Raw genomic sequence first — 107991 nt, 5'->3', positions numbered from 1 at the left:
TCTAAAAAAATCAATTTATTAATGGTTTAAACGGCTCTCTTGAGATAGGGAGCGCAATTTATTTACATATGAAAATTCTCATATATTATGATACTGCATTCTCATATATTATGCGACTCCAGTATCACAATATATGAGAATGTAGTGTTATAATATATGATATAAGCATCATAATAGATAGAGTCTCTGCGTTCACTCCCGAAAATTCACCCGTTGCCTGTCACGGGACAAATGATATCTCATCCAAAGGATTCCAAAAGACCTTTTTCCAATCTTTTATACGGTTATTTTCAACCCGGATACCTTCCTCTTCCAGTTTTTCCTGCATTTCGGTCGGCGTGCCGAAAGCATCTTTGCCGGATAATATTCCTTGACTGTTCACTATCCGGTAAGCAGGAACTCCCACTTCCGAACAACCTCCCAACACTCTGCCGACCATCCGCGACATATTCGGATAACCGATAGCACGGGCTATCGCACCATAACTGGTGGCACGTCCGTACGGAACCGTTTTCACCATCTGGTAGACAGCCCCCACAAAATCCTCTTTATCAAAATCAGACATATAATATTATAATTTTCCTGCCAGTTCCTTCAATAAATCATCGCCACAGGCAACCGTATCTCCATTCTCATTATAAACGCCAATCAGGTAACGTCCTTTCCAAAGTACCGGAATGTCCCCGTTATAACGGTCTTTGACCAACAACACGCCCTCTTTTAATTCATCCGCCTGTTTGGTGAAAGCCATATACCGGGTCAATATATTTTTAACCCCGGCAGAAGAACCGCCGTCCAATACAAACAACTGGAAAGTCTGCCCTTCTTTTTCATACTTCACCGTATATACGGCACGCAGAAACTCATGGCCGATAAAATTTGAAGTAATATAAGCAGCCGAATAAGGTACTTGCCCCTCCGCTGGGAATAAACGGATAACAGAAGGATAGCCGGCATCGGCATCCAACCTTCCGGCAAGCGCCTTGCCTATCGCCTGCAATTCTTCGGACACATCGCCGGATGCATTACTCCACATCTTCAAATACATATTTCCGGCAAAGAAATACAGATTCGTCTTATCTCCCTGCGCCTCTCCCCCGACAGGTAAATATGCCAGGTCGGATGAACGCTCGGCAGCATACATTCCGAAAGCATCTTCCGGCGTTGCATGGCGATAAGCCTGTATCGTAATGTACTCGCTTCCTTTTTTATACTCCATGGAAGTCATTTCCCTGAAGTTATTCTCAATGAAAAGCGGAGCCGCCCCGTTGATGCGGTCAAAGAGATTATCCGGATTAAACACCTCCACCTCGCCGGATATCTCCCAGCCGTCTACTGCCGGCAGCCACGATTTCAACTCGTCCGGTGTCTGCGCCTTTAAAGGACAGAGGGACAACAGGAAAAAGAGTAACAAATAATTGCTCTGTTTCATACGTTCGTTTTATTAAGTCAGAAATTCGTCAGGCACCTGCATCACCGGCGTTATCGCAGCAATCTTTGTCGAAACATCGAAGCCGGAAGGACATTTTACCTGGCAGGTTTCACAATTGGAACAAATATCCGCCGAAAGATTCAGTTCTCCAAGTGTTTCTTTCGACATTCGCGAATATTTATAACCGTAAGCATACATGTAGGCCCGCATAATATCAGGAATAGGAAGATGTTCAGGACATTGCGCCCGGCATTTTCCGCATTGCTGGCAATACAACATTTCCTGTCCGCAAAGGGTAGCCAGATATTCCTGGTCGCCGGCGGTCAGTTCCGGGGAGCGGGCAGCAACCAGGCATTCATCCAGTTCATCATAATTGGAGAAACCGGGGATGGCAGTCGTGATATGTTCGTTCTTCCATGCCCATTTCAGGCAAGCCTGTGCGTTAATCTTTTTCTTTCCTCCAGCGTCTTCGGTACCACCGGTCATTGTCTTCATGGCAACCAGACCGACACCGGCTTTAGCGGCACGGGCTATGGCCTCTTCCGTCTCTTTCAGATTCGACAGTTTGAAATTATAACTCAGCAGGACAACATCGTAAATACCGGCTTCAACGGCAGCATCCAGCAATTCAGGTTTGCCGGCATGAATGGAAATGCCCAGGAAACGGGTTTTGCCATCCTCCTTAAACTTCTTCATGACGGCAACCACGCGCTCATCTTTTATCTCTTCCACTTTATCCAGAGCATGAGCGTAGAAGAGATCGACCTGTTCCATATTCAGGCGTTGCAGACTCTGGTCGATCAATCTTTCATACGAATCTTCGAAATCATCCCTCAAAGGATAATCGAACTTTCCTTTGGTAGCAATAAAGAAGCTCTCACGCGGCTTCCCGGCAAAGAACTTACCCAGCATTTCTTCATTCTTCCCGCCCTGATAGCCGTGGGCCGTATCAAAATGGAATATACCGGAATTATAGGCAGCTCTTACCACGTTCGGATTGTCGGCACGCATCACACCCATACTCAGTATCGGCAGTTTTACACCTGTCCTGCCAAGCGTACGGACAGGAATCTCATTTTCATTAGCAGTCACCTGGGGAAGACCGGCAGCCCTGGCTCCCGGAATTAACATCGCGCTTACGCCGGCAGTGGCTGAAAGCCGAAAAAAATCTCTTCGATTTACATGTTTGGTTTTCATAAGATAATATATTAGTATATGTAATTGTCCGACTGAGCCTTACAAATATAGAAAGATTTATCAAAATAATTCACTTTTTCCATAGGGTATTCGTTTCCTGAACGATCTTATAAGTACAAACACGATTATTCACCATTAAAACAATACAAAGATGAAAACACTATGTAGACAATCCATCGGTTTTTTGCTGATCTTATTATTGGTGGCAGGTAGTAGTCCGTTGCAGGCACAGGACCAATTGGTACGTGACGATGCCGATCCGGAATTTATCACCATCAGCGGAGTTGTCAAAGACAAAAATAATAAGAAACGGCTGGAGTATGTGAACATTTCCATCCCCGGCAGTACTTCAGGTACTATCACCAACGAAGACGGGGAATTCTCTTTCAAGATAAAAGACGCTTCCCATGTGAAAGCTGTCGAAATATCCCATATCGGATACTATAATAATAAGGTAGAAGTAAGCGGCAAGAACCTTTCCGACCTGACCGTCTGGATGACGCCTTACGAGAATATGCTCGACGAGATCATCATCCATGCCAAAGAACCGCGTTACCTCGTGGAAGAGGCTATCAAGAAAATCCCGGAGAATTACAGCAAGAAAACGAATATGCTGACCGGCTTCTATCGTGAGACGGCACAGAAAGGCCGACGCTACATTAATATATCGGAAGCCGTGATCGATGTTTACAAAACGCCTTATCACGAAGCCATAGACCGCGACCGTGTACAGATTTACAAAGGCCGCAAGCTATTGAGCCAGCGAAGTACCGATACGCTTGCCGTCAAACTGCTCGGCGGCCCCAACCTGTCAATCCTTTGCGACATCGTGAAGAACCCCGATGTGTTGCTCGACAGGGAATGTCTGCCCTACTATCTGTTCAAAATGGAAGAATCAACGAATATCGACAACCGTCCGCAATATGTAATCAGTTTCAAGCCGCAGGTCATCATGCCGTATGCCCTGTATTACGGAAAACTTTACATAGACAAGGAACGACTCTCATTCACCCGTGCCGAATTCAACCTGAGTATGGACGACCGCAACAAAGCGACCCAGGCCATCCTCAAGAAGAAACCGTTCGGATTACGTTTCCGCCCGCTTGAAGTAGCCTATCTGGTAAACTACAAGGACCGCAACGGCGTAACTTATCTGAATTACATTCGCAACGGGGTACGTTTTAAATGTGACTGGAAACGCAAATTATTCTCTACCAACTACACGATCATCTCGGAAATGGTCGTAACAGACGGAAAGGAAGAAAACGTAACCAACATTCCGTACAAGATGGCATTTAAGGAAACACAATCGTTGTCCGACAAGGTAGAAAACTTTATGGATGAAGATTTCTGGGGAGCCTACAATATCATCGAACCTACGGAATCACTGGAAAGTGCTGTCAACAAATTAAAAAAGCAACAGAAATAAATTTCAATATCTTTTCGTACATTTGAAGGACTCTAATCATTAAGATCCACGGCATGCTGAACGATTTATTCGTACTAACAAAGATTAAAGAGGGGGACGTCAAAGCTTTCGAAGGTATCTTCCGGCTCTACTACTCCCCTCTTTGCCTCTACGCCGCCAGTATCACCGGTAGCATGGACGTCGCCGAAGAGATCGTGCAAGAGTTGTTCTACGTATTCTGGAAAGAAAAGGAGAAACTGCAAGTGTTCCGTTCCCTGAAAAGTTATCTGTACGGGGCCGTGCGCAACCAATCTCTCCAATACTGCGAACATCAGGAAGTGCGCAACCGTTACCGGGAAAACGTATTGTCAGGTAATCAGGAAAGCAAGCCGGCCGATCCGCAGGACCAACTCGAATACAAAGAACTGGAAGCTCTGATAAACAGGACTCTCAGCAAGCTGCCCGAACGCCGCTTACGCATCTTCCGGATGCAGCGTTTCGAAGGTAAGAAATACGCGGAGATAGCCTCCGCCCTCTCTCTATCCGTCAAAACAGTGGAAGCTGAAATGACCAAGGCACTTCAAACACTCAGGAAAGAAATTGAGAATTATACACAAACAGTATGACTCGTAAAGAAAGGGACAACAGAAAAACGGACCGGGCATGGGAGAATGTCTACCAACGCCTGGAAAAGGATGGCTTACTGGACCATAAGGAGAAAAACAGTATCATTCCTTATGGAGACATGCGCCGTCCTCCACTCTGGAAAATTATTTCGGCAACAGCAGCAATGCTAGTATTCTGCATTTATCTGTCTACAATTTATTTTAATCAAACAAATAAGGAAACCGACCGTAATCTGCTTACCCGGCAGAACATGGAAACAACGACACTTGCCACCACGCTTGAAGACGGATCTATCGTCTATCTGGCAGGCAACGCCGCCATCCATTACCCGGAACATTTTCAGGCGGACAAGAGAGAGATCACCTTACAGGGAAATGCTCTTTTCGACATTGCAGGCAACCGCCAGCGTCCTTTCCTTATCGAAACCGAAGATACACGTATCAAGGTGTTGGGTACGGCGTTCAATGTAAAGAGCGATAATACCCAACCGTTTGAACTGTCCGTACAAAGGGGAATGGTGAAGGTGACGCTGAAGCAGAGCGGACAAGATGTTTACGTAAAGACAGGTGAAACCGTCACCCTCTCTTCACGAAAGCTGGAAGTAAGCGAAACAAAAGACCACGGACAATTTGCAACCTATGTCCGGCAAATACGTTTCAAGGATGAAAGGCTGGCCGATATCCTCCGCATTATCAACCTCAATACGGAAGATATCCGTTTTCAGACAACACCGGAACTCGAGGACAGGCAACTCACCGTTACCTTCTCCGACAATTCGCCGGAATCAATGGCAGAGTTAATCTGCTTTGCCCTGAACCTGAAATGTACACGTGACAAAAATGTGATTACTTTGCATGAGAACTAACGGGATAAAAAGGATACAAGGTGAAACTGAGCGCTACATATCGTCTATTATTGATCCTCATCGGGATGCTGCTGATGACAGCTCCCCAGATGATAAGGGTGATAAAGATGTGCTCGAACGCCTTATTCAAATTCCGCGAAGCAAGGAGACTGTTTACCAGTTACTTGGAAAGGTTTCCGAACGTTCCGGCTACCTGTTCATTTACGACAGTAAAATCATTGACAACGAACAGGTAGTAAAAATACCGGGAGGCAAATACACTATAAAAGAGGCCATCTACCATATTATCGGTAACCGTGACCTGGGTCTCCGCGTGATCGGCAATCATATCCTGATCTCCCGCCCGGTAAAACCGCTACCCGTAAAGGAGGCACTGCAACCAGTCCTTCCGGATACAGTTCCGTATTTTACCCTCGAAGGCATTCTGCGGGACAAATATACCAACGAACCGATACCGTTTGCCACAGTCAGCGTCAGCGATGATGGCTCCATCGGCAATGTCACCAACCAGGGTGGCGAGTTCAGGCTGCGTTTGCCTGACAGCCTGCGCCAGTCGCAGATCAACTTCTCGCATATCGGCTACCTGCCTTATGCAATAGAAAGTTCACTGTTGGCAGAACGTTACAGTATGCTGACACTGGAACCGAAAGTGATTCCCATACAGGAAGTGGTTATCCGTATCGTGAATCCTTTGCGCCTGTTACGGGAAATGCAGGAACACAAAAGCCTGAACTATTCCCAGGAACCCGTCTACCAGACTACTTTCTACCGGGAAGGTATCGAACGGAAAAACAAATTCGTCAGCCTGACGGAAGCAGTTTTTAAAATATACAAAAGTGCGTACACCAACCGTCCAGTCACCGACCAGGTTAAGCTGTTGAAGATGCGCCGTATCACCAACAATCAAGAAAAAGATACGATCATCGCAAAAATGAAGTCCGGAATCAATACCAGCATACAGCTGGATATCATGAAGGATGCACCCGACTTCCTGCTGCCGGAAAGCGATGTGAATTATCCCTATGTCTATGCCCATTCCGACATCACGGTAATAGACGACCGGATGGCAAACGTGATCTCTTTCGAACAACGTGATTTCATCAACAGTCCTCTCTTGAAAGGAAACCTGTATATCGATTCGGAAAACAGTGCGCTGCTGCGGGCCGAATTCGAAATACACCCTAAATATGTAAAAAATGCAGCCGGCATGCTGGTTGAAAAGAAAAGCCGTAACCTGAAAATAATCCCGCAAAAGGTTATCTACACCGTTTCCTATAAACCCTGGAACGGTACTTATCACATCAGTCATGTAAGAGGAGACCTTCATTTCAAAGTAAAAAAGAAAAAACAACTGTTCGGCAGTTCTCCCCTTCATGTATGGTTCGAGATGGTGACATGCAAAACGGATACTTTCAATGTCAGCCGTTTTGGGCGGAAAGAAACATTATCGACCCGGACAGTGTTCTCTGAAACAAAATTTAATTATGATGAAGGCTTCTGGGGTAACTTCAATGTGATTCCTCCGGAAGAAAAACTGAATGAAGCGATTGGTAAAATATCGTCAAAAATAGAAGAAACAGGTTACTAAGTGGTTAAAAATCATAAAGAGGGCCTTTTCTCAAAGGCCCTCTTTATAGGTTTTTAATAGGTATTAGTCTTTAAGGCAAAAAGATTGTTTAGGTTATCTGCATGCAAAGATGCGGGATTTTATGTTACTGAACAAATAAAAAAAGATATTATAAAACACATTTTTAAAATTATCGAAACTTATTTGCAGCTTCTTCTATTTTTTAACAATTGGACTTCACCGTTTAATTATCGGTTTGTCACGAAGACAGACACGGTTCTTCTTGATTCATAAGCAGTAATAAAATCCTCCAACTGCTTATTGCCCCTGTATATCGTTTTTAGCATTCCTAAACGAAAAAATTCAACTTTCTAACACATGCAAAAATATAAATCTTTTTTTAATAAATCCTATAATACGGTATAGTTAACGGCACGGGGATTTTATGTATTTTTGCACCCGTATCGAGGTGACATTAGATACGATATATAAACGTCTTAAATTGCATAATTAAGCATGTACACTGTAATTAAAAGGATGGAGATCTCCGCAGCACATAGCCTGCGTCTCTCCTATTCCAGCAAATGTGAGAACTTGCACGGTCACAACTGGATCATCACTGTTTACTGTCGCTCGAAAGAATTGAATGCCGATGGCATGGTCATCGACTTCAGTCACATCAAAGAATCAATAAAAAACAAGTTGGACCATCAGAATCTGAACGAGGTCCTGCCTTTCAATCCGACGGCCGAGAATATGGCCCGCTGGATATGCGACCAGTTACCTAATTGTTATAAAGTTGAAGTTAAAGAGTCAGAATCAAACACTGCGATCTATGAGAAAGATTAATCAAATTTTCTACAGCCTGCAAGGGGAAGGCTTTTATACCGGCAGAGCCGCTGTTTTCATCCGTTTTTCCGGATGCAACCTGAAATGTTCGTTTTGCGATACCGAACACGAAGAAGGTACATTGATGTCGGACGAAGAGATATTGGAGGCAATCTCCGCTTATCCGTCAGACATGGTCATACTGACCGGTGGGGAACCTGCTTTATGGATCGACGAAGCATTTATCGACATGCTTCACAAAGCGGGTAAATATATATGTATAGAAACAAACGGCACACGCCCGTTGCCCAAAAGCATCGACTGGGTGACTTGTTCGCCCAAAGAAGGGACACCGCTCAAAATTGACCATATGGATGAAGTCAAGGTTGTTTATCTGGGACAGGACCTGTCATCCTACATCAAACTGCCAGCCAAATACCACTTCCTCCAACCCTGCTCCTGCCGGAACACGATGGAGATAGTCAATTATATCCTCCAACACCCGGAATGGCAACTCAGTTTACAGACACATAAGCTGATTGATATAGCGTAAAAAGTCACTATCCAATGATCCCGGGCTTGACCTGGGATCACTACATGCCCAGCCAAATTTGCGGACAATTTCGGAAAGCAGGTTACGATCTTTGATGGGAATGCTTACCTTTTATTCCAATATATCAATTAATGATTCGTTCCTTCGAACAAGTCGTGATCCTCCTTTCGCTGAGTTGTTTTTGTCTTGAAATTATTAAAGGTATAGCTTAACGTCAACGTGATAAGCGGATAGTTCGGACGGATCCGGGTGATGGATTGCAGGTCGGATGTGGTGATCTTGCTGACATAACGGGCCGAATTGAAGACATCGCGGAAAGCCAGCGTAGCATACAATTTGCGGTTCATCAATTGCTGCCGGAGAGCCAGGTTCACATACCAGAAAGCATCGGTCCGCCCCTGCGTAGTCACGGAAGGGCCGACAAAATTACCGTCCAACTGGATACGGGTCGATTTGCCCAGGTCGAAGGCATTATTCCAGATAATATCGTAATTCGTGCTCTTCTCGTTCGTTCCGTTCAGTTTGTACTGGTTCTTTACTTTGTAATGATACAGGCTACCATTCAGGTTCACATTCCACCAACGGGTAAGCTGAACCTGGCCACTCAACTCCAGTCCGGTCGAATAATCGTGACCGACATTCGCCATCGAGTCCAACGTCACACCCGCTTCATAAGGAACGCGCAAACGCTCGATCTTATCTTTCCGGCTACGATGGAAAACCGTAGCGGAAACCGTATGCTCACCGATATTCTTCTTATAATTAAGTTCGAAAGAGTTGATATATTCCGAACGGATATCCGGATTACCGATTTCTGCCGAATAATAATCGCGATAGGTAATATAAGGTTCCATAAAAAAAAGTTCCGGCCGTGTGATACGTCGTGAATAGGAAGCCATCAGCTTATGATCTTTCGGGAACGTATATCCCAGATGTACCGAAGGGAAAAACTCAAACTTATTATATTCACGGTCTTTACCGGGAATGGAACTGCGAAGCACACGATGCGTATGCTCCCCTCTTACACCAGCCTGGAAATCGAACGATTTATAGCTGTCGCCGACAATCGCATAGATCGAATTGATCCCGTGCTGGAAATAGAAAGTATTGTAGATATCATCCCGCCAATAAAACTCCTGCTTTTCAGGACTCCAGAACTGCATGCTGTAATCGCCATCCTCCAGGTAAGAGAAATACTGGTAACCCGCTTCAATATGGCCGGTCTTGCTATACGGATAGATATAATCCATATTACCACGAACCGTCCAGCGATGTTCGTCCTCCCAGGCACGGTGCCCTTGTTCGCGCTCATTCTTTTTATTAAACAAGTCGCTCTGGAAATACTCCATGGCATTCCCCCCATATTTCAGATAAAAACTACCGGTCAGCTGATGTCCCTTATCATTGAACTTATGGTCGAAACCGACACTCCCCTGATAATAAGTTTCATGCAGGTCATAATCGTCGCGACTATAATAATCGCCATTGGCAAAAGGTTGGCTGCCGACCACCCGTTCCTCCGTATAATCCAGGTCACCGGTACGGGTACGACCGCCATAACCACCTTCCAGATCGGCATTGAACGTCGTATGGGGTAATGTATACATCCAGCCGGCTTTCAGGGAATAGTTGAAATTATTACTTTCACGAGGACCGTTCGAATGGGATGTCGTTGCGGTATCGGCAACGATCGTAGTCTTTTCCTGGTCAAAATCACTTTTCCGCAAACGGTCGGTCCAGCCTCCGCCAAAATACCAGCGGGATGATTTGTTCTGTTGCGTCAGCAGGAAATCAACCCCTCTCGACAAAAATGTGCTACCAGTCAGGTTGACCATTCCGCTGAATCCATGCTGTGCGTGCTTCTTTGTAATGATATTGATGATTCCGACATCGCCCCCTGTATCATGACGGGCGGAAGGAGTCGTTATGATCTCGATATTTTCAATATGGCCGGAAGGGATCTGTTCCAGAGCCTGTGTCCCACTGAACACGCTCGGCTTACCGTCTACATATACCATAAACCCCGTACTTCCACGGAAAGATACTTCGCCCTCGGCATCCACGCGGATAGACGGCGTATTCTCCAGAATGTCGACAGCCGTTCCTCCGCTTGCCAGCATATTCGAAGAGGCCTCGATCACCTTCTTGTCCAGTTTATAGATGACCTGTTTCTTTTGCGCCACGACTTCCACCTCGGCAAGCCCGACTTCAAGCGGTTTCATAGGAATCGTACCCAAGTCGACTATTTCCGACGATGATGCGAGCACAATATTCTGCCGGGTAAACAAATCGTAGCCGACCAACCGGATCATCAGGCTGTATTCCCCGTTCTTCACATCTGCAATTCCAAAACTTCCGTCCATATCTGGCAAAGCATGAAACACAGGATTATCATCTCCCTTTTTAAAAAGGAGAACGTCTGCAAAATCCAAAGGCTTATTTGTTCCGGCATCCACAATTTTCCCTTTGATACGGGTTAACGGAGCGGCAGTTACAGACAGACTAAAACACAATAAGGCCACAATGAGACAAAAACACTTCTTCATTTCTTTACATCAGTCGTTGTTAACAATTTCGCGAAGATAGTATATTCATTACTGCCATGCAATTATTTATGTAGGTTGTATTCCGTTTTCTACTATTTTTGCATAAAAATTGAAGTATCGGGTAAACATATGGGTGTCTTTTTCAGTTAACTATACTGGAGGAATTCGTTTCAGTAAAAACCATTTTAAGTACATTTTATGATAACAACTCTTATTATTCTGGCCCTGTCGGCAGTCTTTTTTGTCAATGGAAAAATACGTTCAGACCTTGTTGCACTTTGTGCACTGGTCTTGTTAATGGTGTTTAATATCCTCACACCGGAGGAAGCGCTTTCCGGTTTCTCCAATTCCGTTGTCATCATGATGGTCGGTTTGTTTGTCGTAGGCGGAGCTATCTTCAAAACCGGACTGGCAAAAATGATCGGCAGTAAAATACTTCATCTGGCAGGTACAAGCGAAATCAAGCTATTCATATTAATCATGCTGGTGACAGCTTTTATCGGCGCATTCGTCAGCAACACCGGGACAGTCGCGCTGATGCTCCCTATTGTTGTCAGTATGGCAGTCAATGCCAACATCAGTCCGAGCCGTTTCCTTATGCCGCTTGCATTTGCAAGTAGTATGGGAGGCATGGCCACCCTGATCGGTACGCCTCCTAACCTTGTGGTGCAGGAAGCTCTTTCCAATGCCGGATACAATGATCTCTCTTTTTTCTCGTTCACCCCGATCGGTATAGTCTGTATAACGGTAGGCCTCATTGTTCTGATCCCACTCAGCAAATGGTTTCTGTCAAAGAAAGAAGATACCAAAAAGAATGATACATCTACCGGACGTTCACCCCAGGAACTGTCAAAAAAATACAGCCTTTCCGATAACCTGTACCGTGTACGTGTTCACAAAGACTCATTGGTAAAGAATAAGAAACTGCATGAATTAAATATCACCAGCCTCTACAACCTCACCATTCTGGAAATACGGCGCAAGTCTTCCTCACAAAGCCGCTTCATGAAGACAGTCGACCAGAAACTGGCAGGCCCCGAAACGGAAATTCAGGAAGAAGATATATTATATGTATTCGGAGACTACCATAATATAGACAAATTCGTAAAAGAGAACCGGCTGGACCTGACGGAATCGAAAGTTTCGGAATTTACCGGAGATAACGAGAAACTGAGCGTTCGCGAAATCGGTATTGCCGAAGTCCTCTTGATGCCCGACTCCAAACTGATCAACAGAGCCGTTAAAGACTCCGGCTTCCGTGATAAATACTCCGTAAACATTCTGGGAATAGAACGCGGAAACGAATATATCCTTTCCGATGTGAAAGATATAAAGATGCATGCCGGCGATATCCTGCTGATACAAGGGACCTGGGACGATATTGCCCGTATGAGCAAGAAGCAGTCACAATGGGTAGTACTCGGCCAGCCTGTCGAAGAGGCCTCCAAAGTGACACTCGATTATAAAGCCCCCGTTGCAGCCGGTATCATGGTCCTGATGATCGCCGCCATGGTATTCGACTTTATCCCTATCCCTCCGGTCGCTGCCGTATTGATAGCCGCCATACTGATGGTACTGACCGGATGCTTCCGGAATGTGGAAGATGCCTACAAGACAATCAACTGGGAAAGTATCGTCCTGATAGCCGCCATGCTACCGATGTCGCTGGCATTGGAGAAAACAGGAGCATCGTCGCTTATTTCCGAAGGACTTGTCGGAAGACTGGGTAATTACGGTCCGTTGGTCCTGATGGCAGGGATCTATTTCACGACTTCGTTGCTGACGATGTTTATCAGTAATACGGCAACTGCCGTACTCGTAGCCCCCATCGCATTACAGTCTGCCATATCCATCGGTGTAAGCCCCTACCCGTTCCTGCTTGCCGTTACGGTAGGTGCCAGCATGTGTTTTGCCTCGCCGTTCTCTACACCGCCCAATGCACTTGTGATGTCGGCCGGTAAATATACTTTCATGGATTACGTAAAAGTCGGGCTCCCGCTGCAAATTATTATGGGAATTATTATGATATTTGTGCTGCCTTTATTATTTCCGTTTTAAACATTAACGGACATTTATTAGTTTTATATTTGTACGACAAAAAGAAAAGTATGAAGATTCCTTTTAAACCAATTACAATAGAGGATAAAGAACTTATTACGTCATTTATCTATCCTCACAATTATCGCAATTGCGATTACTCGTTTGCCAATATCTGTAGCTGGCGTTTCCTGTACGACACGGAGTTTGCCGTTGTCGACGGTTTCCTGTTGATCCGTTTCTGGATAGAAGATAAAAGCCGGTTGGTCTATATGACACCTGCCGGAAAAGGAGACCTGAAACACGCGTTGGAGTTACTCGAAGCCGATTCACTGGAACACGGACACCCACTCTGTATGCTAGGCGTCACACCGGATGCCAAAGACATCCTGGAGGAAGCGCTGCCCGGCGGATTTTTCTATATCCCCGAACGCGATTATTTCGATTATATCTATCTGCGTGAAGACCTGGCATTGCTGAAAGGCAAGAAGTTCCAATCCAAGCGTAACCATATCAATAATTTCAAGAAAAGATATGAATACGAATACGCCCCCATCACTCCGGAACTGATTCCGCAATGCTTAAAGCTGGAATGTAAATGGTACAAAGCCAATGAGACGGAAGATGATGCGGAAGACCTGAACTTCGAACGTATTTCGATGACTTACGCGCTCAACCATTACGACGAACTGGGCCTGCTCGGAGGAGCATTGCTGGTGGACGGCAAAGTAATAGCTTTCACCTTCGGTGCACAGATCAATCACGACACCTTCGGCGTGCATGTGGAAAAGGCGGATGTGAACTATGAAGGCGCTTACACTGTTATCAATCAGGAATTCGCTTCACGCCTACCGGAAGAGTTCGTCTACGTCAACCGCGAAGAAGACCTCGGCATCCCGGGATTGCGTCAAGCAAAACTTTCTTATAACCCGGTCATACTATTGGAAAAGAATGCCGCGATTAAGAAAACGCAAAACAACAAACAAGATGAACAAGCAGCAAATAATCGATCTGTGGCGTCTCTCCTTCAATGATACGGAAGAGTTCATACGCCTTTATTTCGACCGGGTATACAAAGAAGAAAATACACTGGTCATCGAAAAGGACGGACAGGTAGTATCTGCCTTGCAGATGCTGCCTTATACCATGACTTATTATGGTACGGAAATATCCGTAGCCTATATTTCCGGAGCTTGTACCCTGCCTTCCATGCGTGGAAAAGGCCTGATGAAACAACTGATGCAAAAGGCTTTCGATGAAATGAAATACCGTTCGGTTGCCGTAGCGGCACTGATTCCTGCCGATCCCTGGTTATTCGATTACTACCGGGAACTGGGATACACGGAAACGTTCGACTACTCCGAGGATACGTATATACGTCCGGAAATACCGGTCTACGCTCCTCAGATAACCGTTGTACCACCGGAAGTTCCTTCCCTGGATCAACTGTACGACTATTTCAACCGTAAAATCCGCGAAAGACAATGTTGTGTCCTCCACACCAAAGATGACTTTGTCACCATTCTTCGCGACCTGCAACTGGATGGCGGACAAATGCTGACAGCATTAAACGAAAAAGACCAACCGATAGGGATGGCCTTCACTCTTCCGCCGGATCATACACCCGGACTTTCCGAAGATAAGAAACAGGTCTACGTAAAAGAGTTTGTTTATGATGACGACCGGGTAGCCAACCTCTTACTGCAAGAGGCCACTTTGCAAAACAACGTGAATAAAGCTATCTATAAAACACCTCCGGTCGTACCGGCAACCCGTCCGGTCGGAATGGCCCGCGTAATCGACACCGAGCGCCTGATACATCATTGGCTGTCCACCCATAAAGACAGTCCGTTTACAGAACAGAATCTGAAGGATATGGACATCCAGACACTCACCCGGATCGTTATGGGATACCCGAACCGGGAATCATATATGAGTCTGATGCTGGATTAATCCGGCATCAGACTTTAGCTTATACTATAATAACGATGCACAAATTGTCCGTATTTCTTTCAACCGTTCAGAAAGATTGCTCTTTTCACGGGCTAAAGCCATATTATAACGTGTTTGCATATTAATAAGTAATTCAGGATTAATACCTAAAGCAGCTTCTACCATTAATGCAAAATCACTGGTAACAGAACGTTTACCATTCAATATTTCATTCAACATTGTATAAGGTACTCCTAACAAGTCCGAGAACTTCTTTTGAGAAATCTTACGGAATTCCAATTCTTCTTTTAACACATCCCCCGGATGAGTCGGTAATCTTTTTATTGTATCCATACCTATTATTGATAATGATTAGTTATATCTGTTACTATACAAACAGTTAATATGACTTCTGCTGCATCTGTACGAATTTTAAATTCTAACCGATAATGGTAATCTATTCGTATAGAAAAATGATCCTTTAATCCTTGAAGAGCTTCAATATTTAAAGAGTTCAAAACAAACAAATCCTCAATTCGTGTAGCAGCCATTAATGTATCAATACGTTTTTGATATTTTTTAATGACAGCAGCATCAAAACGATATTTCTTGTTTTTACATTTACCACTTTCATATAGTTCTTTCAAATAATCTTTTTCGTATTCTATAGTCATAGTTCTGTTTGTTTCTACAAAGATAATACAACAAAAGTATTATTCACTAATTTAGTGAATGTTTTTTTCTAATCAATAACTATTTCAAAGATATCCCCTTTCTGCAAGTCGATCCTGACGAACCGCATCAACACGATTCGTTCTTTTTCTTTTCCAACGCCTGTTTATAAAGTATGTCCTGAAGTACGGTATACTGGGCAACATAGCTTTCCTCCATCATGCCATTAGCCTCACTCGCCCCGTCTGTCTCCACAAACAGGCTGATTCTTTTACTCATTTCTATATATTCGTCGAATCCTTCATTAGAAGAGTTCAATACGCTGATAATCGTTTTGTATCTCGGGGTATCCATAATTATCTATTAAATTTTAATTCAACAATAAGACACAACCCATCTATAAATAAAACAGGTTGTACAAAGATAGAATAATCAAATTGGATATCCTAGTTGCACAACCTGCGTTTATTTTATGAAAAATGTTCAGATCGTCATCGACATTATTTTATTTCCTAATGCAAAGAAGAAATAGCTGGTATACACATTTGTACTTCATCAAAAAAAGCAAAGTTTCTCCAGGTTTCACCGGTACGTTATAGTACAAACTTAACTTTTCACAAATATCCATCGGATTTATAGATGATTAAAAGTACAAATGCACTAAATCCAAGGTTATACAAATAAGTATTCATTTATTAAAGTATCCGACTAAAGACCAAAACCACGCAATACCCCTATAACCTTTCTGGCAAACCTCACCAAACTGCGCTTCAAATAACTCGTGTAATCATGGAAATTCCTTTTACCTCCGCGTAAATATTTATGACCGCCACAGATAAAGCTTTTATCCAATAAAAGTATAATCTGCGGGAAAGGCATGTTCCAGCCCTCCGGATAACAGTAAGCCGGAGTTAATGAATAAGGCGGATGATCTAAAAAATAACGGTTGATATGCGATTCATCATGCCAAAGAGCCATCACTCCGTTTCTTTTGTCTTCTTCCGTATTATCCCTGAGAGTCTCCGCCATCTTCAAAAAGGCAGGAGTCCTACCGCCGTTTAACCCACCGGCATAATAATAACGGCCTTCTCCGTAAGGAATATAAGCTGTCGATTTTTCATTCCGGTCATAGGTGAATTCGTTCACCTCACGATCATAACCCCCAGAATGTATTAGCCCGACCAATCCGTTGGAACTTTCCTCCGGTAAAAACTCTTTACCGATCTTCTCCCGTATAACCATATTGGCATTGAAAAAATAAAGATAATCCGTTTCCTTTTCCAGCCGTTCCTTTATTTTTAAAAACATACTGAAACGCATCAACGTATTATCCGGCCATCCTAGATTTTCCTGATAAATACGATGGATACGCTTATTCTTTTTTTCTCCATATAAGCATGGATTGTCCGTGAACACGTAGTATTCACGGATGCAGGGGAGCCCCTGCATAAAAGACTTTTCAGTACTCTGATAAAATTTCTTCCAAAAGATAGAGTAACGTCCCGTACAGATATATAATATCCCGATTCTCATATGAATAACTTGGCTATAAGTTTTTTTATTTTTTTATAATACACATAACGATAATGACTTATAGCATACATATATAAATCTATCCATTCGAAAATAGTCTTGCGAATCCGCAATTTGCTCCATTCCTCCGGATATAAATCTTTTATATCATTAGTCCTATAAAGTATTTCAAACCATGATTCAGGACAGATAACCCGTTTATCCGGAGACGAATCCAACCAGGCTCCCCACCAGGCAAACGTGGAATTACTGATGATATGATGCCTGCAAAAACTTTGCAGATACAAATCGACTGATGGTGATTCATTTTCAGAAAAATAAAAATGCTTCCCCTTAAAATGTTTTTTACACCAGTCTATGTCATCGCTAAAAATCAAATAATCAGTCGTTGGTGAAAATAATCGCATTGCTTTTTTATAATATCTGACCGGACAAACAGCATAATACAATTTCGATTGCATATAATCTCCTCTCCGGACATGCACAGAAACCGGTTTTTTATTCAGTATATCCTGATATTTATGTCTTATATACAATTTCGTTTCCTCATCTATAGCAAATAAATCCCGGATAAAATCTTTATCAATATATTTCTCTGACTGAAAATATCCATAAACTGTCAAATCCTTCTCATCCGGTAATGCCCGATAATGAAAAAACGGTTCATTATATACTTTTTGATTTTGCGGAAGACTTTCCGCAAAATCAATCTTACGTAAGATTGATTTTTTATACTGAAGAACATACTCAACATACCGATAGTCCTCCTGCCCGACAAAAGCTTTAAAAGGGACATTCAACCGCCTTGCCAACGAAATACCCGCTGCAATCTCAAATAAAATATTACCCAATCTATCCGATAAAACAGAATAAATCATATATTCTTTCCATTAATATTATAAAAACTCAGACTCTATCGAACCTATCATTTTCTCCAATAAAATATCCGGACGCAAATAAGTTTCCGCATATCTCCGGTTCCGTATTCCAACCCGGCTACGTTCGGAGTTATCCATTTCGGCAAAAGCCACTATTTTCTGCACCAACAAATCCGACTCACCATGGGAGACGGAAATATTTCCGGGACAACGACACAAAATATCCGTTATATGGGATTGCTCAGGGCCGATATACAATACAGGCTTACTAATGAACATCGCTCCATAGATCTTATTCGGATGCGTAAAACCGACACAACCTTCCCCTAAAGAAACCACCTGGATATCTGCCGAACCTAATGACAAATGAATCTTTTCACGCGGTTGATAAGGTAAAATCAGGATATTATCCAACCGGTATTTTTCTTTGTATTCACGTACTTCCTGCAGACGGACTCCGCCTCCAATATGAACAAACAAAAAACGCCCATCCTCTTTCAGCCTGACCGCAGCATCCAGTAACGTAGTCAACGGATGCATGACAGAATGATTACCGGAATACATAATCACGATCCTGTCCCCAAAACCGTTTTCTATCCGGAACGGATTCTCCATTCGTCCACCTTCAAAAACAGCCGTCATAACCGGCCACACGGGAATCACATCTATTCCGGACTTTTCTGTGTGTAAACGCCGGTTGATATGCTGCTTCATATAATCATCCAATACAATAATTTTATCAGACTGATGAAAGACATAATCCCCGCATTTCTGCATGCTTTTCGCAGGAATAGAACCGGCTTTCATATAACCGGCTACCAACGATAACTCCGGCTGCAGATCCATTGTCCAATATACAAAACGTATATTTTTCATTTTCGCTGCTCTTATCCCAAGATACGATAACAAAGGCGGACTCGTTAACCCTATCATCGCATCGCATTCAGACCGTTTTAATAATAATAATTTACAACTTATCAGAACATTGAAACTCAGGAAATCCGCCAAACGTCCCAGCTTCGTCTTTTTACCGAACCCGGTATTAGACAGACGGTGAATGCGGACTCCGTTATGATGTTCCATAGCCGGATACATTATTTCCGGATGCTCATAATTATGACGGCTGGTGATGACAGTAACATCATGTCCGTGGTCGGACAGAGCTTGCAGCAAATCAACCAAATGTTGTGCCACGGAAGCAGTGTCCGGCCAGTAGACCTGTGAGATACAGACTATTTTCATTTATTCTTTTTCTGTACTTGTTCATTTATCCATCGGTAGGTCAATGCCATCCCTTTAGACAACGGCCAGTTAGGTGCCCAGCCCAGTTTCTCCTTAATCAGACGGTTATCCGAGTTACGTCCCATAACTCCCAGCGGACCGGGAATATGTTTTATATTCAAATTCTTCCCCGCAATCTCCATCACCATTTCCGCCAGGCCGTTGATGCTGATCATCTCGTCCGAACCGATATTTACCGGTCCCATAAACGCATCCTGACTCATCAGGCGGCGCACACCTTCCAGGCATTCATCGATATAAAGAAACGAACGGGTCTGATTGCCGTCCCCCCACATCTCGATCGTTCCGCCATCAGGCGTTTCAGCCACCTTACGGCAAAAAGCGGCCGGCGACTTCTCACGTCCGCCCTCCCAGGTTCCTTCCGGACCGAAAATATTATGGAAACGGGCAATACGTACATCCAACCCCTTATTACGATGGTAAGCCATATACATACGTTCACTGAATAGTTTCTCCCAACCGTAGTCGCTGTCTGGTCCTGCCGGATAAGCCGAATCCTCTGAAGTAGTCGGATGCAAAGCATCCATCTGGTTACGTTCCGGATAGATACAGGCAGAAGACGAATAGAAAATTCTTCCCGCATTCCGTTTATAAGCCACATCCATCATATGGATGTTACACATCACCGAATTATGCATAATATCGGCATCATTCTCACCGGTAAAAACAAAACCGGCGCCCCCCATATCGGCAGCAAACTGATAGATTTCGTCGAACTTGCGGTCGACGGCACGGTTACATACATCCGTGTCGCGTAAGTCACCGATCATAAAATCATCGGCTTCCGTCGGTGAAAATTCCGGATACTTCAAATCGACACCTTTTACCCAATACCCCTCATTTTTGAGGCGTTTAACCATATGGCTACCGATGAAACCACCGGCGCCACAAACTAACGCTGTTTTCATGTTAATTGTGAATTAAATTAATAATGAACCTATATTCTATTTACTCTGAGAATTAACAAAAGATTGGAATAGCATATCCCATTTCTTATAAACTGCTTCAGAATTATAGTTTTGAAGTACGAACGATCTACCGTTCTCCCCATACTCATTTCTCCTATCGAGACTATCCATCAACTTTATAAGAGCCGTCTTTAATCCGGATATATCCTCCGGTGGAACCAGGATTCCTCTATCCTCTCCTATTATATCGGCAGGCCCTTCCGGACAATCGAAAGAAACAACCGGTAGTCCGCAGGAAGTCGCCTCTAAAAGACTCATTGGAAAACCTTCAAAACGGGAAGACATGACATAAATGGAAGAAGACAAATATTCAGAAATTACATCTTGCGTATACCCTTTCAGGAATACATATTGTTCCATATTATACCTCTTTATCTTTTCCGCTAAAAAAGCATGCATCTCTCCTTCCCCGAAAATATCCAGATGCCAGTCAGGATAATCTTTCCAGATATATTTGACAGCTTCCAGTAATAAGTCATATCCTTTCTGGTTAGAAAGACGGCCTATCGAGAGGATTCTTTTTGATGTCAGATCAGCTTTCCCTTTTGGTGTAAAAGTCAACATATTAGGTATGACTTCGACATTTTTCAGCCTCCGTCTGAATTTATCGGCATCCTTCTCGGTGAGAGACACCATTTTATAAAACGACTGATAGACATATTCCCGAAAAAAAAGAATGGGCGAAGGATAGATATCATACAAGTTATGTTCGCAGGCAATCGACTTTTTCGAAAAACCTGAAAAATACAAATACAGATTGGCTAAGAAATTCTGCCCTATAAACAGGCCGGAATCATTTTTACGCATCATTTCGCGAAAAGAAAAGAAAGACCGGATTATCCGTAATAAACGCTTAATTAAAGGACTGTGATTAGAATACGATTCACAGGTTACATAAACAATATCCACCTCTTTTTCAAGAAAGAAAGCCGGTGATATATTCTGCCGGAATAGAGAAATGATCCGCACCTCATGGCCCTTTTTCAGCAATGTATTCGCTAATAAGGTTGTCGTTCTTTCCGTTCCGGCTTTGGCGGTGATATCTACCACTATAAATGAAATTTTCATCTGATTATTCTTTACTGTCAATACTCCTATACTTTATTATCCTGGCTGGATTTCCGGCAATCACAACGTTTTCCGGAAATTTGCCACACACCACACTACCGGCTCCTATAATCGAGTTTTTTCCGATAACGGTTCCTTTCAGAATGATCGAATTCATCCCGACAAAGCAGTTCTCACCGATCGAAACCGGTTTCATTTTCAGATGAAGAGGATCGGTCGTAAAATTCAATCCCGGCTCAAATGCATGGAAATCATTATCTACGATTTTACAGTTGGCCCCTATGAACGTATTATTTCCTATCCGTATCTCTTTCATAGCGTAAATCGTGGAGCCGGATATACCGACATTTTCCCCGATATGTATAGTTCCTCCGTGCCTTGCCACCAGTATCGTCCTTTGATACATACCTAACAAATTATATACCGGCGTACTACAGAGTCCGGACCCTTTACCGATCGAAATAGACGAGTTCCTGAATGCAAGGATTATGCTGAACCCGACCAGATTAACCCGGCCCAGATATCTGATTTTCTGAAATAAATAAAGTAGATATAATGCAAACAAACGTATCATCCGATCATTTTCAATTAATGTGATAGCCCATTTACACTCTGAATTTCACGATTTTCAACCGCCATAATAAACCATATAATTTGTAATCAAAAAATCTGGTCATTCTATACTTAAAGGAAGTCTTTCGTATTCCTGATGATTTGCGATCCTGGATTATTTCCGACTCAACCAGCTGTTCGGAAGAAGCTCCAAATGCCAGATACGGATATATCCCTAACAGATAAATCCCATGCCTGAACATATATTCAAAATCATCGGCAACAATAAATGGTTTGTTGACCGCTAATAATTTTTCAGCAGCATGCCGGTTCACCAAATAGGCACAAGTTCCCACGGCTTTTATGAACCGGTAAAAAGAATAACTTCCTAACTTAGAAATATCTTTCGTGAAATAAAGCTGATGGGAAGCCAGTGTGATAATACAACTTTTATTAGAAATCATTACTTTATCCATATTTCCAAATATCCAATTAACATCATCGGGATGCTGAAAAAAAACATCATCTTCCAAGATCAACGCATATTTGCAATCCGACCAAAGTAATCTGCGATAGCACTCCCTATGGCTTAGCGTACAGCCAATTTCTCCAGGTAGCGGTTCGCGGTCATATCTTGAATAAAATCTTTTTCGGTCAAATAACTGTCCTATCTGTACCTCCATGAGTTGCTTCCCGTTCACAGCCTCCACCCATTCGATATCCAGGAAAGAATAGCGGGAGACCTCCTTCAGAACCCGTTCTCTTCGTTCGACAGATTCTTTCATATTTATTATATAAGTCTTTATTTTCATCACTATTCCTTTTTATTTCCGTATCCATAGCCATAATAACCATAATAACCGTAATACCCAGCCTGTTCATAACAGACTTCATTCAGAACAACAGCCATATGTGACAATCTACCATCCGTATAAAGTTTCTCGACATCCGGCAATAACCGCCGGTCGAAACGTCCTTCACGAATCACATAAATACATAAATCGGCAACCCGGTTAATTACCTGTGCATCCGCCACTACTCCGTAAGGGACAGTATCTATCAGAATAAAGTCATATTCCCTTCTTAATTCCGCCATCAGCATATCCAGACGATTGCCGAGCAATAATTCTGCCGGATTGGGGGGGACAGGCCCGGAAGTAATAACATCCAATGTTTCATGCCATTCACTTTTTCGGATAATATCCCTCACATCCGACACCTTGCCGGATAAATAATTAGTTATCCCTGCCGGCACAGTTCCATCTCCACTCTTTGCCGAACCTTTACGAATATCCATTTCCAACAAAATAACCCGCTTACCGGCCAATGCTAATGCCACAGACAAATTGGCTGAAATAAAAGTTTTCCCCGAACCCGGATTAAATGAAGTAAACATGATCGTCTGTACTTCTCCTTTCTTGCTCAGCATAAAGTCCAGATTGGAACGAATGACACGGAACGCCTCCGAAACAGCGTCGCGCCCTTGTTCGTGTACCACTACCAAACCTGATTTTTTCGATTTACGAGGTATTTCCCCCAGAAAAGGAATGGTCAGATTCTCCTCAATATCTCTACGTCCACGTACTTTTACATCGAGTAACTGACGGATATAGAAGCATAAACCGGGAACCAATAAACCAACCAGAAAGGCAGCCAACAAAACGATCAGGGCATTAGCTCCCGCCATTCCGGCCGCATAGGCCCCGTCCACAATACGCAGATTACTGTCGGCCGTAGCCAGCGACAAGGCGTTTTCTTCCCGTTTATTCAACAGATAGAGAAACAGTTCCTCTTTAATTTTCTGTTGACGCTCCACCGACAAAACATATTTCTGCTGAGTCGGAATACTACTGATCTTCCCGATTTCAAGCATCTGCATTCTACGGGTATAATCCAGCTTCATATCGATCGCCTCTTTCGTATTTCTCAGGCTTTGGGCGATAGCATTCCGTAAGGAGGCCAATTGGCTGCTTCGTTCTTTCACGGCAGGACTATTGTCACCTGCATTTACCGTCAACTTATTCCGTTCCAGTAATGTCGCGTTATATTTATCGATCATTCCCTCTACACCGACACTCGTTATACCGGTATTAGCCGGAAGCAAATGTTCGTTTTTCAACGGGTCATGCAGATACATCTGCACCAATTCAACCAATTCTCTCTGGTTGGTCAATTCGGTGACCTCCATATCATGCCTGTTCCGGTTTCCCAGATAGATTTTAGCTTCTTCAGCCAAATCCGCCGATTGATTCTGTTTCCGGTAGTTTTCGATATTATTCTCCACATCACCCAATTCTTCATTGATCAACTGCAAACGTTCGTCAATAAAAAGTGCCGTACTACGAATAATCATGTTTTTATCCTGCATCGACTCATCCACATACGCTTGTATCAACGTATTCAGGATATCCTCTCCCCGCTTTGCATCCGTATCCTGGTAAGTGAGCGTCAATAGATTGACATCTTTAGCCGACCGCTCGACTTCGAGCCCGTCCAGATATAAACTGATAAGCGATTTACGATCGCTACATGTTACCTGTATCGGAACATCCAGCCATTCGTCATTGAAAAAAGAAGTACGCCTGACAATCATCCTGCCCAGCGGGCTATTCTGCGGCGTGCCAAAAGTATATTTCATCACACCATCCGGATCATCCTCCAGTCCTTTTATCCGGAAGCCGCCTTCCGGCAAAGGGATAACGGAAAAAACAGCCGGTTGGGAAAAAGAAGAATCCGGAAAACTGATTTCCACCGGAGAGTCGGTATATAAATCCCTGCTTTTCAACCCGTCATCCACAGAATAGTTGATATCCAATCCTAACCGCCGTATAACTTCGCCCATCAACAAACGGGATTTAAAAATCAGAATCTCCCCGTCGATATTATTGCCATCCTCGAACAACTGTTTTTCATTGAAGGCTTCCTCCGATTTCGCTGTATTTTTTAACTGGACGACAGCTTCCCGCTTATAAACAACCGGGACAGTACGTATGTAAACAAAAGCCAGCATCAGACAGATGAACACCGACAACGCAAACCAATGCCATTTGGCCAACAATACATCCCAAACTTTACGAATATTCAACTCGCTTTTCAAATGCCATTCTTCTATATAAGGCTTATCATCATTCATAAGTATTTTATTTAAAGATAAGTACGCAGGTTGACATCAGGAACGAAATCAAAGACAACCAGGTGCCGACGTTGGTGAACTGATTCTGGGTACTTGCTTCCGCCCGTACCCGGTTAGGTTCCACATAGACCAGGTCGTTCTGCTGCAAATAAAAATCAGGAGAATTGAAAACATCCCTCGAACGCAGGTCATGATACAGAATCGTCCGTACGCCATCCGTTTCCCTGACCACGGCAACCCGGTTACGACGTCCATGGATTGTCAAATCACCGGCAAGCGCCAAAGCCTCAAACAGAGTGACCTGATCAGAAGTGATGTTATATGAACCGGGACGATTCACTTCGCCCAACACTTGTATCCTAAAATTCTGAAAACGAACTGTTACTACCGGATCTTTTATATAATCCCCTTTCTTCAGCTTGTCCTGAATCAACTCTATCAGTTGACGCCGGGTCAATCCCTGTATTTTGAGCCTTCCCAACAGAGGGAAATTAATGGTCCCGTCCTGTTCTACCAGATAACCACGGTTATTATATCCTGCTCCGTAATTTCCGGAATAATTATTTCCCCATGACAGGTTGTTAAACGGCTGTAATAACTCAGGTTCGGCACAACTGACGGAAATATCCAAAATATCATTTTTCCTGATTTTTATTTCAACGGAATCGGAGACATCCATCCGCTTAAACAGGTCATCTCCTTGCAAGTAAGCGATATCTTTTACTTTTCCGCAAGAAGAGAATAAAAGAGAACAAAACAATACAGCAAATAAATAATTGATTATTTTCATATATCTAATTTTATTAATCGGTTATCTCACAGACAGTATATGTAATAAGAGCAATAATCGCCGGCAACCGCCTCTGAAGAAATTCTGCAATCTATAGCGCACGGGGATATCCGTCACGTATTCTATATCTTGCTTGCCCTGTTGAATATTCGTCCCCATACTGTCACCTGTAGAAAAAAGCGGGAATAATCCATACACCTTTATTCCTTTCAAATTCATATACTGATAATCGTCAGCCAATACCGACGGGAAATCCGTCAGCAGTTTTTTCGCCACATTCCGGTGTATCAGATAGACATAAGTTCCCAGTCCGAACCATACCCGGTACATACTATATCCGTTTCCCATATCCCTCCCTCTGGTAGAACTCACCGACAAAAGAGAATAGATAAATACACCGCCTTTCTCTTTTTTCAGCATCTCGCAACATTCAGTCATGACAGCATCCACAAGCTCGGGTTTAAGAAAAACAATATCATCTTCCAATATCAATGCGACCTCTTCGTCCGAATTTAATAACCGGCGATAACATTCCTGATGGCTCAGGGTACATCCGACCTCGCCCGGATACGGATGCCGCTTATAACGATAAGTAAAGCGTTTGACATCAAACAGTCGCTCCGTTTCTTCCGGTAAAAGCCGGTATCCGTCTACCGCTTCCACCAGCTCGACATCCATACAGGCATACCGGGCGGTCTCTTTCAAGATATACTCCCGGCGATCTGCGGATCGCTTCAAATTAATCACATATGTCTGTATCTTCATGTTTCTCATTCAATAGTTCCAGTAACCCTTTTCCCGGTTTAAATTTCACGCTCACTCGCTTACGAATCGGACATTCCACACCCGTACGCGGATTGCGTCCGAAACGTTCTTTTTGTTGCCAGGGTTGAAAGTGCCCGAAATTTTGTAACAACACAGACTCATCCTTCCGGATCGATTCTCCAACTACGGCACACAGGGTATCCACTAATTGAGAAGCCATAGTAACCGTTACCGACATGCGGCTCGCTATTTCTCTAGCCAAATCATTCTTATTCATATCCTTCAATATTTATTAATAGATTATTTGATTTTCAAAAAGAGATATTTGATTTCATAAAACAAGAAGAGGAGAACCGGTAGTCTGAAATACACAGCAACAGACTTATAGGCCAATGATCCCGGCCGAATGATATACTTCTTGAATTTACTCCGGTCGGCACTCATGACTAACCCTCTCATCCGTTTATAACGTTCTATCCATGACAATCGGTCGTGTACAAAAATCGAACCGGCGGTCGATTCACAAAAGAGGTAGATATAATAATTATCCGCAACCAGCATCAGCCTGGGATGATTAAGACCTTTCTTTTGTAGAAAATCAGAGAAACCATCCCATCTTTTTTGTCTCGAATCAGAAAGGAAATAATCATATTTCGCCTCTGTCGTCAATGAAACCTTTTGTTTCATAACATGATATAAAGTAAAAGGCACACCTTTCAGCTTACTGACATGACTATAATACGTATAATTAAAAATCGTATCCTCTCCCCAATCGATACCGACAGGGAAACGAATGTGATAGTCTTCGATGATCTTTCGTGCATACAATTTATTCACAGGTCCAAACAAGAGCTTCGAATCAAAAAAATAATAAGCAATCAAGTCCGCTCCACTATTATCCAACAAAAACGATTCGTCACTTTTTACCGGCATCTCCTTGCTTCGTACTCCCTGGCTGTCAAATTCATCCTGTCCGCAAAACGACATTGTATCTTCGCCGACTGCATCATATAATAGTTGCAAATAAGTCCTTTCCACCCAATCATCGCTGTCGATAAATGCAATGTATTGTCCCCGGGCCAATTCCACCCCCCGGTTGCGGGCAACGGAAACGCCACTGTTCGATTGACTATATACCCTGAAACGGGAGTCTGTCTCTGCATAATGGCGGCACACCGATAAGCTCCCGTCGGTAGAACCATCATCTATCAAAATACATTCCCAATCTGTAAATGTCTGGAACAAAACAGAGTCCAGGCAACGGGCCAAACAATAAGTCCTGTTGTATATGGGAATTATTACTGAAATTTTTATATCCATTTTATATCTACTTTTTACCAATCCATTCTTCGCCCGATCAACTCAAAAAACTTTTCATTCCACGGTTCAAAATATTTTTTTAGGAATAGTTTACACTCGTCAGGTACCTGACGAGTGTAAACTCCAATATTGGAGTTTACCAAGTCTTTTTCAGACCATTCATGATGGGGTAGTTCCAAAAAATCTTCTATAGCCGACAACGTATTTCTCTTATCCGTTTTCAAACTTTTACTTTCCAGAATCAATATTTGCTCCGGACTGAAATACTGAAGATACCTTTCCAGCTGCTCGCTATACAGGCCATGACGAATAAAATCAGGATAATGGAATGCCGAAGGCAGGCGGGAACCGGTTTCTTCCATTCTTCGAAATTCTTCCTTGACGAACCATTCGAAAGGATACTTATCCGGTTGCCTCAGGTAATCAAAATATTCGCGTTCAGGGTCTTCACGGACACACAAGTTTTTAACTATTGCGTATTTACAAGCCATATTATATTCGGAAATAGCGCGGCTCACCGGTTCGCGAACCAGAAATATCAATTTTGCTTTCGGGTTATATTTATAAATACGGCCGGGAGCAGCCTCTTCATAAACATTGTCGGGAGTAGACTCGAAAAACAGGCATTTACCTCTGTTCCTCATCAGTTTCTTAAAAGAGAAATGGCCAACTAACCTTTCAAGAGTCACCGTCCCCCGATATTTCTTCGTAAAAAACAATGTTTCTTTTCTCAAAGCGCCCGTACAAAAAGGATGCTGATTCATATAATCATGCAGGGAAGTCGTTCCGCATTTCTGTGCTCCGATAATAAAAAAATCTATTTTTTTGTTTTTTTGCCTGCTCACCAAAGCATACACATACTTTGAAAAAGGGATTAAAGTGTATTGCATTTTCATCATCAATAATATATAAAATCCGGTTTATCTATTTTCCCGGTTACCCAGTCGTACATTACTTCCAGTTGTCCGGATACTTTTTCTACAGTATATTTCTTTAACACCAGTTGCCGTCCCCGCTCGCCCATTTCATCCAGCAAGGCTTTATCACACGCCAACACTTTACGCATTGTATCAGTCAAAGTCTCCGAATCATTCTTCACCCACCAGCCACACCGGCAAGTTTCAAGTTCCCGCCACGGGGTACCTGTCGATGCAATAACCGGAATTCCCTGCATCAAAGCCTCAGGTATAATACGTCCGAAATTTTCAAAGTCGCTGGGAACGACCAGGCAGGAAAGAGAAGCAAGCAGCCGTTTTTTTTCATCCCCCGTCACTAACCCGGTAAAACGGACCTGTTTCAACAGTGCTTTTTCAACTTTCTCCTTTAAATAAGCCACATAGCCAGGTTCTCCGTTTCCCATTATCACTAATTCGCCCGGTTCGTCCAACCGTTGCCAGCAATCGATCAAACGCTCTATATGTTTTCGCGGATGAATACGGCCGAGGTATCCGAAACGTTTGATGTCATCCGGTTTCGAAACAGCGTCTGCTACCGGTTCTAATTCGACCGGGTTTGGAATAATAGCGACCGGATTTGTAAACCCCATCTCACGGTAATAGTACATCTCTTCCTCACAAGTGGCCTGCACACATGCAGCCTCCTGTAACTGCCGGCGCTGGAAAAAAGATAATGCCAGTTTTTTTGTAACGGCTGATTGTTTCAGTGCTTCAGGATAAAGCATCCCGCGCAAAGTGATTATATAGGGTTTCCGCTTTTCAGAGGCCATGTGTGCAGTCAGATAAACCGAATACAACCAAAGTCCCTGTATATGATAAACATCTGTACCGGCATTTTTCTCCAACGCCTCCTTTAAACGGGAAGAATAGCCTGCACGTCCCCGCCAGCCTTTCAACTCCGGCAGATAACGGATAAATGATTCATCAGATATCACAGTCTCCCTCGAAGACGGGCGGAATGTCAGAATTTCAATATCCTTCCCCATTCCATTCAAATACCTGACCGGTAACAGCGTACTGACAGCCGGTCCTCCGCTTTCAGCACTCAGGAAAGGAATTACATGTAGTATTTTCATTTATATAAAGTATTTCTATTATTATTTATCACCATACATCGAAAACAACTCCCGGTCTTCCGGATAAAGCTTTTCAATCATCCTGCAAATAGCGTCCGGTATCGCATAGTCTTTTGCTATTTTCAAACGCTCTTTATACGCAGACAATCCGAAAATGTCCAGCAATTTTTCCCAATCGTCTTCCGACTCATACCATAATAGTTCTATTTTCTCTGCCATATAATAACTTTGGGGAGTTATCCAGGGAATTCTTTTGTTTCGCAAAAGAACATCCTGTTTACTACGCTTCAATGAAGAAATATATTTACAAGTGTCTTCTGGTGAAGCTGAATCTCGCTTCACCAGAAGACGGGTATCTGTCCCGGGACAGATACTTCGCAAAAATTCATATGTTTTTTGGAATTTGTTCAAACTCAACCATTCTTCATCTATCAAATGCCCGGAGCATTTGATGCTAAAAAGCTCAAATGGAACCAGTTGGCTTTTCAGTTCCTTTATTCCGGAATAAAAACGATTATAAGGATTTCGTATCATCGTAACAATCCTGTAATCCTTCCATTCCGGTATAAAACGAGGTAAATCATCATACGTTATATGCCCCAAATCAACTCCGTATTGATGGGAAAATAACTTCCACCATTTCGTAGCATCTGTTTTTCCATACTTCTCGATATAAATATCCCTCAAAAATGTTCCGCCGCACTTCGGGTTATGCAAGTATATTACTTTGCGTTCCTGGTCAACAATCATATATCCTATTTCATTAATTTTCAATAACTAGTCCAATAGCCATTCCGCTTTCATTACCGGAGAATGTGCCAGTAGCCGTGTAACTTTTTCCAAACGTTTATGCAAAGGGAGCATGCGGGCAAATAAGTCTGTCCGTTCCGCTACTGTCAAAGCCAGGTGTAAGTCTGCCAACAATTGTTTTATCTGCCGGAGCAGGTCGGTTTCGTAAACTTCCAACCGGCTGATACGGGTCCATCTTTTTATATATCCGGTAAAATCTTCGCGTCCCATCATACAAAGCAGGGAATCCGGATCATGTCCCGACTCAAGAACGATCCGGCCGACCGAAAAGCCTTTTTCAACCAATAAGCGTGCCGATCGTATCCCGTTCGTTTGCCCGGCTTCATCGCCATCGAGCATAATAATCGCGTAACGGGTGTACCGGCTGAGTAAGGTAATCTGTTGGTCCGTCAATGCCGTTCCGCACAAGGCTACCGTATTCCGGAAGCCCGCGGCATGCATGGCCAGCACATCTTTATACCCTTCGGTGACAAAAACAAAATGATGTTCGCGGATCGCTTCCCGGGCCTGATATAAGCCATACAAAATCTCTCTTTTGTGGTAAACCGGACTGTCCGGCGAATTAACATATTTATGAATATCCGTCCCTTTCGTTTCTCCCCGGTACCGTCCGGCAAAAGCCACCAGCTCTCCCCGTTCATTCCGTATCGGGAAAATAAGACGGTCGCACATATCAACGTAGGAAGCCGGCAAAGCAACCGGAGCCACTCCTATTTCAAACGCTTTATATGTTTCGCGGAGAATATCCGCTTCCGGAATATAGGTTTCCAACAGGTCGGATATCATTCGGTGGCTACGCAATAAATGGTCGATATGCAACTGACTGACAATCGTATGTGCCTCCGGCTTTATGGGAGACATTTTTTTTGCCGGAGTATATGCCAAAGGTATGTCGTCCGTATCCGGTAATCCGTACCATCCGGCAAGAATATCCAATGCTTTTCTGAAATCGCATCCTTCCATTTCCTGAACAAACCGGAAAACGTCTCCACCCGCTCCGCAGGCAAAACATTTATAATACTGCTCACGGATATTTACACAGAGCGACGGATGACGGTCGGCATGGAAGGGGCAAAGCCCGGTTAATGTCTTCCCCGAACTGCTACCCCGCTTCAGAGGCAGGTAGCGTTCAACGACCTCCTCCAAACGAGCCACTTGTTTTATTCGATCTTTCCGGTTCATAATTTATCAGATGTGAGCTATCCGATTATTTTCTATAACTTCATTTCTTTCCTTTCAAATATTCCTTTAGCTTCCTGTATTCATCTTCATATCCGAAAGCGATGAAGTCTTTCTTGTATTTCCGGTAGACGAGCCATGCCGTAAACGGAGTGTAATAATCCATCCAGCATCTTCCGGTCAGTGAAGCAGCCCGGTTCATGTGAGGTAACGGAAGAAGATTAAAACGTTCACGGATCGGCTCATATTCTTCTTTTATATGTTCAACCTTACCGATATAATCAACCTGACACTTGCCGCGCCTGTCGTATACCAACAAGTACTGTCCGGCAAAATGAGGCTCGGCCAAACAACCGGGAAGTAAAAATATCCTGTATACAAATTGGTTGAAATCACGTATACGCAACAAACCGCAAAACAAATAACTGTCCCAGCAAATATCATCCGGATGCTGTATGCATTTATCTTCAAAACAAGAAATCAGACGTTTGTAAGGATTTCGTACAAAGGTGAATTTATAATACCGACCGGTTTCCCGGTTCAACTCCCATTCTGTGTACGGGTTCACAAAATCATGGATATCCGGTTGGTCTCCGAACATTGATTTTTTTATCGAAGAGCAAGCCACTTTCGGATTATTCAAATACACCAGCTTCCGGTCTGTATCGATAATAAACTTTCTGGGCGCTCTTCCCCATTTTCTGATCCATAAGAAATAGACAAAAGCCTGTCTATAAATTCTTTGGATTTTTTTTGATAACTTCTTTTGGTTTAGAGAGTTACCCCCCCCCCCCCCGTTTACTTTTATTAACATTTATCATTGCTTTAAAGATTTATTTAGTTCTTTCTTCTATGATATCATATCACTCTCGGATCATAATCCGTCAGGCAGGTCATTGCCGGATTGTAGCGGAATTTGGCTATTCCTGTTGCCCCGTTACGGTTTTTAGCAACCAGCAACATGCCCACTCCCCGCAAATCTTCCTTTGTCTTCGGATCATAAAAAATATTGTACTTCTCGGCACGATAAACGAATATGACCCCATCCGCCACCTGTTCTATCGCACCGGAATTGCGCAAATCGCTCAGCATCGGGAAATGACTCCCCTGGCGGCGATCGACATCACGGTTTAACTGGGCCAGCAAAACCACCGGGATTTTCATCTCTTCCGCCATCAGTTTCGCCTTACGGGCGATGTTGCCCAAGGCCAGATCAGTTGTCTCCTGCAAATCATTTTTTGATAGAATAATATTGATCAGATTCAGATAATCGATATATAAAACTCCCAACCAGCCTTTCTTATGCAAAGACTGGGCTTTGGCACGCATATCTTCGATCGTATCCGATCCGCAATACTCCAAGGTGAGCGGCAACCGCTCGAGTTCCTTCTTTGCTTCTTCCAACCGGGCACGGTCAGAGGCTGTAGTACCTTTAAAACGCAGGCTATCCGCATTGACTCCGCTGATCATCGAAAGCAGTCGCATCACATTTTGCTCTTTGCTCATCTCCACACTAAAATAGGCGACTGCCGTACCTTGCCGCGCCTGATGGAGTGCCATCCATAGAGCTACCGCCGATTTCCCCATGGAGGGACGTCCGGCAACAACCGTCAATTCCTCTTTGTAAAGTCCTCCCGTCATCGTATCCAGGTCGTGCAAACCGAAAAAGAGACGGCTGATTTCCCCGGATTCAAGCAAAGCCTGTTCACGATACGATTTATCCAACACACGGGCTGCTACCGCACCGGCATTCTCCATCGACGAGACATGTGCCATGCCATCACGTAAAGAGCCTGCCAGATCCTCTATCCCCGTCAACAACGCTGTAACATCGGCGGAGGGCAATTGCGCCTCCGTCTCTTTTTTCTTCAACTCATTCACCAGCTGACGCAAGGTATAACAACGGACCAGCTCGTCGGCATGAATGCGGATATGGGCATCGCTACGTACGTCCAGCAACATATCCGACAGAAACGATAATCCGTTCAACTGTATATACAAGCCGTTATCCAGCCGTCGCATCTCATTCTCTACGGTCAGCATATCGACAGCTGTTCCGGAGGCCATCAGCGAAAGTACCGCCCGGTAGACAAAACCGGTCCGGTTGTCGCTGAACATATCCGGCTGTAACCGGTCCGCCACATCGAATATCGCTTCCGGACTCACCAACAAGCCGGCTATCACGGCTTGTTCCAGTCGAAGGTTCGTGTTCGGCTGAGACTGCATGTTCTTTTGTGTGTTCATCAGTTCACCGCTCCTTTCTGATCATTACCCGGATTATAAAAATTCATCGCTTCATCCCAGATGCTACCGCCGGAATCATTCCGGTCGGTTCCGTTCGGATTATGTGCCACCGGTTCCCCATGTTGCACCTGTACGGATTGTTCATAATTGACCAACGCAATCCGCTTGTAAAAACCGACATTCGACACAAACACGAAATGTTGTTTTTCGAGCTTCACCAGATACTTCTTGACCTGGCGGCGATCGATACCCGTTAGTTCCTCGATCTCCGTGTACGAAGTGATCCACTCTCCCGGATGACAGAAATAAACCTGATCGTTCAGCCAAACCTGTCCTTCGCTGAAATAGGCAAAGGTTTCGACACAGAGTAAAACACTAGCCAACTCACGGAGATCGCGTTCTCCCATAAAAAATGCGCGCAACACACTTCTACCCACTTTCAGGTAGCCCGACTTCCGGTAATCCGGTGTCATGTTTTCCTTACGTTTTTTCATTTTTACAACCTTTTTAGTTACTAATTCAAACGTGACAGGTAAAAGCGCGCTTTTGTGACAGATTACGAATTTTGATTATCAAACGGTAGAAGATGGTTATAAGACATTACTTTGACAACGGTTCGTACGGCCTCTTTAATATAGAATGAATATTATTATAACTAATACAAAGAGACATGCGATCAAAAAATCATTCAGGACACTCCTGCCCGCTTACCCTACGGCGCAAATATACATCCGGTATACCGCTGGGCGGAGTACACTAAAAACCGGGAAAACAAGAACAAAGCAAACTCATTCCCAGCTAATTAATAATTTATTTCTTGATTTCTAGTGTGCGAAACAAATCCTTAAACGTTGTTAAAATATCTTCGTATTCGGGAGGCATATCGTAAAACCATCTGCGGATGGTGGAAAGCTCCTGGTCAAAACCAAACATACCGAAAAGCGTTTTAGCCAATTTCCCCCTTTTACATCTGATAACACCCAGTTCCAGTAAAACCGACATGACTGCAATAAAGAAGCGCGGGTAAACCAGTTCCCTGGGTAGCGTATAATACACCTGGCTTTCATAACCGTAATATTGCATGATCGTATCACGATATTCCGCAAAAAAACGTCGTGAGAATTTATGCCATTGTTCATTATCTATATCACCCGATTCACGTAAAAAAACAGCTATCTCCATAACCGTCCGTACCGGATCCGGTTGTTGTTGAATATTCACTTTAAAAGTCGGAAAAGATAACGGATCTCCTCCCGCAAGCCTGCATAATTTTTTTTATCCATTGTTTTATGTGTTAGGCCGGGAATGAGTTGCTTATTTCCTAAAAAAAGGTCATGACCTTTGATTGTAAAAGTCCCTTATTTTGAAGTTAAAAGACTGGTCTTAACATTTCAAAACACCCTTATTTCTTTTTCAATAGTTTTTTGGTCATAGATTTTGACAATTCAAGAAATGTCGGAGCATAATATCTCCTTTGTTTCTGAATAGTAATTTTATTACGGCCATAACATACCCGACGACCGGCTTTATCCAATGGTTGCTCAAAAATATGACTGAAAAAATCTTTTATTTTTTTTATCTCACTATCACGAAATTCTTGAAAATTAGTGCCATAAGGCCAAAAGGGTGTCATCATTTTATCCAGATAAGCGGCATCGTCTTTGTCCAGGCGGATAACCTCCTCAACAGCTTCTTCCATGGAAGAATAATTCATCAGATTAACAAACGAGTTCGGATTATAATCCGAACTGACAGTGGGGCTGCCCCAATATAGCGGTAACGACTGTGCCATGAACGGTGCCAGGATTTTTTCAGTCACATACCCCGGCATGCTTGAGTTTTCAATCGCTAAAGTGAATTTATATTCGTGTAGGAACTGTTGCTTATCACCTACCTTTTTACCCATATTATTCAAAAAAGCACCACCGGAATCAATCCGTTTATAACCGGATAAAGTTTTAAAGAACAACTCCCGATAAGGGACGGCACAAATATTATTGGAATAAACAAAATTGCAGAATTTACGGTTAAGCAACGCTTCTTCTTTTAAAAGCGGTAAAACCAAGTGAAAATCCTTTCTGTACAGAAATCCACTATATTTCCGAAAAGTTCTGTCATCACATTGAAGATTACTCAAACTTAAGGCATAATCACATATATTAAGATCGGGCATAATGTTTTCGTCACTCCAAAAAATCCGGATACAGTCTTCATAAAACAAATGTTCATTTCCAAAACAGGAATAGAATAAATAATCCGGATGCTCTTTATCTATCTGCAAATCGTATTCATCCGACAAATACCAGAAATAAGTTTTATAATTAAAACCAAGCCAAAAATCAACAAAGTTGCAGTATATTTTCTTTTTCATCTTTCAAATTATTTAGTATGTCCGGAGGCTATTCACTTATCATTCTCAGATTCTCACGGGCTACTCTCGGATTCAGGGGAAGATACTTATGAAAATAAGAGGCAGCTCCTTCTTTATCTCCTTCCATCAGCAATAAAACTCCCTGGTTATTGTAAGCGCGCGGATCATCGCCTACCTGTTGGAAAAAGTGGCGGGCCGCTTCTTTATCACCTAATGCCAACGATGCGGCAGCGGCATTCAGCAGGGCGACAGCACAGGAGGGATAGGTATAGGCGGCTACCTCATATACTTCACGGTATTGTTCGGTGCCCGGACGATAGAAAGAGGCCAAACGGATAAAATCAGGTAATGAGATTTTTTCCGGGTGGGTATATATCGTTTCGATCAATTGAGGATCAGTCAGGGTGGGTTGTTGCGCTTCTGTCTCGACAGTCAGTTCCATCCGGCGTAAACGGCTGAAAAAACTCTTTTCGATATCTTTATAAACGGCACCGTTATCTATGGCTTTTATCTGTTTACGACGGCTATCCGGATCGTCGGTCAGTTGGAAGATAGTCTGTACACGGCTGCCGTATTTTTTATCCGACGCGGAGATCAAACCTTGCAAACCGTCCCAGTCTTCTCCTACCCAATCGACAGAGACCTGACAGGTTACAGGCAGTTTGAATTGTTTCTGCAGATAGTTTTTAAACTGGACGGCACGGTTGCCTGCCAGGCGTTCATTATCCTTCGTGTTCCCATCGGGAGAGGCGTAACCGATGATACGGATGTTTTTTACAAAGCCGTCAGCAGATTGTAGCAAGGTTTTCAAATGTCCTTCCAGCTTTGCCAGTTCGGCAGAATTATTTCCGTATTTAGGGTTCACCTGAACACCACCGGCCGGAAAATCAATGTAAACAGCCAATTGCTCCTTCAATAACACCGGAGCCAACTCTTCTTCCGGAACGATATAATTAATCATCCGGTTATAAACAGACTGGGCATCGACCTGCAACTGGGGGATTTCCACATTCCGGGATATTTGCCCCTGTTGTTTATCGCTCCCTGCTTCCTGCTCCGTTCCGGTTTGTACGGTACGTGCCACAGCATACACATCTTCCGGCATTATTGCTTGTTTTTGAGTACTACAAGCCGGAAGAACAGCCAGTAAACCAATACCGGCAATCCCTTCTAAAATTCTTTTTCGCATGATTTATGTAAAATTTTAATACTAATTATCTCTTTTCGATATATTACGAACCGTTTCTTTCAACAGCTCGATACAGGATTCAATACAATCCGACAAGAACCCGGCATCATTTTTTACACGCAACAAGCCGGATACGTTAACCTATTCTCTTTGCCGGGAGGGCAAAGAGAATAGGTACATTTAAATATTTCTTCCATTGATTATTAATTCTATTATTAGATTCAAAGATTACATCCAGGCACTAAAAGCCGATAGAATACCAGCCATAAAACAGCGGTAGTCCTTATACGGTTTTTTGAACGATTTCATATTGATTGTTCCGTTGATATAATCAGAGGTAAGGTTTGGTTCAAGATTTATCAGATATGAGTGTTTGTTTATAGCAACTGGTTGTAATTTTCGACAAAAACATCATGCATTCTAAATACGATTGTAATTCTCTGACCTTTGGACTAGAATAAGGAATGTATCAACATCACTCAAATCCTGCATTGCTACCGGTTGCCAGCCTCTGTAAACTGCGGCAAGGAGACGCAGACGGGTGTTACCTGTACTGCTCTTTACCTTTTCATCGGATGCATATTTATGTCTGTCATGAGTAACACATACTCTGTCAATCCGTAAGGTATTTTCTTTGCCATATCTTTCTTCTGTTTAAAAAATTCATCGTTAATTAAAAATCACTTCCCAGCCTGCAATATTCCGTTCATCCGCACTAAAAGAAGCACCGACTTTTACTAACCGGCGCCCATCTGCCTGATAAGGAATCAGGTAACCTTTATCATCAATCTGCTGCAGAGCTTCTTCTGTAGTCCCGTTCAGTTTAAACTCAAATACATAGATGTAATCACTGGTTTTTACAACAGCATCGGCACGGCCACGGGCACTATGAACTTCAGCATCGCAAAACTGCCCCATCAGTTTGAATACAAGATAAAAAACAACTTGGTAATGACGTTCTGTTTTTTCATTCAACTCATAAGGAAAATCTGCAAAAAAGGCTTTCAACCTGTTCATAAACGCATCTACATTTCCTGCACGCAGTTCGCGAACGAACTTACCGATGTAAAAACCGTTTTCATCTTCAGTGACTGCAGTATAAAAAGGGGTAATAAAATCGACGAAGCCATATTTTACTTCTTCGTTCGGGAAAGCCAATGTATATAAAGCAAACTCTTTATCATATCCTTTGATTGTCAGATAACCGCTTTGATAGAGTAGCGGTATTGGATTATTCGCCTCCATACGATATTCCGAAAAAGCAGAAGCACGCATTTCCACACCTTCCAAAAGCAACCGCAAATCATAATCACTCTTTTTCAATAATTCAACCAGAAAAGTAGGAGTTCCTGTTTGAAACCAGTAATTATCAAAACGACGCGTATGTAAACAATTTAAGACACTGAACGGATTAAATATGCCTGGAGTTTCTTCCCGGAAATGATAACCGTCATATTTAAGCTTCATCTGATGGATAGTCTCATCCAATGCAAAATTCATTTCAAGACTAAGGACCTCTAGTTCCGGTATAAAATTCGAACGCAATTCCTCGGATGTTATTCCGCAGATAGCCGCATAATCCGAATTCATACTGATATCTACCAATTGATTCAAATCACTGAATACGCTTACATGCGCAAACTTGGTTACTCCTGTAAGAAAGACAAATTTCAGGTGGCCATCCAGACTTTTAAGAACGCCATAAAAAGCTTTCAATGTATTACGATATTCTATCGTCAAAGTCTCATTACCTAATGCTTGTAATAATGGTTTATCGTATTCATCTACCAATATGACAACCTGCATACCTGTTTTTTCTTCTGCACGGCGAATAATACCGGCAAAGCGGGTGGAAAGGGTTTGTTCATCTTTTCCTTTCCCGTATAAATCTTCCCACCGTGTAAGATGAGAACTCAGAATAGCTTCAAGAGCTTTAGGAGAATCATATTTTTCAGCATTCAGATCCAGATGCAATACCGGATATATTTTCCAGTCCTGTTCCAGTTTTTCAACCGCTAAACCTTTAAACAGATGCTTTTTACCTTGAAAATAGGCTTCTAATGTCGAAAGAAACAAACTTTTACCAAAACGCCGCGGACGGCTTAAAAAATAGGGATTACCGGACTGAACCAATCGATATAACAAATCGGTTTTGTCTACATATACAAAATCTCCTTCACGAACCTTTTCGAAGCTCTGTATCCCGACCGGAAGTTTTCTGGTTTTCGTATTCATATCGAAACTATTTCCTAATTATTACTTGTCATTATCGGCAACTATCACACAAAGATAAATAATTATACCGTACGTACTGTCTAATTTTCAATTTTCAATTCCTAATTTTCAATTCTCAAGGCTCTCCCAGAAACCTGAATATCTGTTGCGTCTGCAAAGGTGTAAACTTGCGCTGGCCTTTGCGCCAGCCGGATTGCTGCAAGGCGGTTGTCAGGTCCTTGTTGAAGGCAATCCAACGCTTGATAGCTTTCGCTGCCGAATCGGGCTGCAAGGACGGGTTATATAACAAACCCAACTCTGTTAGTCCGTAACTACGTACTTTTACATGTGCTTCCGGTTGTTCCGTTTCCTTATTCATATCCTGCTGTTTCTAATTGGTTTATGCTTTAAATTTACAAAATAAACAACAGAAAAACAAGCATTTACCTCTATATATTCCAACTAAAATCATTTTATAGCCAGACATATCAGCCTTTATCCATACATAACCGTACACAACCGGAGTTAACCGGAAACGACACTCTCCCACCGTCGTACCTTTGAACTGTTATCGATAACCAACCAGTTAACCGTCAATAGCTTTCGGAGCATTTCCATTGGCATATTGGCACATTGTCAAATTAAAAAATTATTTCCCATGGCTTTAAATTATCACCTCGTAAAACGTCCCGACATGCGTAAAGACGCTGCCGCAGGTTCCGAACTGTATTATGCACAGGTCCGGGCATTGAAGAAAGTCAGTTTCGAAAAGTTATGCAGCATGATCGCCATGCGAAGCACCGCATTTATCGGTGATGTCATGCTGGTGATCGAAGGCTTGCTTTCGGTCATGCAGGAACGCCTCGAAGAAGGCGATATCATCAGTATGGGCCGCCTCGGAAACTTCCGCATGGTTGCAGGAAGCAAAGGGGCTGCCACAAAAGATGATTTCAATACCTCTCTCTTTAACGATGCACGCATCGTATACGTATCGGGCACTATGCTTGCCGATATCAAGAAAAATGCCAAATTTGAAGAGCTGAAACCGATCATCGATCCCGATGCCAACAACAATGGCGGCAGCGGTTCCGAAGATCGTCCTGAAATCGAATAGGCATGGATAAGCAAGCATTCTTCAAACAGTTCCTTCCGGCTGCACAGGCGGCCGGGGAACATTTCAAGCTGAATCCGGATATCATACTGGCACAAGCGGCCATCGAAAGCGGTTGGGGTGAAAGTGTTCTTTGCCGGACATACCACAACTATTTCGGACTTACCGGATACGGACAATCTACCCTCTACTGGAAAGGAGCGAAAACGCTCAAAATAGAGGACGGAGGAATCTCTCATCTGCAATTTCGTATATACGAATCGGATCAACAAAGTTTCTTTGATTTTGCCCGGTTGATCCGTACAGTCTATCCGACGGCTGCTGCCATCAGCATTTATCCCGAGGCTTATGCCAAGGAAATCGCCTACAGCCGCTACATCAGCGAACAAAACGGCGACAACCGCGAAGCCTACCGAAAACTGCTGATTACGATTTGCAACTATATGAAATAAATAACCGCTCAATTGGCACATTTGCATATTGGCATATTGACACATTAAAATTATTCCTATGAAATATCTTGAAGCTATCCTCGGTTTCCTGACTACGATCGCCCGTTTGATTTTTCGGGCCAAAGGGAAACACAAACCCGGTCAACCTGTGGTTGACGATACTGGCCATCCTGGCTGTCCGCCATCAGAATACGGAAGTGGCGCTGGCAGCGGTCGGGGCGATACTCTCAATATCAGGGAAACCTTCCCTGCACCCGAAAAAATAATGGGTACGGCACTAATTCTCTGTGCAACGGGAGGGTATTTGCTGAAATTGCTGGCATAATCCTTTTCCTTTAGCGGGAAGGTGTCAGAAGTCACTATCCTGTCATCCCGGGCTTGTCCCGGGATCACATACCAAGTTAATATACATTGTTATTGTATATTACATATATCCACGATCCGGCGACAAACAGATAACGATTCCGGACGATGGGAAATAACCAGTAACGTCAATCCCGGACATTCCTCAGAAAGCCGGATAATAGAGTCGTTGATCGCATGCTCCGTTGTCTCGTCCAGAGAAGAAGTCGCTTCGTCGAACATCAGAATCTCTGCTTCCTTGTATAAAGCCCGGGCAATCCCCAACCGTTGGCGCTGACCTCCCGACAACAGGCTTCCGCCTTCCCCCACCGGTGTATAAACACCTTTGGGCAGAGAACCGACAAAATGATTCAGCGAAGCCAGACGGAGAACCCGGTCGATCCGGTCCATATCCGGATGTTCACTATTATACCCCATTACGATATTATCGAGTAACGTACCTTCCACCATAAACAATTGTTGCGACACATAGCCGATGCGGCTCCGCCAGGAGGTCAGTTTATCGGCAGACAAAAGAGCATCATCCACATAAACTCCTCCCGAATCCGGTTGCAAAAACCCCAGTATCAAATGAAACAAAGTCGATTTACCCGAACCGGACTCTCCCCGGAAACCAATAAAATCGCCTTTATGTATCTCCAGATTATAATGATCGAATATGGGAGCTTTTCCATCATAAGAAAAACAAATATCCCGGATTGTTATCGAATGCCCGAACTCGATCGGAACCTGTTCCGTTATGACCTGTGTAACCTGCCCGGACTCAAGATCGGATAACAGGTTCAACGCAAACGAATTACCCCGCATCTGAAAAATATATCCCGTACCTTTTATAATACCCGGTAACACCCGGTAAACGGCGATGGCAAATATACCGACTATCAGCCCTATGGATGGAAGTTTAAATAACTGTGTTGCAATAATCAACACCACCACCGAAGACACAATAGCCACCTCCAATACTTTTTGTAAAGAATTAGTCAAAATAAAATTACGGACAGTCAAACTGTTTTGTTTTTTCAACAGGGCCGTGAATCGCGAAAAGCTGTTGGAAAAAGTATTATTCATTTCCATATCCGTAAACCCGATAAATGTCTGTTGTAATAATTTGCCCCTCTGGGGATTCAACAGATTCAACTGTTTCCCGTATTCTTTTATCCGGGAACGGGAAAAACGATAATAGGTCCATGTAATAGGGACAAATGTGAAAACGACCAGTAAAAATACATAGATATTGAATGTAATCAATCCGACCAGAATAGAGGTTGTAACAAAAAACTCACAAAGTAATTGGGCATAAGGTACAAAATAACCTTGTATTAAATTACCGGCTACACTGTTGACCTGATTAATCAACTTATGGCTGTTGTTTTGCTTGATGAATAAATACCCCCGTGAATAATAATTCTGATAAAGCTGAAGGGACAAATAACTGGATATATAAAATAACCGTTTGTTCTGTTTATACTGCAACCAGGCAGACAGACAAACACGTATAATTGAAAAAAGCAATACTACTATACAGATAAAAAATACAAACGACCGGATACTGTCAAATCCCATCCAACTGTAAAATAAGGCCATATGGCGATTTTCCAGGATGATATTCTCATTAAGCACCAGCAATAAAACAGGTAATAAAACGCCGGTCCCCACCAAATCCAAAACCGCCATAATAAAAACAGAAATACCGACCTTCAACAACCGTAACCTGTATAAACGAGGCAATACTTTATACAAACGTTTCAACTCCGAAGGTATGATTTGTATCATATCGAACAATTATTTTACATTAATTACTTTATTACACTCCGACAACAACAGCCACAGAAAAAAACATAAGTAGGCCCCCGAAGACACTACATACCCTTCAAAAAACAGGTGAAAAAAGAACAAAAACAACAGAGAACCCAAAAAATAGCCATTTATACCGACCGATTCCCTTTGGAACATCCGGTACATAAAAGACAGATACGGAATAAAAAAAGCCAGGAAACCCGTTATCCCCATTGAAGACAGCAGAAATAACCAACTGCTCCCCGGTTCAATAGTCCCGGTCTCCAGATTTACTTTGTTTGTCTTTGCGTAGTCAGGCTTTACGGTAGCAAATCCGACTCCAAAGATGGGAAATCCCTTAAATTCGGTCATACGGGCATCCCATAAATCATCTCGTGAACGGGTCAAACTACCTGCTATTTTACCACCTTCCATTTTAGAACGTATTCTTTCCGTATAAGGCCACCAAATACCGGCTGTCAATACAGCTAATATAGCCAGCATAAATACGAGCCGTGCCAACCGTTCCACACGATGACGATAAATCCGGCTATAAAAAAAAGCAACAGCCATAACAGAACTTGCCAATGCGGCACGGGAACCGGCCAGTAATAGTACGGCGAATGAAATAACCGTAATTCCAATTTGTTTATATCGTTCACAAATTCCGGAAGACAAATAAAAACGGTACAAACTATATACCATTGAAATACCTGCTAACGGACCGAGCAGCATGGATTGATTTGTCAATCCACGGAAACCACTGTACCCATGTACAAAAGGTAACCTGAATGCCCATGCAAAGAATGAGATTATCACAATCCACCGGATAACCGCTAACACATATACAAAAAGCAAACGCCTCCACGTAACCATATACGGATTTATAAAGAAAGGGCCGACAGCAAAGACTACAGATAAAAAAGCCAGAACCCGAAACCATACTTTAAAATAAGCAGGAATCTCATTCACCCAGATAGAGATAAACAAGGCAACCAGAAAAGGTATGTAAGTGTATGATATTTTCAAACCTCCCCGTAAAACAAACCAGATAAAAAGGACTAAAAATACAGCATAGTATACATTATCCGGAATAGGATAAAAATAAGGTATGACCTTTGTCAGTGTCAACAAAAGGACACCCGGCAATGCAATGCGGGAAAGAATATCCGTCGTGGCAACCATCATTTCAATACGGCTAAAATACAATCGGCAACTTTCGACGGTGTAATCCTCTCTGACAGTTTCCTGCTTCTCCGCCCCATTTGTACCCACTGCCACTCCGGCAAACGGATAAAACGTTCGATAGCTTTACGAATAGAACGTTTATTCGCCGGCTTAAACAAAAATCCGTTTTCCCCGTCTTTCACAAAACAACTCACGGCACCGCAACAAGCGGATGCCAGTATCGGTAAACCGGCACAAGCGGCTTCATGTATCACCAGTGCCCAGGGTTCGGTAACAGAAGGTAAAATAAATGCACCCGCCTTTTCCAGCTCTTCCGCCAATTCTTCCTGCGGCATAAAATCTTTTATTTCGACATCCGGATATCCTTTCAGTTTAGGATAATCCGGTCCGTTCCCTATCAATACCAATTTCCAGTTTTTACGATCCGGTATCGTATTCCAGGCCTCCAAAAGATACGCCAAGCCTTTTTCTTTCGAAAATCTACCTATAAATACTAAACGACGCGGATATTCTTTTTCCCGCATTTTCAAATCGACGTTATGGAATAACTCCACATCGGCCGATAAATTATGCATCAGAATCTGTTCCTGGCGAAATCCCAATTTACGTGCATAAGCAACCTGCGGCTCGCCCGATACAAACAAATGGCTGAACCACCTGCGATGACGAAAACGGGATACCAGGACATTGAACCATTGCATTCCCCCTCTCCATTGGGTATCGCTGCTGGCTATTACGGGTATATGCAGTTGCTTACGAACTTTGCCTGCCACTTCGTTATATAAGGGATCTATCCAACCGGCAGTCCAAATCAAATCAGGTTCCAACCTTTTTACCAAGCGGAATAAATGGTCGGGATCCCAAAACGAAGAACGGTTGTAATACGTGACGCCTTCCAACTGGGGAGGCAAATAAGGTGTCTTCTTGTTTGAATCCGACAATACGACATGTACATGGCATTCCCTATCGACCAACGCCTTTATAACTATTACATTATAAGGCATTAGCTCTGTATACAAAATTACAATGGTAATCATATGTTATTTAGATATAAGTCGTCTGAAAATACGGTAAACACCATCAAAATGATACCGCATATAGAATAAAATCCGATAATAACTATCTGTCATTCCGGAAGTTGTTTTAAACAGAAAGAAATAAAACATTCTTTGCTGGAAACCGGCAGGACGTGACAATATGAGATCCCGTCTTAATAAGCCGTTTTGCTTAAATTCCTTTTCCAGACATTCGATACGTTCCCTGCGCGTAAGAGGACAATTCTTTTTATAAAAACTTGCCGCATACGCAGAATAATCGGTAATTCTTCCAGACCTCAGATAGGATTCCATATCATTGCTATTCCAGTCATGTATTCTGAAAAAGTGACGAAACGCATCTTCCGTCAGTTGACAGGCCTGCAAATGGTCTGATGAAAAAGAACCGGCAGCACTCATCTCATCCCGGCATAAATAATGATAAGGACTGCTATCCGGAATAAAACCGATTCTTTCGGCAAACGAAAATGCACGCAGGTTGAATACCAAATCTTCATGGGGTAACATTTCCATAAACCGGACTTTTTGTTTTTTCAGTAACTCGGAGCGGTATAATTTATTATAGGCTACCGCAAACATTTTTTTCTCTTTCAACAATAGAAAAGCATCCAGTGATGTTACTGCCGGCCATTCTGTAATCGATTCTACAAATCGGTTTTCCTTTTTCCGGTTATCACGCAGCCATTCTGTTGTTACCCCTGTAACGACAATATCCAGGTTATCCGTTTCCGCTTTCGCATAAAGAGAAGCAAACATCTCCGGTTCGATCCAATCATCCGAATCGACAAATCCGATATATTCTCCTGTCGCCAATTCTAACCCGACATTACGTGTCGCTCCCGGATTTCCGTTTCTTTGATGTACCACCCTGATACGTTTGTCCTGCAAGGCATACTGTTCTGCAATACGCCCGCTGTTATCGGTCGAGCCGTCATCTACCAGTATAATTTCCAGTTCTTTCAATGTTTGATGGCAAATACTGTCCAGGCAAGCCGGCAGATATTTCTCCACATTATAAACCGGTACAATGACCGAAATCATTTTCTTTTCCATATTTTCAATGATTTACTCAACAAGATACCGAGCAGCAAATCGACTATCAATATAATAGTTATATTACAGAAGCCTGTCAACCAATTATTCAGGACCAATAATACGATTGTAAATACCAGAATAAGTTCCGTTGCCTGTAAATGAGTCATGCCCGCAGCCAAACATTTATGATGCAAATGATTCTTATCGGCAATAAATAAGGGACGGTGGTGCATAGCACGTACCAGCATGACACGAAGGACGTCGAACATCGGAATGAATAATAAGGTAAACGGAATTACCAGATTCTTTACATCCGGTTCCGTTTCCGATACATACACAGCATATTTAATGACCAGAAAAGACAACAGATATCCCAACGACAACGCTCCGGCATCTCCCATAAACATCTTGGTTCCTTTGGCAGTACGGCCCCATACATTAAAATATAGAAAGGGAATCAGGCAACCCAACGCCGAAAAAGCCAACATCGAATATAGCCATAACCCTTTGAGAGAAAACATCAGCCCAATCACCAGGAAAGAGAAAGCACTCCCTCCCGCTGCCAATCCGTCGATGCCATCGATCAGATTGACAGCATTTGTTATGAAAACAATCAACAAGACTGTAAACGGAATCGCGATATATTCCGGCAATATGTACACCCCAAACAATCCGTATAAATTATCCAGATAGAAACCGGATACCGGAAGTAAAGAAGCCACGGCAAATTGTATAAAAAATTTCTTACGATAACGAACCCCTATTAAATCATCCTCTACTCCAGTCATATACAGGAACAAACATCCTGCCGACAAAAACAAAAACTCCAACAATATATTGCCATTTAATTGGTGATTCATCGGGAAACCAATCAAATAACGATAACCGACTACTAATGACATAGACAAAACAATGGAAGGAAAAAATGCCAAGCCACCTAAACGGGGAATTCTTTCATGATGACACTTCCGCCTATTCGGCGTATCATATAATTGTTTACGTCGCGATATATTCAAAATTTGAGGAAGAAACATTAGAGAAAAGAAAAATGACAAAATCAAACAAAGAAATAAAGATATCTTACTTTTCAATGGCTCTCCGGCAACAACATCCAAAACAACTAAAAATGAATTAGTTAACATGCATTTATTATTTGAGGGTTGATATAACAAAGGTCGTCAGTCCCATTTCTGAGGGTGACATACTAGTGCTTTTTATTTTGACCCTTATTTACGGAATAAGGGTCATTGAGTTTAAACCACTATATATCAACTATATACTAGCATGTTTTATATATAGAGTAAGTAAAAAATCAATAACGATGTCTATTTACAATCTATATATAACCTGGAAATAATCAGTTGTCTGAAAAAGGAAAGGACAAGAAACTGGAAATGGAAAATGATAGTGTTTATTTAGTAAAATAATATTACTAAACTCAGGATTCCTTAAATAAATGTCAATCTATTTATTTCTGATAGTTGGAGTGTCCTGCTAAGATCTGTTAATGATTTTATCGCAGTTAATCTTGAATTTCATAATGGTTTCATTTTTAGGTCTTTCCGCATCGTTTTTTCACGAATTTCAATGAGATTATCTTAATATTAATCTTTTTTAAGACACAAATTTTCTTCTTACTACAATTTTATCAATAGTAATTTTTTACTTTTGCACTGTCAAAGATTTTCAAGCAATCTGGTAGTATGGGGTATAGATTTCGTAATTATAATTCTACCAGTTTATAAACAATGACCCTTATTCCGTAAATAAGCGTCAATTCTTGCAATTACTCTTGCTTACCCATTTTTCCACAAAGTCAATGATTTTCAAATTAACCCTGTCAATGATATTTTGATCCAATTCTTTTAAATAAAAGAGTGTTGTTTTTTCGGAAGTATGCCCCAAGGCCTGACTGATGACTGCAACCGAAACAGAATTTTCTTTTGCCTGCATAGCCCAGGAATGACGGGCCACATAGGAGGTCAGTTTTACCGGACAATCTATCATATCCCCTATCGTAGCCAACCGTCGGTTGTATGTTCTTAAAGCGACTTTATATCTCTCATAAGAAACCTCTTCCGATTGTAATACAGGAAATAGCAGATTGGAATTCTCCCTGGCATATTTTTCCAATAAACGACGCATACCCGAAGTAATCGTCACGCGAATTTCTGTTTTTGTCTTCACACGGTAATAGACAAGTACATTGCCACGTACATTATTTTGTGTCAGATGCGCCAAGTCAACAAACGCCATTCCGCATGCCATAAAACTGAACAAGAACAGATCGCGGGCAAAATCAAGACGCTTCTTCCCTTTTAAATCCAATTCCGTCATATCTTTAATGACCTGTATCCCCACTGAACGTTTATAAGTGGATACGGGGCGAAGATGTATTTTTTGAAAAGGATTTGTTTCAGGTGTAACCAGATTTTCAGATACAGCACTGTTGAATACGGTACGGAATATACTGGTGTAGTTGGTTACCGAATTAGGACTCAAATTGAGGGATTGCAGATAAGATACAAAATCTTTCACCAACAGGGGGGTCACTTGCTTCATTTTTAAAATATCCGTACCTACGAACCGCTCCAAATGTCCCAGGGTTACCTTATAGAGGGAAGCTGTACTTTGGGCTGATCCACTTTTCTCTTTTTCAAGAAAACTGATATAATTCAATAAATTTCCCCGAAAATTTCTTTTTACTTCTTTTACATACGATGTTTCCATAAAGTTGTTTTTTTAATTAGATTATATAGAACAAATGTAAAAGATAATTTGATAATGAACTTCTGCTAAAACCAAACCTGATTCAGTCTTGTTTTTATCGAGCTTATGAAGGTAAACTGGAGGATATTAAAACTGAAACTAGTGGATGCCAGGCTCTATTTCGTGAGCCTCATTGTAGGGTTGCTGACCGGGTTGGTGGCAGTTCCCTATCACTATTTATTACAGTTATTCTACAATTACCGGAAGGATTTCTTTGAATCGTCGCCACCCTGGTACCTGCATATCATTGCTTTTCTGGCCTTCTGGGGAATCCTCCTGTTTGTATCCTGGATGGTGAAACGCTGGCCTTATATATCGGGCGGTGGTATTTCGCAAACACGCGGGGCGATCAACGGAAGGATCGTATATAAGCATTCCTTACGGCAACTGCTGGCTAAATTTGCCGGCGGAGTACTGACATTAAGCAGCGGCCTTTCCATGGGGCGCGAAGGGCCGTCCGTCCAGATGGGATCGTATATCGGTGACCTGGTCGGTAAATGGGGACATATCCTGAGCGGTGAACGGAAACAATTGCTGGCAGCCGGTGCCGGAGCCGGACTGGCGGCTGCCTTTGCTGCTCCTTTGGCAGCTGCTACGCTGGTTATCGAATCGATCGAACGGTTTGATGCGCCCAAAACGGCTATCACAACCATACTGGCCGGAGTGGTTGCCGGAACCATTGCCAATATGATCTTTCCCATAAATCCCTATCATGAGATAAATGCCGTGGCACCGGATTTGTCATTCTCGTTACAGATCAAACTATTCCTCTTGTTCGCCGTCATCGTCTCCGTTTTCGGAAAGTTCTATTCGCTGTTGATGCTTTACGTGAAAAGGTTATATCCGGCCATAAAACAACCGGAATACATCAAGTTGCTGGGATTACTGATCATGGCCTATACCATTTCACTGACGTTAACGGACCTGACCGGAGGCGGCGAACAGTTCCTGATGGAACAGGCTTTAGGCGGAAAAGAGAGCATCCTGTGGATAACCGGGATGATGTTGCTGCATATGGTGTTCACCGTCTATTCCTTTTCATCCGGACTGCCGGGTGGCAGTTTTATTCCGACACTGGTAACAGGGGGATTATTAGGAAAGATCTGTGCCTTATTGCTGGTGCAGCAGGGCATCATCGCACCGGAAAATATAAGTTACGTCATGTTGATCGGGATGGCTGCATTCCTGGTTGCCGTGGTACGTACTCCCATCACCGCCATTCTCCTGATAACAGAGATCACCGGCCATTTCGAAGTGTTCTATCCTTCGATCGTTGTCGGAGGACTGACGTATTATTTTACCGAGTTACTGGAAATAAAGCCTTTCAACGTCATGTTTTATGAAGAGATGATCAAGAAGCCGATCTTTCAGGAAGAAAAACGGCTGATACTAGATGTCGAAGTCATGGCAGGTTCTTATTTCGACGGGAAGCTGGTCGATACGCTTCACCTGCCCAATAACTGCATCATTATCAATATCCACCGCGACCGCAAAGACTTCCCTTCTGCCGGACAAACGATCCTGCCCGGCGACCAGCTTACCCTTGAAATCGATGCCCAGGACATCGAGAAGCTGTACGAGCCGCTGGTTAGTATGGCAAATATCTATTAGCCCCAATAAAAAAGGTGTCTGATAAAAACTCAAACACCTTTCCTATCTATGAATTGTTTGTTTACGCAAAGAACAATATCAACAATTGTGCTGTCAACACTCGCAGGAACATCGTCAACGGATAAACTGTTGCGTATCCCACAGACGGTGCATCGTTACCTGCCGTTGCGTTTGAATAGGCCAGTGCAGGCGGGTCGGTCGTACTACCGGCAATCAGACCCATCAGCGTGAAATAATTCACTTTGCAGAAATAGCGACCGATACAACCGATAATCAGCAAAGGTACGGTAGTGATGATAAAGCCGTAACCGATCCAGGCAAAACCTCCATTGTTCACGATCGTGTCGACAAAACCGTCACCCGCACTGATACCGACACAGGCCAGGAACAACGTTATACCGATCTCACGCAACATCAGGTTGGCACTCTGAGTCGTATAAGTCACCAACTTATATTTATAACCGAAACGGCTGATCAGGATAGCCACGATAAGCGGACCACCAGCCAATCCCAATTTTACCGGCTGGGGAATACCCGGGAAAGTAATAGGAATACTTCCCAATACAATACCTAAAGCAATACCGATAAAGATAGTGATAAGGTTCGGCTCGTTCAAACGTTTCATCGAGTTACCCAATACCTTCTCTACGTTCGTTACGGCAGTTTCAGTACCTACTACATTTACACGGTCACCCACCTGAAGGGTCAGATGCGGCGTTGCAACCAGGTCGACACCGGCACGGTTGATACGGGTTATATTGATACCATACAGTTTACGCAGTTTCAACTGACCCAGACGCTTACCGTTCAGTTCCGGTTTTGTAATCAGGATACGGCGGTTGATAAACTGGCTTTCCATACGAATCCATTGTTTACGCTCCATATCGATCTCTTCACCAATGAAAGTTTTAATCGTTTGGGCATCCTGCTCCGTAGTAATGACAAAAACCTTGTCATTCTCCATCAATACGGTATTGGCAGATACGATTTCAATCTGCTTGTCGCTATCGTGCCAGATACGTGAAATAACGAAATCACGATGTTCCAGAAGGTTTGATAACTCACCGACACTCTTACCGAAAACAGCCGGGTTCTTCACGATTAATGAAACAGGTTTTGCCTCATTCGTATGGGAAGCATCTTCATTGTTCAACTGTTCGTTTTCCTTGTCAAAGTTAACCCGGAACACATAACGGATAAATATAATCGACAGGATAATACCGATAACACCCAACGGATAAGCAACTGCATATCCTAACGCTATCGTATTGTCCGTTGATCCGTACATATCGGAGAATGCCTGTTGTGCTGCACCCAGACCCGGGGTATTCGTTACAGCTCCTGACAGGATACCGACCATCGTCGGCATCGGAATGCCGGTTGCATAATGCAGGATAATAGCTGTTACCACCCCCAGGAATACAATCCCGCAAGCCAGCATATTCAACGTAATACCACCTTTCTTAAAAGAGGAGAAAAATCCAGGTCCCACCTGCATACCTACCGAGTAGACGAACAATATAAGACCAAATTCTTTAAAAAAGTGGATAACATTGTGATTGATCGTAAAGCCGAAATGCCCTAAAATGATCCCCACAAACAGTACCAGTGTGATCCCTAACGATACACCAAATACTTTAATTTTTCCCAATTGAATACCTGCCGCAATAACGAAAGAGAGCAACAGGATGGAGTGGCCAATGCCTTCGCCCCATAATAAATCATTGATCCAATTCATACTATTATATTAAAAAATCTTTTTGCCATTAAATAAAGTTCGCAAAGGTATACATTTAGTTTGTGTTTAACAACATAAACAGTATCTTTACCCGGGAAAAATAAAAAGATCATGAAGAAAATATATCGTATAGCACTTGCTTTGTTCTTTGCCGCGACAGGGCTTAATGCTCAAAGCTCTGAAAAGACAGTAATTATCAACACGAACGTAGGGACCATGAAAGCCCGGCTGTATGACGATGTCCCGAATCATGTCCGTACATTTATCGCCCGGGCCAGACAAGGCGAGTTCAACGGGACACTTTTTACCCGTGTGATCAAAGAGTTTATGATCCAGGGAGGAGCGCCCGACTCAAAGAATGCACCGGCCGGAGCCCGTTGCGGTTTTGGTGATTCGTCGGCGGAGATCATGCCGGAGTTGAACGATAAATATTTCCACAAGAGAGGTGCGCTGGCCGCCCCGCGTCAAAACGATGATGTCAATCCGGAAAAGAAATCGGATATGTCGCAGTTCTTTATCGTACAGGGGAAAGTCTATCGCAACGGGGAACTGGATACGTTGGAATTGATTGCCAACCAGGACATACGAAAAAAAGCGCTGGATAAGTTCTACCGTCCTATTGCCGTCGACTTAAAAATGCTGAAACAAAGCAACAAGCGGGAATACAACAAACGGGTAACAGCCGTCAACGCCCAGATAGATTCCATGATCCTGGCAACGCCGGGACACCTGATCTTTACAGACGAGCAACGGAAGGCATACACCACAGACGGCGGATGCCACCACCTGGATGGTATTTATACCATCTTCGGCGAACTGACCGAAGGTTTCGATGTGCTGGATATCATTGCCAATCAGCCGAAAGATCAATATGACCGTCCTAAAAAAGATATCAGAATCATTAGTGTTATTATTGAATAAAACATCATTTATATGTTAAAAAGAGACTTTATCATGGTCCAGATAGAAGAACTGGGCAAAGTGATCGCCCAGATCATCTTCAACCGGAATGCTAACGCTGCCCGTAAAAATCCGGAGTTAATACAAACGGTCTACAGTTCACTCAAACTGGATCAGGATTTCCTGATGACCACATCTCCCGAAGAGATTCTCCGTTCTCTGGACAATGAAGATAACGGCGGTGTGTTACGCCTTGAAATAGCAATCAAGACCCTGATCGAGGACAGTTACCTCCAACCGGAAAACCAACCGCAAATACTCCTGCGGGCTAAAGAATTGCTGGAATACCTGCAAGCACATGACAGTACGTTCTCGCTGGAAAGGGTCAATTTGCTGAACGAGATCGAGGAACGGCTGAAAGAATAATTCTATTTACTGGAATTTCTTATTTTCTTCTATTAATTCTTCGCTATATTGTTCTGGAGCTAAGGGTGAAAAAAGTTCTATTAAATTATCTTCGGGATCACGCAGATGTACTGTGCGCGCTCCCCAATCAGCCATATCGGTTGGTTCATTAACGAATATCACACCCTTATCTTTCAGAGTCATATAAGTGTTATCGACATTATCCACACTGAATGATACAAGTGATTTCTCTCGAAATCCCACAGGTAATTCTTTATCTGCATTGCCCACTGACGGAGCCATCCAGTCGGATACAAAAAGAGCAAATCCTTCTATTCCATCTGCTACTTTAAAACTTGCATAACCACTGTTTTCATCTCCCCAAGCAGGCTCTAAACCAAGCTGCCCGGCATAAAAATTAAAACATTTTTTGTAGTCTTTGACTAATAATCTTACATTACTAAACCTCATAATTGTTCTTTCTAAAATTTATCAAATAGTATTTCTTTATTCAGTTGGCAACTGTTACTTTTCCAATGCCGCCACTCCTTCCGCGCAACGTTCCCCATCGATCGCAGCCGACACAATACCACCTGCATAACCGGCTCCTTCCCCGCAAGGGAAAAGTCCTTTTATCGTAACATGCTGATAGGTGTCACGGTCCCGAAGAATACGGACGGGAGAAGAAGTTCGTGTTTCGACACCGATCATCAGTGCTTCATTGGTAAGAAAGCCTTTCGATACCTTTCCGAAATAACGAAAACCTTCACGCAAACGGCGGGTTACAAATTCCGGCATCCAGAAATGAAGCGGAGAAGCCAGCAAACCGGGAGTATAAGAGGAAACAGGCAGATCGAAGGAGTTTTTCTTGTTTACAAAATCGTTCATACGCTGTGCCGGTGCCGTCTGTTTCATGCCTCCGTTCAACCAGCAGACTTCTTCCAGCCGTTCCTGAAAGGCCATCAAAGCCAGTGGCGAATCAGCCGGGACCGTCACTTCTTCATGTTTCATCAGTTCGGTATAATCTTCCGGACGAATTTCGACCACCATTCCGGAGTTAGACCAACGGGAACCACGATTAGAGGGAGACATCCCATTCACGACGACCTGCTTCGGACCGCTCGCCGCCGGAACGACAAACCCGCCGGGACACATACAGAATGAATAAACGCCCCTCCCGTTCGACTGGGTAACGAAACTGTACTCGGCAGCCGGAAGATACTTGCCCCTTCCCTCCCTGCGATGATACTGTATCTGGTCGATCAGTTCCTGCGGATGCTCCAGGCGGACGCCTACCGCAATACCTTTCGCCTCTATCGGAATCTGCTGCTGATAAAGGTATCTGTAAACGTCACGTGCCGAATGTCCGGTTGCCAGGATTACCGGACCGTAAAAAGTCTTTCCGGTATTCGTCTCCACACCGATCACTTCGTCCTCTTTCAGGATCAAGGCATCCATACGGGTTTCAAAATGCACTTCACCGCCACAACGGATAATCTGCTCACGGATATTTTCTATCACCCGGGGGAGCTTGTCCGTACCGATATGCGGATGGGCATCGGCCAGAATAGAGGTACTCGCTCCGTGCTGGCAAAAAACATTTAATATCTTATCTACCGAACCGCGTTTCTTGCTGCGGGTATATAATTTACCATCGGAATAGGCTCCGGCACCACCTTCACCGAAACTGTAATTCGATTCACTGTTAACCGTATGTTCGCGACTGATCAGGGCAATGTCTTTCTTCCGTTCACGAACGTTTTTCCCCCGCTCGATAATCACCGGACGCAGTCCCAATTCAATCAGGCGAAGGGCAGCAAACAAACCACCCGGCCCGGCACCGACAACAACGACCTGTTTCCCTCCGGATACATCTTTATATTCTACCGACTGATATTCCGGCTCTTCCGGTTGTTCATTAATAAATACACGTAGCTTGACATTCACATAAATCGTACGCTGACGGGCATCGATAGAACGTTTCAATACACGCACGGCCTGAATATCTTTTGGCTGAGCACCGGTTTCATGCGCCACCACCTGTTTCAATGATTGCTCATTCACAGCCTCCTCCGGCAGGATGCGGAGTTGTAATTCTTGTATCATATCTGTTTATTTGCTTGTTAATGGGATATAATAGATAATACCTCCCTGAAGGCGCAAACCACTCCAATCGGGAGCTATCGTAAGCGACTGGCCTTTGTTCCTGAATCGTTTTGTCAGATCAAATTCATAACCGACATTTATATTCAATGCGAGTTTCTTATGTATCCGTATCTTTGCACCAACAGCAGGTTCAATAAAAAAGTTTGTTCCGTCAAGAGATTCGGAGTCTATTATTTCTTTTGGTCTTTCCGCTAAAGTAACTTCCTCCTCGACAGTACCGTTATTAAAAACAACGCCGGTTGAAAACTGCAAATAAGGCCTCACGATACATTCCGAAAAATCCGGTAAAGCAAAACGATAAAATCCTCCTAAACGAACTCCTTTCGTACGAATAGTAAAGTTGTAAGACGCTGAATAGTCAGAGACTCCTTTATTGCCTACAGTATTCATAAAATCAAGTAATAATCCGGCCTGATGCAATTTCCTCCATTCAAGCCCCAATTTAGCCTGATGAGTTATATAACCAGAAAAGTTATCGGTTGTTTTAACATGGTTCAAAGAAGGTTTTGCTTCGTCGAGCAACGACTTCATATCTCCCATTTTATAAGTTGCAAAACCGACATTATATTCCAGGGTCAACTCCTGAGCCTGCAATGACAATGTTGCCAACAGACATATTATAGTTATTATATAAATCCGTATCATTTCTGCAAGTATTTTTCAATGTTCAATATATATCCGTCGAACGACAATAAAGTATTACCTAACAAAAGGGGATAAATCCACGACGCTGTTTTTAATGTGAACAACACTTCTCCTTCGGGAGAAAGGACTTTGAGATTATTACTATTGTAAATCAACAAATTGCCGGTTAACGGATCGACATTAACCAGTTGCGCGTACATGTCTTTCCGTATAATCTTGATTCTCTTGAAATCCGGCAAATGAATCACCTCCACATAATCGTCGTAGGCGATCAGCAATTGATCGGGATGTACCGGATGAAGCATGCTTTTCCAATAAGTTCCATAAGAATACGGCATTTTGGTGTCTGCAACAATCTGATGATTATTCAATATGATCAGTTTCTGATCGAACCCATCCTCATACATCAGATATTTACCGTCGACCGACATTTGAGGAGTCAAAGCATTCGAAGGTATAGCAGCCAAATGTTCGCCCTCCAATGTTGAGAAATGCAGAATAGCCCCGCTTCCATCACCCTTGTAGGTACAATAAATCAATTCATCTGCTGCATTTATACCTAAAAGAGAAGAATAGCCTTCACAATCTACACTATTCAACAATGCCAATGTCCGACCATCAAAAACATTCGCCGGATTACCATCGGTAACAACCCTGCCGGATACCGGAGAGCTGAACACTCCCCACCCGGAACTTCGGTTATCGGACGATAACAGTTCGCCATCGGTAGAATAACATCGCAAAGAACCCGGCTCTTGGGCATACAGACAACCCGTCATCCGGTTATATACCCATCTCGCACCCCGTGATTCATACTGAAAAATTCCGGGCGATCCGACCTGCAATTCCCTGAATGTAGTCTTACCCGGATCTTCTGTAGAAACAAGAACCAAGCGGGCGTTATAAGTCGTTGTCATCGAACCGAACTCGCCGGGCGGCAATGACACTGTCGCCTTCCCGTCATCCGGCCTGAAAACAGTTCCGTCATCCAACCGAACAGAAATATCGGCCGGATAAGGGGTTTCCCAAGCCACCACTGTCTCTTCTATATCAGCTTTAACAATATAATACCGAATGGCATCCGGCATTTTAACCTCTCCCATTGGCCAGACCAATGTCGTATTTCCGTCACGCAGGTTCATCCGGATATTATAAACCGATTCCGCCCCCAGATTATTCTTATCCGTCCACGAAGTATTTCCGGCAGGAACAGTCACATCGACCGTGTATCCTTCAGAACCGCCGGTGATGGTGTACGACTGTAACTCAAGATGGGAAAGAACCGGTTCCGCCCAGTTCAAGGTCAAATACCCGTCAACACTAACTCCCTGTGATATAATAGAGGGCAATTCCATACTATAGTCGATAATTACCGGCCAACTCATCTTGAAAGAATATCCTTCTATTTCCATTTGGTCGGCAATACTACCGCTACCTGTCGGGGAATAACACTCACAGGTTAACGTATAATTCCCGGAAGGGAAAGTCGATGAGGAAATCATCAGAGAACCATTAGGTTGCAAATCCGAATCACTCCAAACGATATCACCCATTTTAAACTTTAGTCCTTTGATATCTTTACCGAATGCTGTCAACGAATAATTTAATTCCGTCTCTTTATTGATTAAAATAGTCTGCCCGTCGGTAACAGCATTCAAATCAATACTGGCATTTACCGAATCCTGAGGTTTCTCGATATCAACAAAATTTTCATGTATCTTATATTCACAACTCCAAAGCAAACAGATACAACACAAATAACAAATTAATTTACTATCCATAATAAAAAGGATTTAACCGAACAAATGCCGGAAAGCTTCTTCCACCTTTCTGACCTGTACGATTTGTATCTTACATTTATTCGTATCAAACCCTTTCAGGTTATTGTGAGGGATGATGATGCGTGAAAAGCCCAGCTTCTCTGCTTCCAGAATCCGTTGTTCGATGCGGTTGACCGGACGGATTTCGCCCGACAAGCCGACCTCGCCACACATACAAACGCCTTGTTCGATACTGATATCGAGACTCGACGAAAGGATAGCGCTGATAACAGCCAGGTCGATAGCCGGGTCGTTGACCTTCAGTCCCCCGGCAATGTTCAGGAACACGTCTTTCTGTATCAACTTGAATCCGGCGCGTTTCTCCAACACAGCCAGCAGCATATTCATTCTTCGCAAATCAAAACCCGTCGCACTGCGTTGCGGAGTTCCATAGACAGCCGAACTTACCAGCGCCTGTGTTTCTATCAGGAAAGGACGTATGCCTTCGATGGCGGCAGCAATTGCCACACCGCTCAATCCTTCATGGTTCTGTGTCAGCAACAACTCGGACGGGTTGCTGACTTCACGCAAGCCATCCTGACGCATCTCATAAATACCCAATTCAGCCGTGCTGCCGAAACGGTTTTTGATACTCCGGAGAATACGGTACATATAATGTTGATCGCCTTCAAACTGAAGAACGGTATCGACAATATGTTCCAGTACTTTCGGCCCGGCAATACTTCCTTCTTTATTAATATGGCCTATCAGCAGAACAGGGACACCGCTCTCTTTGGCATATTTAAGGATTGCTGCACTACACTCACGAACCTGTGAGACGCTGCCGGGAGAAGATTCAACGAGTTCTGTATAGATTGTCTGGATAGAGTCTATAATCAGTAAATCAGGCTGGACGTTACGGGCCTGGACAAATATCTGTTCCAGATTCGTTTCACTCAGAATGAAGCATTCCGGATTTTCGTGGGCGATACGGTCGGCACGCAGTTTCAGTTGGCGACTGCTTTCCTCACCCGATACATATAATGTCTTGAGATTGTTCAATCCCAGAACTGTTTGCAGGACTAAAGTCGACTTACCGATACCCGGTTCACCGCCAATCAGCACCAACGAGCCTTTCACCAAACCGCCTCCCAGGACACGGTTCAGTTCTTCATCTTTCAAATCAATCCGGGATTCTTCTTCGGAGGTAATATCACGTAACAGGACGGGACGTACTTTACCCGTTTCTGTTATACCGGGAATAATACGTTTTGCAGAAGATTCTTTGGTTGCAACGATTTCTTCCACATAGGTGTTCCATTCGCCGCAACTCGGACATTTACCGACCCACTTAGGAGAGTCTGCTCCGCAATTGGAGCAGACATATACTGTTTTTGTCTTAGCCATACATCTTTAAGATTTGGCGTAAAGATAGGAAAAGTTAGCCAAATAAGTCGAGTGTAAGTTGTTTCTTCTCCGCCTCCAGCTTACGCAGATGGCGCTTGCCTTGCGGAGTAACAATTTCCAGTTTGTCGAAACGGGTACGGATTACAGTCGTTACCGTATAGCTGATGTTAATCGTCTCGCCCAATTCACTTAGCTTACGAGCGATTTCCAGCACACAGTCGATACACATGCCGCTGGTGAAAGAAATCTTCTCGTCGAACATCTGCTTCTTGAAATCTTCATCGCACATGTAGAAGTCGATTGTCTCCCCGCCTTTATTATAGATACCTTTCCAACGGTAACGGCTATCTTTCAATACCGGCGAGATAATTTCGATGGTCGCTTTATTGTCTTTGATAGTCGGCAGGTCGTCCGAACGAAGGATGAAATAATCGAACTGTTCACGTTTCACCTCCAGAGAACCGGAACGGCTACGGTTATTTTCATTCAGTTCGCGTACATTAATCTTTGTCACTTTCGGATACCCACGCAACGCTTCATAGAAATTGGATTTATATTTACAGAACTTCGGCCAGGATGCCAGCAGTTCCACCAACTCACGGGGTATCAGGGCACCGGCCTGTTTCAGTTTAAGCGAACGCTTCAAAAGCGAGATTTCCTTCTGCATATTCTCTTCATCCGAATTGGTCCGGTCAACCAAAGGCTGCCCTCCGACAGACAAAGTAGGCCGGGTCAGTACCTGCATCAGAATATTTAATACGACAGAGATAGAGCGCGAACTTTCGCCTGCTATCGGCCATACGACGCGGTATCCACCTTCTTGTGAAAAGGGTTCGCAATGAGCAGTCATCTTCACATCCAGCAAATCGGCCAGGACACGCAGCATGGAGAGTATCTCTTTTTCACATCGGTGCTTAATCCAGGCATCCATATAAGCGGATTTATCGTTAAATGAATAACGTATCTCAAGTTTGTTGTCAAACTTTATCATAGAGTCATCGAATTATTTGTCCAAATTCCAGCTAATTATTTCACAGGTTGTTCTTTGGGTTTGCGGTCAAAGAACGGGTTCTTCGAAGAGGCACTGACAGGGATAGCCATTACGCTCTTGCTCTCGCCCAGCCATCCCAGACGTTGGGCAGCCATCCCGGCACTAAACATCACACGGGTATCCAGGCGCAAATCGGAAGCCGTCGCACAGGCAGAACCGATAGCGATTCCCAAATCGACCGAGTTGATCGCACAAGGTACTTCTGCCGGCTTCTCCACACACGTTTCAAAACCGCAATGAGCACAGTTCAGTCCCTGCACCTGCTGGCGTGTACCCAATATCACGATAGCCTCCGCACTCAAAATATTATCCGCATCACGCAAAATAAACTTAAATCCGGTTTCTGCTGCCAGTTTCAGCATCTCGTCAGACAAACGTTGTATATCTTCACCGGTAACCATTGCAATCTCTATAATGTCAATCCCCTTACCTTTGGGAGCCGTACGAGCAGCCGTCATCATCTGACGGACAGCCTCTAACACATGTTCGTGCCGTATTTCTCTTTCGTTTTGTATCATTTCTTTATTGGTTTAGCAGGAACAAAGATACACTTTTACTCGTTTTCGAGTTCAAGATTAGTCATCTTTTCTGTGATGGCGAACGGATAATCCGGATATTCGTACAGACTGAAACGCGGTTCGGTCACTCCTTCGCAATAATTCCAGATGCTGCGATATTCTTTAACGTCCTCTCCCATTTCTTCCAATTGACGCAAATAAGCGGCTACCGACTTGTTCTCTACGATATATACTTCCCCCATCTTATTGATGATAGGGCTATGCCGGCGTCCGGTATCATGGTCAAACTTCAGGATTCGTTTTCCTTCAGCGGTGAGACCTACTGTTTTAAAAGTCATACTTTTACCAATAGCCGGCAGATTCAAGACACTACGGTCTGTTGCAGCAAACAACAAATGATTCTCTCTCAAGAAATTATACAATTTTCTTCCTAACGGGCGTCTATTGGTGACAATATCATCCAATTCGGCGAGTTTATCTTCGGGAACCAGGCCAAAAATCTTTTCTTCATATTGTTCCTGAAGCGAACGGCTGTTCGGGGTAAACACGGCATAGTTTTCATTAAACCCTTTTACCGAGAACGTATAATAACAAATCACACCGACGGAATTAAGCGTCTGCCGCAGTTTGGCAGTATGTCCGCGCCGGGAAGCTGCAACCGTATAAACCAATTGGTTCGTTATCACCCATCCGGCATCCAATATCGCTTTTATAGCACGTTTGGCTTCGGGAGTTACTTCCAAAGGAGATTGGAAGTGGGTTTGAATAATAAACTGGGAGACTCCGATAGCAGAAGCCTTCTCTTTAAATTCTTTCAAAATTCCCACAAGTTCATCTGTAATGCGCAACGGCAGATAAGCCAGCAAACGCGAACCTAAGCGAACCCGCTGCAACTCGGCATATTTTTTACCCTCGGGCCGTTCTTCATTCGCTTTACGTTTACGGACAGCCATTTTATAGACAGCTTCCAATATCTTACGCAAAGTAGCATTCTGGCTCATCAGGGCGTCACCTCCGGTAATCAGAATATCCCGCAACTGGGCATCTTCTTCAAAGTAATGCATCAAACGACGGAGTTTCTTATCCCAGGTTTCTTTGGGTTTCAATGCTTCAAAATCGAAATTAAGACGTTCGCTCTGGAAATCATACATGCGCTGACAAGAAGCACATAAGCCTCCGCAGGCTCTTCCCATCGAATCAGGAATAAGAATGGCCACTTCCGGATAACGGCGGTGGATATTATGACCTTCAGGCAAAAGCCATCCGGCGGCATTCGGCTTACCGGCTTCCACGATATCCTCTTTTTCCCAGGCTTTTATATGACCGTATGTGTCAACCAGTTCATCTGAATAAAGGACGTACGAACGAATCGTGTTGTCATCATAGCCTTCCGTTCCCGGATTCAGCAAGGATAAATAATAAGGCGTAACAAAAAACGGCATACCTTTCTTTCTGGCACGGGCCAACAGCTGCATCATCTCTTCCGAGAGGGATTCACCCAGAAAATAATTCAGTTCCGTCGGACTCTTGATAGCCAATGCCAGATGGAAACGGGCAGTGTTCCACCATTCCTGTACCTGATTATATTTTTCTTCGTAAGTCATCTCCGGTAAAAACTGATAACGGGACGACGGTGCACTCCTGCGCTCTATCTTCCGTATAAGCCGTTTTATAATACGGTCTTTATTTGCTTCACGGATTGCCACCACTTCTTCATCCAAACCGGTCGGCCAACGATGCATCTGACGCTTAACCAGGGAACGGTCCGGTTCGATGCTCTCGGGATGCTCCAATAACTTGAACTGATGATAAAGGTCAATAAACAGGTCGGGAGAAACTTCGTCTGCCAGCTTTCCCGTCAGTAATTGCCAGAAATAAGTGATTGTTTGCACAGACAACTCCTCACCTGTTGAAAGTTCATCAATAGGAGACCCGTCATATTCGATTAAAAGTAAAATACGCTTCGCCACGGCATTTCTCATATTACTGCCACCTCCGTTGATTTCAATCCGGGAAGAAACGAATGAGCGCAGAGCCTCCCTGAACAATTTTATGTTCTGGCTCTCTTCCGCCATTGTCACCAAATGAGGAAAGTCCCTGTTAAACACTTTTAGTAAATAAGAATTGTCGTACGTTAGTTCTTTTCTTTTAATCATAAACATCGCTGCTTTTTATATTGATTAGAGTAATATTACAATCATGCCACTCACATAGGGAGAGATTATATCCGGGGATATACACTTACACTTGTCCACAAATATAATATTTTTAATCGGAAAACGATGAATATCCACTTTTAAAACATTCTAATAAGAGAAATATTTAAAGCAAAATGATATTTATGTGGCTATTTTACTACATTTTGATTTCATTTTTAGCATTCCACAAGAAACCAGGTATTTTACACTTCATAGAAAGCTTGAAAAATATATGTTTTCACTTGCAATCTTCAAAAACTATTTATATCTTTGTGAAAAGTAATTTTAGAGGTTCAAGCCTCACATTTTAGGTAAAGGTATTGGTCATTATAAGTATTAAAAAAGTCTACTTGTGAAAGTAGACTTTTTTATTTTTCACATTCTTTCATAGATGTATATTACAAACAGGTTTATTATATCCTTCTAAAAAGTCTTATTACAAACTCATTAAATAAAACATGACTATTATATTTACAACAACTTATCGTCATCTTGTCTTAACCAACCTCTCACTTTGAAACATAAAGTAAGCAGAATTTGCAAAAAACTTTTCTATAGTAATTTTTTTCACTAATTTTGCAACAGTATTAATCATTAAAACAATAATACCTATGAACAAAGCAGAACTTATTGTAGAGTTGGCTGAAAAAGCCGGTTTAAAAAAACAAAAGGCTAAAAAGGTCTTGGAAGCTTACATGGAGATCGTAACAGAAAAAATGTCCCAGAACGAAGAAATATCTATCGTTGGTTTTGGCACATTATTACCTAGACCGCAAAACAGCCGTTTGGCTCGTAATCCTAAAACAGGTACTCCGGTACAGATCCCGGCAAGAACAACAGTAAAGTTCAAACCAGGTAAATTCCTGCTGGAGGCTATGAACGGTAGCAAATAAAACCAAACCACTCCATATGTAAAATGAACGTCCGGACTATACCAATAGCACGGACGTTGTTCTTTTCTCCCCCCTAGACAAAAACGGCTGATGTAACAGAATCGTAACATATATTTCATTCAACCGAAATACCAAATGCCTTCCTTTGCAGAAAATAATTAATTTTGTAAACAAAGGAATGAATTATTCATTTCAAATTAAATAAAAAAGACTATGGATATGCCCCGAATTCTTGTTGTGGATGACGAAGAGGACTTGTGCGAAATCCTCAAATTCAATCTTGAAATAGAAGGTTATGAAGTGGATACGGCTTTTAGTGCGGAAGAAGCATTAAAAAAGGACCTGTCTGTCTATCAATTGCTTTTGCTCGATGTTATGATGGGAGAAATCTCCGGATTCAAGATGGCGAGTATATTAAGGAAAGAAGAAAGCACGGCTGATATACCGATCATATTTCTGACAGCCAAAGATACTGAAAACGATATGCTGACAGGCTTTAACCTGGGAGCGGACGATTATATTTCAAAACCTTTTTCGATCCGCCAGGTTGTCGCACGTGTTAAGGCTGTATTACGGAGAACAACCGATAAAGAGAAAAACGAGACGAACGAACTTCTCGAATATGAAACATTAGCACTCGATCCCAAACGCATTAAAGCATCGGTAGACGGCAAGGAAGTCCCGCTGACCAAAAAAGAATTCGAGATTTTGAAATTACTGCTGGAGAATAAAGGAAATGTTTTCTCACGTGAAGAGATCCTGTCCCGTATCTGGAAAGATGAAGTATATGTGCTGGATCGAACAATCGACGTAAACATTACCCGTCTGCGTAAAAAGATAGGCCCTTACGGAAAAAACATCGTTACCCGACTCGGCTTCGGTTATTGTTTTGAGTACTAATCCTGTTATTTAATCATGGTAAGAGTAGAAAAGATGAAAAACCGGATACCTTTCAGCCAGCGGTTATTCTGGTCGATTTTTGTGATGTTCCTTGGATTTACAGTTTGCTTCCTGTTGTTTCAATACCAACGGGAACGGGAATTTTCGCAGGAGAAGTTGAATAATGTATTGAGTAACTACAATTACCAATTATTTAGCCGTACCCAACAGGATACCGACATTAATAAGACGGTAAGGCAATTTATCGAAGATATTCCGCAAAAAGAATTGCGTGTCACCATTATCGATCCCAACGGAAAAGTCTTGTTCGATAATAGCGGGACAGAAGAATTCAACAACCATAACGATCGTAGCGAAGTGCGCAAAGCCCGTTTGTATAATGAAGGCTTTGCCATCCGCACCTCGGGATCGACGGGCAGACGATATTTTTATTCGGCCAGCAATATAGGCAGTTATATCTACCGTTCGGCGCTCCCTTATGATCCTTATGTGCAAAGTGCCTTATCCACGGATAAGGACTTCATCTATTTTATGATACTGATGACATTGATCTTTTTCTTTGTCCTCTCCCGCTTTACATTCAGTATCGGACGGACCATATCCAAACTACGGGACTTTGCCTTGAATATAGAAAAAGACCGGATACCGGAAAACGATTATATCTTCCCCAACGATGAACTGGGAGATATCTCAAAGAACATTGTCACACTGTATCACCGGCAACAGAAGGCCAAAGACGAGCTTTCCATGGAACGTGAAAAGCTGATAAAGCATTTCCAGTACGCCAAAGAAGGATTCGCCATGTTTACGGCCGAAGGGAAAGAGATATTGTCGAATATCCTGTTCATCCAGTTCTTAAATGTTATTTCCGACAATCAGATCCGTCAGGCTGAAGATGCCCAGGATATCCGGGAACTTGAACCCATTAAGGCTTTCCTGAATAAAAATATCCCTAACATGAACCGGAAACGGAAAGTGTTACGCGAATCTGTAACGATCGATAAAAACGGGAAAATATTTCTGATCGAATGTATCCTGTTCCTGGATAACAGCTACGAAATATCCATCAATGATATTTCACGCCAGGAAGAAGAGAGCCGGATGAAACGCCAGCTTACCCAGAATGTCGCCCACGAACTGAAAACACCCGTCAGCAGCATTCAGGGATATCTGGAAACGATTATCAGCAATCCGGAACTTACTCCCGACAAACGCCAGTTCTTCCTGGAACGTTGCTACTCGCAGAGTACGCGTCTGACCGGGTTATTACGTGACATCTCTGTACTGAACCGTTTGGACGAGGCGTCCGAAATGTTCGACTTGTCCGACATAAATATCCCGAAACTGATCGTCGAGATCCAGAAGGAATGTTCGAAAGAGATGGAAGAAAAACAGATCACATCTGAAGTTACTCTGCCGGGCGATCCTACGATACATGGCAACTACTCCCTATTGTATTCCATTTTCCGTAACCTCTACGACAATGCGATCGCATATGCCGGAGAAGGAAGCCAAATAACCGTGAACTGTTATAAAGAAGATCCGAAATTTTATTATTTCAGTTTCGCTGATAACGGTGTGGGTATTTCGGAAGAACATATCAACCGCATCTTCGAACGGTTCTACCGGGTGGATAAAGGACGTAGCCGCAAAGTCGGCGGAACAGGACTGGGATTGTCTATCGTCAAGAATGGGGTTAATTTCCATAAAGGACAGATTTCGGCTAAGAGTAGTCCGGGCAAAGGAGTGACCTTCTTCTTTACCCTGAAGAAAAAATTATAAACATAAATTACAGGTATATATAGTATAAAAATGTGTCGTATTTTATATCTTCGCGCCCTATTTTCCTATAAAAAACAAGGCAAAGATGAATATAAACGAGTTGACATGCGGTCTGGACTTCGGAACATCTAATTCCATTATATCGCTGACAGACAAAGCAACACGGAAAGAAGTATTTTCGTATAGCGAAAGTTCCATTCTGTATTTTCCGGACACAAACGAGATGAAATACTATGTGGGTAAAGAGGCCCAGGATAAATATATTGAAGAAGAGATGACCGGGCGTCTGCTGAAATCCGTCAAGACGCTGCTCCGCCAGGACAAGTTTCTTTCTACCTGGATATTCGGTAAAAGAATGACGCCCGATCAACTCGTTACCTGCATCATCCGCCATTTGAAAGAGAAAGCGGAAGCCTTCGCCGGAGCGGAAATCACGGATGTGATACTTGGAAGACCTGCCGTTTTTTCGGAAGACCCCAAGCAAGAGACTTTGGCAGTCAACCGCCTGACGCTTGCCGCCCGTAACGCCGGTTTCAGAAACATCAAATTACAATTGGAACCGATTGCCGCCGCCCTCTCCTATGAGCAACGGCTCGATCATAGCGAAAACGTACTGGTTGCCGACCTCGGTGGCGGTACTTCCGACTTTACCATCATGAACCTTTCTCCCGATAAAATCCGTAAGGAAGACCGCAAAGACGATATCATCGCTCACGGTGGTGTCTATATCGGCGGTGACTTGTTCGATTCGGAAATCATGTGGTACAAAGTGACTCCCCATCTGGGCCGGGGCGTAAAATACCAATCGTACGATAAAGAGATTGAAATACCTTCCATTCTCTACCGCGAACTGAAAAACTGGGAAAGGACATTTATGTTGAAGGAGAGCAAACTGCGCCGTTCGATGGATAACTACTACCATCTCTCAGGCAACAATCCTAAGATAGATAATGTAAGAGTTTTGATCGATAATAACTATGTCTTCTCCCTGTTCAAAGGAATCGAGCAATCCAAAATAAACCTCTCGACCGGAGAAGATACAACAATCGACTTTGAAAAAGAGACAATCCATATACATGAGCCTTTCACGCCCGGTGAGTTTGCTACGATCATCGAACGGCATACTACCGAGATCGAACGATATATCCTGAAAATACTGGACACAGCGCAATATAACGCAGCAGATATCGACTCCGTCTTTATCACAGGAGGTAGCAGCCTTGTCATTCCGGTAAGGGAGATACTTTACCGCATCTTCGGAAAAGATAAGATACGTACAGGGAATACTTTTAATAGTGTAGCTTACGGGTTATCCTTGAGCTACTAACTTCCGCTGCCGGAGACCGTCTGGTTTCCTAAGCAGGAAACGCGAGTTTCACCCTAATGAAACAGTAGTTCCCTGCCTAGGAAATTGCAGTTTCCAGGGCAGGGAACTACGAAGATCAACGTTCCTTGATCGGAACATATACCTGTTCATCCAACACATTCTTATAAGCCGGACGGATAATACGTTTACCATCGAAATGTAATTCTTCAATGCGATGGGCAGTCCAACCTACGATACGGGCCATAGCAAACAGCGGTGTATAGATTTCCTGCGGCAAACCGATCATTTCATACACAAAGCCTGAATAGAAGTCCACGTTTGAAGAAACACGTTTCTTCGTTCCTTTATGTTTGGCGAAACATTCGATGGCACGTTCTTCCAGCAGTTCGAGGAAGGCAAATTCTTCTTCACGTCCTTTTTCTTTAGCCAGGTCACGAGCCAGTTCTTTCAAAACAACGGCACGCGGATCGGAAATTGTATAGACGGCATGACCGATACCGTAAATCAGGCCGGTCTTGTTATAAGCCTCTTTGTTCAGCATGCGCATGAAATAAGTATCGATTTCATCCACATTCTTCCAGTCGCCAATGTTCTCTTTCAGATGATGGAACATATCGACAACCTGGATATTGGCACCACCGTGCAACGGACCTTTCAACGAACCGATACCGGCTGCAATAGAAGAATAGGTATCCGTTCCGGTCGAACTGGTTACACGGACTGTAAAGGTCGAGTTATTACCGCCACCGTGCTCGGCTTGCAAAACAAGCAACAGGTCAAGTGTACGGGCATCCAGTTCCGTAAAGTCTTTTTTCAGCATATGCAGGAAGTTTTCTGCAAGCGAAAGGTTTTCGTGCGGATGGCGGATATGCAGGGAACGACCGTGTGTACTATGACGATAAATATTATAAGCATACGCTATAATGGTCGGGAAACGCGAGATCAGTTCGATGGACTGGCGCATCAGGTTGTCACGGGAAGTATCGTCCGGATTCGGATCGAACGTATACATTTCCAAAACACTACGGGCAAGGATATTCATGATATTCTGTCCTTCCAGGTCGAGGATATTCATCTTGGTTTTCTGTTCCAACGGCATATTATCGCAGATCAAGCCTTTGAAAGAGGCTAACTCTTCTTTATCGGGCAACTTTCCGGAAAGCAACAGATAAGCCACTTCCTCAAAACCGAAACGTTTTTCTTTGATCAGGGCATGCGCCAGGTCCTCCACATCGTAACCTCTATAAAACAGTTTACCGGGAATAGCTTTCAGGCCACCGTTATCCGGCAGGCGTTCGTAACCAACTACATTACCGATCTTAGTCAGGCCGACCAACACCCCGCTGCCGTCCTCGTTACGCAGACCACGTTTCACGTTGTACATCGGAAACAGTTCGTTATCAATCTTGCAGGCATCTTTTGACGCATCCGACAGTTTGTAAATAAGATATTCTTTTTTCATCACGAGTTATTTTTACGAGGTTACAATAAAGATATGATACAATCACCAAATTCTTTGGTGCCAAGAGATTTTCCTTCCGGCATAAAACGTGCCAGGTCATTCGTTGCTTCTCCCTTCGAGAAAGCCTTTTCCATAGCAGCCGTGATCAGGTTGGCGGCTTGGTTCCAGCCCATATATTCAAGCATCATCACGGAGGAGAGTAAAAGGGAAGACGGGTTCACGATATTCTTTCCGGCAATATTAGGCGCCGTGCCATGCGTCGCTTCGAAAATAGCATAATCGCTGTTGTAGTTGATATTGGCACCCGGTGCGATTCCGATACCACCTACCATGGCGGCCAATTGGTCGGAGATATAATCGCCGTTCAGGTTGAGCGTCGCAATAACGGAGTATTCTTCCGGGATCAATAAGGTATTTTGCAGGAAAGCATCGGCAATCACATCTTTGATAATGACCTTTCCGGCAGCCGATGCTTCTGCCAGCGCTTTGGCGGCTTCGGCTTCACCCTTTTCCTTTTTGATCTTTTCGTATTGCGGCCAGGTGAATGTCTTGTCGCCAAACTCGCGTTCCGCCAGAGCATATCCCCAGAGTTTGAAACCGCCCTCAGTGAACTTCATGATATTTCCTTTGTGCACCAGCGTTACACTCGGCAACTGATTGGTCAGGGCAAATTCGATGGCGGCACGCACCAGCCGTTCGGTTCCTTCTACCGATACAGGTTTCACACCGAATGAAGAAGTTTCCGGGAAACGTACTTTCGTCACTCCCATTTCTTCCGTCAGGAACTGAAGGAATTTTGCTGCTTCAGGCGTTCCTTGCTGCCATTCGATACCGGCATAGATATCTTCCGTATTCTCACGGAAGATATACATATCGACCTTCTGCGGTTCACGCACCGGAGAGACGACACCTTTAAACCAACGGACGGGACGCAGGCAAACGTACAGGTCGAGTGTCTGCCGTAAAGCCACGTTCAGGGAACGGATACCGCCGCCGATGGGAGTAGTCAGCGGACCTTTGATACCGACCATATATTCGCGGAAAGCATCCATTGTTTCGTCGGGCAGCCAACTGCCTGTTTGATTGAACGCCTTTTCGCCAGCCAATACTTCTTTCCATTCGATAGAGCGCCGGCCGCCATATGCTTTTTCGATGGCGGCGTTTACAATCTTCTGGCTGACCGGAGTGATCTCCGCTCCCACTCCGTCACCTTCGATAAAAGGAATGGTTACTTTGTCCGGGACGATCAGACGGTCGTTTTGTTTTGTTATTTTATTCATCATGATAGTTTATTAATTTTGTTCAGTATTTATCAGAATTGAGCTATACATGTGCCATATTCAATGCTGATCCGGACTTGAACCATCGGATTTGCAAATCATTGTACGTGTGATTTACAGGGAATGATTCCTGTGTGCCATCTGCATGCAATACGATAGCAGTTAATGGCTTGCCCGGTGTGAACTCTTTCAAACCGATGATGGAGATGTGATCGTTTTCACGAATCTTATCGTAATCGTCTTTGTCGGCAAAGGTCAGGGCAAGCATTCCCTGCTTTTTCAGGTTCGTTTCATGGATGCGGGCAAAACTTTTGGCAAGGATCACTTTCACATTCAGGAAACGGGGTTCCATAGCGGCGTGTTCACGGGAGGAGCCTTCACCGTAGTTCTCTTCGGCAACCACGATGGATGAAATGCCTTTCGCCTTATACTGTTTGGCAACGGCGGAGACAGCTTCATACGTATTATTCAACTGGTTCAATACGGCATTCGTCTGACCGTTGAAAGCGTTCACCGCCCCCATCAGCATATTGTCGGATATATTTTCCAGATGACCACGGAAACGGAGCCACGGACCGGCCATCGAAATATGGTCTGTCGTACATTTACCCGAAGCCTTGATCAAAAGAGGCATTTCCAGCAAATCGTTTCCATCCCACGGAGCAAAAGGATGCAACACCTGCAAACGGTTTGAATCGGGACTGATCTTTACTTCCACATCTTTTCCGGTCGGAGCCAGATAACCGTTATCTTTTACATCAAAACCTTTGGGCGGGAAATCAGTTCCCTGCGGCTCACGGAGTTTTACTTCGCGACCGTCTTCGGTCTTCAATGTATCCGTCAACGGATTGAAACAAAGGTCACCGGCAATGGTCAATGCTAGCGTCAGTTCCGGGGAAGCGACAAAAGCATGTGTATTCGGATTGCCGTCTGCACGTTTGGCGAAATTACGGTTAAAGGAGGTTACGATTGAATTTTTACGGGTGTTATCGTCGGTATGACGTTTCCACTGGCCGATACACGGACCGCAGGCGTTTGCCATGATGGTGGCACCGAGCTTTTCAAAGTCACCGATGATGCCGTCACGTTCGGCTGTATAACGGATCTGTTCCGATCCCGGATTGATGATCAGCGGGGAAGCGACAGGTATTTTATCTTCAAAAGCCTGCCGGGCGATAGAGGCGGCACGACTTAAATCCTGATAAGAGGAGTTCGTACATGAACCGATCAGGCCGACTTCCATCTGGCGGGGATAGCCGTTTGCTTTTACCTTCGCGGCAAACTCAGAGATAGGCGTTGCTGCATCCGGAGTGAACGGGCCATTGATATGCGGTTCCAGTTCGGACAGGTTGATGACGATCACGCGGTCATAATATTCATCCGGCTGTGCCCTTACTTCCATATCGGCTTCCAGATAATCCTGGATAGCATCGGCCCAGGCTGCAACGGTATCGCGGCCAGTGGCACGCAGATAAGTTGCCATATTCAGATCGTACGGGAATAATGAAGTAGTGGCACCCACTTCGGCACCCATGTTACAGATTGTCGCTTTTCCTGTAGCGGAAATAGAGGAAGCACCTTCTCCGAAATATTCGATAATGGCATTCGTCCCGCCCTTTACGGTCAGGATACCGGCTAGTTTCAGGATAACGTCTTTCGGTGAAGCCCAGCCGCTCAGACGTCCGGTCAGCTTGACACCGATCAGTTTCGGCATCTTCAGTTCCCATTCCATCCCCGTCATTACATCGACGGCATCGGCACCACCGACACCGATGGCTACCATTCCCAATCCGCCGGCATTCGGCGTGTGCGAGTCTGTTCCGACCATCATTCCGCCGGGGAAGGCATAGTTTTCCAACACCACCTGGTGGATAATTCCTGCACCGGGTTTCCAGAAACCGATACCGAACTTATCGGATACGGATTTCAGAAAATCATACACTTCGCTGTTCCCTTTTGTTGCTGTTTCAATATCTGCTTTCGCACCGATATTCGCCTGGATCAGGTGATCGCAATGAACAGTTGCCGGGACAGCGGATTTCTTTTTTCCAGCATTCATGAACTGCAACAATGCCATCTGGGCCGTTGCATCCTGCATCGCCACACGATCGGGACGGAAGTTCACATAATCGTCTCCACGCCTGAACAGGCGTAATGCCTTTTCGTCATATAAATGAGCATATAAGATTTTCTCGGCCAGAGTCATCGGACGACCGATCTTTTCGCGGGCCACATCTACCCTTTTCGGGAAATTGGAATAAAAGCTTCTCAGCATTTCAATGTCGTACACCATATTATAATCTTATTAGTTGTTTGTTTATCAGAAAGCTTGTATATGCAAATAAAAAAGAGTTCCATTTGTCATTAACAAATGTATATATAAATAAAACACCTTTTATTCAATAATGTCTATGACCCGATAGAGGTTGTCTATACAAATAAGAAAGTTCGCCTCACGTTCATTTATAAAACGCGCGGCGAACTTATTTTGTTCAACGATATATAAACTATTCTTAACTTATTTATCTTTTATCGATTCTTGCCATTTCGCGGCATAACTATGAAGAATGGAAGCGATCCCCTCGCCGATCCGGACATAGTCTTCCGTTTTCAGATTAGCCAGCGAAGCACGGATAGACCATTCGGGAGCATCGAAGCCTCCGCCGTTCAACAGGACAAGCGATGTTTCCTGTGCCAGGCGGAACACGACATCGACCGGTTCGTAGTTGGCTTTCAGATATTCGAAGAAGTCGTCTCCATAGAATTTCTTTGCCCATACTTCCATATCTATTTCACTGTAATAACCGGCACGAAGAGGATCATCGAGGAGGGTAAATCCTGAACTTTTCCAAAGGGTGTGCAGGCGTTCGTGAATGATGTCGATCATGCGGGACTGATACAGGTTCTCGGAATCCAGTAAGGAGAAAGAAGCAAACAAAGACATCTGTGTCTGCTGTGGCAGGGAAAGTCCGGATGTATGATTAAGTGCGACCTGGCGGCTGTCAGCAACCATGCGGTCGATAAACTTCATCTTCGACGGATCGAGCATGATACTGCTGTAGCGTTTTACCAATGCCGCTTTCTTATCATCAGGCAACGCGGCAATCATACGGTCATAGATATTATCTTCATGCAAAGAGACGACTGCCAGACGCCAGCCTGTCGCACCGAAATACTTGGAGAAAGAATAAACGCACAATGTATTATCAGGAAGCTCAGCCATCAGGGAACGGAAACCATGCACATAAGTGGCATATACATCGTCGGTAATAATCATCAGGTTGGGATTATAATTGGTAACGATATCAACAATACGCTCCGTCAATCCGGGTGTCAAAGCATAAGAAGGCGGATTACTCGGATTGACAATAAAGGCAGCCTTGACAGACGGATCCTTCAATACATCCAGATCTTTTTCCTGATATTGCCAGGTATGATATCCGTCGCCCGTCATTTTCAGCGCATGTATTTCCGTTACATCAAACAGATAACGGGCCTGTTCGGGTATTTCTATATAAGGGGTAAAGACCGGAGCAAACAGGACGATCTTGTCTCCTTTATTCAACAGGAAGTTCTGTTGAAGGGAGTCAAAGATGTAACACATGGCAGCTGTACCACCCTCGGTGGCAAACAAATCGAATTTACCTTTGGGCGGCCGGTTGTTACATAATGCCTGATCCAGATAATCACGCACCAACACTTCCGTATATTTCAAAATACGGTCGGGAACAGGATACTGGTCACCGATCACACCTTCTGCCCACTCATGTACCAGGTCGTTTTCATCAACATCCTTTATACGTACCATATAATTATAGGTATCACGTAAAAGTTCGGAACCCGGTGCCCCCTCATATTTGTCAAGAAACTCTCTGAACCGATAGGCGATACTTGGTTTCTGGGGAATGCCGGCAAGACCAACCATGCCGTCTTCCAGTTTAACCCCGCGACGGCATTCTTCCAAGGCGAACTGGCCGAGCAGGAAAAAGGCTTCGCGTGGCGTGGTAGCAATCCAGTTCGGGTTGCCACGACCGGCATTCAACATGATGTGGGTACTCTTGCGGGCACTCTCGTCGGCTAACCGGATCAGTATGTCTTTTAATTCGAACGGACTGATCTCCGACATTTTCTTTTCATATTCACGGGTGACTACGATTTTATTGTTTTCTTCCATATTATATATAATGTATAATTATTAATTTCTATTTTTATCAGATATGAGTGTTTGTTTATAGCAACTGGTTGTACCTGTCAATAAACAGATAGCTCAAATCTTTCTATATTTACATTAGCAAGATAATCACCACTCCCCAGATAATCAGCAAGGTGTTACCGACAGCATAAGTAACTGTATATCCTAACGCCGGCGTTTGGCTTTCCACCGCATCTTCTATCGCACCGAGGGCGGCTGTTGTCGTTCGTGCTCCTGAAGTACAACCCAGTGTAATGGCTGGATGGAATTTAAAGAGATAGCGGCCCATCAGGACACCGGCTATCAGCGGAATGGTCGTAGCCAGCGCTCCGATAATGAACAGACTCACGCCTACTTCTTTGAAGCCGGTCACAAAACTCGGTCCGGCCGTAATACCGACTACGGCAATGAACATATTCAGCCCTACATTATTTAATACCCACAAGGAAGGTTCAGGAATACGTCCGAATGTCGGGTGTTTGGAGCGAAGCCATCCGAATACCAGTCCTGCAATCAATGCCCCGCCACTCGTACTCAGGCTGATCGGTATATTTCCGAAATGTACGACCAACGAGCCGATCACGCCACCGATAAAGATCCCCAGGCCGACAAAGATCATATCCGTCTGGTTGGTCGGCCGGTCGGCATAACCCAAAGTTGCAGCCGCGGCATTCACCTCCATCTTGGTACCTACCAGTTCGAGCATATCGCCCGGATTAATTTTTGTCGCAGCCAGCACAGGTATATTGACACCCGCACGTTTGATACTTTTAATGCTGACGCCGTGCATCACCTTTTCACTGCGGAGACCGGCTACAGTCATTCCCGAAAACTTCTTACGGGAGATCAGCACGGGCAATGTCTCTGCCGGGAAGTCCAACAATTCAAGGTCGTTCACTTCGTCGCCGATCCAGTCTTCTTCTCCGATCACAAATTCACGGCGACCGCTCAACACCACCTCGTTCCCTTTCTGAAGCATCAGGTCCGGTTTCACATCATACACTACATTACTGATACGTATGCGTTCCACAAACAGACGACGCCCCTGCCCTTCCAGATAATCTTCCAGCTCCTGTACGGTCTTGCCCGCCCCGAACCAGTCATTACTGATCTTATAAGCCCGAAAAGTGATGGGACGTGCTGCCGGCATAAAACCGGGTTGCTCGCTTTCGTCGTCAGTACCCATCTTTGCTTCCAGTTCTTTACAAGCCTTCTTTACCGAAGGCAGTCCGCCCAGCAAACGGGGAGCCACATCGCTCATCAGCCACGCAGAACCGGCCGTACCGAAAATATAACAGACGGCATAAGCCACAGGCATCACATTGATCATGGATGTTTTGTCCGCCGCACTCAGCCCGCTCTGATTGATCGTATCTTCCGCTACCCCCAGCACCGCAGAGATTGTCTGCGAACCAGCCAACAATCCAGCCGCTTCTCCTGCATTATAGCCCATCAGCTTGGCAAGCAAAAATGGAACAAACAGAGAGAACAAACACATCAGTACGGCAAAAAGCATCTGCGGAAGTCCCTCCTTTTTCAGCCCACGGAAGAACTGCGGACCGACACTATATCCCACGGCAAAAAGGAACAGAAGAAAGAATACGGATTTAATAGGTGCCCCGATATCGATATGCAATTGTCCGATTAATACACCGACCAGCAATACGCTGGTAACTGTTCCCAAAGAAAATTTACCTATCTTAAATTTACCTATCCAGAAACCGAAAGCCAGTGTCAGAAAGATAGCCAGTTCCGGATAGTGTTTGAGCAAATCAGCAAACCACTCCATATATACAATTGTTTGACGTTAATAATAAGACATATTCCATGTCCGGTTTTATTGTGGTAAATGGAACACAATCCATGGGAAAGTTGTTGCGGGAGATTCAATTAAGAGATTATAAAAGCTCCCTTATTTTAAATAAATTTCTATCTTTGTCCCGCTTTGGTGATACGTCAGCCTCCGGTTGCCGTATAAAAGGGAATCCGGTGAGAATCCGGAACAGTGCCCGCTACTGTGAAGCCCGCTATAAAAGGAAAACATGCTTACACCACTGTCCGTGACAAGGATGGGAAGGTCGTTTTCCGGGCAAGTCAGGAAACCTGCCAGACAGATAAATCCGTTCTCCCGGGGCCAGGAGGGCTATTATGAACATAAAACAAATCTCTTTCAATGAAAAAGAAATGTCTGCTGACAGCCTTTCTTGTAGGTTGTTCAATGAGTATGTCTTTTGCACACGGTATGTTGCAGGAGGCAGTGACCGACATCCCTGCCAGGGCCGTTCCCCACGATGATGGCGAAGGAAATTTTAAACCCTCCGACCTGTTTGCTTCTATGCAGACAAGCGATAAGGCCGCTCTGCTGATGGTCCATTTTGGAACCACCTACGACGAAACACGCCAACTGACGATCGACGCCATCAACAACAAAGCGAAAGAAGCATTCAAAGGTATCGAAGTACGCGAAGCCTATACCTCACGCATCATTATTCGCCGCCTGAAAACACGGGGTATCGAAAAACTCAACCCCACTGAAGCACTGAAACAACTAAAAGCGGATGGTTTCACCCATATCTTGATCCAGTCTACGAACATTATTGAAGGCGTAGAAATGGAATCTCTCCGCAAAGATATCGCCTCACTGGAAAAAGAGTTCAAGGATATCCGTATCGGAAACCCGCTGCTGTACACTCCCAAAGATTATGAAAACGTCATTGCAGCTATTGTCCGGAAAGGAGCCAAGGAAGGAGCTACCGTCCTGGTGGGACACGGCACCTACACTCCTTCGACTGCACAGTATGCCATGACCGATTATATGCTGAAAGCAAAAGGCTATACTGATTATTATGTTACAACGATAGAAGGTTATCCCACTTTCGACGATATACTTGCTAAGCTTGAAGCTGCCAAAGTAAAGAAAGTCATGCTGATGCCTTTCATGTTCGTTGCCGGTGATCATGCTAATAATGACATTGTAATCGACATGAAAAAAGAACTGGAAGATAAAGGCTATGAAGTTTCCATATTTATGCAAGGATTAGGACAAAACATAGATATTCAGAATATATTTATCGAACATGCAAAGTTTGCGGCTAAACATAAAATGATTAATATTACAGAAAAGAAGAAACAATTATGAATAATTAATGTTTTTAACAAAAATGATGCGAGTATCGTGGATAAGAAAATATAGATTTATATTTTAATTCACATTATTCGCATTATATTCTCCTATTTATATTTAACTAATCAATATTATATATATATTTGTAGATCATATGATATATAATGCATCTTGATAAAATATTACTCTATGATAAATGACATATCATGCATCGCGATAAAGCATTTCTCTATAACAAATAGCATATCACACATCGTGATAAGATATTTCTCTATAATAAATAGTATATTATATATCATGATAAAGCATTTCTCTATGAGAAATAATGCATCACGTATCGTGATAAGATATTTTATTATAATAGATAAGACTTTCAGGACTAAAATAAATATTTTTCTATCAATTTGTCAAATTTAATTTATTAACCTTATAATATAATATATCATGAAGACTATCAACAAATTAGTTTATGCCAATTCATTAAGAATCGAAGAAGCAAATGTATTTATTAATTCATCAATTGATATTTTTGAATCATATTTAAATCAGGGAGGAGGGGAAGATCGTCCTGAGATTGAAATGTTAAGTATACAGGATGAAAATTTATCAAATTATCTGAATGAATTAAAAAGTTATTATAATGAATTTTATTCTACACTAGATGTTCCTATAAAATTACTTGAAACAGATGAATTATCTATAATTAATAAAACACGTATCAGATATGTCGGAGATATTAAACGAATTGTTATGATGCAAAATAAAAGTAATCCGTCTGAATCATCAAAAATTCTCTGGAATTATTTATCTGCTATAAAAAATCTAAATAAAAAAAGCTTTATTGAAGTCACAGGACATATCTCTAATCTATTGAAAGAGTTAAAATTAGATGATATGAATCAACATTGTACTAATTTAAAAATCACGACCCTAATACAAAAATTAACTGAAGAACAAAATGCATTTATTGCACTTTATAAGAAAAGAGGATATACAATTGAGACACGCGTTATCAATTCTTATCCTTCAAAAGTAAAATGTTTGAAAAAATATGCAGAAATAATTAATTATACCAATTCAATGGTTATCTATAATGTAGATACTAATTATGATGATTTGATTGATAATATGAATGCACTTGTAAATCCAATGAATACAATAATGCGTTCACGTTATAGTTTCAAAAAGAAAGAAGATGATAGACCTGAAATTGAATAATAGTTGAATAAATGAGCACAGGTAAAATAATCGTAGCCGGTATCGGACCCGGCAGTGAATCAGACATTACTCCCGCAGTGTTATCTGCCATCCGGCAATCGGACGTTATCGTGGGATACAAATATTACTTCCGGTTCATTGAAAAGATAATCCGTCCCGGAGCCATATGTATCGACTCAGGGATGAAACGGGAGAAGGCACGTGCCGAAGAAGCATATAATTATGCGGCCGAAGGCAAAGTAGTAACCGTTATCAGCTCCGGCGATGCCGGCATCTACGGGATGGCCCCGCTTATCTACGAGATGAAACGCGAAAAAGGAAGTAATATCAGCATCGAAGTGCTGCCCGGGATCAGTGCCTTCCAGAAGGCAGCCTCCCTGTTGGGTGCCCCGGTAGGACATGACTTTTGCGTGATCTCCCTCTCCGACCTGATGACACCGTGGGAACTGATAGAAAAACGCATTAAAGCTGCCGCTTCGGCAGACTTTATCACCGCCATCTATAATCCCAAAAGCGAAGGCCGCTACTGGCAGTTCTACCGCCTGATTGAAATTTTCCTACAGGAACGCGATCCGCAAACACCGGTCGGCTTTGTCCGCCAGGCAGGACGCGAAGAACAGGAAGTGACGATCACTACACTGGCAGACTTCGACCCGGAACAGGTGGATATGTTCACCGTCATCCTTATCGGCAACTCACAGACCTATCAGTTCGAAAATAAAATGATCACCCCGCGCGGTTATTACGGCGAGATCAAGATGGCCGCCAAGGAAACCGGAATCGGACAGGACATCATGATCCGTAGCTTCCGCACCATTGAGAAAGAACTGAAAAACCAGGATATTCCGTTAGACAAGAAATGGGCCTTGCTGCATGCCATCCATACAACAGCTGATTTCGATATGGAAAACGTACTGCGGGTAGACGATAATGCCGTTTCCATGCTCTACGAAAAACTAAGCAGCGGCGCAGTCCGTACCATCATCACCGATGTCACTATGGCAGCATCCGGCATCCGCAAAGGTGCTTTACAACGCATGGGACTCGAAGTGAAATGTTACCTGCAAGACGAGAAAACCGTTGCCCTCGCTGCCGAAAAAGGGATCACCCGCACACAGGCCGGCATACGGATCGCGGTTAGCGAACATCCGGACGCTCTATTCGTATTCGGTAATGCCCCGACGGCACTGATGGAACTATGCGACCTGATCCGCAAAGGAAAAGCGACCCCTGCCGGAATCATCGCCGCCCCCGTCGGTTTTGTGCACGTACAGGAATCGAAACATATGGTCAAACCGTTCACCTCCATCCCCAAACTCATCGTTGAAGGACGGAAAGGCGGAAGTAACCTTGCGGCTACACTGACTAACGCTATACTTTGTTACAACGACGCTATTAATTTAAAACCAGGAAGAGACGTATGAGAACACAATTCACCGTCATCGGCATTCCCGATGACCCCAACTACATCAGCAACAACAAGACAATAGTAGACATAATCAACAACAACACATACTTTTCAGGAGGCAAGCGCCATCATGAGATCGTCATGCCTTTCCTCCCGCCGGATGCTGTATGGATCGATATTAAAGTACCGCTCGACAACGTTTTCGACGAATACGAATACCATCAGAAGATCGTTGTATTCGCTTCGGGCGACCCTTTGTTCTACGGATTTGCTTCAACGATACTTAAACGGATGCCGGAAGCGGAAATAACGCTCCTGCCCTCGTTCAATTCACTACAGATGCTTTCACACGAACTAAAAGTATCGTATGAAGACATGACCATGGTATCCCTCACCGGACGTCCGTGGCATGAACTCGACCGCGCACTGATAGAAAACCGGGGGAAAATCGGAGTATTGACCGACCATGTGCGTACCCCGGCCTCCATCGCTATGCGCCTGCTGAAATACGGTTTCACACAATATAAAATGTATATAGGAGAACATCTGGGCAACCCAGAAAAGCAGCGTATCTCACGCTCGCTTGCCCTGTCGGAAGTAGAAGAATATCCCATCGACAGCCCGAATTGCGTAATACTGCAACGGATGTATAACGATATCACCTACCGTCCGCTGGGCATTCCCGACAAACTGTTCGAACTGCTCGATGGCAGGGAACGCATGATCACGAAAGCGCCTGTCCGGATACTGGATATGAGCATGCTGATGCTTCCGATGTGCAACCATTTCTGGGATATCGGTTTCTGTACGGGATCGGTTTCCATCGAAGCGAAAAGGCAATATCCCCATCTCCACATCCACGCATTCGAGATCCGCAAGGAATGCTGGAAACTGATGGAAGAAAACAGTTCGAAACTGGGAGCACCGGGTATCGACGTACATATATGTGACTTCATGGAGGAAGACGTTTCTGACCTGCCCGCACCCGATGCCGTATTTATCGGCGGGCACGGAGGCAAGCTGAAAGAGATCGTAGGCAAAGTAGCCCGTTATCTCGCTCCCGACAGCCTGCTGGTATTCAACTCCGTATCCGAAGAGAGTGAAAAGTTATTTATAGAATCGGTTCACGAAGCCGGATTAAAATTAGACAAACCTTTGCATGTAAGTGTCGGCGATTATAACCCGATCACCATACTAAAGGCATTTAAAGAAGCAAAATAGAAGAACGATGAATAAACGATCAGTAGCAATCGTCGTGGTATCGGTCAGCAGTCTACCGCTGGCACGGCAAATAAAGAAACAATATCCTGACGCTGTGATCTACAGCAAGGAATCGCAGGAAGAGACGATAGTAATGGAATCGATCGACACCATTGTCGGAGACCTGTTCCTCCAGTCGGACGCGATCATCTTTATCGGGGCAATGGGTATCTGCGTACGCTGCATCGCTCCTTATATAATGGACAAGCATACCGACCCGGCGGTCGTCTGCATCGACAGTACCGGTAAATATATCATCCCGGTCCTCTCCGGCCATATCGGAGGGGCAAACGAGTTGAGCATCGAACTGTCACAGGTACTCGGAGGTAATGCCATTGTCACCACCCAAAGCGATAATACCGGATTGTGGGCGCTCGATACGCTGGGTGAAAAATTCGGTTGGTCTGTCGTAGCCGACGATCTGACGGACAATGAAAATGCAATGAATGCTTGCATTGCCGCCTTCGTCAATAAAAAACCGACAGCCCTTATATTAAATGTACGCGAGAAGGGTACGGAATACCTCGAACACACCTGTCCGGACCATGTCCGTATATTCAATAAATTCTCAGACATTCCCCTCGACCAGTTCGAGTTGGTGATCACCGTTGGGCCGTTTATCTACGAAGCGGATATCAAGATGGTCTCCTACTTCCCGAAAGTGCTGCACCTGGGTATCGGCTGCCGAAAAGACCTTAAAGGCGATCCTGTCGAGATGCACCAGCATATCATCGCCACCCTGATCGACAACAACCTCTGTCCCGAGTCCATTGCCGACATATCCTCCATCGACCTGAAAAAGGACGAAGCGCTCCTGGCCCTGCTGGCCTACGGCATTATGGACTGTCCATTCAAGACCTACCCGGCAGACGTTCTGAACAAACTCGCTGTCCCCAACCCTTCCGCCAAGGTAAAGGAAGTCACCCAGTCATCGAGCGTGGCGGAAGCCGCGGCGATACAAAGTGCCGGAGGCGGATTCCTGTTGCTGGAGAAACAAAAGGGGCAGCTGGGAGAAAGCAACGATTATACATTTGCCGTGGCAATGGATAAATCCGTACAGCGGCAAGGCCATATCGAAATAGTCGGTGCCGGTCCGGGCGATCCGGAGCTGATCTCGATACGTGGCAGGAGGATGCTCGAAAAGGCAGACCTGATCCTGTACGCCGGCAGCCTCGTCCCAAAAGAACTGACCTATTGTGCGAAACCGGGAGCCACCGTACGCAGTTCGGCAGATATGAACCTGGAAGAGCAGTTCATCCTGATGAAAGAGTTCTACGACAGGGGCAAGTTCGTTGTGCGCCTGCATACCGGCGACCCTTGCATCTACGGGGCGATACAGGAGCAGATGGCTTTCTTTGACCAGTTCCATATGAGTTATCATATCACCCCGGGGATATCCTCTTTTCAGGCTGCCGCTGCCGCTTTGCGCTCACAGTTCACCATCCCGGAAAAGGTACAGACCATCATTCTCACCCGTGGTGAAGGCCGTACGCCGATGCCCGAAAAAGAACAGCTGCACAAATTGGCCGCCAGCCAAAGCACGATGTGCATCTACCTCAGTGCAGGCATAGCGGACAAGGTGCAGGAAGAACTTCTTGAACATTACGCCCCTACCACACCAGTAGCCGCCTGCTATAAACTAACCTGGAAGGACGAACGCATCTACCGCGGAGAGTTGAAAGACCTGGCGAAGATCGTCAAAGAGAACCATCTGACGTTGACCACCCTGCTGGTGGTAGGCGACGCGATTGACAACCGCGAAGGCCTCTCACGTCTTTATGCCGACGAATTCAAACACCTGTTCCGTAAATAACCTGTTTCAGAAAAGGCTATGATACTGATATTGGGAGGAACAACGGAGGGACGGGCCAGCGTCCGCATCGCAGACGAAGGAAGTGCGCCTTATTATTATTCGACCAAAGGCGCGCTCCAGGAAATAGAGTGTGCGCATGGCATCCGCCTGACCGGCGGCATGGATACGGCAGCGATGGAAACATGCTGCCGGGAGAAAAACATCCGGTTGCTGGTCGATGCCGCCCATCCCTTCGCCTCGGCCCTGCACCGCACGGTTGCAGAAGTATCCTCCTCCCTCGGGTTGCCGGTGATCCGTTACGAACGGCGTTATCCGCCCCGCGACCCCGATCTGGTCTGGTGCGATAATTACGATGACGCCATTCGTAAACTGGAAGAACACGGTATCCGGCACCTGCTTGCCCTCACTGGGGTAAACACCATCGCCCCGCTACGCCCTTGGTGGAAAAAGCATCCGGCATGGTTCCGCATTCTTGAACGCGAAGAGTCGCTCACAACCGCCACCCGTCAGGGATTTCCTGCGGACTATCTGTGCTTCTATCAGGATGAAGACGATGCCGGAGCACTGATGGACCGGTTGCAACCGGATGCCGTTATCACCAAGGAAAGTGGCCGGTCTGGCTATTTCAACGAGAAAGTGGCGGCTGCCCGCAAACGCTCCATCCCTGTATTCGTTGTCAAACGGCCGGCATTGCCCGAAACATTCTACATTGTTTACGGAGAGGACGGATTGCGCAAACAGATCGAACGCCTGCTGCCGGAGTTCTTCCCCCTGCATCACGGCTATACGACCGGAGCCTGTGCCACGGCAGCGGCCAAAGCGGCCCTGACCGCCCTGTTAAGTAAAGAGGAACAAACAGCCGCATCCATCACCCTGCCTTCGGGCGAAATAATCACCTTGCCGGTTACCGCAACCGAATGGGACAGTGACAGTGCAACCTGTTCGGTCATCAAAGATGCCGGCGATGACCCGGATGTCACCAACGGTTCTATGATCGTTGCCAACGTGGCTTTTTCGACAGCCTCCAACGATGCACTTGTCCGTTTCGTCGCTGGTCCGGGAGTAGGCACAGTCACTCTGCCCGGATTAGGGCTGGAAGTCGGAGGTCCCGCCATCAACACGACACCCCGCAAAATGATCACGGATGAATTGGCTGCTGTTTTACAAGCGTTCCGTCAGAACAACCCAGCAGCTAAAAACCTGCCGCCGAGTCCCGGACTAACAGTCACGATCTCCGTTCCCGGCGGAGAAGAACTCGCCACCAGGACATTCAACCCGAAGCTGGGCATCGTTGGCGGCATCTCCATCATCGGGACATCCGGCATCGTACGCCCTTTCTCCGCCGACGCCTTCATCGCCTCTATCCGCAAAGAAGCCGAAGTAGCCAAAGCCATCGGCTGCCGGACACTGGTCATCAATTCAGGAGCCAAAAGTGAACGGTATCTGAAAGCCCGTTACCCGGAATTACCGCCACAGGCTTTCGTACACTACGGAAACTTTATCGGCGAGACATTGAAAATAGCCTCGGCACTCTCCTTCGAGCAAGTTGTCATGGGGATCATGATCGGAAAAGCAGTCAAACTGGCGGAGGGATTTCTGGATACCCACAGCAAGAAAGTAGTCATGAACAAAGACTTCCTGAAGGAAACCGCCCGCGAAGCCGGCTGCCCCGAAGCAGCAGTCCGGCAGATCGAGACGATTACCCTCGCCCGCGAACTCTGGCAGTTATTCCCTTCCGGAGAACAATCATCCTTCTTTTCTCTCCTTTTAAAAAAATGCTATGCACATTGTATCCCGCTCCTTCCCGCGGATAAATTACAGATCGTATTGATTACGGAAGAAGGTCAGATTCGGGAATAAATAAGATTTACCGGATCAGAACAGGAAATAACACGGCTTACTCGAGCCTGATCTCCTTACTCTGTACATAGGAAACATCCAACTGCCCGCCGGCACTCCCGTTGCTTTCCTGCAAAGGACTCACTTTTGCACGGCTCAGCGACAGGGTTGCCTTACCGGGCAGTGATGAATTACTGAACGTGATATTGATGGAACGGCTGCCCTCGTCGCGGTTAAAAATGCTGTTCACTCCGCCATCATAACTGATAGTAACTTCCACCACTTCGTTCGGACCAACCGGATCACCTTCCCAGGTCAACGTAGTCGTACCTTTCACTTTGGCCGATGTAAACGATTCGGGAATAGCGATCGGTTTTACGTCTTTTATGGAAGCGACGTTGGTATAGACCTCATCTTTTGCACGGGTAAAGGTGAAAGTCATATCTTCCAGTCCTTTAAAAGAATACGTATAGAAATAAATACCCACATTGGCAAAGTTGGGGTCCTTGCCGTTGAACAGGATGGAAGCCGGGCCATTCAGTTTGATGTTAATCCCCGCACTATCCTGCTTATTGAAATTCGCCCCGACATTTGTCTTATTATTAGTCACATCGTAGGAAACACCGAGATTCTGATAGAAAGGGACATCCGGTTCAATATCGGAAGAATCATCACTGTCGCAGGAGGTGAGTGTCCATGCGAATAAAAGGGAGGCAAACAAGAAATACTTTTTCATGACGTTTAATATTTTGAATTACCTTTATATAACAAACGAAATGAAAAAAGTTTATCCCGTTAACATTCTCTGTCAGCTCTCAAGACACATCAGCAGTTCTTCAACAGAAGCGACCTGCCGCGGCGGATTACCCGAAAGATAAAGGGTGATCGGAGATTCCACCGTCTCTCCCGCATCAATCCGGCTTTCCGATTCTATTTCGCAGCCGGCATGAATCCCGTTCCGCAGAAGCGCCTTACGCACCATCGCATATTTCTGGCCACTGCCGATAAGATGGATTTCCCTGTCATAACGGTTGTCGATGCGGAACAGGCCGGTTTCCATATCGAAGACAATCCCTTTGCGGGCAAAGAAACCGCTCAGGTAACCGCTTAAAGCGAGGTCCTCGGGCGTACCGGTACTGATCCCTTTCACCTTGTCCATCAACCATATCTTATCGGCGATCTGAAGAGCCAGTTCAAGGTCGTGAGTAGAGAGGAAGATCGTTTTATTGGTCGTACGGGTAAGATGATGCAAAAGCTGCATGATCTCCACCTTGCTGGGGAAATCGAGAAAGGCGGTCGGCTCATCCAGGAAGATTACAGGCGTTTCCTGTGCCAGCGCTTTGGCGATCATGACCTTTTGCCGCTCACCGTCGGAAAGGGTGTGTACCATGCGCGAGGCGAGGTTCTCGATCCGGACCATGGCGATCGCCTCTTCTACGATCTGCTTGTCTTCTTTACCCAGGCGGCCCCAAAAACCGGTGTACGGACTGCGTCCCATGCCGATCAGTTCGCGGACAGACATATTGCGGATGTCACACTTATCTGTCAGCACCACTCCCACTATAGTGCTAAGCTCCTTATCACTATAGTCCTGTATATCGCGGGACAGTAGTGCTATTTCACCCGACAGGCGAGGCTGGAAAGCGGATAATGTACGTAATAAAGTAGACTTTCCGACACCGTTGGCACCCAGCAGGCAGGTTAATTCGCCACTATAGATCGTTGTCGTTATATGGCTTGCTACCAGCTTAGTATCACTTTTAGAATGATAACCGATAGAGAGATCGTTTATCTGAATAGTTGCCTCTTTCATGCTCATTCGTTTAGTTCGTTTTTACGCCGGCGGAATAATACGGAAGCGACGACCGGAGCACCGACCAATGCGGTTACCGAGTTGACCGGCAAAGCTCCCTCGAATCCCGGCATACGTGCAATCAGGTTACAGGCCAATGCCAGGGCTGCACCGACAAACAGTACACCGGGCATCAGTATGCGATGGTCGGATGTCTGGAAAATGGCACGGCAAAGATGAGGAACAGCCAGTCCCAGGAAGACGATCGGACCACAGTAAGCGGTCACGATGGCTGTCAATACACCGGCAGAGGTGATAACGAGCAGGCGTGCCCGTTTGATATTCAGTCCCAGATTACGAGCATACCCATCGCCGAGAAGCATCAGATTCAATGTCTTTATCAATAGGAACGAAAGAGGGATCAGGATAGCCATAATCGCTACGAAAAGCATCATCTGATTACCGGAGACACGCGAGAAACTTCCCAGCCCCCAGATCACATAAGCACGGATATCTTCTTCCACACTAAAAAACTTCAGGACTCCGATTACCGCATTCGCCACATAGCCGATCATCACACCGATAATCAATAGCGTCACATTCCCTTTTACCTTCTGCGAAACATAAACGATCAGTGCCATGACAGACAAGGAACCGACTATGGCCGCAATGGATAAGGCAATCTCCCCCATAAAGCCCAGCTTACTCAACGCCACGCCTCCCAGACTTCCGCTCAGTAAAACAACGAAGGCAACTCCCATACTTGCACCAGAACTGATACCCAATACAGAGGGGCCGGCCAACGGATTGCGGAATACGGTTTGCATCTGAAGCCCGCTGATCGCTAATCCGGCTCCGGCGACTAATGCCGTTAAGGCTTGCGGAAAGCGTGATTTCCAGATAATATTCTGCCAGGTGACCGGTTCGTCGCCATTGCCGCAGATGATATTCCAAACCGAATGGAAGGGTATAGAAACAGAGCCCAACACCAGATTCAGAAACAACAACACGACGATCGAGACAAAGATCACAAACATCAGGAAAGTGTTAGAATACTTCATCGTACCCATTTATTTAAGTAAATCATAATAGACAGGCGTATGATCCGGCAGTAGATTCGGATGGAAGATATGCAATAAATCGCCCAGCACCACTTCCGGCTCGGTCGGCATGCTTTCGTAAAAAGGTTTTTCCCTCATGTTGCAATAGATCACTCCTTTTTCCTTGAAGGCACGGAAGTCTGCATAACGGGGATCCTGATCTTTCAGTGATTTATAAGTATATATTCCCGGATAGCTGTTTACGATACGCCAGTAGTCGGCTTCGTCGGCCTGGTTATAGACGGTCTCGAAGTCGAGCGTCACACCGCCGGAGCGATCGTCGTCTTTCAAAAAGTAATCAGCGCCGGCATCTTTGAAAAGTTGTGCAAGGAAGCTCTTTCCTCCTACTGCATACCAGTTACCACCATGTATTTCGCCACTGAACACGACAGGACGTTTCTGCACTTTACCTTCGGCTGTCAGCTCTTTCAGCTCGTTGTAGCGGTTCTCTATAGCCAAGAATTTTTCATTGGCTTCCTGCTCTATCCCGAGTAACAAACCGACGAACTTGATCCATTCAGCCTGCCCCAGCGGTGTCATTTCTTTATATCCCAGATGAGGAATCAGAGGGATACCGATATCTTTCATTGTTTCATAGCCGCCACGCTTAAAAGGTGAGATCAGGATCAGGTCGGGATTGATACTCATGATCACCTCATTATCGAAGTTGCCTTCGATCCCGATCTTTGCCGTCTTTCCTTCCTTCAGCTGATTATTGATAGTCTTATTAAACAGATGGCGCGTACTCGTAATGCCGACAACCTTATCCTCCGCTCCCAACTTAATGAAATTGGATAATTGCAGGGAAGTCATACAGATAGCACTACGTACAGGTGTTTCGATAACCGTATAATCCGCATGAATCCCTTCCGGCTTCGTCCCCCGGGGAACCAAAGCATACAGGAAATGCGTACTTTCTTCATTCTGCGGATCATGTATATCCACCAGCGTATAATCATCTTTATAGGTCAGTTGAAAACCTTCGGCATGCTTTGGTGTCACCTGAACCCGGCTATCCGTTATAGTCGTTTGTTGTGAAGAAACATTCTTTTTCTCCTGTTGATTTCCTTTCGATGCACACGACGTAGCCAATAGTGCAACCAGGCAACAACCTGCTAAATACTTGTTCATATTCATATTATTTTTATCCGACACAAACCGTCCGAACCCACGAGGACAATCGCTATGTGAAAAATGGCAGGTCTTCTGACTTACTTCCATCCCGAAAGCCTTCCCGGCGAGGCTGTCTCTCCGCCAGTGGCAAAAGGTGTTATCGGGATGTTACTGAAGTTTTACAGCAGCGTGGACTGTCCGGGATTTCCACCCGGTTCCCTTTTAATCTGTCTCCATGAACAGGAGTTTTACAGAACCTATTTCGATCGCAAAAGTAATAAGAAGTTTGCAACTTTGCACTATTTTCAGCACATTTGCACCCCAAATAAAAACAAGAATAAAATGACTTACCCGATCAGTTTCGTATCATTAGGTCCCGGCGAACCGGAACTTATCACAGTGAAAGGTCTCCGACAACTTCAGAAAGCAGATATTATCTACTGCCCCGCCACCCGTAACAGGCAAGGTGAAATCCTCTCACGTGCCGCCGATATCATACGTGCACTGGAAATAAACGAAACTGCCATCCGCTGCTTCATGCTCCCCATGAGCAAAGACCGCACGGAAGCCTGGAAAGCCTACGACGCCCTTTACAACGAAGCCGCTGCAAACTATGCGGAAGGCAGACAGATCGTTATCGTAGCCGAAGGCGATGCCGGCTTCTATTCTTCCATCCAGTATATATATGACAAGTTTATAGAGACGGGAATCGACGTTCAGCGTATTGCCGGAATCCCCGCCTTCATCGCTGCCGGAGCACTGGCCGGCTTGCACATTGTCAAACAGGAAGAACAGATCATTGTTATCCCCGGCACTCCTTCCGCAGAAGAATTGTCAGAAAAGATAAATGCCGGATACGTGATCGTCATTATGAAACTGTCGCAATGTGTGGAAGCCGTACATGCATGTATTCGCAAGCATCCGCAGACACAATTCCATTATTTTGAAAATGTAGGGACGGATAAAGAATACTACACCTCCGACCGGCAAATCATCGCAGAGAAATCTTTCCCCTATTTCTCACTGATGATCATACAATAAAAAAAATTACTATCCCAATTATTGTATCGCAAAAACTATACGGATTCTATGATACCGTTCAGACGGTTCATATGGTAGCGGAGCGACTGGACAGATTCCCAGTTCTGATGCCCCGACTTGCACAACTCACGTGCACTCACTAATACTCCTGAAATGTGACTGCTGATCTCTTCAATCTTTTTATTCGTTTCATTATAAAGAGTTTCAGTCTCTTCCGGTGAATAGATAGAAGCAGATTGTGCCAACGATTCAAGTAACTTCATCTGATAGACTCCGGCCCTGGGGATCAAGTTGCTGATGGCATAATGATGAAGATCCTGGATTTCCTTCTGCTTGGTGGTATCCCAATCGACATTATTCATACTCTCCGAAGAACCCATCTTCGAAAACATTCGAATACCCAAACAATCTGCAATTGTTTTAACCCATGATCCTGTCTCTGTTTCTCTTGAAACGACGCCTGTCAAACTAAATCTCATTGTTGCCATAATCAAATCTCCTTAATTACATAAACCGAAGTTTTTAAAATTGTTATTTACTTTCTTTTTATCACTATAAACTTGCTGTTAGTTTCATTTTGTTATTGTGATGTCACAAAATTAGACAAATTATCATACACCACAACCCTTTATCTATATTTTAAAGTTCTTTAATACAAGAACTGTCGAAATGCACTGTTTTTGTCAACTGAAGATTACAAATATGTTGAAAAACGCGCACTTCACTTAACAAAGAATCATTGCCAGCCTCCTTTTGGTAACTTTTATCAATATAACACTAATTTTACACAGTTATCAGGTATTACAACCTTTCATTCTATCATTTTGTTATTTAATTAAAAATAATATACTTTTGTTGCCTCTTTAAACTTACATAAGCACATGAAATCGGATATAGAAATTGCAAGAGAAGTCTCCCTTCGCAAAATAAAGGAAGTTGCCACGGGTTTGGGTATTCCGCGCGAAGAAGTACAAAACTATGGTCGGTATATCGCCAAAGTGCCCCTTCACCTGATCGATGAAGAGAAAATCAAAGAACATAACCTGATCCTGGTAACGGCCATCACGCCTACCAAAGCAGGTATCGGTAAGACAACCGTATCTATCGGTCTGGCCCTGGGCCTGAACAAGATAGGCAAAAAAGCAGTCGCCGCCCTGCGTGAACCCTCGCTGGGTCCGTGTTTCGGTATGAAGGGCGGAGCAGCCGGAGGCGGATACGCACAGGTACTGCCGATGGAAAACATCAACTTGCATTTCACCGGCGATTTCCACGCGGTTACATCTGCCCACAACATGATCACGGCGTTGCTGGATAATTATATCTATCAGACACGCAACACCTGCGAAGGGCTGAAAGAGATCAAATGGAAACGCGTGCTCGACGTAAACGACCGTAGCCTGCGCAATATCGTATCCGGCCTGGGAGGCTCGGCAAACGGTGTTCCAACAGAGACAGGATTCGACATCACGCCGGCTTCCGAAATGATGGCTATCCTTTGTCTGGCTACCGATCTGGAAGACTTGAAACGCCGCATCGGTAATATCCTGCTGGGATATACAAACGACGATCAGCCGTTTACAGTCAACGACCTGGGTGTTGCCGGAGCGATCACCGTACTGCTGAAAGACGCCCTTCTGCCTAACCTGGTGCAGACAACAGAAAATACGCCTGCTTTCGTGCACGGCGGCCCGTTCGCCAACATCGCCCACGGCTGTAACTCGATCATCGCGACAAAGATGGCGCTTACCTACGGCGATTATGTGATCACGGAAGCTGGTTTCGGTGCCGACCTGGGTGCTGAAAAGTTCTTCGACATCAAATGCCGCAAAGCCGGCCTGAAACCGAAACTGACGGTTATCGTTGCTACCGCACAGAGCTTGAAGCTGCACGGCGGCGTTCCTGAATCACAGATCAAGGAACAGAACATCGAAGGTCTGCGCAACGGCTTTGCCAACCTCGACAAGCATGTGGCCAATATGAAACGTTTCGGTCAGGAAGTGATCGTTACCTTCAACCGGTATGCTACCGATACGGACGAAGAAATCGCTCTGGTTGCCGAACATTGCAAAGAGCTGGGTGTAGGCTTCGCCATGAACAGCGTATTCGCCGAAGGCGGTGAAGGTGGCGTGGAACTGGCCAAGCTGGTAGTAGATACGATCGAAAACAAGCCGTCAGGCGAGTTGAAGCTGATCTACGAAGATACAGACAATGTACGCGACAAGATCAAAAAGGTATCCGAAGAAATCTACGGTGCGGCCTCGGTCACTTATACGACATTGGCGGACAAAAAGATCAAACAGATCGAAAGCCTGGGTATCTCCCACTACCCGATCTGTATCGCCAAGACTCAATACTCATTCTCTTCCGACCCGAAGGCTTACGGCGTTGCCAAAGACTTCGAACTGAAAGTGCGCGATATCATCATCAACAACGGCGCCGAAATGATCGTTGTCATCATGGGTGAGATCATGCGTATGCCGGGACTCCCGAAAGACCCGCAGGCAAAACGGATCGACATAGTGAACGGGCTGATCGAAGGACTTAGTTAATTGAAAATTGAAAATTAGATAAGAAGGATTTGTTTATAGTAACAGGGGTAACCTTTCCCCTCTTGAGAGGGGGCAGGGGGTGTGTTATAGTTCTGCCTTATAACTGGCGTTAACACACCCCTTATCCCCTCTCAAGAGGGGAATTGGTTACAACCGGATACTATAAATAAATATTCATATCTGATCAATCATGATTCAACGCGTCGATCATTTATTTCTGTTGAAAAATTTATTGAAGAATACTATCTGATAGTCAATGGAATTGCGCCAATAGTCGCCATTATGCGCACCCGGGCGGACAATGAAGTCGTGGTCGATCTTGTATTTCAGCAGCTTTTCATGGAAATTGTTATTTACTTCAAAGAAGAAATCACTGTAACCGCAATCAAAGATCAAAGCTAAATCACCGTTCTTTAGATGTTCAACCAGGTTGATGACCGTATGTTTCTCCCATACTTCTTGATTTTCACTTTCTTTGCCCAGCCATTCACTCATATTCCAGTTATTGGGGAAAGGACGGATATCGACACCGCCGCTTGTGCTTCCGGCTGCACCGAAAATATCCTTATGACGGAACGAGAGCCACATGGCACCATGGCCTCCCATGCTCAGACCGGTGATGGCGCGTGCCGTGCGGTCTTTTATTGTCGGGTAGTTGGCGTCGATATAATTGACCAGCTCCTTAGCGACAAAAGTTTCATAGCGGTAAGAAGGATTGACCGGACTGTCCCAATACCAGCTGTTCTTGCCATCCGGACACACAAATATGATTCCATATTGGTCAGCGATTTCGGGTAAATTTGGTTTCAGACCGATCCAGGTTTTGGCATTTCCTCCATGCCCGTGCAGTAAATAAATGACCGGAGCCGTTGTCCTTCCACTTCCCGGCAGGACGATAACGGTCTGAATCTCTTTATTCATCGCGTCACTGCGTACATGAATCGTATCGACAACCGCCGCCTGAACGGACAAGGCGAAAAAAGCGACCAGAGACAAAAAAAATATCTTTGCTTTCATAATCTTGTATAGAATTTATTAGTTGAAAGCAAAGATATTTATTTTTTGGTTAGAAGACTTCTTTCCAGTGCTTCAGATTTGTATCGATCGTATCCATTACTTCTTTTGAGCGGCCTTCCATCAGCAGTTTATACATGGTCTGCGCAAATCCGAGCATTTGGGTGAACTCGATCTTCGGAGGCATCGCCAGGGCATTCGGATCGGTCATGATATTGACCAGGACGGGACCGTCGGAGGCAAAGGCCTTTGTCAGCGTCGGCAGCACATCATCCGGATTGCTGACATTGTATCCCGCCATTCCCATCGAGAGGGCAACGCGGGCAAAGTCGGGATTTAGCATCGTTGTCTGCCAGTCCGGTAGTCCGGCGACTTCCATTTCCAGTTTGACCATTCCCAACGAACGGTTGTTGAAGACGATCAGCTTGACCGGCAGTTTATATTGCACGATCGTCGCCAGGTCGCCCAACATCATCGAAAGACCGCCATCGCCACAGAGAGCAACCGCCTGACGACCGGGATAAGCCAGTGCCGCCCCTATGGCCTGCGGCATGGCATTCGCCATCGAACCGTGGTTGAACGATCCCAGCATCTTCCGTTTTCCGGTTGCCTGCAGGTAACGGGCGCCCCATACGCAGGTCATGCCCGTATCGACCGTAAAGACGGCATCTTTTGAAGCCAGTTCGTCGATCAGGGAAATGACATATTCCGGATGGATCTTTTCATCTTTGCCTTTTACTTCGGCGGCCGAGCGCAGGTTTCGCTTTACCTTGTCGTAATGGGCCAGTTGTTCACGCAGGAAGCTGTCATTCGTTTTCTGACGGACCAGAGGGAGCAGTTCCTGTAAGGTATCTTTCACATCGCCGCAGAGCCCCATCTTTATTTTGGCACGACGCCCCAGACGGTTTGCTTGGATATCGACCTGCACGATTGTATTGTTTTGCGGCATAAAGGCTTCGTAAGGGAAATCCGTACCCAACAACAATAAGACTTCCGCTTCGTGCATGCTGTAATAGCCGGAAGGCATTCCCAGCAGGCCGGTCATACCCACTTCGTTCGGGTTATCGTACTGGATTTCCATTTTACTTTTGAAAGAATATGCCACCGGGGCATTCAGGCGCAGGGATAATTCGACCAGTTCCTTATGGGCGTCTTTCGCTCCTATCCCACAGAAAATGGTTACTTTTTCCGCTTTGTTCAGCAGGTCGGCCAATGCGTCGATCTCTTCTGCCGAGGGGCAGACGCGCTGTTTGGTCGGGAAAGGCTGCTGGGATGATTCGCCCGACGTTGCAGTCTTCGAAGTCAGGTCGCCGGGCAGACCGATCACTCCTACTCCGCGGAAAGAAAGGGCAGCCTGTATGGCTCCCTGCAACATGCGAGGGAACTGTTCGGGCGTTGTCGCGACCTGGTTGTAATAACTGCAATCTTCAAATAATTTGATTGTATTGGTTTCCTGAAAATATTCCGTTCCGAACTCGTGGGTCGGCAATGTGGATGCGATGGCCAGCACCGGTGCTCCCGAACGTTGGGCGTCATATAACCCGTTGATCAGGTGGACATGCCCGGGGCCGCTGCTTCCCGCACAGCAGGCCAGTTCGCCGTTCAATTGCGCTTCGGCGGCGGCGGCAAAAGCGCCTGTTTCTTCGTGGCGGACGTGGATCCATTTGATCTTTCCGCTTTTACGCACTGCTTCGTTTACCTCATTCAAGCTGTCTCCCGTGACAGCATAGATACGTTTTACGCCTGCCTTTTCAAGCGTGTCGACTAATTGTTCCGCTACATTCTTTGCCATAATTATATGTACTTTTTCTTTTATGTTTTGTTTATAAAAGAACTATGGTAGAATGCAAAATGTTTTGAAAACAGGGCATAATAAACATCGACAGATTTTATAAGTGTATCCCAGTCCTTTTTGATATAAAATCGTTACCTTTGCGGCGATTGTTTAGGGAAATAGTTATGGGAACTTCAAAAGAAATGACCTCCGGCGCTGCATTACCGTTGATCTTCAACTTTGCGATGCCGGTACTTTTAGCCAATTTACTCCAACAGACCTACTCTTTGATCGATGCGGCTATTGTTGGCAAGTTTTTAGGGATCGATGCTTTCTCGGCTGTCGGTGCCAGTACTTCCGTCATTTTTCTTATCATCGGGTTTTGCAACGGGTGTTGTGCGGGATTCGGCATACCGGTAGCGCAGAAGTTCGGAGCCAGGGATTACAGCACGATGAGGCGGTATGTTTCTATCAGCCTGCAACTGGCGGCTGTCATGTCGGTTATTATTGCAGTCGTTACAAGTCTCTATTGCCGGGATATTTTAAGGATCATGCAGACGCCGGAGAATATATTCAGGGATGCTTATTTCTATTTGCTGGTTACTTTTATCGGCGTTCCGTGTACATTTTTCTATAATCTGCTTTCCAGCGTCATCCGTGCACTGGGCGATAGCAAGACTCCATTCTGGTTCCTGCTTTTTTCAACGATACTCAATGTGATTCTCGACTTGGTTTGCATCCTGGTATTTAAATGGGGAGTTGCCGGGGCAGCCATTGCAACGCTTCTTTCACAAGGTATATCGGCCGTTCTCTGCTACATTTATATGTATCGCCGCTTTGAAATATTAAGGAGCACGCGGGAAGAACGGAAGTTTCGGTCCAACCTGGCAGGGAATCTGATGTGGATTGGTGTGCCGATGGGACTTCAGTTTTCCATCACGGCAATCGGCAGCATTATGTTGCAGAGTGCTAATAACGCACTGGGATCGGCCTGCATTGCTGCGTTTGCTTCGGCTGTGCGCATCAAATCGTTCTTTATCTGCCCGTTCGAAAGCCTGGGGATTGCCATGGCCACTTATACCGGACAGAATTACGGAGCCGGAAAGCCGGAACGTATCTGGCTGGGTATTAAGGCAAGCGGATTGATGATGATTGTCTATGCCGCATTTTCTTTCCTTATACTGATGCTGGCATCACGCGAACTGACGCTGATCTTTGTCGATCCTTCCGAGACGGAAATCATAAATGATGCCGTTCAGTTCCTGCATATCTCCTGCTCATTCTTTCCGATTCTGGGGATTCTGTGTATCCTGCGTTATACAATCCAGGGAGCCGGATTTACGAATCTAGCCATGCTGTCTGGCGTATCCGAGATGATTGCCCGTACGCTGGTCAGTATTTATGCGGTACCTGCTTTTGGATTTATGGCCGTTTGCTTCGGCGATGCGACTGCCTGGATGGCTGCGGATTTATTTCTGATTCCAGCCTTCATCTATGTATATAAGAAAATAAAAAAGGTAAAAAGATAAAACTCGCAGTACGGACTGCGGAGAGAGCGGGATTCGAACCCGCGAAACCCTTTAGGGGTTTACACGCTTTCCAGGCGTGCCTCTTCAACCACTCGAGCATCTCTCCTTTTGTGAAGAACGGAGAACATATAGCCCTCCATATATAATAAAAAAGCAGCTTTTATGCTGCTTCTGCGGAGAGATAGGGATTCGAACCCCAGGAACCTTTCAGTTCAACGGTTTTCAAGACCGCCGCAATCGACCACTCTGCCATCTCTCCAATAAATCAAAATTATCAACACCTCTTTAGAGGTTGCTTTTCAAAGCAGTTGACGTTTCTTGTTTACGGGTGCAAAAGTAGGTAAAAGATTTATACGCTCCAAATTTTGGATGCTTATTTTTATATCTTTTTTTACGATATCCAACATAAAACCACCTTTTTACAGGTAAGTTTCTGATACTCTTTATAGATAGAAAAGATCACAAATTTTGAATCAGTTCACGCTGTGCTTTAAAAAATGCGATCCTCTGCCTCTCACCACTGACTGAAATCATGATAGAAGAACGGATCAGGGCTCTTAACCATTTCCGCAACTTCTCGTAAGTCCCCTCATCCAGGGAGGCGACCGAACTGAGGATGAATGTTTTTATCAGGCTGATATGGTAGTTTTTTATCTGGACGCACCAATAACTCGTATCAAAATTCACACTCGATATATAGATAAAGACTTTATTCCCGGTCTCTTCAAAATAGCCGCGTGTTGCAAGTTTCTCCATTTCATCCAACAAATCCATCAGTTCATTCTTCAGATATTTTACATCCTCTTTCCCGATCAGATGAATACTCATAAAATAATTAATATCATTTACCAGATAATGAAATATCAACGGATCGAGTATGTAATATGAATGATGGATATGCCGTGCTTCTTCTACCCCGGCCAACTGTATTCCCAGAAAGCGGTCGGTGACCTCTATCTCTTCAAAACGCTTTGTTTTTCCTGGAGTTCCGCATTGGTACAACCACTTGAAAAGATAAAAACGTGAAATATATTTATATTTCATATAAAGCTGCTGAGGCAAGATATTCGTACAATCGATCAGTTCGGCCCTATCGTCTTCGCGTGCCAGACCTAATATATCGATATACTGATCCAGCATATCATAATCAGTCTCCATCGGATTCACAAAATCCACCAATTTCAATTGGAACGGCCTGCTTTTTGCAGTAACTGTACCGACTAGGTTATCCAATGATATTCCAAATGCATTCGCGATAGTGACGATCTCTGCAAATGTAAAAGCGACCTCTCCCCGTAAACGTCGGTAAACAGCTTCCTTCTCAATACATAACAAATCAACAAGCGCATTTACTAAATTCGTTTTTTGAGGAAATTCCTCTTTGATGGCATTTAGCAAATTATCATACAAAAGTTCTTTTTTCATGTTACAGAATTATAAGTCTTGATATTAGTGGATCTATAGTTTTCATGCAAAGATAAATAAGGAACCCATAAATTAACTGTCGGACAATCCGGTAAAGCATCTTTTAAAACCCAAAAAAGGCTAACAAAACAAACAAACATTGAATCTTGGTTGCTGATAAAAGTCGTATTCTCAGTTAATAATCTATAATATCCTTTTTCACAAAACCTATAAGGCTTTAATAATGGAACGTTGTTTCTCAAAAAAGCGGATACGCTGCCTGGCACCACTCACGGAGATCATTGTCGACGATCGGATCACAGCCTGGAGCCATCCCGATATCCGTTCATACATCTGACGGTCCAAAGAAACGACAGCATTCAGAGTAAAGGCTCTTATCAGGCTGACACGTAAATGTTTCACCTCCACACACCGGTAGCTGGTATCGAAATTCGTACTCGATATATAAAAATAGACACTGTTTCCGGTATCATCAAACTTTCCTTTTATTGCCAACAGTTCCATATCATCCAAAAATTGCAACAGCTCTTTTTTCAGCAACTGCAAATCCTCTTTTCCCAGCAAATTGACACTCATAAAATAATTGATATCATTGGCCAGATAACAAAAGATCAACGGATCCCATATATAAAACGTCTGGCTGATAAGTTTTGCGGCCGCAACGCTCCTCTCCTGTATCTTTTCCAGACTTTGAGTCGGATAAACGTCTTTAAAACAAAGTTTCCTGTCAAGGTCCTTATTCTGATAGATCCATTTAAAAAGGAAAAAGCGCGATATATTTTTATATGCCAGATAAAGAGACTGGGGCAAAACGCCGGAGCAATCCATGACTTTCGATTTTTTATCCTCTTTTCCCTGGTTATGGATATAAATATAATGTTCCAGCATCTCATAATCGATCTCACCGGAGTCAACATATTCAATCAGCCTCAACTGGAAAGGCCTGCTATGAACATACCGGGCTCCCACCTGGTTATCAAGAGAGATTCCAAGCGTACTCGCAATAACAGCTATCTCAGAGAAAGAAAATGCCACTTCACCGCGCAGCCGTCGATATACTGCTTCTTTCTCCAGATTTAACAGATCCGCAAGCGTATTCGTCAGTATTCCCCGGTTGGGTATTTTTCCCCTGATAGCATCCAGTATATTATCATACAATAAATCTCTTTTCATAGTTTTATCCTTTCCATGCCAGCCTGGTTATTACCTGCTTTCATGCTTATTATTACAAATATAAAGATCTATTCTCCCTAAAACCAGACGATATGAAATAAAGCCGGCATTTTTTATGATGTTTTCAGGCATTACATATCCATCCAATCCGCACATAATCAAATAATAAAATAAACAAGTACCGATTTACGGCAATTGCCATTCAGAAAAGCATAAACCGGCAAAAAAAGAGAAATAAGCGATCTGGCAAGACAAAAACAGTCGGTTCCTTTCCGTCGTACGCCAATAACACCTTTTATAAATAAAGAGAAATACCCAGTTCTCCATTTTACATCAGGCTTACAACATAATACTTGTTATCAGGCAAATACAAGTAAATTAAAAAACATACATTTACTTTTGTAAATATGGCAAAACTTGTACTTTAAACCGTCCCAAGATGTGAACTCAGACAGGATTACAGCATCCTCATATAATGTACATAGGAATGTGAATCCGAATCAGTTACAAATAACCAAAACATTCTCGGTAATAAAATGAAAATTGCAGCGGTAAAAGGGGATGCTGCTAAAAGGGGTTGTCCGTTCTGACGACAGGTTGTGAAATCTACAAAACGGCAGCTCCTTTTCTTTCAGGGATTCAAATACATTCATTATCTTCGTAAACTAAAACAATTAAATATATGCATATCACAAAAATTCTTTCATTTATAGTCACTATGACCTTCCTTCTCTTTTCCTGTATAAAGGATGACGAGAGCGAAACTATTAATTATATCAATGTCAACAGCCAGATCCCTACATTTGCAGTCGAAGATACAGCCGGAAACACATTCAGCTCCAAACAGTTCATCGGAAAACAATCCTTACTGGTATTCTTCGGAACTTACTGTCCGGATTGCAAACAGGTTCTGCCGGTTATAGAAGAGGTCTGGAAAGAACTGAAAGACGACCCCAGATTCCTGCTGGTAACGATTTCCCGGAAAGAAACAGCCGAAGTTGTTTCCAATTACTGGAAAGAGAATCAATTCACAATGCCATTCTACCTGGATACCCGCGGTGAGGTTTTCTCCCTCTTCGCCAACAATACGATTCCCCGGATATATATTATCAATCCGGATAACGAAGTCGTCTGGATGGCTGTTGAGTCTTTGGATATTTCAGCAAAAGAACTAATTCAAAAGATCAAGGGTTTGAAATAAAGCAAGGCACACCATCATTCTTTCATAACAATCCGTACAGGACCTAACAAACCGGATTCCAATAAAGGAGAATCTTCGGTATAATGGGTAAATGTAGCGAAGGTATATCTGTCGCCCGGTCTTTTTTCATTTTCGATCAAATTAAAAAGGTTGTTATCCATATTTCATGATATGCAAATATATCGAATCCGAATCAGTCTTATTTTTACAAATTTGACTTTATATCTCTAAAAAATGACAGTTCTTATATAAATCATTACGGATTCATCTACAGAAGACGTATTATGCAGTAAATGTGGTTTATACTAAATAAAAATTGTCCATATAACAGCTTCAAGCAATATGCTCTTAACTAATTACATGGACAATTATTATTTCTATTCTTTACGAAATGTGCGCAGAATGAGACTCGAACTCACACACCGGAACCGGCACTACCCCCTCAAAGTAGCGTGTCTACCAATTTCACCATCTGCGCGAATGGTGCCCAGAACAGGACTCGAACCTGCACGCCTTGCGACACACGCACCTGAAACGTGCGCGTCTACCAATTCCGCCACCTGGGCATTTTCCATTACATAAAAAAGGCGGCCTCTTACCGCGCTTATTATTTATGAGCGGAAGACGGGACTCGAACCCGCGACCCTAACCTTGGCAAGGTTATGCTCTACCAACTGAGCTACTTCCGCGATAACGGGTGCAAAGATAGAGGTATTTTTTTATTTTCCAAAACCGGAAGATACTTTTTTTATACTATTTTTTCCTTACTCACCCGTTCAAATTTCTATCTTATTTTAACACAGCAACTTTCATCCCGAAAAAATCAGATACAGGAAACGAGTTCACTGAATAAAGTTGTCATTACTACCGCAGCCTTGTTGGCAGCTACGATTACATCCGCTCCGTCATTCACAAAATCGTCGGCAAAATGATAACCTTCATTCGTAATCACCGACATTCCGAACACCCTTAATCCTGCATGGCGAGCTACGATTACTTCCGGAACCGTACTCATTCCAATCGCATCACCTCCTACCCGGCCATAAAAAGCATATTCGGAGGGTGTTTCAAAAGAAGGACCGGTCAGACCAACATACACACCTTTTTTCAAAGGAATATTATGAGAAGCTGCAATCTCTTCCACCAAACGGACAAACTCACGGTCATAAGCACGGGTCATATCCGGGAAACGAGTACCGAACAATTCATTATTCGGACCTATCAACGGATTAGGCATCATATTTATATGATCACGGATAATCATCAGGTCACCAACTTTGAAAGTGTTATTTATTCCACCGGCAGCATTCGACACCAAAAGATTCTTTATACCCAACAGTTTCATCACACGAACGGGAAATGTCACCTGTTGCATGGAATACCCTTCATAATAATGAAAACGACCCTGCATAGCCAGAACTTGCTTACCTCCCAGTTTGCCGCAAATAAAATTACCTTTATGACCGGCAGCCGTAGAATGCATAAAATGAGGAATCTCTGCATACGGAATTACAATGGCATCCTGTATCCGGTCTGCCAGTGAACCTAATCCGCTGCCGAGAATAATAGCCGTTTCCGGATTTCCGGTGATGCGTGCAGCTATAAATGCCGCTGCCTCCTGATATTGTTCGTTTGTATAACTTGTATTCATAGCATCATAAATTTATTTCAATATAATAATCTCCTTGAAATGCCATTACGACAGAAACGTATCTTTATAAAGACTTTTCTGTCATACCTACCTCTAAATTCATTTAGACCTAGGTGTAAATAGATTTAGAGGTAGGTGTAAATTATTTTAGACGTACGTCTTTTACAAAAGACATTATGAACTTTTCCTGAAAAGCTACTGATGATATAAAACAATCACCGGCAACTTAAAAGTTATCTTTTCATTAAATTGTAGGCTATTTGTGCCGCGCGTTCCATTATCTCCTCTTCACCCGGTACTTTCTTATCCTGCATCAGGATTTTTCCGTCACAAATAACGGTATCGATGCAGTTACCGTTTGCAGCATAGACAAGGTTGGATATGAAATTGAAATTCGGAGTAAATGCCGGCATATTCAAATCTACCAAAGAAAGGTCTGCCAGGTAACCTTCTGCTATCCGTCCGGCTTTTAAGCCAGCAAAAGAGGCTCCGGCTTCCGTGGCGGAATGGAATATTTCATCGGCTGTAACGGCTTCCGGGTCTTTCCGCCAGACTTTTCCCAACAGGGAGGCCAGCTTCATCGCTTCCACCATATCGAGATTATTGGACGACGAACAACCGTCAGTACCCAGACCGACAGTGATGCCGACTTCACGCATTTCCTTAAATTTGAAGTGCATGCCGGAAGCCAGTTTCATATTGGAGGCCGGATTATGAGCGACCTTCACTCCATGGTCTGCCAGCATACGGATTTCATCCGCATCTACATAGATACCGTGGGAAATCAACAGCCGGGGAGACAATACACCCAACTTATATAAATACCGGACAGGAGTCGCCCCGAACTGCTTTACAGAGTTCTCCACTTCCCCTTCCGTTTCTGCCAGATGCAGTTGGATTGGCACGTTATGTTCTTTTGCAAAAGTATCCGCCCATTGCAGCAACTCACCGGAAACCGTATAGATGGCGTGCGGACCTACGGAGAAATGTATCCGTTTATCGTATCTGTCCATCTCTTTATACAACTTCTGAATGGTCTGTTTGCTTTTCTCCGCCAACTCTGGTTGGAAATGGTCGAAACAGGCACTGGAAATGACTGCCCGGATTCCCATCTCTTCAACAGCCTCTGCCGTAGCATGAAACTTATGATACATGTCGAAGAAAGTAGTCGTTCCGCTTTTTATCATTTCCAGACAAGCCAGTTTAGCTCCCCAGAAAACATCTTCTTTCGTCAGTTTCGCTTCATTGGGCCATATCTTTTCTTCCAGCCAGGGCATTAAAGGCATATCGTCTCCAAAGCCGCGGAACAAAGTCATAGCCGCATGTGTATGCGTATTGACAAATCCTGGAATAGCAGCCTTACGACTACCGTCAATTACTTTATCGGCGGCAACAGACAGGCCGGGACCTATCTGTTTGATGTATTTGTTTTCTATATAAATATCGGTAGCAACGCCATTCAGTTCTACCCCTTTAATCAGCAGCTTCATATAAACTTAGCTTTCATATTTTTTATTTTCTCATCACGGATACGCGCCAGCAAACCCTCTTTCTTATCACGTTTTACTGCGGCGTAGGCGCAACTTTCCTTGACTTCTACAACGCCTAAATCATCTTTGTCTAATCCGCCTTTCTGGAACAGGAAACCGACTACGTCCTTCTTACTCAACTTATCCCGTTTACCGCGGTTAATGGTCAATGTAACCCATTCCGAACGGAGCGGTTTTTTGGCCTTCTCCGGCAGGAAGAATTCATCCGGTTCACGGGTAATATATTCGGGAACAGTCTCTATCTCATTCAGTATCATAAAGGCATTTCCTTCCGCATTCATACGGGCCGTACGTCCGTTTCTGTGGATAAAGGCTTCTTCATTGATGGGAAGATGGTAATGAATCACATTCTTTACTTCCGGAATGTCCAGTCCACGGGATGCCAGGTCGGTAGAGATAAAAACGGATGCACTGCCATTACGGAAAAGCGACAACGCCCGTTCGCGTTCCGGCTGTTCCATACCTCCGTGAAAGTATTCATTATCCACTCCCATTTCTGTCAGATAATTGCTGACACGTTCCACTGATTCACGCTGGTTACAAAACACCAGGGCAGACTCGCCTTTCAACTCTCCAAGCAATTTATACAATGTCTCCAGCTTATCCTTAACCGGCGATTTCACGATACGCAGAGTCAGACCTTTCGCCTCTTTCACGCCGGTCAGGAACGACAGGCGGACAGGCGATGTAATACCGGTAAAGGAAGGAATTTCCACCGCTTCGGTTGCTGAAGTCAACACTCTGCGACGCACTCCGGGAAGATGTGAGAGAATCTCTTTCATCTCATCCTGAAAGCCCAGTTCCAGAGACTTGTCGAATTCGTCCAGAATCAATGTACGGACGGTATCCAGATTAATATTCCCCCGTTCCAGATGGTCGAGGATTCGTCCGGGCGTACCGATAAGCACCGTTGGCGGATGCTCCAGACTTTTCTTTTCTGTCCGGATAGGATGGCCGCCGTAACAGCAGTTCACCTTATATCCGGCTCCGAGCGAACGGAATACCGTCTCTATCTGTAAAGCCAATTCACGAGACGGGGCGATGATAAGCGCTTGTATCTTCTTATCCTCATTCGTCAGTGTAGTAAGTAAGGGCAGCAGGAAAGCCAGGGTTTTACCCGACCCCGTGGGACTGAGCAACACCATATCCTTTGTCGTTCCGGCATCAAGCACGGCCTGCTGCATTTCATTCAATGCCTCGATACCTGTATTCGACAGGGCACGGGCTATCACTTCGTTTTGTATCATTTATATTCTTTATAAAATTCAGCAACCGATTCAATCCCTTTATAGAAGAAGTCGAGCGTGCAACTTTCATTAGGAGAATGAATAGCGTTCTGTTCAAGTCCGAAACCCATCAAGACGGTTTTTATACCTAATACCTGCTCAAAGGTGGAGATGATAGGAATACTTCCTCCGCGACGTACTGCCAACGGTTTCTTGCCAAAAGCAACCGTGCAAGCCTTTTCCGCTGCCTGATAAGCCGGAAGGTCAATCGGACAAACATACCCCTGTCCACCGTGTTTCGGCGTGACTTTTACCTTAACAGACGCAGGAGCCACCTGGTTTATGTAATCTTCAAACATTTTTGATATTTTGGAATGTTCCTGATGCGGAACCAGGCGACAGGACACTTTTGCATAGGCTTTGGACGGAAGCACCGTTTTACTGCCCTCTTCCGTATAACCGCCCCAGATTCCACAAATATCGAACGACGGACGGCAACTGTTTCTTTCCAGCGTCGAATAACCTTTTTCACCGGACAAGGCATCCACACCGATAGCAGCCTTATATTTCGCTTCATCAAACGGGATTTGTGCAATCATTTCTCGTTCGGCAGGAGACACTTCTTCTACATCATCATAGAAACCGGGAATCGTGATACGTCCGTCGGCATCGATAATATCGGCCATCAGTTTACATAATACATTAATAGGATTAGCCACTGCCCCACCGAAATGACCGGAATGCAAATCACGGTTTGGGCCGGTCACTTCAATTTCCCAGTAAGCCAAACCACGCAGGCCGGTCGTCAACGACGGTGTTTCGGCATTTACCATGCTGGTGTCGGATACCAGAATCACATCGGCCTTCAATAAGTCTTTATGTTCACAGCAGAAGGTTTCAAGGCTGGGAGAACCGATCTCCTCCTCTCCTTCGAAGATAAACTTCACATTGCACTTCAGCAGGTCGAGCTTCAAGGCTGTTTCAAAGCCTTTTACCTGCATCATAGACTGTCCTTTATCATCGTCCGCACCACGAGCCCAGATACGGCCATCACGTATTTCGGGTTCAAACGGTTGGCTTTTCCATAAGTTCAACGGCTCAGCCGGCATTACATCATAATGGGCATAAACAAGCACGGTCCTGGCATCGGGCGAAATCATCTTTTCGCCATATACGACCGGATTGCCTTCCGTCG

Annotated in this window: 94 protein-coding genes, 5 tRNA genes and 2 riboswitches (1 of these 101 running past the window's edge); of the genes, 29 read left to right on the top strand and 70 right to left on the bottom strand. The window is 44.2% G+C overall.

Annotation, left to right across the window (positions count from 1 at the left end):
* Nucleotides 1-220 precede the first annotated feature (220 nt).
* From HMPREF1535_RS16805 to HMPREF1535_RS16795, 3 genes are read right to left on the bottom strand one after another with little or no spacing between them, the layout of a single operon-like run.
* Nucleotides 221-565 (bottom strand): MGMT family protein, encoded by a 345-nt coding sequence (locus tag HMPREF1535_RS16805; protein ID WP_010803407.1) that lies wholly within the window; start codon nt 563-565, stop codon nt 221-223.
* Nucleotides 566-571: 6 nt separating this feature from the next.
* Nucleotides 572-1432, bottom strand: a complete 861-nt coding sequence (locus tag HMPREF1535_RS16800) for a DUF6599 family protein (protein WP_046146899.1) — start codon at nt 1430-1432, stop codon at nt 572-574.
* 12 nt (nt 1433-1444) lie between these two features.
* Entirely contained in the window at nt 1445-2629 is a 1185-nt protein-coding gene (locus tag HMPREF1535_RS16795) for an aldo/keto reductase (protein ID WP_010803409.1), read from the bottom strand.
* Nucleotides 2630-2780: 151 nt separating this feature from the next.
* Between HMPREF1535_RS16795 and HMPREF1535_RS16790 the strand changes: the two genes are divergently transcribed.
* The 6 genes from HMPREF1535_RS16790 (at nt 2781) to HMPREF1535_RS16765 (ending at nt 8477) form a co-directional block, all read left to right on the top strand.
* Complete coding sequence (locus HMPREF1535_RS16790) at nt 2781-4058, top strand: carboxypeptidase-like regulatory domain-containing protein (RefSeq protein WP_046146898.1); 1278 nt, start codon at nt 2781-2783, stop codon at nt 4056-4058.
* A 53-nt stretch (nt 4059-4111) separates the two neighbouring features.
* Nucleotides 4112-4663, top strand: coding sequence for an RNA polymerase sigma-70 factor (locus HMPREF1535_RS16785; RefSeq protein WP_046146897.1), 552 nt, complete (start codon nt 4112-4114; stop codon nt 4661-4663).
* The gene (locus tag HMPREF1535_RS16780) at nt 4660-5529 is read left to right on the top strand and encodes a FecR family protein (RefSeq protein ID WP_046146896.1); all 870 of its coding nucleotides are present in this window, start codon (nt 4660-4662) and stop codon (nt 5527-5529) included. The genes HMPREF1535_RS16785 and HMPREF1535_RS16780 overlap by 4 nt, the downstream gene beginning before the upstream one ends.
* Nucleotides 5519-7117 carry an STN and carboxypeptidase regulatory-like domain-containing protein gene (locus HMPREF1535_RS16775; protein ID WP_244275646.1) on the top strand — a complete coding sequence of 533 codons (1599 nt, stop codon included), beginning with the start codon at nt 5519-5521 and terminating at the stop codon, nt 7115-7117. Before HMPREF1535_RS16780 ends, HMPREF1535_RS16775 begins: the two co-directional genes overlap by 11 nt.
* Before the next feature lie 495 nt (nt 7118-7612).
* The gene (gene queD / locus HMPREF1535_RS16770; protein ID WP_010803414.1) at nt 7613-7945 is read left to right on the top strand and encodes a 6-carboxytetrahydropterin synthase QueD; all 333 of its coding nucleotides are present in this window, start codon (nt 7613-7615) and stop codon (nt 7943-7945) included.
* Complete coding sequence (locus HMPREF1535_RS16765) at nt 7932-8477, top strand: 7-carboxy-7-deazaguanine synthase QueE (RefSeq protein ID WP_046146895.1); 546 nt, start codon at nt 7932-7934, stop codon at nt 8475-8477. Before queD ends, HMPREF1535_RS16765 begins: the two co-directional genes overlap by 14 nt.
* Nucleotides 8478-8605: 128 nt before the next feature.
* Here the strand turns inward: HMPREF1535_RS16765 and HMPREF1535_RS16760 are convergent, their stop codons facing one another.
* Nucleotides 8606-11023, bottom strand: coding sequence for a TonB-dependent receptor (locus HMPREF1535_RS16760; RefSeq protein ID WP_046146894.1), 2418 nt, complete (start codon nt 11021-11023; stop codon nt 8606-8608).
* A gap of 198 nt (nt 11024-11221) precedes the next feature.
* Between HMPREF1535_RS16760 and HMPREF1535_RS16755 the strand changes: the two genes are divergently transcribed.
* The 3 genes from HMPREF1535_RS16755 to HMPREF1535_RS16745 are packed head-to-tail and all read left to right on the top strand — an operon-like array spanning nt 11222 to nt 15013.
* Nucleotides 11222-13081: an SLC13 family permease gene (locus tag HMPREF1535_RS16755; RefSeq protein ID WP_046146893.1), complete on the top strand. Its 1860-nt coding sequence runs from the start codon at nt 11222-11224 to the stop codon at nt 13079-13081.
* 50 nt (nt 13082-13131) lie between these two features.
* A complete protein-coding gene (locus HMPREF1535_RS16750; protein ID WP_046146892.1) occupies nt 13132-14094 on the top strand; it encodes a DUF2156 domain-containing protein in 963 nt (320 codons plus the stop codon).
* On the top strand, nt 14048-15013 hold the full coding sequence (locus HMPREF1535_RS16745; protein ID WP_010803419.1) for a GNAT family N-acetyltransferase: 966 nt from the start codon (nt 14048-14050) through the stop codon (nt 15011-15013). The genes HMPREF1535_RS16750 and HMPREF1535_RS16745 overlap by 47 nt, the downstream gene beginning before the upstream one ends.
* 24 nt (nt 15014-15037) lie before the next feature.
* Here HMPREF1535_RS16745 and HMPREF1535_RS16740 read toward each other — a convergent pair whose 3' ends face one another.
* From HMPREF1535_RS16740 to HMPREF1535_RS16610, 27 genes are all read right to left on the bottom strand, one after another.
* The gene (locus HMPREF1535_RS16740) at nt 15038-15346 is read right to left on the bottom strand and encodes a HigA family addiction module antitoxin (protein ID WP_007659226.1); all 309 of its coding nucleotides are present in this window, start codon (nt 15344-15346) and stop codon (nt 15038-15040) included.
* A gap of 5 nt (nt 15347-15351) precedes the next feature.
* Complete coding sequence (locus HMPREF1535_RS16735) at nt 15352-15666, bottom strand: type II toxin-antitoxin system RelE/ParE family toxin (RefSeq protein ID WP_010803420.1); 315 nt, start codon at nt 15664-15666, stop codon at nt 15352-15354.
* A gap of 127 nt (nt 15667-15793) precedes the next feature.
* On the bottom strand, nt 15794-16018 hold the full coding sequence (locus HMPREF1535_RS16730) for a hypothetical protein (protein ID WP_007659224.1): 225 nt from the start codon (nt 16016-16018) through the stop codon (nt 15794-15796).
* A 354-nt stretch (nt 16019-16372) separates the two neighbouring features.
* The gene (locus HMPREF1535_RS16725; RefSeq protein ID WP_010803421.1) at nt 16373-17197 is read right to left on the bottom strand and encodes a family 6 glucosyltransferase; all 825 of its coding nucleotides are present in this window, start codon (nt 17195-17197) and stop codon (nt 16373-16375) included.
* Complete coding sequence (locus HMPREF1535_RS16720) at nt 17194-18075, bottom strand: alpha-1,2-fucosyltransferase (protein ID WP_046146891.1); 882 nt, start codon at nt 18073-18075, stop codon at nt 17194-17196. Before HMPREF1535_RS16720 ends, HMPREF1535_RS16725 begins: the two co-directional genes overlap by 4 nt.
* Before the next feature lie 18 nt (nt 18076-18093).
* Entirely contained in the window at nt 18094-19317 is a 1224-nt protein-coding gene (locus HMPREF1535_RS16715) for a glycosyltransferase family 4 protein (RefSeq protein ID WP_046146890.1), read from the bottom strand.
* Nucleotides 19314-20285, bottom strand: a complete 972-nt coding sequence (locus HMPREF1535_RS16710; protein ID WP_046146889.1) for an NAD-dependent epimerase/dehydratase family protein — start codon at nt 20283-20285, stop codon at nt 19314-19316. Before HMPREF1535_RS16710 ends, HMPREF1535_RS16715 begins: the two co-directional genes overlap by 4 nt.
* A 36-nt stretch (nt 20286-20321) precedes the next feature.
* Nucleotides 20322-21413 (bottom strand): glycosyltransferase family 4 protein, encoded by a 1092-nt coding sequence (locus HMPREF1535_RS16705; protein ID WP_046146888.1) that lies wholly within the window; start codon nt 21411-21413, stop codon nt 20322-20324.
* Nucleotides 21414-21417: 4 nt separating this feature from the next.
* Nucleotides 21418-21987 carry an acyltransferase gene (locus HMPREF1535_RS16700; RefSeq protein ID WP_046146887.1) on the bottom strand — a complete coding sequence of 190 codons (570 nt, stop codon included), beginning with the start codon at nt 21985-21987 and terminating at the stop codon, nt 21418-21420.
* A gap of 31 nt (nt 21988-22018) precedes the next feature.
* A complete protein-coding gene (locus HMPREF1535_RS16695) occupies nt 22019-22777 on the bottom strand; it encodes a glycosyltransferase family 25 protein (RefSeq protein WP_010803425.1) in 759 nt (252 codons plus the stop codon).
* Between the two features lie 2 nt (nt 22778-22779).
* Nucleotides 22780-25098, bottom strand: coding sequence for a GumC family protein (locus HMPREF1535_RS16690; protein WP_046146886.1), 2319 nt, complete (start codon nt 25096-25098; stop codon nt 22780-22782).
* A 7-nt stretch (nt 25099-25105) separates the two neighbouring features.
* Complete coding sequence (locus HMPREF1535_RS16685; protein WP_010803427.1) at nt 25106-25888, bottom strand: polysaccharide biosynthesis/export family protein; 783 nt, start codon at nt 25886-25888, stop codon at nt 25106-25108.
* A 21-nt stretch (nt 25889-25909) separates the two neighbouring features.
* Nucleotides 25910-26653 carry a glycosyltransferase family 25 protein gene (locus HMPREF1535_RS16680; protein WP_046146885.1) on the bottom strand — a complete coding sequence of 248 codons (744 nt, stop codon included), beginning with the start codon at nt 26651-26653 and terminating at the stop codon, nt 25910-25912.
* Entirely contained in the window at nt 26628-26930 is a 303-nt protein-coding gene (locus tag HMPREF1535_RS16675; protein ID WP_010803429.1) for an HU family DNA-binding protein, read from the bottom strand. The genes HMPREF1535_RS16680 and HMPREF1535_RS16675 overlap by 26 nt, the downstream gene beginning before the upstream one ends.
* Nucleotides 26931-26953: 23 nt before the next feature.
* Nucleotides 26954-27973, bottom strand: a complete 1020-nt coding sequence (locus tag HMPREF1535_RS25120; RefSeq protein ID WP_052716728.1) for a glycosyltransferase — start codon at nt 27971-27973, stop codon at nt 26954-26956.
* Nucleotides 27974-27987: 14 nt separating this feature from the next.
* Entirely contained in the window at nt 27988-28863 is an 876-nt protein-coding gene (locus HMPREF1535_RS16665) for a sulfotransferase domain-containing protein (RefSeq protein WP_121719548.1), read from the bottom strand.
* Between the two features lie 8 nt (nt 28864-28871).
* A complete protein-coding gene (locus HMPREF1535_RS16660) occupies nt 28872-30005 on the bottom strand; it encodes a glycosyltransferase (protein WP_046146884.1) in 1134 nt (377 codons plus the stop codon).
* A gap of 21 nt (nt 30006-30026) precedes the next feature.
* Nucleotides 30027-30755 (bottom strand): sulfotransferase family 2 domain-containing protein, encoded by a 729-nt coding sequence (locus HMPREF1535_RS16655; protein WP_046146883.1) that lies wholly within the window; start codon nt 30753-30755, stop codon nt 30027-30029.
* A 27-nt stretch (nt 30756-30782) separates the two neighbouring features.
* Complete coding sequence (locus tag HMPREF1535_RS16650; protein WP_046146882.1) at nt 30783-31997, bottom strand: DNA primase; 1215 nt, start codon at nt 31995-31997, stop codon at nt 30783-30785.
* A gap of 40 nt (nt 31998-32037) precedes the next feature.
* The gene (locus HMPREF1535_RS16645; protein WP_046146881.1) at nt 32038-32808 is read right to left on the bottom strand and encodes a sulfotransferase family 2 domain-containing protein; all 771 of its coding nucleotides are present in this window, start codon (nt 32806-32808) and stop codon (nt 32038-32040) included.
* 44 nt (nt 32809-32852) lie between these two features.
* Nucleotides 32853-34238 carry a replicative DNA helicase gene (locus tag HMPREF1535_RS16640; protein ID WP_010803435.1) on the bottom strand — a complete coding sequence of 462 codons (1386 nt, stop codon included), beginning with the start codon at nt 34236-34238 and terminating at the stop codon, nt 32853-32855.
* Nucleotides 34238-34732: a hypothetical protein gene (locus HMPREF1535_RS16635; RefSeq protein ID WP_007659198.1), complete on the bottom strand. Its 495-nt coding sequence runs from the start codon at nt 34730-34732 to the stop codon at nt 34238-34240. The genes HMPREF1535_RS16640 and HMPREF1535_RS16635 overlap by 1 nt, the downstream gene beginning before the upstream one ends.
* Before the next feature lie 316 nt (nt 34733-35048).
* A complete protein-coding gene (locus HMPREF1535_RS16630; RefSeq protein WP_232312624.1) occupies nt 35049-35459 on the bottom strand; it encodes a hypothetical protein in 411 nt (136 codons plus the stop codon).
* 181 nt (nt 35460-35640) lie between these two features.
* Nucleotides 35641-36609 carry a glycosyltransferase family 10 domain-containing protein gene (locus HMPREF1535_RS16625; protein ID WP_046146880.1) on the bottom strand — a complete coding sequence of 323 codons (969 nt, stop codon included), beginning with the start codon at nt 36607-36609 and terminating at the stop codon, nt 35641-35643.
* 28 nt (nt 36610-36637) lie between these two features.
* The gene (locus HMPREF1535_RS16620; RefSeq protein WP_007659192.1) at nt 36638-37798 is read right to left on the bottom strand and encodes an OmpA family protein; all 1161 of its coding nucleotides are present in this window, start codon (nt 37796-37798) and stop codon (nt 36638-36640) included.
* 669 nt (nt 37799-38467) lie between these two features.
* On the bottom strand, nt 38468-40033 hold the full coding sequence (locus HMPREF1535_RS16615; protein WP_046146879.1) for an ATP-binding protein: 1566 nt from the start codon (nt 40031-40033) through the stop codon (nt 38468-38470).
* A gap of 115 nt (nt 40034-40148) precedes the next feature.
* Nucleotides 40149-40391, bottom strand: coding sequence for a DUF4248 domain-containing protein (locus tag HMPREF1535_RS16610; RefSeq protein ID WP_007659180.1), 243 nt, complete (start codon nt 40389-40391; stop codon nt 40149-40151).
* 279 nt (nt 40392-40670) lie between these two features.
* Here HMPREF1535_RS16610 and HMPREF1535_RS16605 point away from each other — a divergent pair, with 279 nt between their 5' ends.
* The 3 genes from HMPREF1535_RS16605 to HMPREF1535_RS16595 are packed head-to-tail and all read left to right on the top strand — an operon-like array spanning nt 40671 to nt 41900.
* On the top strand, nt 40671-41126 hold the full coding sequence (locus tag HMPREF1535_RS16605; RefSeq protein ID WP_010803439.1) for an HU family DNA-binding protein: 456 nt from the start codon (nt 40671-40673) through the stop codon (nt 41124-41126).
* A gap of 2 nt (nt 41127-41128) precedes the next feature.
* Complete coding sequence (locus HMPREF1535_RS16600) at nt 41129-41575, top strand: glucosaminidase domain-containing protein (RefSeq protein ID WP_046146878.1); 447 nt, start codon at nt 41129-41131, stop codon at nt 41573-41575.
* 58 nt (nt 41576-41633) lie between these two features.
* Nucleotides 41634-41900, top strand: a complete 267-nt coding sequence (locus HMPREF1535_RS16595) for a hypothetical protein (protein ID WP_010803441.1) — start codon at nt 41634-41636, stop codon at nt 41898-41900.
* Between the two features lie 89 nt (nt 41901-41989).
* Here HMPREF1535_RS16595 and HMPREF1535_RS16590 read toward each other — a convergent pair whose 3' ends face one another.
* The 6 genes from HMPREF1535_RS16590 to HMPREF1535_RS16565 all read right to left on the bottom strand — a co-directional run bounded on the left by HMPREF1535_RS16590 (nt 41990) and on the right by HMPREF1535_RS16565 (nt 49722).
* A complete protein-coding gene (locus HMPREF1535_RS16590) occupies nt 41990-43711 on the bottom strand; it encodes an ATP-binding cassette domain-containing protein (protein WP_046146877.1) in 1722 nt (573 codons plus the stop codon).
* A gap of 9 nt (nt 43712-43720) precedes the next feature.
* The gene (locus tag HMPREF1535_RS16585) at nt 43721-44995 is read right to left on the bottom strand and encodes an O-antigen ligase family protein (RefSeq protein ID WP_232312623.1); all 1275 of its coding nucleotides are present in this window, start codon (nt 44993-44995) and stop codon (nt 43721-43723) included.
* Nucleotides 44899-45939: a glycosyltransferase family 4 protein gene (locus tag HMPREF1535_RS16580; RefSeq protein WP_007659170.1), complete on the bottom strand. Its 1041-nt coding sequence runs from the start codon at nt 45937-45939 to the stop codon at nt 44899-44901. The genes HMPREF1535_RS16585 and HMPREF1535_RS16580 overlap by 97 nt, the downstream gene beginning before the upstream one ends.
* A 3-nt stretch (nt 45940-45942) precedes the next feature.
* A complete protein-coding gene (locus tag HMPREF1535_RS16575) occupies nt 45943-47010 on the bottom strand; it encodes a glycosyltransferase (RefSeq protein ID WP_007659169.1) in 1068 nt (355 codons plus the stop codon).
* Nucleotides 46995-47894, bottom strand: coding sequence for an MraY family glycosyltransferase (locus tag HMPREF1535_RS16570; protein WP_228100145.1), 900 nt, complete (start codon nt 47892-47894; stop codon nt 46995-46997). Before HMPREF1535_RS16570 ends, HMPREF1535_RS16575 begins: the two co-directional genes overlap by 16 nt.
* 871 nt (nt 47895-48765) lie before the next feature.
* Nucleotides 48766-49722: a tyrosine-type recombinase/integrase gene (locus HMPREF1535_RS16565; RefSeq protein WP_007659167.1), complete on the bottom strand. Its 957-nt coding sequence runs from the start codon at nt 49720-49722 to the stop codon at nt 48766-48768.
* Nucleotides 49723-49827: 105 nt separating this feature from the next.
* On the opposite strand from HMPREF1535_RS16565, the gene HMPREF1535_RS16560 reads away from it, so the two are divergent.
* Nucleotides 49828-51372: a ClC family H(+)/Cl(-) exchange transporter gene (locus tag HMPREF1535_RS16560; protein ID WP_007659166.1), complete on the top strand. Its 1545-nt coding sequence runs from the start codon at nt 49828-49830 to the stop codon at nt 51370-51372.
* A 61-nt stretch (nt 51373-51433) separates the two neighbouring features.
* Here HMPREF1535_RS16560 and HMPREF1535_RS16555 read toward each other — a convergent pair whose 3' ends face one another.
* Nucleotides 51434-53110, bottom strand: a complete 1677-nt coding sequence (locus HMPREF1535_RS16555; protein ID WP_007659165.1) for a putative transporter — start codon at nt 53108-53110, stop codon at nt 51434-51436.
* Nucleotides 53111-53221: 111 nt separating this feature from the next.
* Here HMPREF1535_RS16555 and HMPREF1535_RS16550 point away from each other — a divergent pair, with 111 nt between their 5' ends.
* Both HMPREF1535_RS16550 and HMPREF1535_RS16545 read left to right on the top strand, forming a co-directional pair.
* Nucleotides 53222-54031: a peptidylprolyl isomerase gene (locus HMPREF1535_RS16550; RefSeq protein WP_007659164.1), complete on the top strand. Its 810-nt coding sequence runs from the start codon at nt 53222-53224 to the stop codon at nt 54029-54031.
* Between the two features lie 12 nt (nt 54032-54043).
* Nucleotides 54044-54436 (top strand): hypothetical protein, encoded by a 393-nt coding sequence (locus tag HMPREF1535_RS16545; protein ID WP_007659163.1) that lies wholly within the window; start codon nt 54044-54046, stop codon nt 54434-54436.
* 6 nt (nt 54437-54442) lie between these two features.
* Here HMPREF1535_RS16545 and HMPREF1535_RS16540 read toward each other — a convergent pair whose 3' ends face one another.
* From HMPREF1535_RS16540 to HMPREF1535_RS16505, 8 genes are read right to left on the bottom strand one after another with little or no spacing between them, the layout of a single operon-like run.
* On the bottom strand, nt 54443-54886 hold the full coding sequence (locus HMPREF1535_RS16540) for a VOC family protein (RefSeq protein ID WP_007659162.1): 444 nt from the start codon (nt 54884-54886) through the stop codon (nt 54443-54445).
* A 54-nt stretch (nt 54887-54940) separates the two neighbouring features.
* Nucleotides 54941-56521, bottom strand: a complete 1581-nt coding sequence (locus HMPREF1535_RS16535) for an NAD(P)/FAD-dependent oxidoreductase (protein ID WP_007659155.1) — start codon at nt 56519-56521, stop codon at nt 54941-54943.
* Nucleotides 56522-56527: 6 nt separating this feature from the next.
* Nucleotides 56528-57226 carry an outer membrane beta-barrel protein gene (locus HMPREF1535_RS16530; RefSeq protein WP_046146876.1) on the bottom strand — a complete coding sequence of 233 codons (699 nt, stop codon included), beginning with the start codon at nt 57224-57226 and terminating at the stop codon, nt 56528-56530.
* The gene (locus HMPREF1535_RS16525) at nt 57223-59007 is read right to left on the bottom strand and encodes a hypothetical protein (RefSeq protein WP_046146875.1); all 1785 of its coding nucleotides are present in this window, start codon (nt 59005-59007) and stop codon (nt 57223-57225) included. The genes HMPREF1535_RS16530 and HMPREF1535_RS16525 overlap by 4 nt, the downstream gene beginning before the upstream one ends.
* A 12-nt stretch (nt 59008-59019) precedes the next feature.
* Nucleotides 59020-60393 (bottom strand): DNA repair protein RadA, encoded by a 1374-nt coding sequence (gene radA / locus HMPREF1535_RS16520; protein ID WP_046146874.1) that lies wholly within the window; start codon nt 60391-60393, stop codon nt 59020-59022.
* Between the two features lie 34 nt (nt 60394-60427).
* Nucleotides 60428-61384, bottom strand: a complete 957-nt coding sequence (locus HMPREF1535_RS16515; protein ID WP_007659146.1) for a hypothetical protein — start codon at nt 61382-61384, stop codon at nt 60428-60430.
* A gap of 35 nt (nt 61385-61419) precedes the next feature.
* Nucleotides 61420-61962, bottom strand: coding sequence for a ferredoxin domain-containing protein (locus HMPREF1535_RS16510; RefSeq protein WP_007659143.1), 543 nt, complete (start codon nt 61960-61962; stop codon nt 61420-61422).
* 35 nt (nt 61963-61997) lie between these two features.
* Nucleotides 61998-64118: a KamA family radical SAM protein gene (locus tag HMPREF1535_RS16505; RefSeq protein WP_046147588.1), complete on the bottom strand. Its 2121-nt coding sequence runs from the start codon at nt 64116-64118 to the stop codon at nt 61998-62000.
* 653 nt (nt 64119-64771) lie between these two features.
* Here HMPREF1535_RS16505 and HMPREF1535_RS16500 point away from each other — a divergent pair.
* The 4 genes from HMPREF1535_RS16500 (at nt 64772) to HMPREF1535_RS16485 (ending at nt 69062) form a co-directional block, all read left to right on the top strand.
* Complete coding sequence (locus tag HMPREF1535_RS16500) at nt 64772-65053, top strand: HU family DNA-binding protein (protein WP_007653559.1); 282 nt, start codon at nt 64772-64774, stop codon at nt 65051-65053.
* A gap of 213 nt (nt 65054-65266) precedes the next feature.
* Nucleotides 65267-65953, top strand: coding sequence for a two-component system response regulator PhoB (gene phoB / locus HMPREF1535_RS16495; RefSeq protein WP_007653558.1), 687 nt, complete (start codon nt 65267-65269; stop codon nt 65951-65953).
* A gap of 15 nt (nt 65954-65968) precedes the next feature.
* The gene (phoR, locus tag HMPREF1535_RS16490) at nt 65969-67735 is read left to right on the top strand and encodes a two-component system sensor histidine kinase PhoR (protein WP_046146873.1); all 1767 of its coding nucleotides are present in this window, start codon (nt 65969-65971) and stop codon (nt 67733-67735) included.
* A gap of 85 nt (nt 67736-67820) precedes the next feature.
* Complete coding sequence (locus HMPREF1535_RS16485) at nt 67821-69062, top strand: Hsp70 family protein (protein ID WP_010803449.1); 1242 nt, start codon at nt 67821-67823, stop codon at nt 69060-69062.
* 115 nt (nt 69063-69177) lie between these two features.
* On the opposite strand, the gene HMPREF1535_RS16480 is transcribed toward HMPREF1535_RS16485, so the two are convergent.
* The 5 genes from HMPREF1535_RS16480 to aspT form a co-directional block, all read right to left on the bottom strand.
* On the bottom strand, nt 69178-70524 hold the full coding sequence (locus HMPREF1535_RS16480) for a citrate/2-methylcitrate synthase (RefSeq protein WP_007653552.1): 1347 nt from the start codon (nt 70522-70524) through the stop codon (nt 69178-69180).
* A 20-nt stretch (nt 70525-70544) separates the two neighbouring features.
* Complete coding sequence (gene icd / locus HMPREF1535_RS16475) at nt 70545-71804, bottom strand: NADP-dependent isocitrate dehydrogenase (RefSeq protein ID WP_046147587.1); 1260 nt, start codon at nt 71802-71804, stop codon at nt 70545-70547.
* Nucleotides 71805-71847: 43 nt separating this feature from the next.
* Nucleotides 71848-74097, bottom strand: coding sequence for an aconitate hydratase (locus tag HMPREF1535_RS16470; RefSeq protein ID WP_046146872.1), 2250 nt, complete (start codon nt 74095-74097; stop codon nt 71848-71850).
* Nucleotides 74098-74322: 225 nt separating this feature from the next.
* Nucleotides 74323-75978: a bifunctional aspartate transaminase/aspartate 4-decarboxylase gene (locus HMPREF1535_RS16465; RefSeq protein WP_046146871.1), complete on the bottom strand. Its 1656-nt coding sequence runs from the start codon at nt 75976-75978 to the stop codon at nt 74323-74325.
* 109 nt (nt 75979-76087) lie between these two features.
* Complete coding sequence (gene aspT / locus HMPREF1535_RS16460; protein WP_046146870.1) at nt 76088-77785, bottom strand: aspartate-alanine antiporter; 1698 nt, start codon at nt 77783-77785, stop codon at nt 76088-76090.
* Between the two features lie 140 nt (nt 77786-77925).
* Nucleotides 77926-78121: riboswitch (cobalamin riboswitch) on the top strand.
* A gap of 117 nt (nt 78122-78238) precedes the next feature.
* Between aspT and HMPREF1535_RS16455 the strand changes: the two genes are divergently transcribed.
* The 6 genes from HMPREF1535_RS16455 (at nt 78239) to cbiD (ending at nt 86679) form a co-directional block, all read left to right on the top strand.
* A complete protein-coding gene (locus tag HMPREF1535_RS16455) occupies nt 78239-79135 on the top strand; it encodes a sirohydrochlorin cobaltochelatase (protein WP_046147586.1) in 897 nt (298 codons plus the stop codon).
* A 429-nt stretch (nt 79136-79564) separates the two neighbouring features.
* Complete coding sequence (locus HMPREF1535_RS16450) at nt 79565-80338, top strand: DUF6261 family protein (RefSeq protein WP_046146869.1); 774 nt, start codon at nt 79565-79567, stop codon at nt 80336-80338.
* An 11-nt stretch (nt 80339-80349) separates the two neighbouring features.
* A complete protein-coding gene (cobJ, locus tag HMPREF1535_RS16445; protein ID WP_046146868.1) occupies nt 80350-81762 on the top strand; it encodes a precorrin-3B C(17)-methyltransferase in 1413 nt (470 codons plus the stop codon).
* Nucleotides 81759-82967, top strand: a complete 1209-nt coding sequence (locus HMPREF1535_RS16440) for a bifunctional cobalt-precorrin-7 (C(5))-methyltransferase/cobalt-precorrin-6B (C(15))-methyltransferase (RefSeq protein ID WP_046146867.1) — start codon at nt 81759-81761, stop codon at nt 82965-82967. Before cobJ ends, HMPREF1535_RS16440 begins: the two co-directional genes overlap by 4 nt.
* 7 nt (nt 82968-82974) lie before the next feature.
* Nucleotides 82975-84819, top strand: coding sequence for a precorrin-4 C(11)-methyltransferase (gene cobM, locus HMPREF1535_RS16435; RefSeq protein WP_046146866.1), 1845 nt, complete (start codon nt 82975-82977; stop codon nt 84817-84819).
* Between the two features lie 18 nt (nt 84820-84837).
* Nucleotides 84838-86679: a cobalt-precorrin-5B (C(1))-methyltransferase CbiD gene (gene cbiD, locus HMPREF1535_RS16430; RefSeq protein ID WP_046146865.1), complete on the top strand. Its 1842-nt coding sequence runs from the start codon at nt 84838-84840 to the stop codon at nt 86677-86679.
* A 37-nt stretch (nt 86680-86716) separates the two neighbouring features.
* Here the strand turns inward: cbiD and HMPREF1535_RS16425 are convergent, their stop codons facing one another.
* From HMPREF1535_RS16425 to HMPREF1535_RS16410, 4 genes are all read right to left on the bottom strand, one after another.
* The gene (locus HMPREF1535_RS16425) at nt 86717-87394 is read right to left on the bottom strand and encodes a hypothetical protein (protein ID WP_046146864.1); all 678 of its coding nucleotides are present in this window, start codon (nt 87392-87394) and stop codon (nt 86717-86719) included.
* Between the two features lie 72 nt (nt 87395-87466).
* The gene (locus tag HMPREF1535_RS16420) at nt 87467-88471 is read right to left on the bottom strand and encodes an ABC transporter ATP-binding protein (protein ID WP_046147585.1); all 1005 of its coding nucleotides are present in this window, start codon (nt 88469-88471) and stop codon (nt 87467-87469) included.
* 2 nt (nt 88472-88473) lie between these two features.
* Nucleotides 88474-89511 carry an iron ABC transporter permease gene (locus HMPREF1535_RS16415; RefSeq protein ID WP_007653531.1) on the bottom strand — a complete coding sequence of 346 codons (1038 nt, stop codon included), beginning with the start codon at nt 89509-89511 and terminating at the stop codon, nt 88474-88476.
* A gap of 9 nt (nt 89512-89520) precedes the next feature.
* Nucleotides 89521-90681: an ABC transporter substrate-binding protein gene (locus HMPREF1535_RS16410; protein ID WP_007653529.1), complete on the bottom strand. Its 1161-nt coding sequence runs from the start codon at nt 90679-90681 to the stop codon at nt 89521-89523.
* 48 nt (nt 90682-90729) lie between these two features.
* A riboswitch (cobalamin riboswitch) is annotated at nt 90730-90939 on the bottom strand.
* A gap of 66 nt (nt 90940-91005) precedes the next feature.
* Here HMPREF1535_RS16410 and cobI point away from each other — a divergent pair.
* On the top strand, nt 91006-91704 hold the full coding sequence (gene cobI, locus HMPREF1535_RS16405) for a precorrin-2 C(20)-methyltransferase (protein ID WP_010803461.1): 699 nt from the start codon (nt 91006-91008) through the stop codon (nt 91702-91704).
* Between the two features lie 35 nt (nt 91705-91739).
* On the opposite strand, the gene HMPREF1535_RS16400 is transcribed toward cobI, so the two are convergent.
* Nucleotides 91740-92192 (bottom strand): hypothetical protein, encoded by a 453-nt coding sequence (locus HMPREF1535_RS16400; RefSeq protein WP_046146863.1) that lies wholly within the window; start codon nt 92190-92192, stop codon nt 91740-91742.
* A 393-nt stretch (nt 92193-92585) separates the two neighbouring features.
* Here HMPREF1535_RS16400 and HMPREF1535_RS16395 point away from each other — a divergent pair, with 393 nt between their 5' ends.
* The gene (locus tag HMPREF1535_RS16395; RefSeq protein WP_007653523.1) at nt 92586-94253 is read left to right on the top strand and encodes a formate--tetrahydrofolate ligase; all 1668 of its coding nucleotides are present in this window, start codon (nt 92586-92588) and stop codon (nt 94251-94253) included.
* A 207-nt stretch (nt 94254-94460) separates the two neighbouring features.
* Here the strand turns inward: HMPREF1535_RS16395 and HMPREF1535_RS16390 are convergent, their stop codons facing one another.
* Both HMPREF1535_RS16390 and HMPREF1535_RS16385 read right to left on the bottom strand, forming a co-directional pair.
* The gene (locus tag HMPREF1535_RS16390; protein WP_046146862.1) at nt 94461-95270 is read right to left on the bottom strand and encodes an alpha/beta hydrolase; all 810 of its coding nucleotides are present in this window, start codon (nt 95268-95270) and stop codon (nt 94461-94463) included.
* A 49-nt stretch (nt 95271-95319) separates the two neighbouring features.
* Nucleotides 95320-97059, bottom strand: a complete 1740-nt coding sequence (locus HMPREF1535_RS16385) for a thiamine pyrophosphate-dependent enzyme (RefSeq protein ID WP_046146861.1) — start codon at nt 97057-97059, stop codon at nt 95320-95322.
* A gap of 167 nt (nt 97060-97226) precedes the next feature.
* On the opposite strand from HMPREF1535_RS16385, the gene HMPREF1535_RS16380 reads away from it, so the two are divergent.
* Complete coding sequence (locus tag HMPREF1535_RS16380; protein WP_010803466.1) at nt 97227-98570, top strand: MATE family efflux transporter; 1344 nt, start codon at nt 97227-97229, stop codon at nt 98568-98570.
* 18 nt (nt 98571-98588) lie between these two features.
* Here the strand turns inward: HMPREF1535_RS16380 and HMPREF1535_RS16375 are convergent.
* The 4 genes from HMPREF1535_RS16375 to HMPREF1535_RS16360 form a co-directional block, all read right to left on the bottom strand.
* A tRNA-Ser gene (locus tag HMPREF1535_RS16375) sits at nt 98589-98676 on the bottom strand.
* A 68-nt stretch (nt 98677-98744) separates the two neighbouring features.
* Nucleotides 98745-98829 (bottom strand) — tRNA-Ser (locus HMPREF1535_RS16370).
* A gap of 200 nt (nt 98830-99029) precedes the next feature.
* Nucleotides 99030-99995: a helix-turn-helix domain-containing protein gene (locus HMPREF1535_RS16365; protein ID WP_046146860.1), complete on the bottom strand. Its 966-nt coding sequence runs from the start codon at nt 99993-99995 to the stop codon at nt 99030-99032.
* Between the two features lie 207 nt (nt 99996-100202).
* Nucleotides 100203-101168: a helix-turn-helix domain-containing protein gene (locus HMPREF1535_RS16360; protein ID WP_046146859.1), complete on the bottom strand. Its 966-nt coding sequence runs from the start codon at nt 101166-101168 to the stop codon at nt 100203-100205.
* A gap of 682 nt (nt 101169-101850) precedes the next feature.
* Here HMPREF1535_RS16360 and HMPREF1535_RS16355 point away from each other — a divergent pair.
* Nucleotides 101851-102369 carry a TlpA family protein disulfide reductase gene (locus HMPREF1535_RS16355; protein WP_010803499.1) on the top strand — a complete coding sequence of 173 codons (519 nt, stop codon included), beginning with the start codon at nt 101851-101853 and terminating at the stop codon, nt 102367-102369.
* Between the two features lie 14 nt (nt 102370-102383).
* On the opposite strand, the gene HMPREF1535_RS25855 is transcribed toward HMPREF1535_RS16355, so the two are convergent.
* From HMPREF1535_RS25855 to HMPREF1535_RS16320, 8 genes are all read right to left on the bottom strand, one after another.
* On the bottom strand, nt 102384-102530 hold the full coding sequence (locus tag HMPREF1535_RS25855; protein ID WP_154670879.1) for a hypothetical protein: 147 nt from the start codon (nt 102528-102530) through the stop codon (nt 102384-102386).
* Between the two features lie 233 nt (nt 102531-102763).
* Nucleotides 102764-102847 (bottom strand) — tRNA-Leu (locus tag HMPREF1535_RS16350).
* Nucleotides 102848-102850: 3 nt separating this feature from the next.
* Nucleotides 102851-102935: transfer RNA gene (locus tag HMPREF1535_RS16345), tRNA-Leu, on the bottom strand.
* Between the two features lie 50 nt (nt 102936-102985).
* Nucleotides 102986-103058 (bottom strand) — tRNA-Gly (locus HMPREF1535_RS16340).
* A gap of 134 nt (nt 103059-103192) precedes the next feature.
* Nucleotides 103193-104020 (bottom strand): purine nucleoside phosphorylase I, inosine and guanosine-specific, encoded by an 828-nt coding sequence (locus tag HMPREF1535_RS16335; RefSeq protein WP_046146858.1) that lies wholly within the window; start codon nt 104018-104020, stop codon nt 103193-103195.
* Nucleotides 104021-104253: 233 nt separating this feature from the next.
* Nucleotides 104254-105510 (bottom strand): amidohydrolase, encoded by a 1257-nt coding sequence (locus HMPREF1535_RS16330; RefSeq protein ID WP_046146857.1) that lies wholly within the window; start codon nt 105508-105510, stop codon nt 104254-104256.
* The gene (locus HMPREF1535_RS16325) at nt 105507-106817 is read right to left on the bottom strand and encodes a DEAD/DEAH box helicase (RefSeq protein WP_046146856.1); all 1311 of its coding nucleotides are present in this window, start codon (nt 106815-106817) and stop codon (nt 105507-105509) included. The genes HMPREF1535_RS16330 and HMPREF1535_RS16325 overlap by 4 nt, the downstream gene beginning before the upstream one ends.
* Nucleotides 106814-107991, bottom strand: partial view of a dipeptidase gene (locus HMPREF1535_RS16320; protein WP_046146855.1) — the 3' portion only. 178 nt of this gene lie beyond the right edge of the window; the window shows 1178 of its 1356 coding nt (coding positions 179-1356); its start codon lies beyond the right edge, outside the window — the gene reads right to left on this strand; the stop codon is at nt 106814-106816. Before HMPREF1535_RS16320 ends, HMPREF1535_RS16325 begins: the two co-directional genes overlap by 4 nt.

Origin of the sequence: Parabacteroides goldsteinii DSM 19448 = WAL 12034 (genome assembly GCF_000969835.1) — a bacterium.
Taxonomy (GTDB): domain Bacteria; phylum Bacteroidota; class Bacteroidia; order Bacteroidales; family Tannerellaceae; genus Parabacteroides; species Parabacteroides goldsteinii.
The sequence above is the reverse complement of the archived record's forward strand: the minus strand, read 5'-3'. Positions and strand labels throughout refer to the sequence as shown.

Excerpts from the sequence above, each read along its gene's own strand:
- HMPREF1535_RS16735 (WP_010803420.1), bottom strand. The coding sequence starts at position 15,666 with ATGACTATAGAATACGAAAAAGATTATTTGAAAGAACTATATGAAAGT.
- HMPREF1535_RS16760 (WP_046146894.1), bottom strand. The coding sequence starts at position 11,023 with ATGAAGAAGTGTTTTTGTCTCATTGTGGCCTTATTGTGTTTTAGTCTG.
- HMPREF1535_RS16620 (WP_007659192.1), bottom strand. The coding sequence starts at position 37,798 with ATGCGAAAAAGAATTTTAGAAGGGATTGCCGGTATTGGTTTACTGGCT.
- HMPREF1535_RS16390 (WP_046146862.1), bottom strand. The coding sequence starts at position 95,270 with ATGAAAGCAAAGATATTTTTTTTGTCTCTGGTCGCTTTTTTCGCCTTG.
- HMPREF1535_RS16660 (WP_046146884.1), bottom strand. The coding sequence starts at position 30,005 with ATGAAAATACTACATGTAATTCCTTTCCTGAGTGCTGAAAGCGGAGGA.
- HMPREF1535_RS16740 (WP_007659226.1), bottom strand. The coding sequence starts at position 15,346 with ATGGATACAATAAAAAGATTACCGACTCATCCGGGGGATGTGTTAAAA.
- radA (WP_046146874.1), bottom strand. The coding sequence starts at position 60,393 with ATGGCTAAGACAAAAACAGTATATGTCTGCTCCAATTGCGGAGCAGAC.
- cbiD (WP_046146865.1), top strand. The coding sequence starts at position 84,838 with ATGATACTGATATTGGGAGGAACAACGGAGGGACGGGCCAGCGTCCGC.
- HMPREF1535_RS16425 (WP_046146864.1), bottom strand. The coding sequence starts at position 87,394 with ATGAAAAAGTATTTCTTGTTTGCCTCCCTTTTATTCGCATGGACACTC.
- HMPREF1535_RS16665 (WP_121719548.1), bottom strand. The coding sequence starts at position 28,863 with ATGCAATACACTTTAATCCCTTTTTCAAAGTATGTGTATGCTTTGGTG.
- HMPREF1535_RS16355 (WP_010803499.1), top strand. The coding sequence starts at position 101,851 with ATGCATATCACAAAAATTCTTTCATTTATAGTCACTATGACCTTCCTT.
- HMPREF1535_RS16690 (WP_046146886.1), bottom strand. The coding sequence starts at position 25,098 with ATGAATGATGATAAGCCTTATATAGAAGAATGGCATTTGAAAAGCGAG.
- HMPREF1535_RS16765 (WP_046146895.1), top strand. The coding sequence starts at position 7,932 with ATGAGAAAGATTAATCAAATTTTCTACAGCCTGCAAGGGGAAGGCTTT.
- HMPREF1535_RS16645 (WP_046146881.1), bottom strand. The coding sequence starts at position 32,808 with ATGTTAATAAAAGTAAACGGGGGGGGGGGGGGTAACTCTCTAAACCAA.
- HMPREF1535_RS16695 (WP_010803425.1), bottom strand. The coding sequence starts at position 22,777 with ATGAAAATAAAGACTTATATAATAAATATGAAAGAATCTGTCGAACGA.
- HMPREF1535_RS16525 (WP_046146875.1), bottom strand. The coding sequence starts at position 59,007 with ATGGATAGTAAATTAATTTGTTATTTGTGTTGTATCTGTTTGCTTTGG.
- HMPREF1535_RS16635 (WP_007659198.1), bottom strand. The coding sequence starts at position 34,732 with ATGAAAAAACGTAAGGAAAACATGACACCGGATTACCGGAAGTCGGGC.
- HMPREF1535_RS16685 (WP_010803427.1), bottom strand. The coding sequence starts at position 25,888 with ATGAAAATAATCAATTATTTATTTGCTGTATTGTTTTGTTCTCTTTTA.
- HMPREF1535_RS16640 (WP_010803435.1), bottom strand. The coding sequence starts at position 34,238 with ATGAACACACAAAAGAACATGCAGTCTCAGCCGAACACGAACCTTCGA.
- HMPREF1535_RS16325 (WP_046146856.1), bottom strand. The coding sequence starts at position 106,817 with ATGATACAAAACGAAGTGATAGCCCGTGCCCTGTCGAATACAGGTATC.
- HMPREF1535_RS16545 (WP_007659163.1), top strand. The coding sequence starts at position 54,044 with ATGTTAAAAAGAGACTTTATCATGGTCCAGATAGAAGAACTGGGCAAA.
- HMPREF1535_RS16510 (WP_007659143.1), bottom strand. The coding sequence starts at position 61,962 with ATGATACAAAACGAAAGAGAAATACGGCACGAACATGTGTTAGAGGCT.
- HMPREF1535_RS16555 (WP_007659165.1), bottom strand. The coding sequence starts at position 53,110 with ATGAATTGGATCAATGATTTATTATGGGGCGAAGGCATTGGCCACTCC.
- HMPREF1535_RS16330 (WP_046146857.1), bottom strand. The coding sequence starts at position 105,510 with ATGAAGCTGCTGATTAAAGGGGTAGAACTGAATGGCGTTGCTACCGAT.
- HMPREF1535_RS16360 (WP_046146859.1), bottom strand. The coding sequence starts at position 101,168 with ATGAAAAGAGATTTATTGTATGATAATATACTGGATGCTATCAGGGGA.
- HMPREF1535_RS16800 (WP_046146899.1), bottom strand. The coding sequence starts at position 1,432 with ATGAAACAGAGCAATTATTTGTTACTCTTTTTCCTGTTGTCCCTCTGT.
- HMPREF1535_RS16775 (WP_244275646.1), top strand. The coding sequence starts at position 5,519 with ATGAGAACTAACGGGATAAAAAGGATACAAGGTGAAACTGAGCGCTAC.
- HMPREF1535_RS16625 (WP_046146880.1), bottom strand. The coding sequence starts at position 36,609 with ATGAAAAAGAAAATATACTGCAACTTTGTTGATTTTTGGCTTGGTTTT.
- HMPREF1535_RS16500 (WP_007653559.1), top strand. The coding sequence starts at position 64,772 with ATGAACAAAGCAGAACTTATTGTAGAGTTGGCTGAAAAAGCCGGTTTA.
- HMPREF1535_RS16505 (WP_046147588.1), bottom strand. The coding sequence starts at position 64,118 with ATGATTAAAAGAAAAGAACTAACGTACGACAATTCTTATTTACTAAAA.
- HMPREF1535_RS16790 (WP_046146898.1), top strand. The coding sequence starts at position 2,781 with ATGAAAACACTATGTAGACAATCCATCGGTTTTTTGCTGATCTTATTA.
- HMPREF1535_RS16615 (WP_046146879.1), bottom strand. The coding sequence starts at position 40,033 with ATGAATACGAAAACCAGAAAACTTCCGGTCGGGATACAGAGCTTCGAA.
- HMPREF1535_RS16720 (WP_046146891.1), bottom strand. The coding sequence starts at position 18,075 with ATGATTTATTCTGTTTTATCGGATAGATTGGGTAATATTTTATTTGAG.
- HMPREF1535_RS16560 (WP_007659166.1), top strand. The coding sequence starts at position 49,828 with ATGAAGGTAAACTGGAGGATATTAAAACTGAAACTAGTGGATGCCAGG.
- HMPREF1535_RS16705 (WP_046146888.1), bottom strand. The coding sequence starts at position 21,413 with ATGAAAATTTCATTTATAGTGGTAGATATCACCGCCAAAGCCGGAACG.
- HMPREF1535_RS16550 (WP_007659164.1), top strand. The coding sequence starts at position 53,222 with ATGAAGAAAATATATCGTATAGCACTTGCTTTGTTCTTTGCCGCGACA.
- HMPREF1535_RS16580 (WP_007659170.1), bottom strand. The coding sequence starts at position 45,939 with ATGATTACCATTGTAATTTTGTATACAGAGCTAATGCCTTATAATGTA.
- HMPREF1535_RS16515 (WP_007659146.1), bottom strand. The coding sequence starts at position 61,384 with ATGATAAAGTTTGACAACAAACTTGAGATACGTTATTCATTTAACGAT.
- HMPREF1535_RS16785 (WP_046146897.1), top strand. The coding sequence starts at position 4,112 with ATGCTGAACGATTTATTCGTACTAACAAAGATTAAAGAGGGGGACGTC.
- HMPREF1535_RS16485 (WP_010803449.1), top strand. The coding sequence starts at position 67,821 with ATGAATATAAACGAGTTGACATGCGGTCTGGACTTCGGAACATCTAAT.
- HMPREF1535_RS25855 (WP_154670879.1), bottom strand. The coding sequence starts at position 102,530 with ATGGATAACAACCTTTTTAATTTGATCGAAAATGAAAAAAGACCGGGC.
- HMPREF1535_RS16745 (WP_010803419.1), top strand. The coding sequence starts at position 14,048 with ATGAACAAGCAGCAAATAATCGATCTGTGGCGTCTCTCCTTCAATGAT.
- HMPREF1535_RS16450 (WP_046146869.1), top strand. The coding sequence starts at position 79,565 with ATGAAGACTATCAACAAATTAGTTTATGCCAATTCATTAAGAATCGAA.
- HMPREF1535_RS16600 (WP_046146878.1), top strand. The coding sequence starts at position 41,129 with ATGGATAAGCAAGCATTCTTCAAACAGTTCCTTCCGGCTGCACAGGCG.
- icd (WP_046147587.1), bottom strand. The coding sequence starts at position 71,804 with ATGAATAAAATAACAAAACAAAACGACCGTCTGATCGTCCCGGACAAA.
- HMPREF1535_RS16420 (WP_046147585.1), bottom strand. The coding sequence starts at position 88,471 with ATGAAAGAGGCAACTATTCAGATAAACGATCTCTCTATCGGTTATCAT.
- HMPREF1535_RS16565 (WP_007659167.1), bottom strand. The coding sequence starts at position 49,722 with ATGGAAACATCGTATGTAAAAGAAGTAAAAAGAAATTTTCGGGGAAAT.
- HMPREF1535_RS16715 (WP_046146890.1), bottom strand. The coding sequence starts at position 19,317 with ATGAAAATAGTCTGTATCTCACAGGTCTACTGGCCGGACACTGCTTCC.
- phoB (WP_007653558.1), top strand. The coding sequence starts at position 65,267 with ATGGATATGCCCCGAATTCTTGTTGTGGATGACGAAGAGGACTTGTGC.
- cobM (WP_046146866.1), top strand. The coding sequence starts at position 82,975 with ATGAATAAACGATCAGTAGCAATCGTCGTGGTATCGGTCAGCAGTCTA.
- HMPREF1535_RS16750 (WP_046146892.1), top strand. The coding sequence starts at position 13,132 with ATGAAGATTCCTTTTAAACCAATTACAATAGAGGATAAAGAACTTATT.
- HMPREF1535_RS16570 (WP_228100145.1), bottom strand. The coding sequence starts at position 47,894 with ATGTCATTAGTAGTCGGTTATCGTTATTTGATTGGTTTCCCGATGAAT.
- HMPREF1535_RS16400 (WP_046146863.1), bottom strand. The coding sequence starts at position 92,192 with ATGGCAACAATGAGATTTAGTTTGACAGGCGTCGTTTCAAGAGAAACA.
- HMPREF1535_RS16365 (WP_046146860.1), bottom strand. The coding sequence starts at position 99,995 with ATGAAAAAAGAACTTTTGTATGATAATTTGCTAAATGCCATCAAAGAG.
- cobI (WP_010803461.1), top strand. The coding sequence starts at position 91,006 with ATGACTTACCCGATCAGTTTCGTATCATTAGGTCCCGGCGAACCGGAA.
- HMPREF1535_RS16700 (WP_046146887.1), bottom strand. The coding sequence starts at position 21,987 with ATGATACGTTTGTTTGCATTATATCTACTTTATTTATTTCAGAAAATC.
- queD (WP_010803414.1), top strand. The coding sequence starts at position 7,613 with ATGTACACTGTAATTAAAAGGATGGAGATCTCCGCAGCACATAGCCTG.
- HMPREF1535_RS16610 (WP_007659180.1), bottom strand. The coding sequence starts at position 40,391 with ATGAATAAGGAAACGGAACAACCGGAAGCACATGTAAAAGTACGTAGT.
- HMPREF1535_RS16710 (WP_046146889.1), bottom strand. The coding sequence starts at position 20,285 with ATGAAAACAGCGTTAGTTTGTGGCGCCGGTGGTTTCATCGGTAGCCAT.
- HMPREF1535_RS16755 (WP_046146893.1), top strand. The coding sequence starts at position 11,222 with ATGATAACAACTCTTATTATTCTGGCCCTGTCGGCAGTCTTTTTTGTC.
- HMPREF1535_RS16725 (WP_010803421.1), bottom strand. The coding sequence starts at position 17,197 with ATGAGAATCGGGATATTATATATCTGTACGGGACGTTACTCTATCTTT.
- HMPREF1535_RS25120 (WP_052716728.1), bottom strand. The coding sequence starts at position 27,973 with ATGGATATAAAAATTTCAGTAATAATTCCCATATACAACAGGACTTAT.
- HMPREF1535_RS16675 (WP_010803429.1), bottom strand. The coding sequence starts at position 26,930 with ATGAATAAGAATGATTTGGCTAGAGAAATAGCGAGCCGCATGTCGGTA.
- HMPREF1535_RS16605 (WP_010803439.1), top strand. The coding sequence starts at position 40,671 with ATGGCTTTAAATTATCACCTCGTAAAACGTCCCGACATGCGTAAAGAC.
- HMPREF1535_RS16455 (WP_046147586.1), top strand. The coding sequence starts at position 78,239 with ATGTTGCAGGAGGCAGTGACCGACATCCCTGCCAGGGCCGTTCCCCAC.
- HMPREF1535_RS16385 (WP_046146861.1), bottom strand. The coding sequence starts at position 97,059 with ATGGCAAAGAATGTAGCGGAACAATTAGTCGACACGCTTGAAAAGGCA.
- HMPREF1535_RS16805 (WP_010803407.1), bottom strand. The coding sequence starts at position 565 with ATGTCTGATTTTGATAAAGAGGATTTTGTGGGGGCTGTCTACCAGATG.
- HMPREF1535_RS16415 (WP_007653531.1), bottom strand. The coding sequence starts at position 89,511 with ATGAAGTATTCTAACACTTTCCTGATGTTTGTGATCTTTGTCTCGATC.
- HMPREF1535_RS16480 (WP_007653552.1), bottom strand. The coding sequence starts at position 70,524 with ATGAAAAAAGAATATCTTATTTACAAACTGTCGGATGCGTCAAAAGAT.
- HMPREF1535_RS16730 (WP_007659224.1), bottom strand. The coding sequence starts at position 16,018 with ATGGATACCCCGAGATACAAAACGATTATCAGCGTATTGAACTCTTCT.
- aspT (WP_046146870.1), bottom strand. The coding sequence starts at position 77,785 with ATGGAGTGGTTTGCTGATTTGCTCAAACACTATCCGGAACTGGCTATC.
- HMPREF1535_RS16795 (WP_010803409.1), bottom strand. The coding sequence starts at position 2,629 with ATGAAAACCAAACATGTAAATCGAAGAGATTTTTTTCGGCTTTCAGCC.
- HMPREF1535_RS16410 (WP_007653529.1), bottom strand. The coding sequence starts at position 90,681 with ATGAACAAGTATTTAGCAGGTTGTTGCCTGGTTGCACTATTGGCTACG.
- HMPREF1535_RS16470 (WP_046146872.1), bottom strand. The coding sequence starts at position 74,097 with ATGGTGTACGACATTGAAATGCTGAGAAGCTTTTATTCCAATTTCCCG.
- HMPREF1535_RS16395 (WP_007653523.1), top strand. The coding sequence starts at position 92,586 with ATGAAATCGGATATAGAAATTGCAAGAGAAGTCTCCCTTCGCAAAATA.
- HMPREF1535_RS16595 (WP_010803441.1), top strand. The coding sequence starts at position 41,634 with ATGAAATATCTTGAAGCTATCCTCGGTTTCCTGACTACGATCGCCCGT.
- HMPREF1535_RS16440 (WP_046146867.1), top strand. The coding sequence starts at position 81,759 with ATGAGAACACAATTCACCGTCATCGGCATTCCCGATGACCCCAACTAC.
- HMPREF1535_RS16680 (WP_046146885.1), bottom strand. The coding sequence starts at position 26,653 with ATGAAGATACAGACATATGTGATTAATTTGAAGCGATCCGCAGATCGC.
- cobJ (WP_046146868.1), top strand. The coding sequence starts at position 80,350 with ATGAGCACAGGTAAAATAATCGTAGCCGGTATCGGACCCGGCAGTGAA.
- HMPREF1535_RS16540 (WP_007659162.1), bottom strand. The coding sequence starts at position 54,886 with ATGAGGTTTAGTAATGTAAGATTATTAGTCAAAGACTACAAAAAATGT.
- HMPREF1535_RS16780 (WP_046146896.1), top strand. The coding sequence starts at position 4,660 with ATGACTCGTAAAGAAAGGGACAACAGAAAAACGGACCGGGCATGGGAG.
- HMPREF1535_RS16650 (WP_046146882.1), bottom strand. The coding sequence starts at position 31,997 with ATGAACCGGAAAGATCGAATAAAACAAGTGGCTCGTTTGGAGGAGGTC.
- HMPREF1535_RS16465 (WP_046146871.1), bottom strand. The coding sequence starts at position 75,978 with ATGGAAGAAAACAATAAAATCGTAGTCACCCGTGAATATGAAAAGAAA.
- HMPREF1535_RS16575 (WP_007659169.1), bottom strand. The coding sequence starts at position 47,010 with ATGGAAAAGAAAATGATTTCGGTCATTGTACCGGTTTATAATGTGGAG.
- HMPREF1535_RS16335 (WP_046146858.1), bottom strand. The coding sequence starts at position 104,020 with ATGAATACAAGTTATACAAACGAACAATATCAGGAGGCAGCGGCATTT.
- HMPREF1535_RS16535 (WP_007659155.1), bottom strand. The coding sequence starts at position 56,521 with ATGATACAAGAATTACAACTCCGCATCCTGCCGGAGGAGGCTGTGAAT.
- HMPREF1535_RS16655 (WP_046146883.1), bottom strand. The coding sequence starts at position 30,755 with ATGATTGTTGACCAGGAACGCAAAGTAATATACTTGCATAACCCGAAG.
- HMPREF1535_RS16530 (WP_046146876.1), bottom strand. The coding sequence starts at position 57,226 with ATGATACGGATTTATATAATAACTATAATATGTCTGTTGGCAACATTG.
- HMPREF1535_RS16380 (WP_010803466.1), top strand. The coding sequence starts at position 97,227 with ATGGGAACTTCAAAAGAAATGACCTCCGGCGCTGCATTACCGTTGATC.
- phoR (WP_046146873.1), top strand. The coding sequence starts at position 65,969 with ATGGTAAGAGTAGAAAAGATGAAAAACCGGATACCTTTCAGCCAGCGG.
- HMPREF1535_RS16590 (WP_046146877.1), bottom strand. The coding sequence starts at position 43,711 with ATGATACAAATCATACCTTCGGAGTTGAAACGTTTGTATAAAGTATTG.